Source organism: Arthrobacter sp. 9V (assembly GCF_902506065.1).
GTDB lineage: Bacteria > Actinomycetota > Actinomycetes > Actinomycetales > Micrococcaceae > Arthrobacter.
In genome coordinates this window covers 2282966-2398308 of record NZ_LR732912.1, presented here as the reverse complement: position 1 = coordinate 2398308, position 115343 = coordinate 2282966, and the positions used below count along the sequence as shown (strand labels likewise).

Below are 115343 nucleotides of genomic sequence, written 5' to 3'. Positions count from 1 at the left end.
GGGAACCCGCTGGACCCCACAGTGACCATGGGGCCCATGGCTACCAAGGAGCATCTGGCGCGGGTGATGGATTACATCGAGATGGCAAAAGCCTCCAGCGCCCGTCTGGTGACGGGGGGAAGCCGTCCTGCCGGCGCTGACAAGGGGTGGTTCGTTGAGCCCACCGTCTTTGCCGATGTGGCCAACAGCGACCGCCTGGCCCGGGAAGAGGTCTTTGGCCCCGTGATGGCACTGATCCCGTTCGACGACGACGAGGACGCTGTGCGGATGGCAAACGACAGCAACTACGGTCTGGGCGGATCCGTCTGGAGTGCCGATGAGGACAGGGCCTTGTCTGTGGCCCGGCGCGTCCGCACAGGAACCATAGGACTGAACTACTACACGCTGGACCTCGGGGCCCCCTTCGGCGGGTTCAAGGATTCCGGAGTGGGCAGGGAACTCGGACCCGAGGGCATCAACGCGTACTTGGAATACAAATCGATCTACGCATCTGCCAAGTACCTCAGCGCCTGACACCGGCCCCCATGCCAACCCGACGTAAACCGGAACGGTTTGCAGTGGAAGGAGACAACACCACATGACTGACTCAACTGAAATTGTCGCAGCCTACTTCGACGGCGTGAAGGCCGGGGACGCAGAAGCCGTAGCCGATCTGTTTGCTTCGAATGCGCGGCTGACCAATGCTGCAGGAACCCTGCAAGGCGCCGATGCCATCAGGCGGATGTATCGCAACGGACTGACCGCCGGAAAGATGACGCCCAGCCCCCATCCTCCGGTGGTTCATGGAGACCACGTAGCTGTGGAGATCGACCTGGATGCCAACGGGGTGAGCCTCAAACTGGGCGATTTCTTCACTGTCCGGGACGGGAAGATCCAGAGCCTCACCATCTACAGCCTCACCCCAACGGACGCGCGCGTCTTTGAGGACGTCGGGGTCGACCCCCTGAAGTGAGGGGGCGCGGCTCTTGGGCCGCGCCACATCACAAGAACGCGCCAGACCAACAAAACGAAACATACCCAGGAGAACACATGAAGATCGCTGTTTTTGGCCCCCACCGACGTGTGGGCGTCATTGTGGAAAACAAGGTGGTGGACGCCAACGCCGCCTATGCAAAGTATCTCGCTGAAAACTCGCAGGAGGCGCGGCCCCAGGCCCGGGCCGACGCGGAGGTCCCGGCGGAGCTCGGGGCGTTCATCGCCGAAGGAAACCGGGCTCTCGAAGGCGCGCAAACCGCCGTCGACCATTTGTGGTCCAAAGCCTCCGACGATCGGGGACTCGATGGGGAGGTCTTGTTCTTTGACCTCGGGGACACCGATCTGCACGCCCCGGTGGCCCAGGGATCGCGGATCTACTGTGCGTTGGCCAACTTCTTTGACCATATGGAAGCCGCCAGCAAGAACAGCGCGGGAAATGACACCGCCGAGGTCCTGGATCGGCTGGTTCAAGGCGGACCCAAGTATTTCCTGAAGGACCACCGGGCAGTAGGGGCGGACGGGGAACCTGTGCGGTACCCCGCCAGAACCCGGCGTCTGGACTATGAGGCCGAAGTGGCGATCATCGTCGGGAAGCAGGGCCGCGATATCGGCCGGGATGATGCCCTTCCCTACATCTGGGGATACACGCTTCACAACGACTGGTCGATCCGGGACAACGTGTCTTTTGGGCCGGACTTCATGCACTCAAAGAATTTTGATACCTCGGCAACCATCGGGCCCTGGATCGTTGTCAACGAGGGCCTGGACCCACAGGACATTCCGCTGGAGTGCCGGGTGAACGGTGAGATCCGGCAAAGCGGCAATACCAAGTCCATGGTTCACGACTTCTCCACCTTCATCCAGCATCTGTCCGCGGACACCACGCTCTACCCGGGTGATCTCATCAGCAGCGGAACACCCAAGGGAACTGCAGTGGATTCAAGCCGCCAGCAAACGGATGGCTCGCACCCGGATGCCCTGTTCGTGAAACCCGGCGATGTGGTGGAGGTGTCCTCCGCCCTCATTGGCGCCATTCGAAACGAAGTCATCAGCCCGAATGCCTGAGAACTGCGATCACCTCTCTGCCTGGGTGTAGCCCAGGCGTTCAAGGGACCACGACAAAGAAAGAGCATCATGAGCGAACAGCAGCACAATGTGGGCGGTGTGCTTTACGACCGTCCCTTCAAAATCCGCCGGCTGAACCATTTCGGCATCAGCGTCGAAGACACCGGTGCATCGTTGGCTTTCTACAGGGATCTTCTGGGGTTCCACGTGGCCGACGCTTTGAACCTTGAAAAGTACGACCCAGGTACGTGGCTGGACGGACTCGCTGACAAACACATCTATTTCCTTCGCCACAACAGTGATCACCACACCTTTGTCCTGATGCCGAAGGCCTGGGTGGACCATATGGACTCTCCGGCCAGGGGGGATCTGACCATCAATCAGATCACGTGGCAGGTTGGCAGCCTCCGCGAAGTGGTCCAGGCCCGGCTGTGGCTCGAGTCCTTGGGCAACAAGATCGAACGGTACGGCCGGGACCCGGGTTCCAACTGGCACACGTACTTCCCGGACCCCACAGGGCACACCAACGAGCTCGAGTACGGGATCGAACAGGTGGGATGGGATGGGCGGAGCAAACCCGAAGTCCTGTGGCCGTGGGCCAATGAGCACCCGTCGCTGCCGACCAAGTCCGAGAGCAGTGAGTTGGCCGATGCTGAATCGGAGGGCGTGGACCTCACCAGCGGCTATCGCTGGGTGGATGAGTTACCCAAAACGTTCGACGTCGGCGGCGTGCTACTGTCGAGGCCCTTCAAGCCAGTGCGTATTGGACCGGTCAGCATTTTCGTCGAGGACGTCGCGGGCGCAGAAGAGTTCTACACACAGCGGCTCGGTTTGGTTAAGAGCGAAGAGACGATGGTGGACGGGCACCGTGCTGTCTTCTTGAGGACCAATACCGAACACCACAGCCTGGGCCTCTTTCCCATGGAGCTCCGGAAAAAACTCGGTGTCAGCGAGCACACCACGCTGCTTTCTTTCGGTATCCAGCTTGGTTCCTACGAACAGCTGAAAGCTGCACGTGATTTCCTCGAAGAGCGCGGCGTCAAACTTCTGGACCTGCCGCAGGACATCCACCCTGGTGTCGATTACACGGTTCACGCAGTGGATCCTGACGGTCACGTCATGCAGCTGTACTACTACATGGAACAAGTGGGATGGGACGGCTCCGTCCGGGCGCCATCGCAACGACGCGCAGTGGATCCCGAGGTTTGGCCCGAAGCGCTGTCCCCCATGTCCGACACCTATGGCGGGGAGACTTTCTGGGGTCCGCTCGGCTGACACTGCACCACCTGTACCACCGTTTCCGCCAAAGAGGCCGGGAACAAGAAACCAAACAAAGGAGGCCTGAAGTGGGCCGTATCATCATCAGCGGGGCGTCGGGAGATCTTGGACGCAGGGTTACTGAACTGCTTTTGGCAGCTGACCCGGACATCGAATTGACCCTGGTATCGCGGACACCGGACAAGCTCTACAAACACAAGAACCCCGGAGTCCGGGTCATGCGGGGCGATTACCAGGAGCCCGAGTCCCTCAATGAGGCATATGCGGGCGGCGAGATCCTTTTTCTCATCAGTGGACTGAACCTTGGTCGCAGGGTCGCTGAGACGCGGAATGCCATTGCCGCTGCACAGCATGCCGGTGTCCGTCACATCGTGTATACCTCTGTGGGCGGTATCCATCCCACCAACCCGGCTCTCTCAGCCAAGGACCACTACCAGAGCGAATTGGATCTCCGGAACTCCGGCGTAGCCTACACATTCCTCCGCAATGCGCTGTATGCGGAGATCATCAGCAACATCCTTGTTGCTCCCGCGGCAGCCTGTGGTGTGATGGCGCAGGCGACGGGGCATGGGCGGTTGGCTCCGGCGGCGAAAGCAGATGTGGCCCGCAGCGCCGCCGCTGTACTGCTTGCCGCAGAAAAGCATGAAGGCGCCGTCTATGAGATAACGGGACCTGAATTGCTGACTTTTGAAGACATTGCGCGCATTGGTTCGGAGGTACACGGCGCACCCATTGATTATCAGCCGATTTCGGATGATGAGCGGCTCGCCTTCTTCGATTCAATCGGCATCCCCAGGACCTACGATCCTTCCATGCCTCCCAGCGCGGACGGCCACATGTGGGCAAGCGACGAGCTGGTCACCGCTGAAGTCGCCATTGCCGAGGGGTATCAGACCGTCCTTTCAGGACACGTCAAGCTGATCACCGGGCGGAATCCGGAAACACTGCAATCAGTGATGGAAGCCGTCAAATCCGTGCGGTACGACCAGATCCCGGCGGAGGCATCCTAAACCCTGGCAAGGGCATCAGCGGCGGGACGGCTTCGTTCATCGGATGTGGACGAGGCCGTCTTCCGCGTTTCTCAGTACTGACAGGACAAGGGCTGAAAGCGATGCAAGGAGATGCGCAGGCCGTTTTGGCAGATTGCACGTAGACCGGGCGACTCGCTCCGAGGCCGGCGGTGCCTGCCTATACTCGAGTCATGACAACTGAGAGCGCCTCGAACACACCATTCACGGCGGACTCGTCTTCGGCTGAAAGTAGGCAACCGGGCGCTCTTGAAGCAATTATTGCGCTACAAGTCAGGCGTCATCGGGTGGAGGCAGGGATCTCGGCCGCGGAACTTGCCATCCGCACCGGTCTGTCGAAGGCAATGGTTTCCAAGATCGAGTCAGCGAGCACTTCCTGTTCGCTGACAACCCTTCAACGGCTGGCCGTGGGCTTGAACGTCCCTGTCACAGCACTGTTCCAAGGAGCTGATACGGAACGCGAAGCCTCGTTCACTCGTGCCGGGGAAGGCAGCATGACGGTACGGACCGGGACCAGGCACGGCCACGAGTATCGTTTGCTGGGGTCTCTTAAGCGGCGGGAACAGGCCGTCGAACCGTCTCTGGTCACGCTGACCAGTGCCTCTGATGTTTTCCCGCAGTTTCAGCACACCGGCACGGAGTTCATCTATATGCTCGAAGGCCAAATGGTGTATAGCCACGGATCCTATGAGTACGTGCTCGCCCCGGGAGACTCCTTGTTGTTCGAGGCTGATGGTCCTCACGGACCACTGCGGCTGATCGAACTCCCCATTCGTTTTTTGGCAGTCGCTTCACACTAAGTGCGGGTCCAGCGGACTGAGCGCCATTCATGAGCGTGATGGGGAGCCGAGCATTTCGGGTTCTTCGTCAACGAGGTAGGCTTCCTCGGCGTGTGCGGCGATGTCGATGCCGCGCATTTCCTCTTCGGGACGGATGCGCAGGCCGATGGTGACTTGGACGATTTTTGCCACGAGCCACGTCACGGCGAAGGAATAGATCAGCACGGCGCCAGTGGCCAGGGCCTGGGTTCCCAGGAGGCCCAGTCCGCCCCCGTAGAGCAGGCCTGCGGTTTTGTTCGGTGCGGCTTCGGTGGCGAAGATGCCGATCAGCAGTGTGCCGATGACACCGCCCACCAGGTGCACGCCTACAACGTCCAGTGAGTCATCGAATCCGAGTCGGTATTTCCATTCGACGGCCAGGGAGCACACGGCTCCGGCAATGGCTCCAATAGCGATGGCCCCCAGTGGGCTGACTGCGCCGCACGCCGGGGTGATGGCAACGAGACCTGCCACCAGGCCGGATGCGGCCCCGATGCTGCTCGCGCGGCCGCGGCGGAGGCGTTCGACGGCGATCCATCCGAGGAGCGCAGCGGCACCAGCCACAGCGGTGGTCAGGAAGACGACCGATGCGGTGTTTCCGGCGGCGAGGGCTGATCCGGCGTTGAATCCGTACCAGCCGACCCACAGCAGCCCTGCGCCCACAAGAACCAGCGGGCGGCTGTGCGGACGGACGTGTTCGCTCTTGGGCCACCCTGCGCTGCGGCCGAGCACCAGCGACAGGGCCAGGGCTGCGACGCCTGCGTTGATGTGGACGGCTGTTCCGCCGGCGAAGTCGATGGCTTTGAGGCCATTGAGGATCCAGCCGCCCGTGACGCTGCCGTCAGTGGAATTGAGGGCGAACACCCAGTGCGCCACCGGCAGGTAGACGAGCGTTGACCAAAGGGCCGCGAACAGCATCCATGCACCGAACTTCATGCGTCCGGCTGCGGCACCGCCGATGATGGCGGTGGTGATCCCCGCGAAGAAGAGCTGGAAGACGGCAAAGAGCGCCGACGGAACAGGGGCATTGGGATCTTCGGCCAGGAGCTGTTCCAAACCCAGGTACTGCGTGGCATCGCCGATCAGTCCCAATCCGCCCACGGAGTTACCGAAAACTGCGGAGTAGCCGAAGGCGACCCAAAGAACCGCGACGATGCTCACGCCGCCAAAGCACATCATCATCATGTTCAGGATGCGCCGGGAGCCCACCATGCCACCGTAGAACAGGGCCAAGGCGGGAATCATCAAACAGACCAAAGCCGAGCTGACCAGCAGCCAGGCGACATTTCCGGAATCCATGGGATGCCCTTTCAAAAGCAGTTCGTCGGGTGCTTGAGTGTTGGTGCGTGTGGGGGCAGGTGACCACTGCCCCCACACGGGTCTTGGATTTATGCGAGTGCCGGGGTGTCCCAGAGGTTCAGGACGGTGCCGATGTTTTTCTCTTCGGCGGCGTGGTAGAGATCGGTGGCCCAGGCGACGTCTTCGATAGGCATTCCTCCGACGGAGTAGAGGATGATTTCTTCATCGTCCCGGCGGGCGGGGAGTTTTCCGGTGGCGATGTCCGCGATCTCTTCGATCTTGGAGGCCGGAATCTTGCCTTCCTCGAGCAGGCCGAACCAGTGTGATCCCGGAATGCCGAGGATCTGGTAGGCGGTGGGTCCGTATTCTTCGAGCCATGCTTGGTAGAGGCCTTCGGCGTCGATGACCAGACGGGCGTCACCCTGGAGGAAGTCGTCGTCGAACCGGGCTGCGGCGGGAAGGAGCAGCAGGGCGCCGGGCTTGATGGCGTGCTTCGGGAAGTACGGGAAGGCCTCGCTCCCGGCGGCGTCGGTGGAGGTAGTGGCCATGACTACATCGGCCTCGCCAATTGCTTCTTCGATGGTTTCAGCCGGCTTGACGCTGGTGAGCTGGGGGAAGGTTGCTTTCGCCCAGTCCACGAAGGTACCGGTGCTTCCTGCGCTGCGTCCCTTGACGTACAGGGTGTCGATCGTGGGGCGCAATGCCAGGGTGGTCGAGAGGACCGAACGGGCGATGACGCCCGGGCCTACTACGGCGGCGACTTTGGCGTCGGCCTTTGCGAGGTGTTTGACGCCGACGCCGGGGACGGCGCCTGTGCGGTAGGCGCTCAGCAGGTTTGCGCTCATGATCGCCAGTGGCGCGCCGGTGTCACTGTCATTGAGCACGAATACGTGGATTGAGCGGGGGAGTCCCTTCTTGCGGTTTTCGGTGTTGGAGCCGTACCACTTCACACCCGAGGTGCCGAAGCGGCCACCCAGGTACGCCGGCATGGCCATGAAGCGCCGGTCCGGTCCGTCCTTGGGCATGCCCTCAAATGCAGGATCCGCGGGGAAGGTGATCATGGCGCCGTGGGAGTTGCCGTTCTCACCGGCCATCCGGTAGTCACCCTGCCGCAAGAGAACAAGAGCTTCCTCCATGACGTCGGTGCAGCGCACGAGATCGCCCACCCCGGCCTTGATCATGTCGGGTTCGCTAAGGTACCGGAAGTTGATTTGGGTAGACATGACACTCCTAAACGATTGAACTTCATGAAACATGAATTACTGACAGTAAACAGGTTGGGCATTTCACATCCGTCAACCGAACGTTTCCAACGTGTTACTTCTTTTCGAGGACTGGCTCTGCGGGGTTCAGTTCATGAGGGTTGCCAGTGCCTCTGCTAGAGCCTGTGCCCCTAGCTCCGCGTCCTCGTCCACGACGTGTTCTTCCGGGGAGTGGGAGATACCGCTGGGGTTCCGGACGAAAACCATGGCTGTCGGTACGAGGGCTGCCAGGACTCCCGCGTCATGGCCCGCTCCGGTGTCGAGGATCGGTGCTTCGGGCAGGGCGAGTTGGAGTTGCTTCTGCAGGCCCGGATCGAAGTGAACGGTGGGGCTGAGGGATTCTTCAGTCAGTTCAACGGTGCAGCCCTCATCGGCCGCGATCAGCCTGGCCTCGTGGTGGATTGCCTCAACCAGTGATGCGGTGATGGCATCCTCCGGATGGCGGACGTCGAGCCAGAAGTCCACGCGTGAGGCGATGACGTTGGTGCCGCTGGGAACGGGTTGCAGTCGCCCGACGGTTGCACGGGCATGGGGTTGGTTCCGCGCGGCGTCACGAATTGTGACAACTACGCGGGATGCAGCCACCATGGGATCGTTCCGGTCGGCCATGAGCGTTGTCCCGGCGTGGTTTCCCTGTCCATGGATGCTGAGCCGCCAACGGCCGTGGCCGAGGATGGAGGAGGCAATGGCGACGGGCTGGTCGAGATCGATGAGTCCTCGGCCTTGTTCCACATGGAGTTCCACGAACGCCCCGATCTGGCCCAGGAGTTGGTCATCCCGGCCTATGTAGCGGGGGTCAAGAGCATTGGCCATGGCGATGTCCGCGAAGGTGTTGCCGTCCGGGTCGCGAAGGTTCCGGGCCTTGTTGGGATCGATGGCGCCGGTCAGGAGTCGGGACCCGAGGCAGGCGACGCCGAAGCGGGATCCTTCTTCTTCGGGGAACACGGCGATGGCCAACGGCCGTTTGGGGATGGGGCTCCGGGCCTTGAGGATGTCAACGGCGGCGAGGGCTGCGGCAACTCCGAGGGGTCCGTCGAAGGGGCCTCCACCGGGGACCGAATCCAAGTGGCTGCCGGTGACGATGCTGTTACTGCGGTTGCCGCCCGGGATGTCCCACCAAGCCCAGATGGCACCATTGCGGTCCGTTTCCACGGAGAGGCCGCGTTTGGTGGCTTGATCGATGAACCAGGTCCGGAGATCAAGTTCGGCGGTCGAGTAGACGGGGCGCGTGTATCCGCCGCGAAGAGGGTCGGTGCCGGTGCCGGCGATATCGGACATGAGCCCGGTGACGGTGGCCGTCGTCGTGCTTGTTTTGTTTGAAGAGGCGCCGGTGGTTCGGGTCATGAGCGGGCTCCTGCTCCTGCGGTGGCGAGGCGGAATTGGTCTGCTGCGGTTCCGGTGCCAGTGGCCAGATCCGCAGCAAATTGGCCGATCAGTGGTGCGAACTTAGCGCCGTGGCCGGAACAAGGGGAGACTATGGTGATGCCCTCAGTGCGGTCCAGGATGAAGTCTTCCGTGGGTGTGTTCGTGAACAGGCAAGTGGTCTCCGCGTAGGGTTCCGGGATGAGGCCGGGGAGGTACTTTTCGACGTATTCAACAACGCGCCGTCGGTTGACCGGGTCAATCAGGCCGTCCTGGTAGGCGGCGGACGGCAGAACCTTACCGCCGTTGTACTCGGCGACCTTCTGGCCGCGGAAACCCGCATCCCGGCCACCGGGCAAGCCGTAAGCCTCCCAACCTGCGCGTTTATGGATGAATGTGGGCCACGGGGATCCGCTCTGACGTGCCACGTCTGCGTAGGGGAAGTGGTAGGCCTGCTCTTGGCGTACTTCGAGGGCCGGCATATTGGCCAGCCACTGGGATGGAAGAGAGAGGTGATCAAGTAGCTGAGGCAGCCATCCACCCGCGGCGACGACGACGTTGCCGGCCCTAAGGGACCGGCCATCGTCGGAGGTGAGGATGAATGCGCCTTCGGATCCACTGATTGAGGTGACAGCCCAGTTCGTGTGCAGTTGTGCGCCATGGGCAACTGCCTGGTCGACCATGGCAGCAACTGATTCGTGGGCGTCGATTACCCCGGCGCCGGGGTGCCAGAGTACCTGGGTGTCGAAAGCGATCTGCGGCCAGCGATCCTGAGCGTCGGTGGGGGACAGGAGCTCATGGTCAATGCCGTGTGCAGACAGGGCCGCGGCAAGGCGTTCAGGCTGCCTGACCGTTCCATAGTCCACCGCACCTGTGGGCTTGATGAGTTGTTTGCCGCTCACGTTGGCGAGTTCGTCCCAACCGGCTTTGGCCTCCTTGACCAGGCCGGTGTAGAACTCGCTGGGGTAGGCGTAGCGGAAAATCCGCGCAGATCCATGCGAGCTTCCAGCATTATTTGCTGGTGTGGAGCGCTCCAGCAACGCGACCTCGTGGCCTTGGGCGGCAAGCTGCCAAGCCGTGGCGGCCCCTGACAGTCCTGCTCCGACGACGACGTATTCGATCGATTCCATGGATGGATCCCCTGTGTTGTGGCTGACGCGTTGATTCCGCTTCAACCAGTTACCCATCCCGAATGGTGCTGCGTCCAATATCATTTGTGTAGCAATTATTAGCGTCAATCGAAAGAATCAAGATGGAACTGCGTCAGCTCCGGTACTTCCTCGTGGTCGCCGATGAGCTACATTTCGGCCGGGCAGCAGAGCGGCTGCACCTTACCCAGCCCCCGCTCACTGTCGCCATCAGACGGCTGGAGCGTGAGCTTGGGGTTCAGCTGTTTGACCGGACCACCAGGCGCGTTGCCCTCACATCTGCCGGCGAGGCCTTCAAGCGTCGCGTTCAGCACGCAGTAGTCGAACTTGATGCAGCTGCCGATGATGTTGCCAGCGTGGCAGCGGGCCTTAGTGGCCGGATCAAGGTGGGCTTCGTCAGCTCGGCCAGCTACACCACCATCCCCGAAGCCATCAGGGCCTTCCGACGGGAACGCCCCCGCGTGGAACTGATCCTCAGCCCACTAACCAGTGGCGAGCAGATTGAACAACTGCTCGACGGCGACCTGGACCTGGGGCTTATCCGTGATCCGGGAGAGGTCCCGGGACTGACCATGGAGCTCGTAAGCACCGAGGACTTGGTTGCCGTCCTGCCTGAGGCACACCCGTTGGCCCTGGGCGGGGAAGTGCGGCCGGCAGATTTGGAACAGGAGCCGATGATCCTGTTCCCTTACCGCCTGATGCCGGGGTTCGTGACCCGGATACACCGCTTGTTTGACGGTCTGGGATTTTCTCCACAGGTAGTTCAGCAGACCATCCATCAGGAAACCGTCCTTGGGCTGGTAGCTGCGGGTTTGGGGATTTCAATCCTTCCCGAATCCGTCCGGCGTTTTCAGATGCCCGGCGTAGTGACGAGGCCGCTCAGCGGGCGTCCACAGACGGCCCTCTATTCCGCCAGGGGACGAACGCAGTCACCAGCCGTGGACCAATTCCTGAGCGGTCTTCAACGCCACACACCGCTGGGGAGCTGAAGCACTCTTCGGGTGGTCTCCTAACGACAGCAGCCATTGCTTCCTCGCATCTGCGCTCGGGCGCGCTGGCCACCAAACTTAGGCCATATTGGAGTACATTTGAGGGCCCACGTCGCGACCGGCCAGATCACGAGCCACCATGGAATTTACTGCTTCAGGAGAGGTCTAAATCCGCATGTCAATGATAAGCATCGCAGCAAAGAGCAGAGTGGTCCTGGACAACGACTGGGCCGGCGATCCGGACGGACTCGTCGGGCTTGCCCACCACGCCATGGCACCCGCTAATCGGATCGTTGCAATCACAAGTTCGCTTACCAACCCCATGTTTGGTCCGCCTGCCGGCAAGGCTCAGGCTGGAGCCGAACTTGCACTGGAGTTGATGGACATCTTGGATAGACGTGGCCACGCAACCGTACAAGCAGGACCGGATTCGGCATTTACAGGCCGGATCCGTAAGAATCCGGCGGCCCAAGCGATCATTGAGGCAGTGCGTGACGAGGGCGAGTTGCCCTTGACGCTGGTGTGCGCAGGGCCGCTCACAAACGTGGCAGATGCGCTCTTGGAGGAGCCCGGGATTGCATCACGGTTCAAGCTGGCTTGGGTCGGTGGATCTTCCAAGGGGTTGGATCACGATGAGTACAACTACTTCACTGACCCCATGGCTGCGCAGTTCGTCTTTGCAAATCAGCAGCTGGAAATTGACCAGTTTCCTTTGGAGGCCTACCAACAGGTTGTCATTTCCGTGGCGGAGCTCGATGAGGCACTTAAAGGTGGCAGCCGCGTAGGTAGGTGGCTATGGGATCACTTTCACGGCTTGGAAGTCCCGGACTTTATCAAATTCGGTCCGTTGTGGTGCCTGGGTGATAGCGCCCCTTTGGTTGTCACCGGGCTCGAGGAAGTGACCAGTAGATTCGACACTACGAGCGCATCTCCCCGCCGGCGAATGTGCCAACACGTTGATGCGCGGCTGATCGTTGCCGACTTTCTGGCCAGTCTTCGATTGCACGCCCAACGTCATTCCGCGACGACTGCCGGCTGACTCAAACCGGGGCTCGAAAGCGGATCCTATCGGGACGTCATGCGTCTTCCCGGTCGGGATTCTCCAGTCGGAAGAAGTTCGATTGGCTGCCGTCGGAGCGTTGTTCCTGGCTCGTCCTCAGGAGAGGTAACCTCCTGTGAGTACTTCAACGAGCTCGACGACGCCTCGCCGGTCCGGATCTTGCCGCCGTCCGGCCCGGCGCCGACTGAGTCGTCGTCGGCGGGTTTAGGAAGACGCCGTCAAGAATGTCCACGGCCGTTGGTTCTGACACGAAGTCCGCAGCCGTTGTACAGCCGCTTCAGTGGGAGAAGTCTGCTGAGATTTCGGCGAGGGTGCGGCCCTTCGTCTCGGGTGCGAGCCACTGCGAGAGGACTGCGCCGAGGAGCGCGACTGCTGCGGCTACGACCATGCTTGGACCCATTCCGATGTTGCTGATGGCCCATGGCAAGGCGAAGGTGCCAAGCGCGGCTCCGATGCGGCTGAATGCGGCAGAGAAGCCCATGCCAATGCCGCGGAGGTGACCGGGGAATACCTCTGCGGGATAGACCTGGGTCATGGTGGTGTAGCCGGCATTGAAGAAGGAGAAAGCCAGGAATAGAACGAGCACGAGGATCGCCGGTGCATCCGCCCAGACTCCGATCACCAGCAGGATGCCTGCACAGAGCCACTGCCCGGGCACGGTAAGGATTCGGCGGCCGAGCTTGTCTATAAGTAGCACGGTGGTAACGACCCCCGCGGCTGCAAGTGCGGATAGTCCAACGCCACCGGTCCAGCCGCCGCCGAAACCGAATTGGTTGAGCACGTCGTCGGCGAAGGTTGCGATTGCGAAGTACGGGGTGACCGCGCAGAACCAAAAACCTGCAGTGAAGAGGGTGGTGCGCCAGTACTGCCTCGAGAACAGCATTCCGATGGAAGCAGCCTTGATTTTGGTTCTGCCCTGCGCGGCCTGGGACTCCTGGACCATCCTCAGGTTAATCTCTTCGGTGATGCTGTCATGCATCTGGGGCGACTCGACGTATCTGTGGGCGATCGCGAGTGCTTCTTTTCGCCGTCCTTTCGTAATGAGCCAGCTGGGAGATTCCGGGAGGCCCAAGCGGGCAACGAACAGGACCAAGGCCAGTATGGTGCTCGTGCCGATGACGAGGCGCCATGGGGTGCCGGCGTCGTGCAGGAGGGTGCCGATGATGAATGCCATCATGAAACCCACATACCAGGCGATCAGGGTCAGCCCGAGCAATCGACCACGGAGTTTTGGAGGGGAGAACTCTGATAGGAGGGGTCCGCCGATTGAGTACTCGCCGCCGATCGCGACGCCCATCAGGAACCGGATTGCGACCAGCTGGATCACGGCTCCGTCTCCGGAGGTTATGAAGAATTGGGCTCCTGACGCGATCAGGAACAGGCCCATATCCAGGAGGAACATGGGCTTGCGTCCAAACTTGTCGGTTGCCCAGCCGGCCAGCGGTGAGCCGACGAAGATACCAACCAGTGGGCCTGCGGCGATCAGCCCCAAAGATAGTTCGTCCAGCTGGAGCTCTGACCGCATGGGCCCGGTGACGGGCCCTATGATTCCGAGGATGTAACCGTCGAGGAACATCCCACCGATGAAAACGGCGACAAGCCGCACCATGAAGCGGCGTTTGAACTTTGCATTGGTCTCTTTTGACACGGAGGTCTCTGCGGAGTCCGTCGTCCTGGCTGGATGAATCATGGGGATTTATCCCCTTCCGGATTCGGTGCAAGCACTGACGGCACCAGAAGAACAAGACTCTGATCAGGATCGGCACAATGTGACATATGACTCATATATCAGAACTCTAGGCGTGAGGTACGTCTCGGTCAAGGCCTAAGAGGTTTGGTGGGTACAAGCCTGCCCGGTTACTTGAACTTTAGACCGAGCAGGGCGTTCTCGGTGACTTCGGGAAGTGCCGGGTGAATCCAGTATTGCTTGGCAGCGAACTGGCGTACGTCGAGGTCGAAGGCCAGGACGGTGATCATTTGCTGGATCAGGGTTGATGCTTGTGGACCCATGTAGTGGGCGCCGAGGAGTTTACCGGTGTCCTGATCGGCGATCAGTTTGCAGATGCCGGTGGTGTCTTCCATGGCCCAGCCGAAGGCGACGTCCCCGTAGTCCTGGACTTTCACAGTGACGTTGTGCCCATGTTTGCGGGCTTGGGACTCGGTCATGCCTACCGTGGCGATCTGGGGGTGGGTGAAGACCGCGGCGGGGACGTGATCATGTGGCATCTTCTGCAGCTTTTCCGGGTTCAGCAGGTTGTGGCGCACCGCTCGCATCTCGGCGTTGGCGACGTGTTTGAGCATGTAGGGGGAAGAGACATCGCCCAACGCCCAGACCCCTGGTGCCGAAGTTGACCGGCCGTACTGATCTACCTTGAGGCGCCCGGCACCTATCGTCTCAATCCCGCCGGAGGGCAGGTCCAGTAGGTCTCCGTTGGGGATGCGTCCGGCGGCTACCAGCAGTACCTCCCCGGTGGCGGTGGAGCCGTCGTCGAGCCTGAGGGTTATGCCCTCCTCCGTCTGGTCCGCGGCCATAGTGGTCCGGCCGAACCGGACGTCGAAGCGCTCGGCAGCCAGGGCGTTGAAACGGTCGTGAAGGTCTTCGTCGAGGTTCCGCAGGAGCGTGGAGCGGGCAATGATGGTGACGTCCGTGCCGAGGGCGTCAAAGACGTGGGCGAACTCCATGGCGATGTAGCCACCGCCAATGATCACCAAGGATTTGGGTAGCTGCGGAAGCCGCATGATGTCCTCGTTGGTGTGGTACGGCACGCCCGAGGCCGCGATGGCCTCCGGTATGACGGGACGGGAGCCGGCGGCGACCACTACCTGGTCACCGGAGATGGTTCTCTGGTGGACCCCTTGGCCCGTGCGCAACGTGCGTTCTCCAACGAAAACGGCGTGCTGGTCGTAGACATCGATGTTCGGGGTCTGTGGTCCGCGGCGATATTCCTCACCGGCGGTGGCGATGGGGTCCACGCGGTTCTCGAAGACGCGGGACACCATGCCCGGCCAGTCAACGGAGTTGACCTCGGCATCCAGGCCCAGCCTCCCGGACTCTGCGGTCTGCAGCGCGACGTCGGCGGCATGCACATACATCTTCGTCGGGATGCAGCCGACGTTCAGGCAGGTCCCGCCGAACGATGCCTCCTCAATGATCGCGATCGATTGGTCCTCGAACTCAGGCCCGGGAATGGAGTTTCCGGATCCTGTGCCGATGATGATCAAGTCGTAGTGCCGATCCACGGCAGTCTTGCTGGCAGGGGTGTTCATGGGGGTGGTCCTCATTCCGGGGTCACCCTAACCCTACTGAACTCCATTTCGACGTCGCTGCGGATTCCAGGCCGTGGCCCGGAGTTGAGGAGGGCAGTGAAGGGGCGCCCGGAAAGCGCGGACACCCCCTCAGAGTCAGCTTGTTTGTCCGGCCGCTCCGCTAGGCGATAGGCGCGGGTGGTCGTTCCCCGCTCAACACCGCGAGTGCATTATCGGCCGCGAGCATGGCCATGCCTGTGCGCGTCTCCACGGTGGCCGAGCCCAGGTGCGGCAGGAGCGCCACATTGTCCAGCTCCAGCAGTCCTGGGTGGACGCTAGGTTCTTTCTCGTAGACGTCGAGCCCGGCACCGGCAATTACACCCTCCCGGAGGGCGGTGGCCAGTGCATCCTCATCCACGATGGGTCCGCGCGCGGTGTTGATGAGGAAAGCAGAACTCTTCATCGCGGCGAGCTGTTCGGCCCCGATCAGGTGATGAGTTGCGGGACCGTAGGGGCAGTGAACTGACACGACGTCGGACACGGCCAGTAGTTCGTCGAGGTCCACCCGGCGGGCACCCAAGTCTGCGGCTATCGTTGGGTCGATTTCGCTGCGGGACTGGTAGACGATCTCCATGCCGAAGGCTTTGGCGCGGCGTGCGGTCGCTTGGCCGATGCCGCCCATCCCTACGACGCCGAGGGTCTTCCCTTGCAAGCTGGACCCGAGCAGGAAGTACATTCCCCATTTCCACGCCTGGCCGGAGCGGATAAGCCGCTCGCCCTCGCCGAGCCTCCTGGTGGCCATGAGGATCAGGCCGAAGGCGATGTCCGCTGTGGCGTCGGTGAGCACCCCGGGAGTGTTGGTGGCCACGATGCTCCGTTCGCTGCAGGCGGGAACGTCGATGTTGTCATACCCGACGGCGACGTTCGCCACGACTTTGAGCTGCGGACCGGCGGCGTCGAGCAGTTCTGCATCGACCCTTTCGGTGAGCAGGGACACGATCGCATCTGCGCCGGCGACCCGGCGCAAGAGCTCATCGCGGCTGATGGTCTCAGGACCGTCCCAGGCGTCGACGTCGTGTTCGGCGCGGAGCTTTTCAATGGCAGCGTCGGGGATGCGTCCCGTGACGACCACCCGGCTCATGCGCTCACGATCCATTCGCGGAGGCGGCCCAGGCCATCCTTGATGTCGGCGACGTCGATGCCTGAGTAGGCCAGGCGGATGTACTGCCGTTCTTCGCCAGGCTGGCGCCGGCCGAAGTGCTCCCGCGTGCAGAAAGAAACACCGGTCTTGTACAGGGCGTCACTGGCGAAGTCGCCCACTGCCGTGTAGCCCATTTTCTCCATGACGTCAGTAACGTCCGGGAAGAGATAGAACGTCGATTGGGGCACAGCCACGTGCATCCCGGGAACGGAGTTGACGAGTTCGCAGGCGGCATCCCGGCGCTCACGCAGGATGTCGAGCATTTGCTGGACGGGTTCCTGCGTTCCGCGGAGCGCTGCAATGCCTGCCCACTGAACGTAGTGCGTGGTGCATGACTCATCGTTGGTGTTCAGGGTGCTGAGTACTTTAGCGATCTCGAGGGGCGCTACAGCGCAGCCGAGGCGTGAGCCTGTCATGGCGAACTTCTTGCTGAACGTGTAGAGAATGACGGTGCGTTCAGCCATTTCAGGGATGGAGGCAATGGAGCTGGAGACGCCTTCGTAGCGGGTCTCGAAGTAGGCCTCGTCGGACAGTACCCAGAGATTGTGCTCCTGGGCGATCCGGGCGATTGCCTCGCGCTCAGCTGCGGTGGACTCAGCGGAAATCGGGTTCTGCAGGTCGTTGTAGATGATCGCCACGGTGTTCGGGGTGATGGAAGCGCGTACCTGATCGAGGTCAATCGAGAAGCCCTGGCTGGTGGGGAGGTAGCGGTACGGTACTGCTGTGCCTCCGAGGTATTCGATCTGCGATTCGTAGATGGGGAAGCCCGGGTTCGGGTACAACACTTCCTGCCCGGGATTCATCACTGTTTGCAGGAACTTGGTGATGACCGGTTTGCCGCCTGTCATCACCACCACGTTATCCGGGGACAGGCTGATGCCACGGCGTGATCCGATGTCCTCGGCGAGGGCTTCGCGCAGCTGGGGGATGCCGGGACCAGGGCAGTAGCCCGTGTATCCGTCAGCGATTGCCTTGGTCATCGCTTCGACAATGTGAGGGGCGGTGGGGATGTTGATGTCACCAAGGTGGAAAGGAAAAACCAGATTCCCTTTCGCCTTCCAGGCCGCCGCAGCCTGGGCGACGCTAAAGGCGGTTTCGGTGCCGAGCCGGTCGAGTCGATGCGCGAATTGCTGCATGCTTTGTACTCCTCGTTGAGTCAAGAGTCGTTCGTAGACATCTAATACTTAACTAATATATCAAAGGTCTGCGGCTGCGGTATAGATCAACGTAGATGCGTCCAGCGTTCCTGTACCGGACGCAGTGACAATCGCGGTCGGGTATCTAGATCCAGTTCGGTGCGGCGGGCGTAGTCCCGTTGGCGAGGGTTCCGTGGGTTGTGACGCTGTTGGTGCCGCGGCCGGTGGCCCATTCGACGACGGCTGCCAGGGGTCCGCTGATGATCGTCGGGTTCGTTGCGCTCGTGTCGCCGAACGCGAGGTCTGTGCCCGTGACTTTGACGAGGAGTCCGGTGTCGGTGCCGCGGGTTTTCCACGCCCCTGTGATGTCGCCCAAGAGTCGCTCCAGTACAGCTGGGGGGACGTCGTTGAAGGTGGCGCCGTTGTTCAGGTCCACTGCGTGGATCCAGACTTCGCGGGTGCGCATCCACACGGTTTCGGACGCGGGGACTGTGCGGCCTTGGGCCGTCCGGACTTCGTTGGCCCAGCTCGCGTCCGGGAGGTCGCGCCATTCAACGGACAGGTGGACCGCGGAATGGTCGAACAGGTTCCGCAAGGCGATGGGGGAAAGTGTGGCGCCGAAGTTGATTTCGTGGTTCCGCGCTTCGGGTGAGGGGTACATGGGTGTTTCCACTCCGGTGGCCGCCCATTCAACCAGGCGGGCAATCGCGCGGGCGTTGTACCCAACGTGCGCCACGACGTGACGGCGCGTCCAGTCCGGCAGGAGCGTCCCGCCGTCGAGCTCTGCGTCGGCGAGTTCGTTGAGTTTGCGGGCGAAGAACGCGGTGCCCCGCCGGGCCTGGAGGAGTTCTTCCTGCAGGCCCGGATCGGTGGCGAGGTCGTGGCGGGCTGCCATCAGGCTTCCTTGACCACGCGGTTGTTCAGTTGGCCCAGCCCCTCGATGGTGGTGACCAGGACCTGGCCTTCCTGCAGGTACCGCTTGGGGTCCTGGGCGTGGCCCACACCGCCGGGGGTGCCGGTGGCGATCACATCTCCGGGGTTCAGCGTGATGATGGTGGAGATGTAGGAGACCAGGAATTCGGGGGTGAAGACGAGGTCGCCGGTGGGGGTGGACTGCTGGATCTCGCCGTCCACGGCCGAGGTCATGAGCGGGCCGGCGGTGAATTCTTCCTTGGTGACCAGGGCCGGGCCGAACGGGGTGGAGTTCTCCCAGGTCTTGCCTTGGAGCCACTGGATGGTGCGGAACTGGTAGTCGCGCATGCTGACGTCGTTCAGGACCGCGTAACCGGCGATGTGCTCTGCGGCGTCGGCCTCGGCGATGCGGCGGCCCTTCTGGCCGATGATCACGGCTAGTTCGGCTTCCCAATCCACGGTGTCCGATTCCTGCGGCAACGCCAGGTCATCGTTCGGGCCAATCAGCGATTCGGTGTACTTCGCGAACAGGGTGGGGTGCTCGGGAATGTCCCGGCCCATTTCCTTGATGTGGTTGCGGTAGTTGTGGCCCACGCAGATGATCTTGCCCGGCGCGGGCACGACGGCGGCGAGGTCGGCGCCGTCGAGCGCGTGCGTTGCGCCTTTGGCCGCCGCAGCAGTGGTTTCCCACGCAGGGTGGGCCAGCAGCGCGCCGACATCGGCGAACCCGTCGATTTCGGTGAGGGTGTTTCCGTCCTGGCGGACGGCGACGGTGCCTTTGCCTGTGGCGGTTTCGGTGCGGAGGGTGAGGAGTCTCATTTACTTGCGTCCTTCGGTGTAGCTGCGGTTGAAGTTGAGGCGTTCGAAGATGGGGGCGTCGCTGAAACGGAACAGGTCGAATCCTGCCTGCTCGTTGTCGGCCGTCAGGGACCATTCCTGCCAGGACGGGACCACGAACAGGTCGCCCTTGGACAGCTTTTTGGCGTCACCGTTCAGGGTCACGGTGCCGGTGCCTTCGAAGACCTGCCAGACACTGGAACCCACCTCACGGAGGGGCTCGGTAGTGGCGCCGGCGCGGAGTCGGTGGAACTCGGCCCGGATGGTGGGCATGACGTCCCCGCCCGTGGTGGGATTCGAGTACCGGATGGCCGCATGGCCCTGGGACACTGTGGCCGGGTGGCCTTCGTCCTCCAGCAGCAACTGTTCACGAAGGGCGGCGTCGGTGTGTTCCCAGCGGTACGCGGCGATGGGGGAGTTGGTGGTGTCATCCAGCCCGGAGAGGGGCCGCAGTCCGGGGTGGGCCCAGAGCCGTTCGGAGCGGGAGATATCCGGGGTGGCTTCGTCGGTGACCCGTTCGGTGCCGAACTCGAAGAACCCGGCGTCGGCGTAGTGCACGAACGGGATGTCCAGTCCGTCTATCCAGGCCATTGGCTGATCGGTGTCGTTGTGGTGTCCGTGGAAGTTCCAGCCGGGGGTGAGGAGGAAGTCACCGCGGCGCATCGCCACGGGGTCACCATTCACCACGGTCCAGACTCCTTCGCCTTCGACCACGAACCGGAACGCATTCTGCGAGTGGCGGTGTTCCGGGGCAACCTCGTGGGCGCCGAGGTATTGGATGGCAGCCCACAACGTTGGCGTTGCATAGGGAGTGCCAGCGAGGCCGGGGTTCGCGAGGGCTATGGCCCGCCGCTCACCACCCCGACCCACCGGAACCAGATCCCCGGCCCGGGCGGCCAGCGGATACAAATCGTTCCAACGCCACACATGCGGGACTGCTTTCGGAGTAGGGACCATTGGCATCAAATCGCCGATCTCCGTCCACAACGGAACCATGTTCCCCGCCGCGAAATCCTTGTAGAGCTGCTCAAGTTGAGCTGCTTCTTCCGGAGTGGGCTCCGGCAAAGCGTGGCTGGCGGCCACTGATTCATGTGTCGTGTTCTCGGCGCTGATGGACACGGGGCCTCCTCGATTAGGGTCCGGTTAGTTCTCTTGGCGTAGTTCGACCCTACGGACGGACCACTGGCTGTCCGAGGAAATTCTGTCATGCAGAACTTCCCTTGCGTTGCGGGGCCTGGTTTGCGTGCTAAATCGCGCGTCTGGGGCGCAGAGTGGGCCTCACAACGCAAGGATGAGGTGCGTTGCGGGGCCTGGTTTGCGCGCTAAATCACGCGTCTGGGGCGCAGAGTGGGCCTCACAATGCAAGGAAGAGGTGCGTTGCGGGGCCTTCTAGTCTGCACCCGCGGCGGGGTTTGCTGCGATGTCGATTTCCAACTGGCGACAGGTTTCGCGCAAGGCGGCAACCAATCCGGCATCGAACACTTTCCGGAATCGTGTGGCAGGGGTGGCGACGCTGAGAGCGCCAACTACGTGACCATGCCGGTTGTGGAGCGCCATGCCGAGGGCGCTGACGCCTTCCTCCGTGCCCTCGAAGTTGGCCGCGAAGCCGTTGCCGCGGATGCTGTCCAGCTCGCGCAGAAACGCCGGATACTCGGCGTCGGGGATGGTGTCGCCGCCTATTTCGGCGTTGTGGCTGCGGAACAGTTGATCAATCATTGCCGGTTCCAGTTCTGACAACATGACCTTGCCGCCGGAAGTTTTATCGGCCGGCATCACAGTGCCTTGCCGGTCGCCGATGCGCAGGACGTTGCTGCCTTCCACTGTGGCCAGGAAACGGACTTTTGTGCCCACGCGGACCATCAGGTTGACGGTCTCATCCAGTTGCGAAGACAAGAGCTCCATATGTGGCTGCGCCAGGTCCCGGAGCAGCCTCGTCCAACTCAGTCCCGCCGGACCGACGCCCATGGCCGGTCCGGGAACGTAGCGGCGGTTTTCGTCCTGGACGGCGAAGCCCCGGTAAACAAGCATCGCCATAAGCCGGTGTGCGGTGGAAGGAGCAACACCCAGTTCCGCGGCTGCGTCCTTGAGGCGGAGAGCGCCACCGTCACGGAGGAGTTGTAGGAGCTGCAAGGCATTGTCCACCGCCTCGATGGAGTAGGTGGGGCGCTTCTGAACCGGTTTACGGTTCTGAGCCGGCTTTCGGCTCGGCTGCGAGGTGGGAGTGTTCTGCACAACAGAATTGTATGGCCATGGGTGCCCCGACCGCCTGACAGTGGTGGGATGAATCACACACTTCCCGCTGCAGCGTCGCAAGGGCCATCATCCGGAACTGTCGCCGCTGACGTTCCCACCACTGAAGGCGTTCCGCGATTCTCCAAAGGTTCGGCTCTGGCTGTCTTGGTCTGCTGGCTGCTGGTGGTCTTCGACGGCTACGACCTCATTGTTTACGGCACGGTCCAGTCCTCCCTGATTTCCGGGACAGGGTGGGGTCTGACCAAGGCCACGGCCGGGACCATCGGTTCCATGGCATTTCTTGGGATGATGATCGGCGCGATCTTCGCCGGCCGCATGGCCGACTCCTGGGGGCGGCGCAAGACCATCCTCGGATGCGCGATCGTCTTCTCCATCTTCACCATCCTGTGCGCCTTTGCGCCCAACGCTGCCGTCTTTGGCGGCTTGCGATTGCTCGCTGGCATTGGGCTGGGCGGGCTGGTGCCCTCTGCCAATGCCCTGGTTGCCGAGCTGGTCCCGGCAAAATGGCGCTCCAGTATTGCCACGCTCATGATGTCCGGTGTCCCGATCGGCGGATCCCTCGCGGCGTTGGTGGGCATTCCCCTGATTCCCGCTTTCGGCTGGCAGGCCATGTTCCTGGTAGCCGTGCTGGCGCTGGTGATCGTGGTGCCCCTGGGCTTCCGATTCATCCCCGAGACGTTGGCGCCTGGGACGGCGAAAGGCCGGAAGTCCAAAGGCTCCGCCGGATTCGGATCACTGCTCCGCGCGCCGTACTTGGGCGTCAGCATACTCTTTGCCCTCGCCACCATAGCCACCCTGTTCGCCTGGTATGGCCTGGGCACGTGGCTGCCCAACCTGATGCAGCTGGCCGGATACAACCTGGGGTCGGCGCTGACCTTTGCGCTGGCACTGAACCTCGGCGCCGTAGCAGGTTCCGTCATCACGGCCTGGGCGGGGACGCGGTTTGGTCCGATTCCGACGGCGATAGCGGCAGCCGCCGTCGCCGCCGTCGGACTCTCAGCCCTCTTGGTCAGCCCGCCCGTAGCTGTGGTCTATCTTGCGCTGGTGCTTGCCGGGGTCGGAACCCACGGCACCCAGTGCCTCATCATCGCCGCTGTGGCCAGCCACTATCCGGACCATTTGCGGGGAACTGCGCTCGGCTGGGCGTTGGGCACCGGCCGCATCGGCGCCGTCATAGCACCGCAGGTGGGCGGCCTCCTTCTGGCTGCCGGGATGGGCGTTAACTCCAACTTCCTCGCATTCGCCGGTGCCGCAGCCATCGCAGCGGTCCTGCTGGCCGGCGTCGGAATCAAAATCACCTCGAAAAACCCGCAAGGAGCAAGAAATGTCTGAGTACCCCAATTCCACTGATGTCCTGGTTGTGGGAGGGGGCATGGCCGGGCTCGCCGGAGCCCTGGCACTCCGCGAAAACGGCGCCAACGTCACCCTGGTGGAGCGGGCGCCCGAGTTCGGCGAGGTAGGTGCAGGCCTGCAGATGGCACCGAATGCCTCACGTGTCCTGAAGCGCTGGGGCCTGTTGGAGAAGGCACTGGAAATCGGTGTCCAGCCCAAGCACCTGGTGTTCCGTGACGCCGTCACCGGGGAGGAGCTCACGCGGCAGTCACTCAGTGGTGAATTTGAGGAACGCTACGGCGCACCTTACGTGGTGATTCACCGAAGCGACCTGCACCGGGTTCTCCTTGAGGGCTGTGTTGCTGCGGGCGTCAACCTGATCAACGACGTCATGGTGGACAGCGTGGATACCGTGAACGGCAGGGCAGTGGCGCACACGGAAGCAGGCGTGGATTACGAAGCGGACGTAGTGATCGGTGCCGACGGACTCAAATCCACCCTCCGGCCGCTGGTGGCCTCGGATGAACCCGTTTCCTCGGCCTACGTCGCCTACCGGGGAACTGTCCCGATCACGTCGGAAACCCCTGCCACGGACCTCGAAGACGTGGTGGTCTACCTCGGACCGGACTGCCACCTGGTGCAGTACCCGCTGCGCAAGGGTGAACTGCTGAACACCGTGGCCGTATTCAAGTCGCCGTCCTTTGAACGCGGGGAAGAGCAATACGGCGGAGTGGACGAGCTGCAGGCAGCCTACAAGGACTGCGTCCCGGCAGTGCAGGCTGCACTGGCGAACCTAGGCACCGGGATCCGCTGGCCCATGTACGACCGCGACCCTATTGAAAACTGGATTGCCGGCCGCATGGTCCTGATGGGCGACGCCGCCCACCCCATGCTCCAGTACCTCGCGCAGGGCGCCTGCCAGGCCCTCGAGGACGCCGCCGTGCTGCAGGATGTCACTGCAGGCACGGTGTTCACAACCGACGGCGTTGATCCGGCCGCGTGGGATGACGCGATTGCCGCTTTCAACTCCGCCCGAGCCACCAGGACTGCCCGTGTTCAGCGCACCGCCCGCGTATGGGGCGAATCCTGGCACGTTTCCGGCCTCGCCCGAACCCTGCGCAACCTGCTGTTCAAGAGCCGCAAAGACAACGACTTCCAGTACAACGACTGGCTATATGGCCAGGCTGGAGAGGGTTTGCCGGCACCGGAGGCGCCCCGGGTAGCCAGCCAGTTACCGGCCTGATGCTGAGCCCATAAGCCGCCGCCGTCGTCGTGCGTTGCTTAAAGTACGACGACGGCAGGCGGCTTTCCGGGGGACCGGTAGCCCGTCATCCGTGGACCCCTGATTATCTAGAAGAGCGGCCAGGGAACCGCCGACATCTCACCGCTCGGAGCCGGAAAGCGCCCCGCCAAGCGCAATCGTTCACATCGGACGGCGAGCGAAGCTATTTCTTCGGCAGTAAGCAACGCGGCCAAGTCCTGGCCCAGCTCACCCTGGAGCCCGTCGTTAACACGGCCGATGCCTTCGAGTTCCCCGGCGCTGAGAGGGTCACCCAGCCAACCCCACAGCACGGTGCGCAGCTTGTGGTCTTGGTGGAATGTCAGTCCATGGTCCACTCCGTGCCGGTGCCCGTCGGTCATGGCGAGAATGTGGTCGCCTTTGCGGTCGGCGTTGTTGACCACTGTGTCGAAGACGGCCATGCGCCTAAGCGCCGGCGAGTCTTCGTGAACGAGGGCCACCATCTGTCCGCTCTCATCCTGTCCTTCGAGAACGCGTTTCCAGCCTGTTTTGGGTATGTCATTGGTTGCCAGGAGGTTGACCGCCCGTTGGCTGGGGTCCTGTTCCTTCCAGAGCTGCACCATTCCTTCGCCCAAGGGACCATCGCGCAACCAGGTGCGTGGAACGATGTCCCAGCCGAACGCCTGCGAGACCAGGTAGGCGGCCACCTCTCGCTGTGCCAGGGTGCCGTGCGGAAAATCCCACAGCGGACTTTCGCCTGCTATGGGCTTATAGACCACCTCAACATCACCGATGCTGCCCAGGAACGTAGCGTTTGAAGCCGTCGTGATGCGGCCGGTAAGCGTGAGCTCGGCGGCCATGAGGTCCGGCGCCGGCATCAGACCTCGGGAATGGTGCAGGTGTGCCCGTCGGGGTCCACGGGATAACCGCAGAGCGGGCACGCCGGGCGACCTGCCCCAACGATCTCGCGGGTGCGCTTGGCGAACGCGCGGGCGGTGCCCACCGGTATTCTCACCAGCAACATTTCGGGTACATCAGGCTCGTCCTCATCAAAGGTTTCGTCGTCTTCAGCATCGACATCCGAGATAGGGTAGGCCTCGATGACGACCTGAGCCGTGGTGGGATCCCAACCCAGGCTCATGGCGCCGGTGCGGAACTGTTCTTCAACGGGCTCCAGGGGATCGTTGTCCACAAGTTCAATGGGAGTCCCTGTAGGTACGCTGAACGGGTTGCCGTCCACCGTGATGAGTTGATCAAGAATTTCATCGATCTTTTCCGCAAGCACCGCCGACTGCTGCTTCTCCAAGGCGATACTCACGATCTGCTTCCCTGCGCGCACTTGCAGGTAGAACGTCCGCGACCCCGGAACGCCGATAGTGCCGACTACAACCCGATCAGGCCAGACAAACTCGTGAACACGTGTAGGCATGTCAGTATTTTAGGCACATTAGGTTCATGGCGCCTTCTGCCCTGCGCCGCCGCCCACCGGCGCGTCGCCGGCATCCATGCCGTTTGACAGCCAGGAGAGATCGCCCGCATCGGTGTTGGTTGCGTAGACGCTCGGCCGAACGGGCCCGTAGCGCACGATCGAAACGGACGCCGGGCCCACGTTGATCCGCTGGAACAGGTCAAGGTGCATGCCGAGCGCGTCGGCCAGGATGGCCTTGATGACGTCGCCGTGACTGACCGCCACCCACACGGCACCTGGCCCGTGCTCGGCTTCAAAGGCGGCATCGTTGCGGCGAATCGCTGCCACGGACCGGGCCTGCATTGCGGCCATGGATTCACCACCGGGAAACACGACGGCGGATGGTTGCGACTGCACCACCGGCCACAAGTCCTCTGTGGCGAGGTCACTGAGCAAGCGGCCCTGCCATTGGCCGTAATCACACTCGGTGAGATCGGGATCCACCGGGGCATAAGGCGTGGCAGCTTGGCGATCGAGGATGAATTGGGCGGTCTGCAGGCAACGCTCAAGGGGACTGGACACCACCCCTGCCAACGGCACCGCTGCGAGGCGATCCGCTGTAACAGCTGCTTGGTCACGCCCTGTTTGATCAAGGCTGACACCCTGGGCCCGCCCGGCGAGCAGCCCCGTGGCATTGGCTGTGGTGCGTCCGTGCCGGACGAGAATAACTGTGGCCATCCACCCAGCCTAACCACCCGTACGAGGGCAGCGTGACCGGACGTTGTCCCGTGGCGGGAAACCGGGTATTACAGTGGATGTATGGCTGCAAGCCGCAATCCGCTCGACGACCTGCGCGAAACCATTGGCCATCTGGCCAATCAACTCAAGCTGTCCGGTTCGGAGCGCGTAGACGATCTTATGGGCGACGTCATGGGCGCGCGTCCCGGGCCCGCCCGGCCACTGTCCGAGGTGCAGGCCGAGCTCGATGCGTTGGTGGGACTGGGGACCGTGAAGGAACAGGTACGGGCCCTTGTCGCATTACTTCAAGTCCAAGCCCGCCGAAAGGCGCACGGACTGCCGGAGGTTGCAACTTCCCAGCACCTGGTGTTCCTCGGAAACCCCGGGACGGGCAAAACGACGGTGGCACGGCTCTTGGCGGAGATGTACCGGGCTGTGGGTTTGCTGCAGAAGGGACACTTGGTTGAGGTGGACCGTTCGGGCTTGGTGGGGCAGTACGTCGGGGCAACCGCTATCAAGACAGACCGGGTAATCCGACGCGCGTTGGATGGTGTCTTGTTCATCGACGAGGCCTACGCGTTGGCCCCCGAGGACGGCCGAATGGACTTTGGGCCCGAGGCGATCGAGGTCCTGCTCAAGCGGATGGAGGACCATCGCCACCGGCTGGTGGTGATTGTGGCCGGGTACCCGCGGTTAATGGAAGCTTTCCTCCTCTCCAACCCCGGGCTCCGCTCCCGGTTCGCCCGTGAGATCACGTTCCCGGACTACTCGGTTGAGGAACTCCAGACGATTTTCCACCGCATGCTGGCCCAGCATGAGTACACCCTGGAATCTGGCGCGGACCAGATGCTGCGACGAATCCTTGCCGGCCTTCACGCTGGAGAGGATTCCGGTAATGCCCGTTTCGCCCGAACGTTGTTTGAGCAGGCGCTCAACAGGCAGGCCCTCCGGCTCTCGCTCGACGAGGAACAGAGTCTGGACGCACTCGATCGGGAGGCTGTCATGACTCTTACGGGTGACGACCTCGTCGAGGCAGCGTTGGCCTTGGGTGAAGAGCCGGAACCCGAACCGACGCCGGAACCGGAGCGGTCACGCTGGTGGAGCTGGCTGGTCTGAACTCTTCTTGATGGATAACGGTGGCATGGTGGAAGGCGGTTCGGCTAGGACAAGCCATGTAGTGACGCGGAATAGAGCTGTGGATGGAGCGGGTGGTCCGGCGCAAGGACGGCGAGCTGGGCCACACCATCCAAGGGGCCGCCCAAGGGTGTGAGTATTTCCGCATATGGCCACGCGTGTTCGAGTTTGTGCTTGAGCGGTAAGGCAACCCTGGGGTTTGACAGAATCTTTCCCACCCAACTGATCGCGGGTTTGTCCTCCGGACCCCACCCGGTGTTTCTTAGGCTGGTTCCTACGGAGAGGGCAAGCTCGTCAGTGGCATGAGCAACAATCCGGGCCGAGATGTCGTCGTGTTCGGAGAGGTCAATGATGGCTCGGGCGTAGGAAGCAACAAAGGAGATCCGTTCGGGATTGGACTGGATGTCTATGTACGCCGTTTCGACGTCAGGAAAGTCTCGTCGGATGATGTCCAGAATCGCCGTTGGACGCCCGCGGCCGTCGTGTGCCCGCATGGCGGCGTCCAGGCCGGCCCTTCCAATCCAGTACCCGCTTCCGGCGTCACCCATGATGTTCCCCCAGCCGTCCACCCGCGAATATCCGCCGGGTCCGGTAGCGAGGGTCACGACGCCGGTTCCGGCAGCCAGCGCTGCTCCACCGCGCCCGCCGAGGCAACCGAGGTAGCCGGAGATGGAGTCGTGTGCCAGACGGATGGCCGTGACGCCCAGATCTTCGCAGGCTTGCAGTACTCCGCGGGCATCGGCATTGGCCGGCGTCAGGCCGGAAAGCGCTGCAGCAACGTGCACATTCTCCCTTGGTTCATTGGTGAGGACTGAGCGGATGACACGTTCGAGCTGGGGCATGAGCGGTCCGCTGGTGAGGAGAGGAGGAAATTCCCGCTCCAGCTCGGTGCTTGTCCCGGCCAGGAGCCTGGCACGGATGGAAGACTGGCCGCCGTCAATGGCGACGACGGTGGAAGGAGTGATCACAGGAGTTGCTTTCGTCAGCTGATGAAGGGGTCCGTAGCCACCGGCGTGGGTGGAGCGCCCGGAGTGAGCATAATCTTGAGGGTATTGATGCCGTTCAGGAGCAAGGCATCAACGTCGTGGAACGCTGATTCCGGACCAGCGCCAGGCCGCAGGGCATGCCCGTTAATACTTGCCCTGGCAGTTGGGGCAAGGCCGCGGAAGATCAACTTCGTGCGTCCTTCCCCTGACGAACGCCAGGGGAAGTCCACGCTGTATTCCCATCCACACTGCGCCACCCACTCTGCGGAATGAGGCAGTAGACCAAGCGATGTGAGGTCCTGGGTGATGGCTCCCGGCCGCGACGCGGGGATCAATTGGCCCGAAACCCTGCGGGGTGCCGGTCCCTCAACAAGCCGCATGTGCCAGCCGGAGCTGATTGTCCGGTTACTGAAGCCCGTGGTGAGTTCTGCACTAAAGGAATGTGTCATGGTGGTCCTCTATGCGCTTGTTGAAACAGTTGAGGCGAGGGCCTGGGTGGGTACGGCCCGCAGGTCATTGGCCGTCCTGAGTACCACAGGACTGATGAACTCTGCAGGATCCAGGCCTTCGGCGGACGTTATGGTGAAGGTCCACTCCGTGCCTGCAGGCAAGGTGACCAAGGCGTGATCGACACTGGCGGCTGGATCCACCCGGTCAATCTGAAGGGTGATGTCACGGGCCAGCGAGAGCGCCTTCACGGTGACCTCATAACCACCGTCCACGGCCTTGGCTGAAGACTCCAGCGGGTAAGGGCTGAGTCGCAGATCGATGTCTTCCACAAAAGTGTGCACTGCCCGCGCGGGCCCCATACTGACAACAAGGGCTTCAGTGGACAGGTCCTGCGGGGTACGGAGTTCCGGCTTCACCGGCAGGGTGAGAACACTACGGGACGGGACCTCAACCTGTTCTTGGTGGTGGCTCCGGACATCGCCATCAAGGGTCTGCAGGGAGAAAGTAGCCGTTCCGGCCCACGGCTGGTCCGAGTCATTGACCAATGACACCGACAGCTGCCCATCGCGTTCTCCAAGGGAAATGATCCGCGGAGCGTAGGCCAGGCGAAGCGCGTGCCAGAGCGGCTTGGGCCGTTCCTCGGAGTCCACTGCTGCCCACGATGTCACGGGCCAGCAGTCATTGAGCTGCCAGACGATGGAGCCGGCAGTGCGCGGCCACCAGGAGCGGTAGTGCTCAATTGCGTAGCGCACGGCACGGGCCTGGTTGAGCTGTGTAGCCCAGTGCCAGTCCTCGAAGTCAACCGGGATACCAACATGCGGGGCAAGGCCGCGGTCGAGCTTGCCGTTGCCGTCGTCGGCTTTTTGGTGCACCAGGAAGACGGGGTCTTCCTTGGGGCTGACAGCGTCAGCCAGCGGTCCGCCGTCGTTCGCGTGCACAAAGTCGCTTAGCGTCCGCCAGGTTGGCGGACCTTGGAAACCGAATTCCGAACAGAACCTGGGCACTTCGCTTCGGTATTCGGAGTAGTCGATCCTGTTCCAGACTTCCCATTGGTGATGTGTTCCGTGGTCCGGGTTGTTCGGGTGAATGTCCTCCGGCTTCCGCCCGGGGGAGTAGGGGCTGTTATCGCAGTAGGGGCGTGTGGGATCGAGTTCGGCCACAATGGCGCCCAGGAGTTCGTGGGCGTAGCGGTCTCCCCAGCTGGCACCTCCCAGTTCTTCCTTCCAACCCCAGTCCTCGTGTCCCCACACGTTTTCGTTCCCGCCATTCCAGATCACCAGGGAAGGGTGCGGTGCAAGCCGCACTACGTTTTCGCGGGCCTCAGCCTCGATCTCCTCCCAGAGTGGTGACTCCTCCGGGTAGGCGGCGCAGGCGAGCAGGAAGTCCTGCCACACCAGGATTCCGCGCTCATCACAAGCCGAGTAGAAGTCCTCGGTTTCATAGATCCCTCCGCCCCATACACGCAGAAGGTTCATGTTGGCCCCGAGGGCCTGATCCAGCCGGCGATTGATCCGGTCACGGGTGATCCGTGTCAGCAAATGGTCATCCGGAATCCAGTTGGCGCCCTTGACAAAGACTGCCGTGCCGTTGACCAGGAGCGTGAACGCTGTGCCGTTCCCATCCTCGCTGGTGTCCACCTGCACGGTGCGGAAACCAATCCGCCGTTCCCAGGCATCCAGATCCTGGCCGTCGGGTCCTTGCAAGTTGAGTTGCAGGGACGTCAGTGGCTGCTCACCGTAACCTGCAGGCCACCAGAGCGGGGCGTCCGGCACGTCCAGGGTGATGACTGTTGACTGACTGTCAGCGGAGAGGTGAGCTGTAACTGTCTGCCCCAGCACACTGGCCGTCAGCGTGAGTTCGCCCGCCTGGCCCAAGCCCGAGCGTTCAACGGAAACCCGCAGCTCCACGTGTCCCGTGCCGTCCGCGCTGACAGTCACCAAGGGAGTGACGTGGGCGAGGCGCGCCATGGACCACCGCTCAATCCTGGCTTCCTTCCACAGCCCCGCTGTCCTCAGGTCCGGGCCCCAGTCCCATCCGAAGCTGCACGCCATTTTCCTGACGAAGTTGAAGGGAACCGGGTGGTAGGCGCTGGGCCGGTCACCCAGGCTGGATCGGAGTTCCTCCGCGTAGGCAGTTGCTGACCGCAGGGTAACCGCCAGTGTTTGCTGACTACCATCAAGGAGGATGCCGCCAGCGGCCGCGCGGGTGTTGAACCTGTAGGAGCGGTGCATGTTGGCCGTGCGGCCCAGCTCCTGCGTTCCCAGAGCAATGCTGCTGACGGTGTCCAGACCATCGAAGACCAGATCAACGCGCTCCTCAGCGTCCGGTACAGGAAGCGTCAGCGGGAGTTCGTAGCGCCAGTCCACATGGTGCATCCACTGCAGCTTCTTTTCGTTGTCATCCAAGTAGGGATCCGGGATGAGTCCTGCCCGAAGCAGGTCAGTGTGTGCTGAACCAGGCACTTCGGCCGGGATACCTGCCGGAATGTTGGCGGGTACCGGACCTGCGACGGGAGAAACGGTCCAACCTGCGTTCAAGGGCGTGGAGATCATTATGTGTCCTAGCGGTTTTCGAGAGTTGTAAGGTCTGCGCTGATTTCATCCATGTGCACCCACCGTTTGCTGAAGTGGTTGAAGCACACAGTGTTGTCTATGGCGTCACGATCCGGGGGAAGCTCACTGGCGGCCACCTTTCCGAGCCGTTCCGGATCAGGGGCGGCCTGGGCCAGGAGCCGGGTATAGGGGTGTTGCGGGTTGAGGATGACGTCATCCGCCGGCCCGCGCTCCACTATCCGGCCCCGGTACAGGACCAGGATTTCGTCGGAGAAGTGCCGTGCAGTGGCGAGGTCATGGGTGATGTAGAGAACGGCAAGATTGTCCTCCCGCTGCAGCCTGCCCAGCAGATTCAGCACGCCCAAACGGATGGACACATCCAGCATGGAAACCGGCTCATCGGCAATCAGGACTTGGGCACCCGGGGCCAGCGCCCGGGCAATGGCAACGCGCTGACGTTGTCCTCCCGAAAGTTCGTGGGGTCGCTTGGCTGCGATGACCTCCGCAGGCGTCAGATTAACGCGTTCAAGCATTTCCAGAACGCGGTGATGCGTTTCGGCCGCAGTCCGCGTCCTTCCGTGGATTTTCAGGGGGCGGGCAATATGGTGCTCAATGGAATGGAACGGGTTTAATGACGCAAACGGGTCCTGGAACACCATCTGGACGTGCCGGCGGTAAACAGATCCCAGCACGGGCGTCTTGTCATCCAGCTGAACGGAGATAGTGCCGGAGGTAGGTTTCTCCATTCTTGTCAGCAGCTTGGCGATTGTTGACTTACCTGATCCTGATTCGCCCACGAGCGCCACCGTTTTGCCCGGTAGCAAATCGAAGCTGACGCGATCCACCGCCCGCAGGTTCCGCCGTCGGATTCCGTCCCGCAGGGCGTAGTCCTTGGTCAGGTTGGTCACCGAGACAGACGTCATGACTGCTCCTCAAAGTTGTTGTCCCTGTCAAAGTCGGACTCCTCGCCCGAACGGATGAACGCCCCTCTGCCACCGCTGAGGCTGGGAAATGAAGCGAGCAGTTTGCGGGTATAGGGGTGCGATGCGGAACGGTAAAGGGCCTCGGCGGTGTCCAGTTCCACAATTTCGCCGCGAAGCATCACAGCGATGCGGTCGCTGATCTCCAAGAGCAACGGGAGGTCATGAGTGATGAAGATGACGGCAAAGTTCAGTTCTTCCTTCAACCTCACGATTTCCCGGAGTATGTCCCGCTGAACCACTACGTCCAAAGCCGTGGTGGGTTCATCCATGATCATCACCTGTGGTTCCAGCAGCATGGCCATGGCAATCATCACCCGTTGGCGCATTCCACCGGACAACTCATGCGGATATGAACGCAAACGCTTGGGGTCCACGCCCACCAAGGTGAGAACCTCTGCGCACCGGTCCTGGCGCGCCGCCTTCCTAAGGTTTGGCTTGTGCGCCCGCAACGTGTCATCCAGCTGATTTCCAATAGTGCGCACGGGGTTCAGGGCATTCATGGCGCCTTGGAAAACCATGGACAGCTTGGACCACCGGAAACGGCGGAGTGCTTCGTCCTCCAAAGCCAGGAGATCGATGTCCCGGCCATCTCGGTCGTGGAAGGTCACCTGGCCGGACGAAATCCGGGCCGGCGGCTGGTGCAGGCGGTTGATGGCATAGGCCAGGGTGGTTTTCCCGCAGCCGGACTCCCCGGCAAGGCCCAGGATCTCACCACGGCCAAGCTCAAAGTTTGCGTTCTTGACGGCCGGGACAGGATGCTCCGTTTCATACACCACGCTCAAGTCCTTGACCGACAGGACAGGCCCTCGGGATGTCGGGACGGGCGCATGCTCCAGGGAGAGATCTGCGCTCATGATGTGACTGCTTTCTTCTGGATCCTGGCTGCTTGGCGAGCACGTTTGCGAACCAAACGGGCGTTCTTGAGCTTGGGATTGATAATCTCGTCAATGGAAAAGTTGATCAGGGAGAGCCCCATGCCGAACAAGGCGATCATCAGGCCCGGCGGCAGGAACCACCACCATGCGCCCAGAGGCAGGGCGAAACCGTTCTGGGCATAGAACAGCATGGTTCCCAGCGTGGATGAACTGGAAGCCCCCAGACCCAGGAATGACAATCCGGCTTCGCCAAGGATTGCGGCGATCACCGCGAAGACAAACTGGGAGGCCAGGACGGGCAGGAGATTGGGCAGGATTTCGACGGCGATCACACGCCAGGCGCGCTCGCCTGACACCCTGGACGCTGCAACGTAATCCCTGTTCCTTACGGACAGGGTTTGCGCCCGGAGGACACGGGCCGAGGCTGCCCAGCTTGTTAATGCCAGCACCACGGCAATGGTCCATAACCCCCGGCTTTCGCGGGGGACAAACCCGGAGATGACGATCACCAGTGGAAGCCCGGGGATCACCAGGAACACGTTGGAGAGCAACGAGAAGACTTCATCGGCGAATCCGCCGATGTACGCGCCATAAATGCCGAAGAAGGCTGACAAGACCGTGGCAAGGACGCCCACGAGGAACCCGATCTGGAGTGATCCGCGGGTAGCGTGGGCAAGCTGGGCGAGGACGTCCTGGCCGGTTTGGGTGGTGCCCAGCCAGTGTTCGGCAGAGGGGCCGCTGAGCCCCACATTGCTGATGGCGGCAGGGTCGCCCACCAAGAGCGGACCTATGGCTCCGAACACGATGATGGACCCGATCAGTAGGAGACCGGTGATCAGCCAAGGGGTGGGGGTGGGGAGCATGAGGCGCCAAGCCGGCTTGGGGCGCTGGCCACGGCCCCGAGAAATGGTGGCCGGATCTTCCGTGGGATTGGCCGGAGAATGTCCAGTCATGGATTGAATGTTGGTCATGTGAATCTGCTCCTTAGCCCCTGGCCCGCGTGCGGGGATCGACCAGGCTGTAGAGGAGGTCGACCAGGAGGTTCGCTGCCAGGACAGCGATGGTGATGTAGAGGAACACGCCTTGCATGAGTGCGTAATCGTTGTTGGTTACTGCCGCCAACAACCGGGATCCGATCCCGGGGTAGGAAAAGACCTGTTCAGTGACCACGGAGCCGGAGACGACGAACCCCAGTGAGATGGCAAATCCGGCTACGGACGGAAGCACTGCGTTGCGGGCAGCGTAGTTACGGAGGATCCACCGATCCGGAAGTCCTTTGGCCCGGGCCGTCAGGACGTAGTCTTCGGACAATGTGGAGACCATCATGTTGCGCATCCCCAGCAGCCATCCACCGAGGGACGCGATGACGATGGTGAGCGCCGGAAGGATGGCGTGTTCTATTGCTGACAGGATGAAGGGTCCGTTGAAGCCGGGGTCCAGGACCACGTTGTAGCCACCTTGTCCCGGAAACAGTCCCAGTCCACGGGACAGGATGTACACCAAAACCAGTGCCAGCCAGAAGTACGGAACAGCTGCAAGGAGAGTGGTTGCCGGAACCAGTGAGTCCAACCACGTGCCAGGCCTCCAGCCAACCAAGGCTCCGAGCAGGATTCCCAGGAGGGCCGCGATGATGGTGGATACGCCCACCAGGATCACGGTCCAGGGCATCGATGCTCCGATCACATCGGTAACCTTGGCCGGGAAGTAACTGATGGATACGCCGAGGTCACCTTGGAAGATGTTGACCAAGTAGGTCCAGTACTGCACCAGGATGGGCTGGGTGTCGTCGCCGCCCAGGAGGATGGCATAGGACTTTCGGGTTTCTTCGGTGATGCTGCCTCCCCGCTGTTGAAGCTTTGCCAGCAGGATGTCCACGGGGTTGCCGGGCAGCAACCGGGGGATGATGAAGTTCAGGGTCAGTGCCGCCCACAGTGCAGCGGCGTAGAAGCCCAGTTTTCGGATGACGTAATTCACGTTTTAGCCTTCGGCAGGCTTGAGGGACTTGAAGACCTGCGCCGCGTCCAAGCGGGACCACACGGCAGGGAACGCGTACATGTTGTCCTCGCTGGGCCAGCCACTGAACTTGGCCTTGTTCCAGATGCTGGTGGTGCCGCCCGTGACAACCGGGATGTAGGGCATGTCCTCAACGATGGCTGACTGGATGACGTCGAACTGCTGCTGCCTTTCCGCCTTGTTGTCGAAGGGGAGATTCTTGACTGTCTCCAGGGCCGCGTCAACGGTGGGGTTCGAGTAGCGCGAGTAGTTGGTTCCTGCCGACTGCCCCACAGGGGCCGAAGTGGCGGAGGAGAAGAAGTAGTTGTAAACGTAGTACGGATCCGCGGCCGGCCCCTGGTAGAGGGAGTCGATGGCCAACTGGAACTTGCCCTTGGTGCGCTTGTCAGTCCATTCGTTCCAGGAAGACTGTGAAGCCTGAACGTCGATGCCTGCCGCCTTGGCCTGCTCTGAAATGGTTTGAATCGCCGTGATGTAGTCGGTCCAGCCCGTCACCACTTCAACTGTCAGGGTCAGCTTCCGGCCGTCCTTGGCATAGATTCCGTCGCTGCCCTTGGCCCAACCGGCGCTCTCCAAGGTCTTTTGAGCGGAGGAGGCATCTGCCGTTTCGGGCGCGACGGCGGGTTTGACCGCCGTCGAGATCCATTCGGACTGCGTGTCTGTCAGGGCGAAGGACGGCGAAATGGGGGAGGCCGTGTCTTCGTAGGCAAGTTTGTTGAGCTGGGTTCGGTCAATGGCCAGATACAGGGCCTTGCGGACGGCAGGATCCGTCTGCGGCCCCGAGCAGCCCAGCTGGACGTTTGCGCAGGCGGCAAGGACCTGCTGGCTCTGGGCCACTGTCTGCTTTTCATACTTGGGGAAGTTCTTGGACACGTTTTGAATGTCCGGAACAGGACCCGTCTGCCAGTCGATGGTGCCCGAGGCAATGGCGTCGGCGCCGGCGGTGTTGCCCGACAAGGCAATGTACCGGACGTTCTTGACCGCGGGTTCGCCGCCCCAGTAGGTGGGGTTGGCTTTGAGGGTGAATGCTTGCGGCTTGAAATCGGCCAGTTGGTAGGCGCCGGTTCCCACAGGCTTTTCCACGACGTCGGTTTCAGGGTTGATCTTGGACCAGATGTGTTCGGGGACGATCACGGCCTGGGTGAGGATGTCCGGTCCTGTGACGAAGGCCGGAGTGTCCCAAACGAACGTGATGTGATTCTGGTCCACCACGTTCACGGTGCCCTTGAAGCCCAGGCTGTTCAGGGCCGGATGCTGCTTGAGGAGATTGAACGTGAAGGCTACGTCATCTGCTGTGAAAGCTTCGCCGTCGCTCCACTTCACGCCCTCCCTAAGTGTCACGGACAACTGCGTTCCGGCCGCGTTCCACGCGAATTCCGTCCCCAGCAGGGGCTCGGGCTTGGCATCTGCCGAGGCCTTGTTCTGGTAGAAGAGCGGTTCGAAGATCGCGCCCGGCCCGGCAACCTGCGAGGGGGAGAAGGGGTTGAAGTTGATTTGGTAATCGCCGGCCTGGCCGGTGTAGGCGATCAGCGTTGAGTCGTTTGCCGCAGAGTTTCCGCCGCCTGAGCAACCACTGAGGAGGAGGCCCAGTGCCGTTGCGCCGACGGCCAAAGCGAGGGTGCTGCGCCGGAAGCTGACAGCCCGGTTTCGAGAGGTGAGGAGCATCTCTGGTCCCTTTCATCTAGCCGGACCGCTGTGACCGGCTGGGGTTTTGTGTGCCGTGGATCACGGCCTATGAAAAAGTTAGGTGATTAAATTAAGTGAGTCAAGTTATTATGGAACTGAACCTCTGACCCGAGTGAAATGGAAAAGGATGACCACCATCAGCACGCATCCACCGCCGGCGCCAACAACGAAGGCCCGGCTTTTGGACATCATGCGCACCCGCGGAACTGTGAGCAGGGTTGAATTGGTTGGAGCTGCCGGCCTCACGCCGGGAACCATCACCAATGTGATCCGGGAACTGCTCGACGACGGTCTGGTGCAGGAAGCCGGGCAGGCGCGCTCAACCGGCGGGCAACCCCGGCGTCTCCTCCGTCTCCGTGCACAGGCCCACTACGCGGTGGGAGTCCAGATGGACCGATGCACCAGCTCCGTGGTGCTGGCGGACTTCACCGGGCGCTTGGTGGCACAGAAAACCTTGCAAGGCTCGGGTAGCCATGCCCCCGGGGAAATGCTGGAGATTCTCGCGTCCCGCATTCACCACCTGCTGGAGGCCGAGAAAGTGCCGTTCGAGAGCGTTCTTGGAATCAGCCTGGTGACGCACGGACCACAAAACCGTGTGGACGGAACTCTCCTTGCACCCCGGCCCACTCTCCAGTGGTACGGCTTTCCGCTGGTTTCCACACTTTCCAGGCTGACCGGATTGCCGGTCATCCTCGAAAACGACGCCACGGCCGCGGCCATGGGCGAGCAGTGGCTGGGGGACGTCTCCGCAGAATCTTTTGGGGTGATCTACATGGCGAGCGGATTGGGCGGCGGAGCCGTCGTGAACAGGGAGGTTTACCGCGGCGGAGGCTCCAACACGGTTGAACTCGGACACATAACCCTGGATGTATCCGGCCCGCCGTGCGAATGCGGCAACAGGGGCTGCGTGGAAAACCTTTGCGGTACAGCTGCAGTGGTAGCCCGCGCAGTCCGGGATCTTCCCCTTCGCCGGCGGTTGGGACTCAAGGACAATCCAGCGGAAACGCTCAATGATTTCAACCGGATCTCCTCAGCAGCAGTGGAAGGTGACCTTGCCGCCCGCCACCTTTTGGAGGACGCAGCACGCGGTCTCGGGCAGGCCGCCGTGACCTTGGTGAACCTTTTCGATCTCAGCACCGTGGTGTTGGCAGGGCCCGCGTTCTCTACAGCGGGAACGCTGTTGAGGGACCACATCTCAGCGACGGTTAATGCCGCCGCATTCAATCGTGAACTGCAACCCATCAGCGTTGTCCTGTCCTCGCACGGTTCGCTCGCAGCAGCAATCGGAGGGTCTTTACAGGTTCTTCGCACCGCCAGCGACGCCAAAGAGCGCAGGACAGCGCCGCCGTCGTTCCTCACACGTCGTACCCCGCCCCAATTTGCCAGCCTCAAACCCTGAAGATCCGGAGAACAGCATGTCCCAGTCCTTAGAGTCCGCATCAACGGCGCAGCAAGTGCAGCCGTTCACCGTCCTACGCCGGGACGGCGTCAGCATGGTCCTGAGGCATCTGCCGTCAGGGCTTCCGTCGGTCCTGCAGTGGGGCGCCGACGTCGGGCCGCTGGAAGCCGGCGACCTCGAGGCGATGACCCTCGCCGGTGGCCGCCAGACGGCGCCCGGAACGCTCGACGCCGCCTGGCAGCTGAGCGTCCTTCCTCAAGAAGGTGACGGTTGGGCAGGGCGGCCGGGGCTGTCCGTGACGCGGGAGGGAAAGCCGGTCTTCCCGCGATGGACCGTCGACGAGGTCACCGCAACAGAACACCGGGCCGGCATTAGTGCTTCAGATTTGAGCAACGGGCTCCAACTGCACTCAGATTTCGTGCTGGCGTCCGGTGGTGTCCTCACGGTGGTGCATCGAGTGACCAACCAAGGACAGACTCCGTTGGACGTGCATTGGTTGGAAGCCACCCTGCCGCTTCCGAAGACCGCTGACCATCTGACGTCGTTTACGGGGCGCTGGACCAGAGAGAAGACTCCTTTCACCACTCAAATGCCACGCGGCGCAGTTAGCCGGGAAACACGGCGAGGCAGGGGCGGACACGATGCCCCACACTTGGAAATTGCCAGCATCGGCGAGCCCCGGAACCGGTCGGGAGAAATGTGGTCCGTTCACCTGGGCTGGAGCGCCGACTGCACCTATCGCACTGACCGGATGACCGAGGCAGTGACGCTGCTGGGAGCTGGTGAACTGCTGCGGGCAGGTGAAATCAGGCTCTCTCCCGGCGAAAGCTACAGCACTCCCAAAGCCTGGTTTGCATGGTCCGATGCCGGGCTCGACGGACTATCCGCCCGTTTCCACCAGGCATTGCGTTCGCGGGACCAACACCCCGGCAGTATCAGGCCGTTGGTGCTCAACACCTGGGAAGCCGTCTACTTCGATCATGATCCGGCCACACTGACGCGCCTGGCAGAACGTGCAGCCGAGGTGGGAGTTGAGCGTTTCGTCCTGGACGACGGCTGGTTCAAGGCACGCCGAGACGATACCAAGGGTCTGGGGGACTGGACAGTGGATCATTCCGTGTGGCCTGAGGGGCTGGGCCCGTTGGCGGAACGGGTCCATGACCTTCAAATGCAGTTCGGCCTGTGGTTCGAGCCTGAGATGGTGAATCTGGACTCGGATCTTGCGAGGGCACATCCCGATTGGCTGCTTCACAACCCGGACCATATATGGTCCTCCCCGGACGAGCTGTCCTGGCGGACGCAATACGTCCTGGACCTGGCCAACACGGGCGCCTACGAGCACGTCCGGAACCAGATGAGCGCACTGATCGACGAGCTTGGGATCGACTTCATCAAATGGGACCACAACCGGGACCTGGTGGAATCCGTTCACTCCGGTCTTCCTGGTATCCACGAACATACCTTGGCCACGTACCGCTTGATTCGTGAACTCAAGGAAAGCCATCCGGGGCTGGAAATCGAGTCATGTTCCAGCGGAGGAGCCAGGACGGACCTGGGGATCCTGGAGTTTGCTGACAGGGTGTGGGCTTCGGATTCCAACGATGCCGTTGAGCGGCAGGACATCCAGCGATGGACGCAGTTATTGCTGCCTCCTGAGATGGTGGGAGGTCATGTTGGTCCGACGACGTCGCACAGCTCAGGCCGCACGGTGGACTTGTCCTACAGGGCCGCGACGAGTCTTATGGGATCCGCCGGCTTCGAATGGAATCTGCTGGAATGCGGCCCCGTTGAGCTTGAAACAGTGCGCGCTTTTGGTGCTCTCTACAAAGAGCTCCGTCATATTCTCCACACCGGTGTTTCAGTCCATGCCGATGTCCTTGATCCTGCCCTGCGGGTGACAGGCGCCGTACTTCCTGATCAGAGTGAGGGCGTCTGGACCATTGCGTCGGTTGCCACCTTGGAAGATGCGCTGCCGGAGCGGGTCAGGTTGCATGGCTTGGATGTGTCCCGCCGTTATCGGGTAAGGGTGAGGAAGGAACTCGGCGAGGCGCGGCATGGGTGGATCACGCCACCATGGGTTTCTGCCGGTGAAATCACGCTTCCAGGGAACGTGCTGGTGCGGGACGGCCTGCAGATTCCGCTGCTGTGGCCTGCCCAGGCGCTGGTGCTCCACGTCCAAAGCGTGTAGTTCGGGCCATTCGCGTTCAGGCATTCGGATCGAGCGCGGGATCTGGTGATTGTCCTGGTCCCGCGCCGTCCGGTCCGGCGGTACTGCTTCTTTGAACGATGCGCCCCGTGGGTACATGGACCACCGTCTGGACTGCCCCTGAATATGTCTCCATCAAAACATCAGCCACCGTGCGCCCCAGCTCATGGACATCCAGACTCAGAACGGACAGGGGCGGAGAGGCGAGCCGGCAAGCCGGCCCGTCATCCCACGCCAGCAAGGAAACGTCGTGGGGAACTTTAACGCCCAGATTCGTGGCTGCGCCCAAACCAGCTACAGCCATCATGCTGTTGTCATAGATGACCGCGGTTGGAGGAGTCGGAACTGACAAGATCTCCCGGGTTCGCAGATCACCCGATTCCGCCGAATAGTCACCTTCCACTGACAACCCTGTGACTCCCCGGCGTTCAAGAGCTTGGTCGAAGGCCTCACTCCTGGACTTTGTGTGGTGAAGGTGTCCCGGCCCGGAAACGCGGCCAATGACCTTATGCCCGAGGCCGGAGAGGTAGTTGACGGCCATCTCCATGCCGCCGGAATTATCGACGTCAACCAGCGAGGCGCCCGCCACGGGAGGGCCGCCCAGGATGACAACGGGCAATCCGAGTTCCAAGCAAAGTTTTGCGCGGGAATCGTCCGCTTGTGAATCCGCTATAACCACAGCGTCCACCTCCCCGCTTTCGGCCCACCGGGGGTAGGCCTCCAGTTCCTCCTGGTAGGAAGTGAACTGCCGCAGGAAAACGCTGGCACCTGCCACGTCGAGCGCCTCTTCCATCCCGGTCAGGAGATCCTCAAAGAACGGGTCGGTGCCGTGCGGTCCGTTCTTACTTTGAACACCCAGCCCGAAACGAGGCGGCCGGATTCTTACTGCTGCGGCATTGTCCATGTGCTAAGTATGGCTTCGACCGGCAATACTTAGCACATGAGCCGAGCCCTGAAGTACCCATGACCGTACTGCACTCCGCGTCCATTACCCCCACCAGCAGGGCCCTTATCCTTGACCGCGTCAGGGCAGAAGGTCCGGTCAGCCGCGTCCAATTAGCTGAAAGAACCGGTCTGACACAGGCTTCCATTTCCAATCTTGTCCGGTCTCTCCTGGGTGAAGGCTTGCTGGTGGAGACGGGGGAACGGACCTTCACCGGGGCAAAGGGCAAACCGCGCGTACTTCTCGGACTCAATCCGGCTGCACGTTGCAGCGTGGGAGTCCAGTTGGGTGCGGACTGGATTGTTGTCCTCGTGACCGATGCTGCAGGGTCAGTCCTGGCCAGAACACGAGTCCGCGGCGCGCGATCGAGAAATCCGCAGGAAGTGGTCCAGGGCGTAGCCGGCCATGTAAATGCACTCCTGGGATTGGCAAGCCAAGATCGGAACATCGTGGCGGGTATCGGCCTCGTGGCGCCCGGCGCCCTGGACCTCGACGCCGGTTCCATCCTTTCGTCGCCCAGCATGCCCTTATGGGAGGGGTTTCCGGTGAGGGAGGCCATGAAGGAAGCTACTGGCCTGCCGACGTTGCTGGACAACGTTGCCACGGCGGCGGCCATGGGCGATTTCTGGAGCGGGGCAATCCCCAATGCAACGGCTCACTGCACTCTGTATATGGGAGCCAGCATCAGCGCCGGCTTGCTCATCTCCGGGTCGCTTTATCGAGGCGCCAGCTCGAACACCGGTCCCTTGGGTAGCGTGCGCTTCCAAGGAGACCGGCGGTCGGGCTTGACTCTTGAGGAAGTGGCAGGGCCCCGGGCTGTTGCCGAGAGGGCACGCCACGCCATGGCTGCGGGGCGGACCACTATGGTGAAGCTCTCCGACGACAACGATCCCTTTAGTGATTTCGCAGTGATTGCAACAGCTGCTGTCCACGGCGACCCTTTGTCAGTGGGCCTCATTGAGGAGTCCGCAGAGTATGTGGCGGACGCAGTCCTGGCTTTGGTCAACATCCTGGATCTGGATTCGGTGACTTTCGCCGGACCTTCGTTTACCACGGCAGGTTCTTTGTACTTGCCCGTGGTGGACCAGAGGCTCAGAGAGGATGCTTTCGCCTCCCGGAAACACGGTGTAACGGTGCGGTTGGCCACGCAAGTTACCGACGCGGCGTCGGTGGGTGCCGCCGCTTTGATGCTCCAACACAGCATTAACCAACCAGTGGCCTTGCAATCGGTCTAACCTGCTTTCAGGTCATCCAGATAGATGGCTCCCGCTGAGGTCTTTCCGTCGGGGACCTGGTTGATGAAAATGTTGAACTGGGAGAGGTCCGCAAGATCTTCAGCTGTAATCCGCCGCGAGGCATTGGCGATGTCCCAGGGTGCCGGCCGGAAATCGGCAAAGGGGATGCTGATGTTCTGCCCTTCCGTTCCGTTGAGGGAGGGATACGCCTCATACGCCACTCCACCGCACACCAGTTGCAGGACCATTTTCTGCTGCGATCCGTCCGCCTTCAACCACAGGGAAAGGGCGCTGTAGCCCGACCAGTCGCCTTCAATCCGGCGGGTGATTCCGGTGTAGTTCTGGAGGCCGAAGTCGTAGTCGAAGCGCAACGCGCGTTCACCACTTCCCACAGGGCTGCTGGACAGCGAGATGCTGTTAGCCCCCACCGCGCTGTAAGTAGCCCGGAGCTCACTCTCATCGGCGTAGGACTCAAAGTCGTCCACTACACCGGGAGCGGCAGCAGGCTTCTTTCCGAGTACCAACTGCTGCTGGGCAATGAGGCGGTTTTTTCCGGTGAGTTCTGCAGTAACGGTAAGGTCGGTCCGCGTATTGACCAAGGCAGCTTCGGGTACAGCCAAGGTGCCGGTGAAGTACCCGGAGGAAGCATCATAGGTCAGTGGATGTTTGACCCTGTCAGTGCCTACGGTGAATGAGATGCTCTTGGTTTTGGCGTCACTGACACGGACGCGCACCGTGGTGTTCGGCTCTGTAATTCGTGCGCCATCAACGGGGGACACCACATGTATGGCGGGTGCATGGTCCGCGGTCTTTACTTTTCGCTGCCAGACCTCGCGCCTGGATAATCCGTCGCTGAGAACCGTGAAGTCATCCGCCGCAAAGGCGCGGAAGTCGGACAGCATTTCGTGCTCGGCCAACGCCCCGGTAGCCGGATACGGCACAAAGAACTGCCCGGTCCCGTAGTTTGTCCATGTCAGCATCCAGGCAATGCGCCGGGCAGCGGGGTCCGATTTTAGTGCTGCCAGCACATGGGTGTACCAAGCGGTATCCGCGTTCTGACCGTTCTCCTTGAGTGCGCCACTGACACCAACTTCAGTCAAGGCCGCTACCTTGCCCCGCTCATCTGCCAGGCGCGTAATCGTACCCAGGTCAGCTACCAGCCCATCCAACCACTGCCGCGAGCCGCCTGAACTGTCGTAGTTGTCGTAACCGAGCACGTCCACAAAGTCGTCACCAGGGTATGTCCGCAAAAAAGCATCACGGGTGCCGCTGAAGCCGCCACCCGGGGAATAGGAGTAGAGGAAATTGTGCACGTCTTTGGTGTCCCGCAGATATTCCACGGTGTAACGAAACAATTCAATGTACTGGGAAGAGGAGGCGTGTGCTGCTCCCCACCAAAACCACGAGCCTGCATTTTCGTGAAATGGGCGGAACACCAAGGGGATGGGCTCGCCGTTTTCATCCACAGCGGCCTTGGCGATCCGGGCCACCCGGTCAAGGTATTCAGTGAAAGCGTGGTTCTTGTCCCCGCCCGGCATGATCCGGGGCACCACTCCGCCGTCGGTATCGTCGAATGCCCCGCCGGTGGCGAAGTTGTCCATATGGGCGGAGAAGGTTTGGACGCCTCCTATTTTGTCTGCGGCTTTGACCAGGCCGACTGTGTGCTCGAAGTTCTCCTCGGGCGTGGGGCTGCCTGGTGCGGACCCGTAGCCATCGTGACCAAAATCCCAGCCGAATACGGCTGGATGTTCTCCCGTGGCAGCTTTGACGTCGGACTGGAAACCGTCCGCGCTTTCCGCGGGGAAGGTCACGCCAAATTCCGTGTCCTGCTGGTGGCCGAAAAGGATGCCTTTGCCCTGCTGTGACCTTAAATAGGCAAACAATGAGGCTGTCCGTGGTGTTGCGTCGGGATCCACGATCGAGATCCGTTCAGGAGGAAGGGAACTGCCCGGCGAAGGCGGAGGAGCTGCCGTGGCCGAACCGGCTGTTGAGCATGCCAGGGCGGCAATGAGTACGGTTAGGCCGCATGTCCTTAGGCGGCGAAGAAACTCACTTGATGATTTCAATGTGGTCCTGTCTTCTCAGGGGAATGCAACGGCGCATCACCTTCAGATCACAGTAAATGATTAACTTAACCGGGTAAAGTAATTGCGCTACATGGGATGCTGTTCTGCTTGTTCCAGCTCCACGGTTTTGGCGGGCACCAGCTTCAGGCCGATCACGCAGGCGACGATGCCCGCCAGGAAGAGGACCCGCAACGCAGTGGGTTCCTCGCTTCCGGCGATCATTGCCCAGGTAACCGTCAATGCCGCCCCCGTGCCGGTCCACACTGCGTAGGCGGTGCTCATCGGGATGCGTTTGGCTGCAAAACCCAAGCCGAGCATGCTGAGTATGAGTCCGAGGGCAAAGACGCCCGTTGCCACAAGGTTGGTGAATCCGCCGCTGTAGCCCAAAGCGGTGGCCCATACGGCCTCCAGGACGGCACTGGCAAGAAGAATCATCCAGTGCATCAGCTGACCACCTTCAGTCCGACGACGCACCCGATCAGGGTGGTGAGGAGTGCGGCGCGCGGCAAGGAAAGCTTTTCCTGCTTGCGGAGGACGGCCAGCAAGGCAGTGAGGACAGAGCCGATCCCTACCCACACGGCATAGGAAGTTCCCGTTGCCAGCTCTGTCATCGCGTAAGCGAGGCCGGCCATGCTGACGGCCATCGAGGCTATGAAAATGAACGTTGGGAACTTGCGCTTGAAGCCGTCGGAGGCTCCCAACGCTGTTGCCCAAACTGCTTCGAGTACGCCGGAAAGTATGAGTACAAGCCAGGCCATGACATTTTCCTTGCTAAAGGGAGGCCCTCATCTGCACCGTGATGCGATGGGGCGGGTGAACACTGCAATCAATTCATTATGCACTATTAGGGCAGTTCAATGCACTTTGAGGCCTTTGTGCTCATCACAGTTGACGTGCAACGGGCCCCTCTCCGACCCCGCCGATCATGCCCGCCAGAATGCTCAGTGCTTTGGAAAGCTGCAGATCTGTGACGGCCCCGTATCCGAGGACCAGTCCATTTTCAGGCGGGCGGTCAGCGTAATATCCGGACAAGGGGACCACCCGCACCCCAAGGGCCAGTGCTTTGGCCGCAACCTCCGCGGCTTCAGGGTGCGTGAACCGAACTACGGCGTGGAGACCGCCGTCGAGGGCTGAGAGCTCCAGGCCGGGCCTGGAACCAAGCCTGTCCATGAGGAGTGAGCGGCGGTGCGCGTATTCGCGCCTGGCGCGTGTTACGTGCCGCGAAAGCCCGCCGTCCTGCATGTAATGGGCGAGGGCTGACTGCAGTATGCCGGCGACCGGTGTGTCCAGTGCTTCCCTCGTGGCCTTCAGCTGCTGGCCGGCGTCGCCGCGAACCACCAGGTATCCGCAGCGTAGCCACGGGCTGAGGTTCTTTGAGAACGTCCCGAGCAGTACTACGTCGGCTCCGCCGGGCAGGGATGCGACGGCGGGGAGCGGCATTCTGCTGTGTCGGAATTCGCTGTCGTAATCATCCTCAAGCACAAGTACACCGTGCTGCTCAGCCCATTTCAGCAGCCCCAGCCTTTCCTGAACGGCCATCCTGCCGCCCAAAGGATATTGGTGGCTGGGGGTTACCAGGACAGCATCGGGGACGTCTTTGAGTGCGGCCAGCTGGGAGCTCTTCAAGCCGTTCTCATCCACGGGGACTGTCTGGATGCGTGCACCTGCCGCCGTCATGACCCGGCGGGCGGTAGGGTAACCGGGGTCCTCAACCAGGATGCGCGGTTGGGCGGTGTGGTTTCGGAGCATTGCCACGATGAGTTGCAGTGCGTCGCTGGTGCCCCCAGTGATGATGATGTCATCAGCATCCACAGCCAGGCCTCTGGATACGGCCAAGTGATCAGCCACGGCAACACGCAAGGCTGTAACACCCAACGCCGGTGGGAGCTGGATCTTGCCTTGCTCCGCAACAGCCAACTTCCACGCACTGCGCCATTGCCTGTCCTGAAACGGTGATCCGGAGGGGCGGCCGGGCGTCAGATCGATCACGTCGGCCTGTAGTGAAGCGCTGCGTGGTTTCCTGTCCTCAAGAGGGCGGCTGTTGATGTCCGGGCGGACCGCCACTTTGGTTCCGCCCGCGCCGTTGCTCACAAGGAATCCCTCGCCCGAGAGTTGCTCGAAGGCCCGCACAACGACGCCTCGGGAAATGCCTAGTTCAGTGGCGAGTCTTCTGGTCGCGGGCAGCGTGTGCTCCGGTTGCAGGAGGCCGTTGAGGATGGCCGTCCGCAGCTGGCTCGCCACTTGGGCGGCCAGCGGGTTCGGACTGTTCCTGTCCAACTCGATCGGTAGCTCAGCTTCCCTCATTTGGTCCTCCAGTCTTGTTCATTCTTGGACCTAGTGTAGGACCAAAGCCTTTGGCAGCATGGATATCAGTCACCTGAAGCGCTGCGTTCCTGCAGCACGACGAAAGTAGGAACCAGTGTTCAATGGCCTCAGCGCATTTCCCCTTACCCCCATGGACGGTGAAAGCGTGGACCTCAATGCCCTTGGCAAGGTGGTGAGCCGCGCCGCGGAGGCCGGTGCGGACTCGCTCGGTGTTCTTGGTTCAACGGGAAATTACGCCTATCTCTCCCGCGATGAACGCCGGGCAGTCCTTGAAGCTGCCGTTGAAGCTGCCGGCGGTGTCCCGGTTCTGGCCGGCGTCGGAGCTGTACGCACCCGCGACGTCCTGATGTTTGCAGCTGATGCTCAAAGTGCCGGCGCTTCGGCTCTGCTGCTGGCTCCGGTTTCTTACCAGAAGCTTTCCGAGACTGAGGTTTTCGGGCTCTTCAAGACTGTGGCAGGAGAGTCCGATCTTCCTGTGGTTGTCTATGACAATCCGGGCACTACCGGGTTCACTTTCAGTGACGAGCTGCACGCCAGGGTTGCCGGGATCCGTGGGATTGCCTCCATCAAAATTCCGCCGCCCGCAGCCGGGGGAGTTGCTGAGCGAATCTCCAGGCTCAGGGCGGGACTGCCCGGTGGGACGTCACTGGGCATCAGCGGTGATTGGGTTGCCGCCGAGGCACTGCTGGCCGGATGCAACGTTTGGTACTCGGTGATTGCCGGGGTCCTGCCCCACCAGGCAAGGACCCTTGTTGATCACGCCCTCGCGGGCCGAAAGGATCTGGCTTTGGCCGCATCCTCGGCTCTGGAGCCCATCTGGTCCCTGTTCCGCACTTATGGAAGCCTGCGCGTCACTGCGGCTCTGGCTGAGGATCTTGGCGTAGTGCCGTCTTCGGCGTTGCCGCTGCCTCTCCGCGGGCTTGATGCCGAAGGCCGGGAGAAGGTGGCCGAGGCCATCCGGCTATGTGGTGTGGAGGTTTAGCAGTTGTCACAGGATAAATCGTCGCCAACAAAGGAAGAGAGCTCCGTAAGAATGGCAGTTGGCCTGGCAGGGAGCAATCCACTAGCCGGGACTAACCCATCAGGGACTTCCGGAGGGCTTGCACGCTATGTCCTGGCTGCAACTTTGGCGCGCAGCGCGGATGGCGGGGCGGTTGTAGCAATAGTCCTGTTGGCCACCACCAGCGGTGCACCAGGATGGTTGGCTGGCATCCTGGGTGCCTGCATCACGGCGCCGCATCTCTTCGGTCCGCTTGTCGCCCGCCGCCTCGATACCGCCAGGGATGGCAGGACGATTATCGCGTGGGCGTGCATGATTCACGGTACAACCCTTGCTGCGGCGGTACTCCTTTTCCCGGTGACTCCGCCCCTTGTGCCCGGCCTTCTTCTCATCGCATCGGGACTGGTGGGTCCACTCCTCACAGGCGGCATCAGCAGCAGGTTGGCAGCAATCGCCGGACCGGAGAGGACCAGTCAAAGGCGTGCCCAGGGTTGGGATGTAGCCACGTACGGGATCGGTGGGACGATCGGACCGTCCTTGGTTGCGGCGGTCTCGGCCTGGGCCGATCCGGCCACTGCCGCACTCATCCTTGCAGGGTCAACGTTCGTTGCAGCCGCTGTGATCAGGCTATTGCCCTACACGGCTCCGGCTACCATTGCCGCGGAGGTACCCCGGCCTGGCCGGACACTGCTGATGATGATTTCCAACGGCCCCCTTCGGCGAACCCTCTACATGACTGTTGTGGTGGCCTTATCAGTGGCCGCGCTACCGATCTCCGCCGTGGCCTTCACGGGCGAGTTGGACGTAGTGCCTGCTGCGGCAGGAATTTTGACCGCCGCCTACGGGCTCGGCGGGCTCCTGGGATCAGCCGGCGTCATGATCCGGCCGCTGAGAACCGACGCTGATCCGCTGATGACCTGGCTGGCTGCTGCGGTAGGAATCGCCTTGTGCGGTTCAGCGGCAGCCGGGACCTTCCCGACGGCGGTTGCAGCCTTTGCTTGCGCCGGGGTGCTGAATTCCTACTTTTTCGCCTCCACGTTGGCAGCGCGCAGCGAATATGCGCCGCCAGCTGTCAGGGGCCAGGTATTCGTCTGGATCGGCGCCTTGAAAATCACTGCCGGATCGGCCGGCACGGCATTGGCGGGCGCGCTCATTGCACCGGTGTCCCGGATTCCCCTGTGCCTGGCAGCCGGGATCACTCTCTTGGCCGTGACCATCTCAGTGGTGGACCGACGTCGGGAGCGTTCGCGAACCTGAACCGGGCTGCCGCTCCGGAATGGAGCGAAGAGCAAATGCAAGGCCTGGGATGGACGCTGCAATTGACGTCCGTCCCAGGCTCTCGCATGTTTCGTGGTTATTTGTCCCCGAAGGTCTTGTCCAAGGCGCTGAGGATGTCATCGATGATGTCTTCAGGGTCTTCAAGCCCGAGTGACAGGCGCAAGTGGCCGTATTTGTGGAATGAATCAGGGTAGTTCTCTGAGCCGCCGCGGGCATCCGGACCTACGTGGACAATCAGCGTCTCGTCATGGCCGAGCGAGACTGCCGACGTAATGACCTGCAGGTTCTTCACGAAGGTGTTCTGGGTGTTCGAGTCACCTTCAACGGCGAAGGCGAGAACGCCGCCGTAACCCCGGCCGCCGAATTGTTTGCCTGCCAGTTCGTGCTGCGGGTGCGAAGCAAGTCCCGGGTAGAGGGCGTAAGCAATCCGCGGATCGGCTTCGAGGACGGCGGCTACCTTCTCGGCGCTGGAAAATTGCTGCTTGAGACGCAGCGGTAGCGTTACCGAGCCGCGCATGATCATCCAGGCGTTGAACGGTGAAATGACGCCGCCGGCATCGACGATTGCATCGTGTCGGATGTGCTGGATGAGTTCGCGGTTTCCGATGACCACACCGCCCATGGCGTCGCCATGGCCGTTGATGTACTTGGTCAGTGAGTGGATGACCAAGTCTGCGCCGTCGTCGAGGGCTCGGTAGAAGGGTGCCGGTGTGAACGTGGCATCAATGGTCAGTAGGACGCCGGCGTCCCTGGCGATCCTGGACAGGGCGGCAACGTTGGCCACCTTGGTGGTGGGGTTGGCGATGGTTTCGGCGTGGATCAGTTTGGTGTTCGGACGAACGGCTGCCCGGACTGCGTCCAAGTCGTCCGCATCAACGAAGGTGGCTTCAATGCCGTACTTTTCCGGAAGAAGTTCCCCGAAGAGGCGGTAGACGGCTTCGTAGGTGACGTTGGAAACCACCACGTGATCGCCGGATTTGAGGAGGGCGAAGAACACTCCATGGAGGGCTGCGACGCCGGTGGCGAAAGCGGCTGCGGCTTCGGCGCCTTCCATGGCGGCAAGTTTTGTTTCCAGCGCCACCTGGTTGGCGCCGGCGTTTCGGGTGTAGACCAGTCCGTCGTCAACGCTCGACCAGTCCATGTCGGAGGGGTCTTCGGGGAGAACGTAGGAGTTGGCCATGATCAGGGGGGTGCGGAGGGCGCCTGTGCCTTTGTCGATGTTGTTTCCTCCGTGGACGGCCCAGGTGGCGTCGTGGACGGAGGCCCTGTTGTGCTTATCAGGTGTGCGGTTCATTGTTCATGTTTCCTTTCGGAGGGTACATCCCGTCAACGGGCGGAGTCAGCGGTCAGAGTATGTGGTGCCGGGTTGGAGCAGGCGTTGGGTGACCGTTACCGCTGAGCCCAAGCCCGCCAGGTGCTTGGTCAGATCATCTCCTGCGGCAAACAGTGATGCGGTGCTCATGGGTTCCAGGGCGTCGAGGATGAACAAGGCAGAAGTGGTCTCATCCCTCAGCTGTGTGCGGCGGCCTTGGCGCCAGTTCCATCGACGGCAAGTGACGCCGTCGTCGTCGCGCCAGAGGACTTCGCCGGGATCGGGATATTCAACAATTGGTTCTCCATTGGCCACCGTGTCGAACGGTTCTTGGCCCGTGGCGCGGACGAGTCGTGGTGCTCCGCTGTAACGGGCGAGGTCTTCGCCGCCCAGCGGAATCTGGTGCAGGACTGAGATGGCATTGTAAAGATCTGTGAGCTTGTTGACTCTGGGGAGGCCCGCGTCCGCCCGGCGGATCAGTGCTTCGAGGCTGTTGCGTGTGCGGTTGGGCTTGGCGCCGAAGCCTTGGTAGGCCTCACGCCATGCGGCAACGTGCGGTAGTTGTTCCACCTTCTGTTCGCTCAGGGCAGTCCGGGCAGCCGCCTCGGCCTGCTCCAGCAGCGCGTTGCTTGCTGCATCGCTGACCCCCGGGGTGAGGCCATCCACTGCAATAAGCAGGGCACGGTAATCGGGCCGAAGCTCGAAAACAGCGGGTTCCACATGGGCGGCGTCAAGGGTTTCCTGGTGGGTTTGGCTGCTATGCATCGTTTGCCTCCCGATGTCCTGATCCGACGCCGCGTTCAAAGACTGCGAGGGAGAACCGTGCCAGCTCGGTGGTGCTGTTGCTGTACGAGTGGGCTACGTCCCCGGGGAAGGTCACCGAGTCTCCCACTTCAAGGACGAACGTTTGCTCTGCTACGCCAACAGTGACGGTGCCTTGTTGAACTTGCAGGAGCTCTTTGGTGCCTGAGGTATGGGCTTCGCTGGCGTGTTCGTCGCCCGGTCCCAGCGTCCAGTCCCATAATTCGACCACTTCCGGCGGCTCGGTTCCGCCCACCAGTATGCCTCGTCCGCCTGCCTCGCTGCTCCAGAGCACTGCGCCTTCACCTGTGCGGGTGACCTTGACTGCTTTGGGTTCGGGGGACTGAACCAAGTCCGGCAGCCCGACGCCCAGGGCGTCGCTGATTCTCAGCAGAGTGCCGACGCTTGGATTCATGGTGGCTTGTTCAACATTGATGAGCATGCGGCGGCTCACGCCGGCCGCCTCGGCCAGCTGATCCAGCGTCATGCGGCGCGTCAGACGCTCGTGCTTGACGCGGCTGCCGATCGCCGTAGCCAGGGTTGCGATATTTTCGTCCATAAATGCAGCATACTGCACTTGTAGTGCACTTTCAATCGATGCAGAAGGGGCTGCTCAGGCCACAGGAACTGGTTCGGCCTCATCTCGCTGGCGTAGCCGGGAGTGGCGAACTGAGTAAGTGAAGTAGAAGAGTGTCGCCAGCAGGAGCCATGCACCGAAAGCCATCAAGGTGATGGAGCGAAGATCCTTGATAATCCACAGGCATCCCAGGACGGAAAGAACGGGCACGGCCGGGTAGAACGGGACCTTGAACGGAGCGGGCTGATCGGGGTGCTGGGCGCGTCGGATCAACACGGCAAGTGCAACAACGATGAAAGCCACCAGTGTGCCAATGCTGGTCATTTCCGCCAGGAAATTAATGGGGAGCAGGCCCGCCAGCACGGCGACGGCGGACCCTGTGATGACCGTGCCGGCAACAGGTGTCCGGGTTCGGGCGTTGACACGGGAGAAGATCGGTGGAACCAGCCCGTCTGAGCTCATCGCGAAGAAGATGCGCGTCTGACCGTACAGCACCACCAAGGTGACGCTGAAAATGGACACGATGGCCGCCAAAGCGAGGACCGTGCCGGGCCAACTGGCGTTGGTCGCGGTCTGGAGAATGGCGGCCAGGCCCGCCTCCTGTCCTTCGAATGCCGAGGTCTCTTGCGCTCCGATGGCTACTACAGCGACGGTGATGTAAAGCGCCGTGACGACGCCGAGAGTGATCAAAATGGCCAAGGGTAGGGAGCGGGACGGGTTTTTGGCTTCGTTGCCCGCGGTGGAGACTGCATCGAGTCCAATGTAGGAGAAAAAGATGATGCCGGCGGCGCCAGTGATCCCGGCGATGCCCATAGGGGCGAAGTTGGAGAAGTGGTCCTGGTTCCAGCCGGTGGCACCGACCACGATGAACATCACCAGAACGGCCAGCTTGATCAGCACCATGGCGGCGTTGGCCTTGGCTGATTCATTGACTCCACGCACCAGCAGCAGCGTGCACATGGCCACCAGGACGATGGCGGGCAGGTTGACCATGCCCCCGGCTTCCGGAGCACTGGAAAGCGCTTCAGGGATACGGACCCCGAAGATGTTGTCCAAAGCCTGGTTCAGGTACTCCGACCAGCCCACCGCCACTGCCGCACCCGAGACGCCGTACTCCAGCAGAAGGCACGCTCCGACGGCGAGGGCGGGGAACTCCCCAACGGTTGCGTAAGCGTAGGAGTAGGACGAGCCGGACGCCGGGATGGCACTGGCCATCTCGGCGTAGCAGAGGGCTGTGAGCCCGGCGACGAGGGCTGCAATGACGAAGGACCAAATCACGGCCGGGCCGGCCACTGGTACAGCTTGGGAAAAGACGATGAAAATCCCTGTACCGACAGTCGCCCCAATACCCAGCATGGAGAGCTGAAAGGTTCCCATGCTGCGAGTAAGTGCGGGCTGTTCTGATTCATGGTGCATGCCGGGGTTCGTTTTGCGAAAGAGGATGTGAGGAAGTGGAGACATTTGAAGAAATTCCTAGCGTTGTTGCCAGACCTGGGTCTGCAGAGAAGTATGTTCGCCCTCACGAAGGGCGCATCTGTGAATCGCGCTCTTCGCAGAAGTGGTCACGCTGGGTCTCAGGCCGGGAGCCCTGCTGTGACGTGAACTCAATGTTAGGGAGCAAGAAACAGCAGGCCAATGGGATATGTTGTTACCAACGATTAAGGTAGGCCTTATGGATCCATATCAACTCAGTGTGTTGCGTGAGCTGGGTGATCATGGCAGTGTTGCCGCTACCGCCCGCGCTCTTGGGGTAAGTCCCTCGGCAGTCTCCCAGTCACTTGCCGCGCTGCAACGCAAGTTCAAAGCTCCCCTGACTCAGAAGCGGGGGAGATCCGTTGAACTCACGGACGCGGGCCAGGCCCTGGCAGTGGCTGCAATTGCCGTTTCCGAGGCTATTACCCGTGCCGAAGCTACGGTTGATGAGTTTGTTGGCGGCATTGATCGGACAGTGCGCGTCAGTGCTTTCCATAGTGCGGCCATGTCGTTTTTCCCTGGATTGGCTGCCTTGGAACATACGGAGGGATTCCCGGTGGTTGAATGTGTGGATGAGGACGTCGATCGCGTCTCATTCCCGGCCCTGACGGCCAGCTATGACATAGTGATCGCCCACCGAATGAGCCACACACCCCCCTGGCCCAGGGATAGGCTTGCCGTGTTGTCACTGTTGCGGGAACCCATGGATGTTGCCATGCACTCATCCCACGATCTGGCCATGAAGAAAACACTGAAACCCATGGACCTGGTGGGGACGACGTGGATTTCCACCCATGCCGGTTTCTCGCCGGCGGACATGCTTGACGCCGTGGCTGCTGCTGCCGGGTACCCAATGCGGGTTGTTCACAGAATCAATGACTTCAGCACAGCCGCCGCCATGGTGTCCGAAGGTGGACACTTGGCGTTGCTGCCCCGGCACACTGTGAGGATTCCCGCCTCGCAGGATGTGGTCCTGCGCCCCCTTGAAGACGTGCAAACAGTTCGTCACGTGGACATGCTGGTCCGACCCGAACGGGTGGTTCACCGAGCAGTCTCAGTTGTTATTGATGCCTTGCGCGGTATCGCCCAAACACACGTTCAAAACCCATCACTCAGGAGTGCTCATGCCAAAGAATCCACGCGATGAGATTGACGCGCAGATTCTTGCCGAACTTCGGCGAAACGCCCGCATCAGCCTGGCCCAACTCGGCGAGACCGTGCTGCTTTCACGTAATGCTGTAAGACAGCGCGTTGAACGTCTGGAACGGGATGGTTTCATTTATGGCTACACCATTCGGGAATCGGCAGGGGATGGGAATCCCACAGTCAACGCAGTGCTCCTGATTCAGCGCCACGACAGGATGAGGGGCGGTGACGTCATTGCCGGATTGCGGGCCATTCCGGAAATCACCACGTGCGACGTCGTAAGCGGGGAGCTTGATCTGATCGCCAGGGTAGAGGCGCCTGATGCGGCAAGGATCCAGGAAATCTGGCGACAGGTCTCCGAATTTCCCGGGGTCCGCGACACCACCACGGCCCTGTCCCTCTCCACCGTTATCGATCGGCAGTTGCCTCGGTAGAGCCAATAGAGTCCACCCGAATACGGAAGAGCCGGCGTTGCGAAACCATATGGTTCCGCAGCGCCGGCTCGGCTGCTCTCTTATGTGAGCATCGGGTCAGGTGATCATCAGCGACTGGACCTGCTCAGGCAGGAGCAAACCCTCGGACACGGCGAGGTCCATGACACTGCCCCCCGATGCAAGGGCGCGGTGGGCAAGTTCCGCCGCCACGGCATAGCCCAGCAACGGGAGCAGCGCAGTAGCCTGCCCCGTCGAAGCTCTGGCCCGGGACCGCAGCAAAGCCTCATTTGCCTCAATGCCATCCACGCAAAGGTCCCGCAATACATCGGTCCCGTTGGTCAGCCAGCTCAGTGATTGCAGCAGGGCGTGAGCGATCACCGGTTCAAAGGCGTTCAGTTGAAGCTGTCCATTGTCGGCAGCCATGGTGACTGTGAGGTCGGCCCCGGCCACGAAGAATGCAATCTGGTTGACCACCTCCGGGATCACCGGGTTGACCTTGCCGGGCATGATCGAGGAACCTGCCTGGCGAGGGGGCAGCCGGATCTCCGCCAGTCCTGTTTGTGGTCCGCTGGAGAGCAGCCGCAGGTCACTGCAGATTTTGGAGAGCTTGATGGCGGTGCGTTTGAGTGCACCTGAGAACGTCATGAAGGCGCCGGTGTCCCACGTGGCCTCAACAAAGTCGTGTGCGCGGAACAGTTGCACCCCGCTCACGGCCGAGAGTTGGTCGATGACGCGCTCAACATAAAGTGGTTCGGCCGTGATGCCGGTTCCGATCGCTGTGGCACCCAGGCTGCATTCCCGCAGCAGGGCGGCCGCTTCGCGCAACCGCCGTTGGTCTTCCTCCAGCGTCACGGAGAACGCGGTGAACTCCTGGCCGAGGGTCATCGGCACCGCATCCTGCAACTGCGTCCGGCCAACCTTCGGGATGGTTGAGAACGCCTGGCCCCGTTCGGCAAACGCTGCCGAAAGCAGTGCCAGGCGCTCCAGCAGGTCTTCCAGCGCAAACACCAGAGCCAAACGCACCGCGGTCGGGTAGACGTCGTTGGTGGACTGGCACTTGTTGACATGACCGATCGGATCAACCACATCGTAGGAGCCACGGGCATAACCCAGGGCATCCAGGGCAAGGTTGGCGATCACCTCATTGGCGTTCATGTTGGTCGATGTTCCGGCGCCGCCTTGGATGACATCCACCGGGAAAGCGTGGTCAACGTCTCCCGAGGCCACGGTGTCACAGGCTGCAACGATGGCGTGGCCAATGCCTGCCGGGATGAGGCCCAGCTCGGTGTTGGTCAGCGCCGCCGCCTTCTTCACGAACGCGAGGGCTCGGACCAGATGCCTATGGGTTCCCAGCTGAATACCGCTGATGGGGAAGTTGAGGATGGCCCGCTCGGTGTGGATTCCCCACAGTGCGGACTTCGGGACGGCCATGGAGCCCAGGCTGTCCTGTTCAATTCTTACTCCTGTGTTCATGAGGTGATCGCGATGACTTTGGGCTGGGTCATTTCCTCGTAGGCGAAGTGGACCCCTTCGCGGCCCATGCTGCCGTACTTGGAACCACCGAAAGGCATTGCGTCATGTCGATAGTCCGAGGAGTCGTTGATCATCACTCCGCCCGCGTCGATCGCCTTGGCGGTGGCCAAGGCCCGGCCCAGGTCCTTGGTGAACACTCCGGCCTGCAAGGCGTATTCGCTGTCATTGGCCAGTTCGATGGCTTCCTCAGCGGTGTCGAACGGTTCCACCAAAACTACGGGGGCGAACAGTTCCTCGCTCCAAGCCTCGCAAGTGCGGGGCACCGAGGTGAGCACGGCGGGTGTGAGGACCGGCCCGTTGAGGGTTCCTCCGGTGAGGAGTTGAGCCCCGGCAGCCACGGCGTCATCGATCTTTCGTTTCGCTTCGGCGGCGGAGTCATGACTGATCATTGGTCCGACGTCGGTTTGTTCGTTGCGGGGGTCACCGGACTTCAAAGCCGCGGTTTGGGCGACGAAGTCCTGCACGAAGGCATCAAATACGGGTCGTTGGACAAGGACGCGTTGGGCGCCGATGCAGTTCTGTCCCGCTGCCCAAAAAGAACCGGAAACGCAGGCTTCGACGGCGGCGGTAAGGTCTGCGTCATCGAAGACGATGACCGGCGCATTGCCGCCGAGTTCCATGGACAGGCGTTTGATGCCGGCGTTCGCTGCAATCGCACGGCCAGTGGCAAAACCTCCGGTGAAGGACACCATGCGGACCAGCTTGGAGGAAATGATGGTTTGCGCGATGGTGCGGTCACCCAGGACTACGGTGACGAACTCCGCAGGCAGGCCGGCCTCACGCAGCAGGTCCACCAAGAGGATGGCCGTGAGCGGAGTCAGCTGGGAGGGTTTCAGGATGACGGTATTGCCGCCGGCAATGGCCGGGCCAAGCTTGTGAGCCACCAGGTTCAATGCGTCGTTGTACGGGGTGATGGCGGCAATGAGTCCCAGCGGCTCCCGGGTGAACCATCCCTGGCGGTTCTCGGAACCTGCGAAGGAATCGAACGGGACTACTTCCCCGACGTTGCGGCGGGTTTCCGCTGCGGAGAGTTTAAGGGTGTTCACCGCGCGGGAAACTTCTTTGCGGGCCTGCTTGATGGTCTTGCCGGCTTCGGCAACGATGAGTTCCGCCACTTTTTGGGACCGCTCCTGAAGAAGGTCCGCGGCCGTGTCCAGAATCCGGCCGCGTTCGTGGCGCGGCATGGCTGCAGCGTTGGGGGCGGCCGCGGCTGCGCGGATGAGCTCTACGCGCACGTCCGCCTCTGTGCATTGGCCCAGTGTGGCCAGGATGGTGCCGTCAAACTTGTTGCGCACCACCAGCTCGTTGATGGTGGCTGCGCTCTTTGTCTCGATGATGGCTGTTTCAGGCACGGACGGCTCCTTTGACGAATTCGTCCACGGAGATGATGTCGGAAATGAGGGCGTAGGCAGTCTCGACGCGGCCGGCACCCGGACCGGAAACGGTGACCGCCCCGAGCAGGTCGGTGGTGAAGGACACGGCGTTGGTGGCACCGGAAATGCCGGCCAGCGGGTGATCAGCCTGGAGTGCGACGGGCCGAACGGCGGCAACAATGCTGCCATCACTCTCACGGCGGGCCTCACCAATGAGCTTCCAGCGGAGGCCGTTTGCCAAGGCCTGGGCAACGTCATCACTGGTGATGTCCTGAATGCCCGTGGTTTTCACGTCATTGGGGTCAATGTTGGCGCCGAGAAGTTCGTTGGCCAGGATGGCCACCTTCAATCGAACGTCGGAACCGCCAATGTCAGCGGTGGGGTCTGCTTCGGCGTATCCCAGATCCTGGGCTTCGGCGATGGCCTCGTCCAGTCGCAAGCCAGCCTCCATCCGCCCCAGCACATAGTTGCTGGTGCCGTTCAGGATGCCCTGAACAGCGCTCAATTCCAGACCTCCGAGCATTTTGTGCGCAAGACGGATCACGGGGGTGCCGCTCATGACGGCGCCTTCGTACTCGAAGCGGACGCCGTTGCTTGCGGCCAGCTTGCTCAGTTCCGGGCCTCGGAGAGCGACGGGCCCCTTGTTGGTGGTCACGACGTGCTTGCCGGATTCGATGGCCCACTTCACGTGCGAAACGGCAGGTTCGCCGTCGACCGGGCTTGTGAAGGTCGCTTCGACGACGACGTCGGCCGGGCTGTTCTTGATGACGTCTTCGTTGCGGGGGTCGGAGCTGCCGCCCGGGAGCCCGTCGAACGAAGATCCGCGGGGCATGGCCAGGACAGCGGCAAGGTCGATGCCGTCGCCTTGAACCAGAGAGCCAAAGGCGAGGTCGGTGATGGCTACGACGCGGAGCTCGAATCCGAGGGATGCGAAGCGCTGGGGCTCATCACGGATGAGTTCGGCCAAGGCGCGGTTGACGCCTCCGAAACCGATCAGGGCCAGGTTGTAAGTAGTCACTTCGATCTCCTTGGTAGGGCGGTAATGCTGTTCTTTAAGCCTCGGTCCAGGGAGTGTCAGTCTCCTAGGTACAAATGGCTCGTTGGAGATGCCGAAACGCCCAAAAATGCGGGCAGTTCGTTCCTATCCGGCACAGGGCAGACCGGCACTATTGCAGCAAAGCAAAAAAGCGGCCTTCCACTGTGGAAAGTGGAAGGCCGCTGGTGGGCTCTAACCCGGCGTGGTGCTACCAGCCGTGTTAGCGGTGCCGCAAGAGGTAGGGGAAGGGGGCTCAGGTGGGAAGGACTGTTTTTGGCGGCGCCCTCCGCGCTGTGCCGCTGCGCCAGCGAAGACCACCAGCACTATTCCCAGGAGCTGGAGAGCCGAAGGTGACTGTGAAAGCACGATCATGCCGAGCAGGAGGCCGATGGCCGGTTCCAAGGCCAGGAGGGTGCCGAAGGCTGTGTGCGTCATTGAACGTAGTGCCCGCATTTCCATGATGTAAGGCAGCACTGGAATCAGTACAGCAAGGGCGGCTGCGACGCCCACCAGTTCCCAGGTGAGGTGTCCGAAAGCCTGCGGCAGCCCGAATGGTGTTACCACCAGGGCGGCTATGGGGATTGTCAGCGCAAGGGCGCCGATTCCGCTGAAACGATCCCCCACTTTTTGGGTCAACAGGACGTACGCTGCCCACCCGATAGCGCCCAAGGCGGCGAAGCCGACGCCGATCAGGTCCACTTGACCGGCCCAAGGCTCGGTGAGCAGGAGGACTCCTGCCAGTGCGGTTGCCGGGAGGAGCAATGAGCGGGCTCCCTGCCCTCGAAGGGCGGCGACGCTGAGCGGTCCAAGGAACTCAATGGCTACAGCGGTGCCGAGTGGAAGGCGTTCCATGGCGGCGAGGAATGTCACCGACATGATGCCAACGGCGATCCCGAGGCCGAGAACTGCCGGGGCGTCACGAAGCCCCAGGGACTTCAGCGGCGGACGGGCCAGGAGGAGGAGGATGAGCGCGCCCATGCTGAGCCGGAGCCAGGCCGTGCCGATGGGCCCCAGAGCGGGCATCAACCCTGCGGACAGAGCGGAGCCCAGTTGGATGGAAAACATGGCTGCTACGGTCAGCGCCCATGGTGGGACCGTGGGTTTTGTGGTTCTCAATGCTGGTTTCCCTCCCGGGCGTCCGCTGCTTGTCCAGGACGTTCAGGATGAATAGTCCATAGAGGCATCATACTGCACTTTTAGTGCACAGTTGCGGTGGGCGACGTTTACAGGACTTTGCTGAAGAAGCTTTTAGTCCGTTCGTGCCGGGGGTTTGCTATCAGCTCGCGGGGATTGCCCGACTCCACAACGACTCCGCCGTCCATGAACGTCAGAGTGTCTCCCACCTCCCGCGCGAAACCGATCTCGTGCGTCACTACGATCATGGTCATGCCCGATTTCGCGAGGTCTTTCATGACATCCAGGACGTCTCCCACCAGTTCGGGGTCCAGCGCCGACGTTGGTTCGTCGAAGAGCATGAGCTGAGGATCCATGGCGAGGGCACGGGCAATGGCAATCCGCTGTTGTTGGCCGCCGGAGAGCTGCGCGGGGTAGTAGTCGGCCCGATGAGCGAGCCCAACCCGGTCGAGAAGTTCCTGGGCGCGCCGTTTGGCAGGAACTTTTTCGAGCCCCCGGACTTGGATGGGTGCCTCGATGATGTTCTCCAAGGCGGTCTTGTGGCCGAAGAGGTTGAACCGCTGGAAAACCATGCCGATGTTCCGGCGTTGGCGGGCAACGTCCTTGAGATGAAGCTCGTGGAGTTTTCCATCCTGTTCCCGGTATCCGATGAGTTCCCCGTTGACGCGAATCCGGCCGGCACTAATGCTCTCCAGATGGTTGATGCAGCGAAGGAGCGTTGACTTCCCTGACCCTGAGGGGCCGATCAGGACTGCGACTTCACCTTCTTTGACGCTCATGTCGATTCCACTCAGGACGTGATGGTCCCCAAAGTACTTGTGGACTCCTTCGATCCTGACCAGATCGTCCGCAGAAGCGGTCATCGGCCACCCTCCTCTCCGGTCGGTGCTGCATTCGGGGTCTTGATGGGGTCCGGGTTGACGCTTGCGCCGGCCGCCTGGAGGGCCGCCGGGTTGACGGTGATGCGAGTGGAAATATCGACGCCTTTTCCGTAGTGCTTCTCGATAAAGTGCTGGCCCACCATCAGGATGCTGGTGACCACCAGATACCAGAATGCCGCCACGATGAGCAACGGGATGGGGAGGTAGCTTCTGTTGGCAAGGGTGTTGGTGACAAAGGTCAGATCCAAGGTGAACGGAACGGCGAGCACCAAGGAGGTTGTCTTGAGCATTCCAATGGTTTCATTGCCGGTTGGGGGAACGATGATGCGCATTGCTTGCGGAAGGACAATGCGCCACATGATTTTGGTGCCACGCATGCCCAGGGCTTCGGCGGCTTCAATCTGTCCCTTATCCACAGACTTCAGGCCGGCGCGGAAGATCTCTGCCAGGTAGGCCGATTCGTTCAGGGCGAGGCCAAGAACGGCAGCCCAGAAAGCGTTCAGCAGGTCTTGGGTTGTCAGGCTGAGCAGTTCCGGACCGAAGGGAAGGCCAAGGGTGATTTTGGGGTAAAGGACGGCTACCAATCCCCAAAAGATCAACTGGGTGTAAACAGGGGTGCCCCGGAAGAACCAGACCCAGAACCAGCTTGACCACCGGTAGATGGGGTTCTCTGACTGGCGCATGAAGGCCAGCAAGATCGCCAGGGTCACCGCAATGGCCATGGAGAGAACGGTGAGTAACAGGGTCCAACCGACGCCGCGGATAACGTTTTCGTCGAGGACGTACAGGCCGAAGGTATCCCAGTGGAAGTTGGGGTTGGTGGCCAGGCTTTGGATGCCGACGGCGGCCACGAGGACAATGATGGCGGCTCCCACCCAGCGGCCGGGGTGGCGGACAGGAATCGCCTTGATCAGCTCCGGTGAAGTGTCGCTGTGCGTGATTCCGGGTGGGTTGGCGGTAAGGCTCATGACTTCACCGCAGGGTTGACTTCGGGGCTGGTAATGGCGCCGTCGGAGTTGTTCCAGGAATCCAGGATGCGCTGATAGCTACCATCGGCTATCAGCTTCGCCACCACTTTTTGGACAAGTTCAGCCAGTGCCGTGTCATTCTTCGGGACAGCGATTCCCACCGGGGAGGTGTTGTAGACGCCTCCGGCCTTCTCTACGGCTCCGCCAGTCTGCTGGACGGCGTAACCGATCAAGGTTGATTCGGCAATCATGGCGTCGAGGCTTCCATTGACCAAGCGTGTAGTGACATCCGTCTGGTTCTTCAGGGTGACGATATTGATGGGTTGTTTACCCGCTTTGATACATTCTTCGTTGCGGTTCTTGAGGTCCGGATCTTCCTGGGTTGTTCCGGTCTGGACTCCCACGGATTTTCCGCAGACGTCATCGGGGGAGAACTTTTTGGGGTTGCCCTTCCGGACGGCCCAGGTTGTTCCGGCGTTGAGGTAGCTGACGAAGTTGACGGCTTCGAGCCTCTCATTGGTGATGCTGAAGGAACTGATTCCGAGATCGTATTTGGGGCCGAGGGCGGGAAGGATTCCTGTGAATTCTGCCGTCTGGACGTCCACTTTCAGATCCAGGGTTGCGCCGATGGCCTTTGCCAGATCTACTCCGTATCCCATGGGAGTGCGGTTATCGGCACCACCGAGGAACTCAGCCGGAGCGTACGTTGTGTCGGAACCAATAATCAAGGTGCCCTTGGACTTGATAGCCGCCGGGACCTGGGACGCGAGCGTTTGATCCGGGGTGACGCTGGCCGCGTCAAACGTGGAATTGGACGAACCGGACGGTGCGGGGCCGGCAGCTGACCCGGACGCATTTGTGCACGCTGATAAAGCAAGGACGCAGGTGGTCAGGATGATCGCACCCTTTACGAACGTCCCCGGGCCGCGTCCGGCGGGTCTGACCATGGAGCCCCGACGTCTTGTTGGGGGAACCTGATGACTTGTTGGCGTGCTCTTTGATTCAGACATGCTGTCTCCTGGTGATGATGGTGCGCCGACGCGGGCGAAAGATGCGGGGGCTGCGCATGTCGAGTTTCTGCAGCGCAGCACGGCTCGGCATGGGCTTGCGGGAAGGAATTGCGCTGCCCGAAGGCAGGGCAGGGCCGACTGTTGCCGGGACGGAGATTCGGGAAGAGGGTCTGCTCTCCGGTTGATCTCCATGTCGCAGGGACCTTGGGTGGTGTAAGTGCGATGGGTCAATGCTATGGATCACAACACAAGACACCAACGGTCTATATCCGAATCAACGGTTAAGGTTGGACTTACGGGATTGCCTGCCGGCAAAGATGGCACAGAAGGGATTCAATCCGCGGCCTTATCAGGATGCGCACGTAGATGGGCGCGGCCATTTCATGACAAGGGCAGGGCGGGGCGCGCCCCACCCTGCCCTGATCGTTTTATTGTGTTGACGGCGTGACGTTGCTCGAGATTACGGCGTCGTGAGTAGCCCCTTAGGAGACAGGATCGTCGCTGTGTTTCGGGGGCTTATGGCCGGAGATCGCGGCGCGGAGGTCCCCTTCTTCGTGCCCTTCCTCCTTCTTGCTAAACGGCAGCACCTTGAGCAGCGGGTGCAGGATGAGCATGATGACCAGGCCCCAGACAACGCCCAGGATTGCCGAGCACAGGGTGTTCACCAGCCAGGCGAGGAAGCCGCCCACCACGGGGACCCCGGCGAAGGGCGTCTCAAGAATGTGCACGAGGTCGTAAGGGGCGTGCCAGCCGAGGTCGTGAGCACCCTGCAGCATGATGTGACCACCAACCCACAGCATGGCGATGGTACCGATGAAGGTGATGGCAGCCAGCACAGCCGGCATTCCTTTGACGAGCAGGCGGCCGAAGCGCTGGGAGCCCGCGGAGTCTTTGGCGGTCAGGTGCAGTCCGATGTCGTCCATTTTCACGATGAGCCCCACCGCGCCGTAAACGAGAACTGTGATCACGATTGCGACGACCACCAGGATGAACGCCCTCACCCACAAAGACTCAGTTGCTACCTCGTTCATGGCGATGACCATGATCTCGCAGGACAGGATGAAATCGGTGGTGATGGCGCCCTTGGTTACTTTGGCTTCGGCTTCGGGGCCGCGCTGGACCGCCGGCGCCGCCCCGTGCGAGGAGTGGCCGCGCAGTTTGTGCCAGACCTTTTCTGCGCCCTCGTAGCAGAGGTAGGTGCCGCCCAACATGAGAATAAAAGGTATGACGCCGGAGATAAAGGCGCTGACCAGCAGCAGCGCCGGGAGGATGATCACCAGTTTGTTCCGCAGTGAGCCCCAAAAGATCCGTTTGATCATGGGCAGTTCGCGGGACGGGTCTGCCCCGGACACGTACTGCGGAGTCACAGCGGCGTCATCAATGACCACTCCGGCGGCTTTGGCCCCGGCCTTGGCGGCACCGGCGGCAATGTCATCCACAGATGCAGCCGCAATGCGGGCCAAAGCTGCCACATCATCCAAAAGCGCTACCAGACCGCCGCTCACAGAACCGCCCCGGCCTGCTCATGGGTGGACGGCAGGGAATGGCTATCTGGGTAGAAACGCGAAATTGGCATGTTCGGATTATATGTTGACGTCCCAAAGCCCAGACAGGCGAAACGCTCGCCCCGGGACAAACTCAGCCCTGGGTACCAGTAACCATGGAAACAGTACGGTTCCGGGGGCGGTTCCGCGCGCCGACCCTGGTGACGGCTTCCCGCCGCCCACCCACGGTGTTCTCGATGCTGCCGATTCCCTCTACGTTCAAGCGAACAACGTCGCCGGTCTGCAGCGGTGGGGGAGTCCTGGCACCGTTCCGTCCCCAGAGTTCGGCCAGGCAGCCGCTGCCGCACGTCCCTGAGCCAAGCACATCGCCCGGACGCACTACCGAGTCCTGGGATGCGTAGGCCACCAGCTCACCGAACGGCCAGCCCATGTTGGACAGCAGATCCTGACCAATGGGCCGCCCGTTGACTTCCACTGACATGGAGATGGGGAGGAAGCCTTCCTGATCGTGCAGGTGCTCGAACTCATCAGCCGTGACGATCCAGGGTCCCAAAGTGTTTGCGAAGTCTTTGCCTTTGCACGGACCCAGGCTCACTTTCATCTCGCGGCGCTGAAGATCCCTGGCAGACCAGTCGTTGAGCACGGTGTAGCCAAAGATGTGCCGGTGGGCCTCCGCGGCGGACAAGTTGCTGCCGTCACTTCCGGGTACATGCCCGACGACGGCGGCCACCTCGGTTTCGAAGTCCAGTTCGCTGCATCCGGCCGGAATACCAATCACCTCGCCGGTGCTTGTCACAGTATGCGGGTTGGTGAAATAGAACGTGGGTGCCTCGTACCATTCGGCAACCACTCCGGCCACGCCGTCTATGCTCTTCCTGACGCCTTCCACATGCTCTTCGAATGCCACGAAGTCCCTGATGGTGGCCGGTATGAGCGGGGCCAGCAGCTGCACCTCGGCCAGCGGAACCGCAGGTACCGTCCGAAAAGTTTCCGAGGCGATCTCCAGAGTGGCCACAAGCCCGAGTCCCAAGAGGTGATTCGTGGATTGTCCCTGGGGCAAGGCAAAGCAACTGCTGTCGTGCACGAACCCGGAGTACGTACCGCCGTCGTAATTCCAGCGGGCAATCTTGACCATGTGTTTTTCCTTAGACTGTGGATCTGGCGGCCGGCGCAGCCGCAGCGGTGATGCCCAGAGTGGCAGCATTCCCGTTAAGAACCTTGGCGGCATCGGCTGAGCTGAGCCCCGCTGCATGGACCTCCCCGACTGGATCCTCGGAGCCCATGTCGAAGGGATAGTCCGAGCCAAGCAGCACTTGTCCGGGCCCTGCAGCTTCCAGGAGACCACGCAGTTCGCGGGGGCTGTGGACCAGAGAGTCGAAGAAGATGCGCTGAAGGTAGGACGACGGCGGTTCGGCGCACCGCTGAGCCTCGGGGCGCACCTTCCAGGCGCGATCTGACCTTCCTATGGTTGTTGGCAGGTAGCCGCCCCCATGGACGGCAAGGACCTTGAGGTCCGGGTGGCGGTCAAGCACCCCGCTGAAAATGAAGTGCGACAGTGCCACCGCGTTCTCGGCGGGCTGGGAGACAGTATTGGCCAAGTAAAAGCGGTCCAATCGTTCGTCCAGGGAACAGCCGAAGGGATGCAGGAACACGATTGCGCCCAGTTCTACGGCCCGGCCCCAGAAAGGTTCCAAGCGCGGGTCTGAGAGTTCAACAGTGCTGCGCTCAGGGTCGCCGGTTGTGGCTGCGAAGGAACCGATCTCCACACCCAACAAGCCGCACTCAAGAACCGCGTGTTCCAAGGCTTCAACCATGAGCGCCGGGTGTTGCAAGGGAACCAATCCCAGCCCATTCAGCCGTTCGGGTGCTTGCTGCACAAGATCGCGGACAGCCTGGTTGGCCTGCCTGGCAAGCTGCATTGCCAGCTCTTCATCGGCAAAATAGTAGTAGTGCGACGGTGAGGGCGACACCAGTTGGACGTCCACTCCCTGGGAATCCATATCCGCCAGGCGACGATCAAGATCTGTGAGCTGCGGCCACCTTTCCTTGATCATAAGGCCGGAGTTCGCCATGGATTCGCCTCCGTTGCGCCGGACCTCCAAAGCCTGCAGCTCTGCGAATCCTCCAGGATCAGCCGTGGCCACCACCTGCTGCAGTGCAGGAATCAGAACATGGGCGTGGACATCCACTGTGGGGTTTTGGGTTGTGTCAATGTGGTTCATGCGGGTTCCTTGAGCATGGTGGAGAGCGAGTTCATCAGGCCCGGAACATCTGCATCCCGGACGCCGTCCAGCATCCACTGCCCCAACTGCACGGAAGCCCGGACTACGGCTGTTGCCCTTTCGCTGCGACGGTCCGCGAACTCCTTCCAGAGGGTCTCGGTAACGTGGTCTGCGGCGATCAGCAGTTCCGCAAGAACCGCGCCGTCTTCCAAAGCCATGGCCGCGCCTTGTGCCACCGTCGGCGGGCAACTGTGGGCGGCGTCGCCGATGATGACGGTACGCCCGCGGTTCCAGGGCCCTTCCACCAGGTGTGAGGTAAACCAGGTGTAGTTGATGCGGGCGCCGTGATCCAGGTTGGAGCGGATGTCCTTCCAGGGGCCTCCGTAGGCAGCGGCGAGATCAGCCATCACCTTGGGACCGTCTTCATGATTGCGTTCCTGCGCCTTCTCTACGAGATAGGCATAGATGGTGTCCGGGCCGGTGGGGCAGTAACCGGCAATGAAACACGGCCCTCCGTAGGTGAGGTCTGTTCTGACCACTTCCTCCGGCCGCTCCACGAATGCGCGCCAAATTCCCATACCTGTGGGCTTGGGCGCCTCTTCGATGCCGATTGCTTTGCGGACTGTGGAATTGAGTCCGTCCGCGCCGATCAGGAGGTCGTAGGCGGAGGTGCCGCCGTCGCTGGTGCGGACGGTGACACTGCCGCCGTCGTCAGCTATCTCCGTGACCGCCTGGCCGTAAGTGATGCGGGCACCTGCCGCCAAGGCGCGGTCCCGCAGGATGGCAGTCAGGTCCGGCCGGTACATGCCCAGGGTTGCGGGGAGATCGTCACCACCGGTCCGGATGTCATTCAGGACGGCGATCACAGTTCCTGCGGGATCCGGGGCGCGAAGGCCCAGTGTGCTGAACGCGTACCCTTTCGCCTCCACCTGTTCCCAGACACCCAGATGGCGCAGGATGCGCAGGGCATTGCCTTGCAAAGTGATGCCGGAGCCAAGGGTTTGCGGCTCGGCGGCCTTCTCCAGGACCTCCACCTCGATCCCGGCATCGGCCAGGAGGATCGCTGCAGTGAGTCCTGCAGCTCCCGCTCCGACGATTCCGACCTTCTGTACTGCTGCCATCTTTGACTCCTTTGTGGTGACGGCCATACTGCCTATTGTGCTGCGTTCGTTGACGGGCGGCGTGTCAGCGGACCGCGATCGGATTCACCGGTGAACCCACCGCGCCGGTGATGGGGAGTGGCGCGGCGGTCAGCATGAAGTCATACCTGCCGTCCGCCGCACAGGCTTCCGCCAGTCCGTCCAGGTCCCACATCTCACCGAGGAACAGCCCCAGGTTGGGGATGGCAATCTGGTGGAGCGGCTGGAAAGCGCCCTCAAATTCATTGGGCCGGACTTCGAATCCCCAAGTATCCGTGGCGATTCCTGCGATCTCCGAGGAATGCAGCCACGGGGCCGTGCTGAACGACAAACCGGGAGCGGAGCCACCGGCGTAGTCGCCCCAACCTTCGCGGCGGACCCGCGTGTATTGCCCTGTGCGGATCACTACGATGTCACCCCGGCGAACTGCCGAGCCGGGACCCTGGCGCTCAATGGTGCGCACCAGATGCTCCGGGGTGATGGCGAAACCGTCGGGCAGCTCTCCGTCTGACCGGCCCAGCTCCGGACCCAGTGCGCGGCCAACATCGAGCAGGACACCTCTGGTGACGATCTTTGCCGCGGCAGTTTCAATCCCGGTCACGAGGTCGCCCTCGGAGGTGACCACATCTCCTGCAGCCCGCCCGTTCCAAGCTTTGCCACGATCGAAGATGTGGCCCAGCCCATCCCACTGCGTGGAGCATTGAAGGGGCATGGCGATCACGTCATCAGCCCCACCGAATCCATGGGGGAATCCCTGGTTTCCGCGCTCCGCGTCCACCCCGGTGTCCGTCATGGTGTGGACCGGGTTGGTGCGGCGGCGCCACCCCTTTTGCGGGCCATTGGTGTCGAACGGTTGGGACAAGGAGAATGCTTCGCCTGACTTCACCAGCTGTGCCGCTTCGACGCGCTTGCCGTTGTCTATGAAGTTGAGGGTACCCAGGACGTCGTCTTCGCCCCAGCGTCCCCAGTTGTTGTACCGTTCCGCGGCGGCTGCGATGCTGGCCATCGGATCCGAGGGCCGGATCAGATGGGTATCCACGGCGTCGGCAGTCACTGTTCATCCTTGCAGTGAATGAGTTGGGTTCCCAAGCCCGTGATGGTGCCCTCCATGACGTCTCCGTCCTGCAGGAGCCGTCCCCAGTGCTGGCCGTTTCCGGCAGGACTGCCGGTGAGGACAAGGTCTCCAGGCCGAAGCGGCATGGTCTGGGATGCTTCGCTGACCAGCTTGGCCACACCGAAGATCATGTCCTGCGTTGATTCGTCCTGCATGGCTTTACCGTTGAGCTTCAGGGTCACCTGGACGTTCTGGGGATCGCCGAAGAACTTGGCCGGTACCAGCAGGGGACCCGCGGGCAGGAATCCCGGTGCGTTCTTGGCCCGGTACCAGTCCGAGCCGATGGCCGGCATGTCCTTGCGGAACACATACTCGCGCGTGGTGATGTCATTGACCATGGTGTACCCGAACACGTGCTCGAGTGCTTCTTCGGGGCTGACCCGGAAGGCTTCCTTTCCTATGACTGCTGCGAGCTCAAGTTCCCAATCGTGGGACTTGCTGTAAGCGGGCAGGGTGAGGTCATCTGTAGCCGAAGCGATGGCCGTGGGAAGGCCGATGAAGAAGTAGGGCGTTCCTTGACCGGCGCGCTGGTCCATCATGGCTTCGGTCTTGGAGCGTACTTCTTCTGCGTCCTGGCCGGCTTCGCGGTGGGCCACAGCGAGGTCAATCACGTGCTTGCGGTAATTGGCACCGGTTTGGAGGACTTGGGCAGGTTCCACCGGTGCAAGGACCTCGACGGCGGACAGCGCCAGTCCGGCGTCCGGACCTGCCGAGGCTGCGAGCTGGTCCAGCTCGCTTTCCGTGGTTTCCCAGTGCTGGATCAAAGAGTTGATGTCCCCGTCCAGGGTGAGGACACGTTCGCCGATCAGCAAGCCTGCCCTGGCTTTGACGTGGCCCGGTTCCTGGAAACGGATCAGGGAGTATGTTGCGTGTGCCATGACTTCTAGCCCCGACCCTGCTTGGCGTAGGGGTTCAGGAGGGCTTCCTTCATTTCTGCGGAGGCACCTTCCTCTGTTGCGGTGAAACCTTCAGCCGGCGGGAAGGACTCGGTCATGGAGTGCGGCATGGCACCGTTCTTGTAAAAGTTGTTGGAGCCTTCCGAGGGCTTCCAGGTGCTGGCTTCCCAGTCCGGGACGTAGTTGCGGTAGCCGCCTGAGTTCAGCTCCACACGCAGACCTGAGGGATCGCGGAAGTACAGGAAGTTCTGCTCTCCTACGCCATGAATGGAGGGCCCGTATTCCATGGGAGTGCCGTTTTCCATCATCACGTCAGCCGTACGGAGCAGGTCTTCGGTGGCGTCAACCCAGAACGCGATGTGGTTGACGCGGCCGGCTCGCTTGGAGGTATCAAGGACCACGCCGAGATCATGCGATTTCTCGTTGGTGGTCAGTACTGAGAAGACCGTGATGGGTGCTTCATCAAGGTCCACGAAGGCCATGACGCGGAAGCCAAGAGCTTCGTTGTGCCATTTGGCGAATCCCCGGACATCGGAGGCAGCCACAGTGACGTGGTCCAGGAATCGCGGAGCAGCTGCGTGGCTGCTGCGGCGTTCGGGGCGGTCCGGGTAGGTGGACTCGAAACCAGGCTCAGCTACGAACTTTTCCACGTCGTAGAACAGGCGCATGTGGTGGCCGTAAGGACCGGTAAATTCGTAGGCCTTGCCGAAACCGTGTCCTCCGGCAGTCCATGTGCCCTGCACTCCTGTTGCTTCGATCCGTGCTGCTGCGGCTTCGAGCGCGGCCTGGGAGTTGGTGCGCCAAGCCATACGGCCCAAGGATGCCTCGGGTCCTTCAGTGATGACCAGGCTGTAGCGGTAGTAGTCGCCCCAGCAGCGCAGGTACACATTGCCATCCACCCGATCGATGACGCGCATGCCGAACTTTTCTTCGTAGAACCGCGCCGAGGCTTCAACGTCCGGCGTGGTGATCTCAAGGTGGGCAAGATGGGAGAGGGGAGTTTCCACGGTGAATTCCTTCTTAGTGCTCTGATTGCTCGGACAGTTATCTGCAGGTCCTGTAACAACCATGAGCCACATCACGTATTCGGAGAAGGGCAACTATCTGATAGGAACTATCCGTCCAACAAATACTTGACGGGGCAAGGAGATATCCATGCGATGGATACCTCCTATACCGAAACAGCTATTCTCCGCCCGCAGAGCACTTGCCACAGTAAATGCAGTCCCTCCGGGCGCTTCTGCCACTTCGCGGGACCATCTTCAAAGGCGAAGGAAAACAACATGAGCACCATGGATCCAACTGCAACCCGGACCCGTCCACCTGCCTCAGGCCGAACGGCCGGAAAAACCCAAGCAGCGCTGCTGGTGGCCGGCAGCTGCATGCCCGTCCTGGGCGCAGTGCTGCTGGCCCCGGTTCTTCCCACCCTGAACCAGGTCTTTGTCGATACCGCCGGTGTGGCCATCCTGGTTCCGCTGGTCCTTACCCTGCCGGCCCTGTTCGTGGCACTGTTCTCTCCGCTGGCCGGGTACGTGGCAGACCGCGTAGGACGCAAGCAACTGCTCATTGTGGCGATGCTGGCGTACGCACTCTTCGGAACGGCACCACTTTGGCTGGACTCCCTTGGCGCAATTGCTTTATCGCGAGTGGGTGTGGGAATCGCGGAAGCAGCCATTATGACTTGCTGCACCACGCTGATTACCGACTACTACGCAGGCCAGCAGCGGAACAAGTACTTGGGCCTTCAAACCATGGTCAGCGCACTGGCCGCCACGGCCTTCTTCGCCCTCGGCGGCGCTCTGGGCAGCATCAGTTGGCGGACACCGTTCTGGCTGTACGCGGTCAGTGCCGTGCTGGTCATCCCCATGATGTTCAAGCTGTGGGAACCGGCAAAGACCAACGCGCATGAGACGGGCACCACCAAGCAGCCGGTGCCCTGGCGGCAGATCGCTGCACCGGCGGCCGTGACGCTCTTTGGTGGCATTGTGTTCTACGCCTTGATCGTTCACCTGCCCTATGTCATTGCCGGTCTGGGCGTGACTGACACTGGTCTCATCGGCGCGGCTGCCGCCATCGCTTCGCTGGCCACTGCCGCGGGCGCTATCTCCTTCCGGTACCTCGCCAAGTTGGGTACCCGGAAACTGCTGGCGGGCGCCTTCGGCCTGGCCGCCGTCGGGCTTTGTGTGGTGTCTGTGGCCGGCAGCGTCCCTCTGGCCATTCTTGGCGCGGTGATAGCCAGCGCCGGAACGGGCGTGCTGTTGCCAACGCTGCTGACCTGGGCCGTGAACGGTCTGGAGTTCTCCCAGCGCGGCCGTGGCACCGGCATCTGGACCTCCACCCTGTTCATTGGTCAGTTCCTGACGCCCATAGTCCTCGGGGCAACGGCTGCCGCACTGGGGAACCTGAGCCTGGCACTTGGCGCGCTGGGTGTGGCTTGTGCGATCGCGCTCATTGCGGTCCTGATCCGGGGCCCGCGGCCGGCAAGTATCACCGGCTAATGCGCTCCGCCGGTGGATAACCTAGGGGTATGAAGAACCTGGATCTAAACCTCTTGCCGCAACTCCAGGTTCTGCTGGAGCTGCGGAACGTTTCCCGTGCCGCCGAACGGCTCCAGCTAAGCCAGCCGGCCACGAGCGCGGCGATGGCCAGGCTGCGGAGGCATTTCGACGACGAACTTTTGGTCCGAAACGGCCGCAGCTATGAGCTCACTGTCTTTGCACAGTCTTTGGTCCCGCTGGTTGATGAAGCAATGCTCCACATCCAGCGGGCCACCCGTGTCCGGTCCGGGTTCGACCCCACCACCAGCGAACGTGAGTTTGTGATTGCCGCATCCGATTATGCGGCCGCGCTCATTGTTGGTCCCTTACGCGGAATCCTGCAGCAGGAGGCTCCGCGTGTCACTGTGGACTTCGTCCCAACCTCCGGCCTGCAGGGCTCCTTGGCCGAATACTCCAGGATGGACCTGCTGGTAGGGCCCATGGGTTACAAGATGCAGGGCGCCACGAAACAATTGTTCAGGGACAGCTTTGTGGCTGTGGCAGATGCCGGGAACCCGCTTCTGGAGCAGCCACGGTTGACCTTGGAGGACCTCGTCGGGGTGCCACACGCCGTAGGCTACTTCGGCGAAGGGATCAGCACCCCCGCGGACAAACTCTTTGAGTCCCGGGGTGTCCGACGACGTGTGGCCGCCGTAGTGGCCGGTTTTCTCTCCCTTCCGCTCTTGGTGGAGGGCTCGGACCTTGTGGCACTGGTTCCGCGCATGCTTGCCTCCCGGGCGCAGCGGGGGGCGAACATTGAAGTCCTTGAATTCTCCGCAGAGCTGGAAGCGGCCTTGGTGGAAGCCATGTACTGGCATCCTTCCAGGACGGAGGATCCTGCCAGCGTGTGGCTCCGATCCGTTGTGCAGCGCGCCTGTTCTCAGCTCCACGAGATCTTTCCCGTGACGGCGCATCCGGTCAGCATCACCGCCGCTTAGCCCGTTAACCGACGAACGGCCCCCGCGGGTGAGGGCCGTTCGGTTCAGTGCCGGGGGACTAGTGCCGGTGGACTGGGGTCAGCCCGCTAAGTGTCAGCAGACTAGTGCTCCGAGTCCGCTGTTTCCTTCTTGGCACTCTTTTCGGCGTCCTTCTCAGCACGCAGCGCCTCTGCCTCATGTTGCTCTTCGGCCTTTTCCTGGTGGATGACCTCGGCGAAGAGCTTCTCCATTTCCTTGGCGACGCCCGCCGCTGAGGCTGGGTTCTGGCCTGTTACCAGGCGCTCATCCACCACCACTTTCTCTTCGAACACGCCTGCGGAAACGTGGCGGGCTCCCTGCTCCTCCAAGCGGTCCGCCAGGAAGAATGGAATGACCTTGTCCTTACCTGCGGCAACTTCTTCGTCATTGGTAAAGGCGGCAACGTCCCGCCCCTGGACCAGGCGGAAGCCGTTTTTCAATTCCACGTTCAGCAGTCCGGCCGGACCGTGGCATACCGCGCCCACCAAGCCGCCGGCGTCGTAAACGCTGGCTACCAGGCGCTGCAGTCCTTCGCTGTCCGGGAAGTCCCACATGGTGCCGTGTCCGCCCACGAGGTACACGGCGTCGTATTGTTCGGGGTCCACCACGTCAACGCGGGCGGTGTTGTACAACCCGGCACGCGTGGTCTCATCCTTGGTGAAGGCAACCTGGATGGGGTCATCGGTGTCTACCTCGTCACTGGGAGGCTGGCCGCCCTTGATGGAGGCAAAATCGACGAAGTGGCCTGAATCTTTGAAGACCTTCCAAGGGTGCGCGGCTTCGGCTACGTTGTAGCCGGTCTTCTCGCCCGTATCGCCGAGCTCGGAAACGCTGGTCAGTACCATGAGGATTTTCTTCATGAAGTGCTCCTTTCGTCCAACGTCCACACTACGCCCCTCCATTTTCGGTCCTCCGAACACCCTGTTGACAGAGGGGAAGTAACGCGGGTAACCTGAGTCACATGTTCGGCGAGTAACGCGCGTTACCAACAGTGTTATCCGCCAAGCAGCCAGAGCGCGAAATTCTGGCTTCACCCTCGGATCGAACAACAGCACCCGGAGCATTCAATGGCGAAAACCACCCCTGGCGAGGCCGTCCCTGTGCGGCAGCGGGGAGTCACCATGAAGGACGTCGCCAACCACGCCGGCGTCTCCCGGACTGCAGTTTCGTTTGTGCTGAGCAACCGCGAAAACGCCAGCATTTCCGAGGAAACCCGCACTCGGATCAACCAGGCCGTACAGGAGTTGGGTTACCGCCCCAACGCCGGAGCACGTGCGCTGGCATCCCGGCGCAGTGACTGGTACGGGATCGTGACAGAGATCGTCACGGCACCGTTCGCCGTGGACATCATCAAAGGTGCCCAGGACCAAGCCTGGCTTGACCGCCGGTTCCTGCTCATCGCGCCCTCCGACCAGGCCGATGCCGTAGGACCCAATCAAGGCTTGGAGGATGCTGCTACTGAAAAGCTGTTGGAACAACGGGTGGAAGGACTTCTCTACGCAGCTACCTTTCACCGGGGCGTCCACGTCCCGCAGACCGCCAATGAAGTGCCTACCGTGTTGATCAATTGCTATGACGCAGACGGAAAGCTTCCCTCGATCGTCCCTGACGAGCGCGGGGGCGGCCGGGTTGCAGTGGAACATTTGCTCCAAGCAGGCCATACCCGGATCGGTGTGATCAACCTCGACCCGAATATTCCTGCTGCGGTGGGGCGTTTGGAGGGTGCACGCGAAGCACTCGCCGCCGCCGGACTGGAGCTGGACCCGGAATTGGTGATATCCGGATATGCCACCGCTGATGGCGGCTACGAGGCCGCTTGCCGGATTCTGGATCGCTACCCGGAGGGCGGGAGGCCAACGGCTCTGTTCTGCCTCAATGACCGTATGGCGATGGGGGCTTATGACGCCATCAAAGAACGGGGACTGACCATCCCCGGTGACATCGCCGTAATTGGCTTCGACAACCAGGAACTCATTGCGGCCTACCTGCGGCCAAAGTTGACCACGGTTGCGTTGCCGTTCGAAAAAATGGGCGCCTTGGGCGTCCGGACACTCGCCGCTCTTACAGCAGGACAGCCGATTATTGCCGACCAGCAATTGGTCGACTGTCCGCTGCTAGAACGCTCTTCGGTCTGACCGCGAAATCAACGTCGAAGAGCAACCCTTACCCACCCCTTCACCTTGGACGATGAAGATAGGAAAGAGATAACCATCATGACACAACCCCGATACTTCCGGGCTGCCCGGATAACGGCGGCAAGCCTTGCAGTGGGCGCGATGCTGCTCACCGGCTGCACGGCAAATGTCGCCAAGACCAGCACATCCGACGCCGGAGCCAACGCGAGCGCGTTCCTTACTATTCCGCGTGAGGACATGGGCACGTTCGTGCAGAACTTCAACCCGTTCGCTCCCACGGTGAACCCGATGGTTCAGCAATCCATCTACGAATCGCTCCTGATCTTCAACCCGGCAAAGGGAGAAACGATTCCGTGGCTGGCCACAGAATGGAAGCCCGCAGAAGACGGCAAATCGGTCACGTTCACCCTTCGCGACGGCGTGAAGTGGTCCGACGGCCAGCCTCTGGTGGCCGAGGATGTTTCGTACACCTTTGAACTTCAGAAAAAGATCAAGGGCGGCTTCGAGTACTTGGACACCGTCACGGCCGAGGGCAACAAGGTCACGTTCAACTTCAACAAACCGTGGTCTCCGGCCCTCTATGACGTGGGCCAGCTCATCATCCTGCCCAAGCACATCTGGTCCGCTTTGCCTGACCCGGAAAAGGATGCAAACGCAAAGCCGGTGGGTACCGGGCCTTACACAGAGGTTGACACCTTCCAAGCCCAGTCCTTCGTGCTGAAAAAGAACCCCAATTATTGGCAGCCTGAAAAGCAGAAGATCGCCGGCATCAAAATGCTTGCTTTCGCAGGTAACGACGGCGCCAACCTCGCCGCCGCCAACGGAGACGTGGACTGGGCACCCCAGTACATCCCCAACATTGAAAAGACCTTTGTTTCCAAGGACAAGGAACACCGCCAGTATTGGTTCCCTGCCACCGGTGCCATGATCAACTGGCAGCTGAACACCACCAAAGCACCTTTCAATGACGTTGATGTCCGCAAAGCGCTGAGCATGGCCGTGGACCGCGATCAGGTGACCAAGATCGGTATGAGCGGTTACGCCAAGCCGGCTGACTGCACTGGTCTCTCCGGAAACTATGGGACGTGGAAGAACGCGGCGGTCAAGGATAACTGCACCTGGACCAACCACGATGTGCAGAAGGCCAACGAGCTTTTGGACAAGGCAGGTTACGCCAAGGGTGCCGATGGCAAACGCACGTTGAAGGACGGGAAGCCGTTCGAGTTCAAGATCTCCGTAGGCGCCACGTCTTCTGACTGGCTGTCGGTGGCCAACGTGATCGCCCAGAACCTGGCCGAGGTGGGCGTTACGGCCAAGGTGGAGTCTCCGGACTGGGCTGCAGTGGTTGCCGGGTACGAGACCGGTGACTTCGACTCGGGCATTGTCTGGAGTGCCAACGATCCCAGCCCGTACAAGTACTTCAACACCACCATGGGCACGGCCAGCGTGAAGCCGGTCGGCACCAAGACCTTTGACAACTACCACCGTTTCGGCGACACCAAGGCGGATGCCCTGCTGGCCGACTTTGTGGCGGAGGCCGACGAGTCCAAGCAAAAGGACATCGCCAACAAGTTACAGGAAGAGTACAACGACGTCGCACCGGTGGTTCCGCTGTTCTCCGGCCCTGAATGGGGTGCCTTCAATGACACCCGATTCACCGGATGGCCCACGGAGGACAACCCCTACGCCACGCTTTCCGTGAAGTCACCCACCACCGTCCTGGTGCTGACCACACTGGAACCGCGCAAATAATCCCCGGGTCATCGTGGCCCATCCACGGGTCGTCTTTGGCCTGACACCGCACGCCCGGCAGCTTTGATGCCGAACCGCTCATGCTGCCGGGCGTGCCGTCCTTTCTTTCCGCAATTCCCGCAATTCCCGAATGGAGGGAAACCGTGCGCTTCATCCTGCGCCGCCTGGGTTTCTACCTGATCGCCTTCTGGGCATCCATCACCCTGAATTTCCTGCTTCCGCGATTCATGCCGGGAGACCCCGTGTCCCGCATGTTCGCCCGCTCCCAGGACCGAATGCAACCCGAACAGATCGAGGCCTTGCGCAAGCTGCTGGGTGTTGATGACCGGCCCATTTGGGAGCAATACATCGGTTACATGCAGAACATCTTTACCGGGCAGATGGGTGTTTCCATCTCCCGTTTCCCCACCCCGGTCACCGAGGTCATCTCGTCCCAAATCGGTTGGACACTCCTGCTGGGCGGAACCGCGCTGGTGATCGCCGCCGTCGTGGGTAACCTGCTGGGCATCCTGGCAGCTTGGCGGCGAGGCGGCGCGATCGATTCAGCGCTACCCCCTGTGCTGGTGTTCATCGGTTCGTTCCCCTACTTCTGGCTTGCGATGGGTGCGCTGTACCTGTTCGGCGTGGTGCTGGGTTGGTTCCCTATCCGCCATGCGTTTACTGACGGTTTGGAGCCTGCGTTTACCTCGGAATTCATCGGCGACGTCGGTGCGCACCTTGTGCTGCCGGCCCTGACCATTGTGCTGGTCTCGATCGGCGGTTGGATGCTCGGAATGCGGAACACCATGATTGCCACCAATTCCGAGGATTACATCACCATGGCCGAAGCCAAGGGACTGCGCCCCGGACGCATCATGTTCCGCTACGCAGCACGTAACGCCATGCTCCCATCGGTGACCAGCTTTGGCATGGGATTGGGATTCGTGGTGGGTGGTGCGCTGCTCACTGAGGTGGTGTTCGCCTACCCCGGCGTTGGCTATCAGCTCCTCAACGCCGTCCAGGGCCTGGACTATCCGCTCATGCAGGGCCTGTTCCTGACCATCACCGCCGCTGTGCTGCTTGCAAACTTCCTGGTGGACATCCTTTACGTCCGTCTCGACCCGCGCGTGCGCAGCAACTAGAGGACTGATCATGACAACCGCACTCCTGAAGCAGCCCGCCCCCACGCCGGCTGTCCGCAAGCCCAACCGCAGCTTCATTCACGGTCTGATCAGCAACAAGAAGGCGCTGACAGGCATGGTGGTGATGGTCATCTTCATTGCCCTGGCCCTGCTGGCTCCGGTGCTGTTTCCGGGCGACCCCTCCAGGATCACCGCGATGGCCTCCTTGGAACCATCGGGGGAGCACTGGCTGGGCACCACCGCCAAAGGTCAGGACGTGCTTGCCCTGACCGTCCACGGCTCACGCAGTTCCCTGTTTGTGGGACTGACCGTGGGCTTGGCCTCCACTTTCATCGGCATTCTGGTGGGCCTTGCCTCGGCGTACTTCGGCAAATTCATTGACGAAGCACTGTCCTTGGTGACCAACGTCTTCCTGCTCCTGCCCGGCCTGCCGCTCCTGGTCATCCTTGCCGCTTTCCTCCCTCCAGGCCTGGGCACCGTGATCCTGGTACTGGTGGTCACCGGATGGGCAGGCTCAGCACGCGTGCTGCGCTCACAAGCGTTGTCCATCCGCTCCAAGGACTTTGTGGCCGCGGCTGTAGTGTCCGGCGAACGCGCCGGCCGGATCATGTTCCGCGAGATCCTGCCCAACATGGCCTCGATCGTCATGGGCACCCTGCTGGCCTGCGTGATCTACGGAATCGGCGCCCAAGCTGGCCTGGAGTTCCTGGGACTGGGCGATGTCAGCACAGTCTCCTGGGGAAACAACCTCTTCTGGGCCGGCAATGAAGGCGCGCTGCTCACCGGCAGTTGGTGGGTTTTTGTACCCTCCGGCGTATGCATAGCGCTGGTTGCCTTCGCCCTTGCCCTTATCAATTACGCCGTGGACGAGGTCACCAACCCTCGGCTGCGAAAGATCAAAACGCCCAAAGCAACATCCATGAAAGCCGAAAGGAGCGCCGCCTCGTGACTATTTCCCAGGTTTCCTTCGGCACCCACGAGCCCGTCCTGGAGGTCAAGAACCTCACGGTCAAGTACATCGGCGACACCCGCTCCACCACCGCCGTGGACCACGTTTCCTTCAGCATTGGCACCGGTGAGGTGTTTGGCCTCGCAGGGGAGTCCGGCTGCGGGAAGTCCACCATTGCCAACTCGATTATGAGGCTCCTTAAGGATCCCGCGAAGATCGCCGGTGGGAGCATTTCCTTCGGTGGCAAGGACGTCCTGGCCATGAGTCCGGAAGAGCTGCGGCGTTTCCGCTGGCAGGACGTAGCCATGGTGTTCCAATCGGCCATGAACTCGCTCAATCCGGTGCTGACCATCGGGGAGCAGATTGTGGACATTTTCACCACCCATGCCGGCTACTCCCGCAGGGAATCATTGAGGCGTGCGGGTGAACTGCTGGAACTGGTGAGGATTGACCGGGCACGGCTCAAGTCCTATCCGCACCAACTCTCCGGTGGCATGCGTCAGCGAGCGGTGATCGCCATGGCAGTAGCGCTCCAGCCATCCCTCTTGATCCTTGACGAGCCCACCACTGCTTTGGACGTGGTGGTGCAGCAGGAGATCATGGCTCAAATCAAGGATCTGCAGCGCGAGCTCGGTTTCTCCGTACTGTTCATCACGCACGACATGTCCCTCATGGTGGAACTCTCACACCGCATGGCCGTGATGTACGGCGGCCGGATCGTAGAGACGGCAAAGGCCCAGGACGTGTACGCCAATCCCCGCCACCCCTACACCCAAGCCCTGATGGGCGCGTTTCCGCCGCTCACCGGCCCTCGGGTTCCCTTGACGGGATTGCCCGACGGCGTGAAGTTCCGGAACATTCCGGACCTCGCCGAGGTTGCACCCGGCCACTTTGTGGCTCCGTTTGAGGACGACGCCTCGGTCATTGATGCCATCAACCTGGAAGGAGCTGCGCGATGAGCCATTCACTCATGGCACCATCAACCGTATCCGGCACCGGCACCCCGGCCCTGGAGATCAGAGGACTGGGAAAGACCTTCCCGATTGGCGGGTTGTTCTCCCGCGACTCCGTTCGCGCGCTGCACGGGATCGATTTAAGCATTGGCAAGGGCGAGATCGTCGCACTCGTGGGGGAGTCCGGGTCCGGTAAGAGCACCCTGGCCCGCTGCGTTGCCCGGCTCGAAAAGCCGAGTTCAGGCGAGATCCTGATTGACGGCGTCGACGTCCTCAAACGCGACCGTTTCCAAGCGTCCCGTGCGTTCCGATCCCAACTGCAAATGGTCTTCCAAGACCCCTTCGGTTCCTTGAACCCGGCCCACAGGATGGATCATTTCCTGCGGCGTTCATTGGCGATTCACGGGAAGGGCGGCGGTTCCGAGCAAGAGACCCAAAGGCGGCTCGAAGAGCTCATGACCACTGTTGGCCTGCAGCCCGACATGCTGAATTCCTACCCGCACGAGCTCTCCGGCGGCCAACGCCAGCGCGTTGCCATCGCCCGTGCCCTGGCCGTTGAACCGCAGGTCATCCTGGCTGACGAACCCACGTCCATGCTGGACGTTTCCGTCCGTATCGGTGTTCTGAACCTGATGCGCAAGCTCCGCGATGATCAGGGCATCTCCATGCTCTACATCACCCATGACCTCGCGTCTGCCCGCTACTTAGCGGACCGCACCGCGGTCATGTTCGCGGGTGAACTGGTGGAGGAAGGCGAGTCTTTGGACCTCCTGGCCAACCCGGCGCACCCTTACACGCAGCTCCTGGTTTCAGCTGTCCCGGACCCGGCCCGGGCAGGCTCGTATGATCCGGTCCGCAGGGCAGAACTGCGCCAAGCGGTCATGGCCTCAACGCAGTGCGTATTCGACGGCGACCCGGATCAGGCGTGCTCGTCCGATGAGCCGGTGCGTCACCAGGTGGGTCACCCCGAGAACCGCCACTGGGTGCGCTGCCATCTCTACCGGCCCTGGGCTGCGGCCGGAGGCCATGCTTTGGCGAGCGAACCAATTCCATCCAGCCACCCGGCGTCGAACGCTCAAGAAGAGGCTTCCGCATGACTGAAATTACCCACCCGCTCGCCACCATTCCGCGGGACCAACTATTGGCTCGTGCCGAGGCCGACCCCCTCCGCCCGCGATTCCACTTTGTATCGCCGGCCGGGTGGCTCAACGATCCCAACGGGGTCAGCCAATGGAACGGCACCTACCACCTCTTCTATCAGTACAACCCGGAAGGTGCTTTCCACCACCACATCCAGTGGGGCCATGCCACCAGCACGGATTTGGTCACCTGGACAGACCAGCCCGTAGCGTTGGAACCTTCAGCGGGACCGGACGCCGAGGGTTGCTGGTCCGGGGTGTTGGTGAACGACGACGGCACGCCCACCTTGGTGTACTCGGGACGGTTTGAGGATCAGGAGCTGCCCTGCGTTGCAGTCGGATCCCCGGATCTTGTGGAGTGGACCAAGGATCCAGGCAACCCTGTGATTGCAGCCCCGCCAGCAGGCGTGGACATTACCGCTTACCGCGATCACTGCGTGTGGCGTGAAGGCAGTATATGGCGGCAACTGGTGGGGTCAGGAATCCGCAACCGGGGCGGAACGGCGTTCTTGTATGAGTCAGAAGACCTGCGGTACTGGGACTATGTTGGTCCGTTGGTCATCGGCGATGCTTCCCAGGGCGATCCTTCAGACACGGACTGGACCGGGACCATGTGGGAATGCGTCGACCTCTTCCGGGCAGGAGAAGGATCCCTGGGCTCGGCACCTGCGCAGAACTCCCCGGATGTGCTGGTCTTCTCAGCATGGGACGACGGCGAGACCCGCCACCCGCTGTACTGGACCGGACGCTACGCCGGAGACACCTTCAAGCCGGAGGCGCTGCACCGCTTGGACTATGGTGGCCGCTTCTTCTACGCTCCACAGTCCTTCCAGGATGAGTCCGGCCGGCGGATCATGTTCGGCTGGATGCAGGAAGGGCGAAGCGACGCAGCCATGGTGGAAGCCGGCTGGTCCGGAGTGATGAGCCTCCCGCGGGTGACCACAGTGGGCCCGGACGGGACTTTGCTGTTTGCGCCTGTTCCCGAAATCGCCAAGCTGCGCAGGAACCACGTCAACGTTCCTGCCCAGGTGCTGGTGGGGGCCGGAACGTCGGTTGCTACGGGGGCGTCCGGGAACCAACTGGATCTTGAGCTGGACGTGCAACTGACTCCCGGTGCGGAGCTTCGGCTCGGAGTGCTGGCGTCCACCGACGGTGAAGAGGAGACGGTTATAGTGCTGAGCCGGGCAGCTGACGGAACCTCAGCCGGAACTCTCCGCCTTGATCGGACGGGCAGCAGCCTGGACCCCGCCGTGGATGTGGAGGACAAGTCCGGCCCTCTTCCCATGGCGGACGGGCGGGTTCGCCTGCGCGTCCTGGTGGACCGCTCCGCCGTCGAAGTTTTCGCCAACGGGAAGCCGCTCACAGCCCGTGTCTATCCGACCCTGGGCGGCGAGCGCGTGACGCTGGCAGCCACTGAAGGTTCGGTGCGGCTTCTGTCCTTTGATGCTTGGGCCATGGCTGAGGTGTTCGAAGAGACCCGCAGCCTCCTGCCTGGACGGAAGTGAAAACCTTGGAAAAATCTCCATCAGTCTCTCGCCGCGGACTCCTGACCGGCGCCGGGGCGCTTGCCCTCGGCGGTTCGTTGGCGTTGTCCGGTCCCGTTGGTCCCGCCTCTGCGGTGGGTGGTCCTTCGAAAGGAACTTCCCGGATGCGCCCGGTTTGTCACTTCAGTGTTTCCGATAACTGGAAGAACGATCCCCAGCGACCCATCTACCTGGACGGGGAGTACCACTATTACTACTTGTACAACGCTGATTACATCAACGGCGGTGGCGGCACATCCTGGCGTCGGGCCACTACAACCGATCACGTCGCGTTCCGGGACCGCGGGGTCGCGATTCCAAAGTTCAGCAACGGCAACGGTGACTGCTGGTCCGGATGCCTGGTGGTTGATGAGGCAAATACTGCCGGATACGGTGCGGGTGCGGTCATAGCCCTTGTGACGCAGGCCCCGGAAGGCCGGCAGGCGCAGTACCTCTGGTATTCAACGGACAGAGGGCGCTCTTTCAAGTCCGGCGGCGATGCTCCCGTGCTGCCCAACCCTGGCGTGCATGATTTCCGTGATCCCAAGGTTATTTGGGATGAGGACCGTGCCCGGTGGTTCATGGCCAATGCCGAGGGACAGAAGCTGGGTTTCTACACCTCCCCGGACCTGCGGTCCTGGCAGCGTGTTGGCGAATTCCTTCGCAGCGACCTGGGGCTGCTGGAGTGCCCTGACCTCTTCCGGATGACTGCCGACGACGGCACTTCGCATTGGGTCTTGGGTACCAGTGCGAACGGCAAGGGCCGCGGACTTCCAGCGACGTATGCCTATTGGACCGGGGCTTTCGACGGCAGTTCTTTCACCCCTGACCGCGCCGAGCCGGAATGGTTGGATTACGGTTTCGATTTCTATGGGGCAGTGACATATCCGCATCATGATGCGTCGGGCGCGGAGGACCCAACCCTCCGCCGGGCAATTGGTTGGGCCAATTTTTGGGACTACCCCCACAACACGCCCACCTTGGTCACTGACGGTTACAACGGCGATGACATGATCGTTCGCGATGTCCGGCTCAAGCGTGGAAACGGCACCTATTACCTTGTGTCCACGCCCACGTCTGCGCTGGGTGACCATGTGAAGCGCACACATATGCTCGGTGATGTGGCGGTTGTGGGTACCCATGACTTGACGGTCCGCTCCAGCGCTTATGACCTGAGCTGTGAGGTGGTGTGGGATCCTGCTGCGCCACCAGCCAATCTCGGGCTGGAGGTATGCCGGGCGCCAGGCGGGGGCAGGCATGTGGCTGTGGGTGCCTTCCTGGGTGGCCCGTTCACTTATGTAAATCGTCGCCCCACCATCAACCCCACGGCGGGTGAGACGCAGACCCCTATGGATCCCTCCGCAGGGAGACTCACACTCCGTATCCTGGTGGATCTGACCAGTGCGGAGATGTTCGTGGGGGATGGGCGTGTGGTGCACTCGCATCGGGTTTTCCCGCTCGAAGGCGATGACGGCATCCGTCTCTACGCCCATGAAGGAGCGGCCACGTTCCGGAACCTGACCATCCGTGAACTCAAGGTCACGCCCTAGGCCGCCCTTGAGGGAAGGAAAGGTCCTCCCTGGTTCAGGCCTCGGGAATGACCAAGGCGAACCGCTCTTCGCGGGCTTCGTCAGGGTCCGGACCGCTCCGTACACCACTGTGGAGCGCGTTGATGACGGCGATTTCGGCTTCCGAAAGTTCGAAGTCGAAAACGTCGAAATTTTCGGCGATGCGGCCCGGGTGTATGGACTTCGGGATGGCTGAGCGGCCTTGCTGCAGGTGCCAGCGAAGCATCACCTGCGCCGGGGTCTTCCCATGGGCCTGCGCGACGGCGGCGATAGCCGGGTCCTGCATGACGTTCCGGCGGTCCTCGCCGCCCCAGCCCGGGTAAAAGGTGATCCCGCCGATGGGCGACCACGCCTGGGTGAGGATTCCGTGTTCGGCGTCGGCTGCCTGGACCTCCGGTTGGGTGAAGTAGGGGTGGAGTTCAATCTGATTCACGGCAGGGATGACGTCCGTGGCATCGAGCAGTTGCTCCAGATGGTGTGGCATGAAGTTGCTGACACCGATCGCCTTGACACGACCGTCAGCGAGCAGCTTTTCAAGCGCCTTGTAGGCGGCGATTGTCTTCTCGAACCGGTCCGGAGCCGGCTGGTGCAGGATGAAGAGGTCCACGTACTCCACCCCCAGTTTTCCAACCGCTTTGTCCCAGGCGTGAAGGGCCCGGTCATGTCCGTAGTCGCTGACCCATATTTTCGTCTCTATGAAAATGTCCGAACGGTCCAGGCCTGAAATGCGTACCCCTTGCCCGACTTCCCGTTCGTTTCCGTACGCGGCAGCGGTGTCAATATGCCTGTATCCGGTGTTCAGTGCGGTCAGGACTGCCGCCGTGGTTTCTTCAGGGGCGCTTTGGAAGACACCAAGCCCCAGAGCCGGCATGCTGAGTCCATTGTTGAGCGTGATATCCATGTGATCCCTCTTTTGCAGGTTGCGCTTCAGTTCCCAGTGAACACCAGGGCTTGCCTGGCCGGGAGGGTATGTCATTACCCCCTTCAAAGATGCCTTCCTGCCCTCTATGAGAGTCGAGCGGGCGTAGCGTGGAGTGCACGACAAACGCAAGCATGGCAGGGTAAAACCAAGGGCAGGACCACTGGTGGTCCTGCCCTTGGTGCGATGGGTCGCGCCCCTGCGCCCGTCGGTCGGGCTACCTGTTGCGATGGTGTGTTGGAGCGGTTCCTTTCGCGTACCGAACCTCTTCTTCGGTGTTCGTTTACTCCTCGGAGCTACATGATGCCTGTGGGTACAAGCAGCGCCCAAGCGAGTGCGGGTGCCACCAAAACCACTCCGCCGGCGTACATCATCAGCTGCTTGTAGACGCGCTGACGGTCGTCTTCGCGCGCGTTGGCCACCACCAAGGCACCGTCTGTGGAGAACGGGGATACGTCCACCACGGTTGCCGCTATCGCCAGGGCCGCCACGGTCCCCGAGGCACTGAGTGAGCTTGTGGCCAGCAGCGGGCCAGCCAGGGGAATGAAAGCTGTCAGCAGTGCGGTGGACGAGGCGAAGGCTGAGCCGACGCCAATGACGTAGCAGAGCACCAAGGCAATGAGGAGCGGTGCGCCGAGGGCAAGGGCTTGCTCTGCGAGGGTGTCGATGACACCCATGTGCTGAAGGAGGGAAACGTAGGTGATCATGCCGGCGACGAGGAGGACGGTGGACCAGGAAACGCCGCCAATGAAGGTCTGGTGCTCCTTGATGTTGACCAGCGCAAGCAGGAGTCCTGCCGAGAGGGCGACGAAGCCGATCGGCATGTGGAAGCCCAAAGCGCAGATGAGCATCGCCGCAATCAGTCCCAAAGTGAGGATCTGCTGGCCATGCGGCCGGGTGGCGCGCGCCTCAAGATCGGCGTGTTGGCCTGCAGCGCCGTCGCGAAGTTTGCCCAACATGGCGAACAACACCACGGTGAGGACTGAAAGGATGAGATTCAGTGCGAAGCTCGCTCCGAAGAGTGCGCCCTGCGAGATCGGGAAACCGTTCTTTACGGCGATGTCATGCACCAGCACACCTGCCACGGAGAGGGGGGAGAAGCCACCGGCATGCGCTCCGTTGATGATGAACGCACCCATGAGAACGGGGTGGATGCGTGATTCGTAGGCCAGCCCTATTGCAGCGGGTGCCAGCAGCGCTACTGCTGCGGGGGAGAAGGTGCCCAAAGCAGTCAGTGATGCCGCCAGGAGGAAGAAGACCCACGGCAGAAGCAGGGTCTTGCCGCGGACAACACGGACACAGTTCTGGACGATGATGTCGATGGTCCCGTTCCTCTGCGCCATGCTGAAGAAGTACGTGACGCCAATGATGGTAATCACGATGTTTGACGGGAAATCGGCCAGGATCTCTTTATCGGTCATACCGAGCATGAAGTAGCCCACCCCGAAGGAGGCCACGAGTCCCATCACACCGATATTCAATGGCCACTTGGTGGCGACCACGAACATCACCACGAGAATTACCAGCGGGATGATCTGGATGGCGGTCATGGTGGGCTCCGATTCAGGGGTGGCCGCCGGGTTGAAGATGGCACCCCCGAACAGGATGGCAGCCAGACCCAGGATCACAGAAGCGGCAACCGTTATCAGAAGGATACGGCGGCGGTTGTTGGGACGCTGGGAACGTACTTCCCGGATGTCGCTCTCAGCCTCGGGGGCTGGTGTGGAAATAGTCTTAGCCATGGTGGTTCTCCTCATCGAGTGGCTGTTGCTAGTGAGGCTTCGGCGACGTTGCCGAGAGTCTCCGGGAGGTGAATGATGCTGGAGGCGATGGTGCGTGCTGTTCGGTCAACGCCCACCAGAACGGACCCGTCCTGATCCTCGCTCCAGGTTTCGATGACGCCGGCAGGCGTCCTGAGCTTCAGAACTGATTTCTCCGTGTTGCCGGCAATGGTGTTCAGTACGGTGCCGGGTGTGTGGGCCGCAAGCGTGAGGGCGATGCTGCCGGTGATGGCCAGGGCGGGATGCGGTTTGCCCATGGAGAGCATCATGACGTTCACGTCACCTTCGGCGTCGGGCCCTTCGGGAGGACCGACGATTGCAAGTTTGGGTACAGCCCGTGCGGCTTCGGCGGGAGTAGACGCCATGCCCATCCGCACCGCCGCCTGGCGACGAATCTGGTCCAGGGTGTCCAGGTGCGATTCCACGCCGGCTTTCCACGTGTCGTAGCGGGCAGTGTCCAGTCCAAGCTCCTCGGCCCGGACCATGACCACAGGCGCGCCTGCGTCCACCATGGACACCGTCCAGCTGGTTCCGCCGGCAACGATCGTGTCAGTTGGCGAGCCGGTGGGCAGTAGCTGACCGGTGGTCTTGCCGGCAGGATCCTGGAACCCAAGGCCTACCCGGTAACCGGGAAACACGACGCCGGGCATCTGTGCGTCCGGGACGATCGGCAGGGCGCCGGCGGGAGTTGAAACGCGTTGGATGATGATCTGGCCCGTGTTGGTATTGCGGGTGACGATCCGGGTGGAATCGCCATTGGGCACAACCCAGCCCTTCTCGATGGCGTAGAGACCGACCACGGCCGAGCAGTTTCCGCAGTTGCTTCCCCAATCAACTGCTGCCTCTTCGATCCCTACCTGGGCGAAAGTGAATTCGACATCCACCTCCTTGTCCGCCGGACGGCTAAGGATCATTGCCTTGCTGGTGGTTGATGTAGCTCCGCCTACGCCATCGATCTGCCGGGAATCCGGGCTCCCGAAGAGCCGGGGCAGGAGATCGTCCAAGGTGGCGTTGGCCTCATTCAAGTGTTCAGTTTCAAAGACCCAGCACTTGCTGGTGCCTCCGCGCATCCATTCGGCTTCGATCTTCATGGTGTTCCTGCCTCCCTTGGCATCCCTGCAAAATTTATTGCCTGTTACGAGGATGATCCGGATCACATATGAAGACAATGTTGAATAATTGAGGGGGAATGTAGTGATGCTTCACTCATTGTCCGCTCAAGCGAAACAGCGCACTGCGAATCTCCAAAAGCGCGCTTTTTTCCATGCGACTGCCGCTGTATGGCGCAGTGCTGCATAGAATGAACCAAAGACAGAGAAGAGTGAAGAAATGCTTAACTATGAGAACCTGGACTTATTTGATATTCGCAGGCTTGCCCTCCTGGTGGAGGTTGTTGAGCAAGGTTCGATCACGGCGGCGGCCGACATCATGATGTATTCGCCTTCTGCTGTCTCACAGCAACTGCGAAAGTTGGAACAGGAAGTGGGGCAGCCGCTCCTTAACCGACGCTCGCGCGGTGTCGTTCCAACGGAGGCAGGTCAGGTGCTGGCCGGTCACGCCCGGAAGATCGTTGGACAGATGCGGGCAGCCCGGTCCGACCTCGGCCAGATTGCCGGGTTGAATCGTGGCTCGCTGACAGTGGGCACATTCCCTACGCTGGCAGGCTCATTCTTGCCCTTGGTGATCCGCGCCTTCAAGAAGCGCTACCCTGCCATTGGCCTGTCCGTGCGCAGCGCCCGTTTTGACGAACTCGTCTCGGACCTTGAATCCGGAGTGACCGGACTGTGCTTGCTCTGGGACTATCCCTGGAACCGGTTTAATGACGAAGCCATTCGTATCACGGAAGTGTTCCAGGAGAGCACGGTCATCCTGGTCGCCAAGGGGCATCCCTTGGCGGATCGTGATGAGGTGAGTATGAGAGACCTTCGAAAGGAGTCCTGGATAGTCCGCGCGGAGGCCCACCCGGTTGTGGAAGTACTTCAGCGCTCCGCCCATGACGCCGGCTTTGAGCCGAACATCGGTTTTCTTGCCAACGACTACCAAGAGGCCCAGGCAATGGTCAGCGTCGGCATGGGTGTGGCGATTGTTCCCAAGACGGCAGTAGCCCTGCAACATCCGGATGTCAGGGTCCTAAGCCTTGGCGCCCACGCCCCGCTGCGCAGGGTCTTCCTGGCCCAGCGTCAGGACAAGGTGTATGCCCCTGCTGAGGTGGCTTTCCACTCAACATTGCTGGAAATTGCCCGTGAACGTGGCGGCGACTATCTCTGAAACGTTGCCCGCTGAACATAGGGACCATGCCAACCCCCTGCCCATCGGGCAGGGGGTTTGTCGTTGTTGGCGCAAAGTGAATCAGTGAAGCCTTGAGCTCAGGAGATTCTGTTTGTTAGTATGACAGGACAAACTTAGGAGAAGAGACATGCCGCTTGTTCGAATCGACGTCAACCAAGGCCGCACCCCGGAGGACTTGTCCGCACTGAGTCGTGCCATCCACGATGCCATCCTTGCGGAGTATGGGATACCGGAGCAGGACTACTTCCACATCCTCACCGAGCACAAGCAGGGTCAAATTGTTGCCCAGGACGCTGGCCTTGGTTTCCAGCGCACTTCCGGGGTTGTAATGATTCAGATTTTCACCCAGGGCGGGCGCAGCCAGGAAGCAAAGAGCTCACTGTTTGAGGCCATTGCCAGCAGTCTGGCTGAGGTGGGAGTCCAGGGCGAGGATGTCTTTGTGGGCTACGTGGAGAACTCGCCGGGCGACTGGTCATTCGGCTTTGGCCGCAGCCAGTATGTCACCGGAGAACTGGCTGTACCGCGCAAGTAAATCAGCGCCGTGTCATGTTGTAAATATGTCAGTACAAACCTTTGACAGGACATTGATTCTGGTGCAAAGTAGTCATGTGGCCCCGCTCACTGAGGGGTGGCAAGGCATTGGGGCCCAGCGCTCAAAGGTTCAGAGTTCACAAGAGAAAGGTCAACGATCATCGTGACCCACGAACTGCTTACGATCGGGCGCATCAGCGTTGATATCTACCCGAATGACATCGGAGTGGACCTGGAGGACGTGACGTCCTTCGGCAAGTACCTCGGAGGTTCGCCCTCCAACGTAGCCGTGGCCGCAGCCCGTCACGGGCGGCGCGCAGGAATTATCACCCGCACCGGCGATGACGCTTTCGGGAACTACCTTCACCGGGAGCTGCACAAGTTCAACGTGGACGACTCGTTCGTCTCGGCGGTCAAGGAATACCCCACGGCCGTGACATTCTGCGCTATCAAGCCGCCGGAAGATTTTCCCTTGTACTTCTACGGACGCTTTCCTACAGCTCCGGACCTGCAGCTCAAAGCTGAAGAACTGGACTTGGACGCGATCCGTGACGCAGGGATCTTCTGGTCCACGGTAACCGGCCTCTGCCAGGAGCCCAGCCGTGAGGCCCACATCAAGGCCCACCAGGCCCGTCCCCGCACCGGGCTCAAGGAAGGCCAGTTCACCATCCTGGACCTGGATTACCGGCCCATGTTCTGGAGTTCCGAAGAAGAAGCCCGGGCCGAGGTTGCCAAGGTCCTCCCGCACGTGACGGTGGCGATCGGCAACGACAAGGAATGCGCTGTTGCAGTGGGGGAGGGCACGCCCGACGAACAGGCGGACCGCTTGCTCGCTGCCGGCGTCGAGATTGCCGTAGTAAAGCTTGGACCGGAAGGTGTCATGGCCAAGACGCGTACCGAGCGCGTAGTTTCCGCCCCCGTCCCGGTGGAAACCGTCAACGGTTTGGGCGCCGGTGACTCCTTTGGCGGCGCCTTCTGTCACGGGCTTCTCTCCGGTTGGCCGCTGTCTGAGGTCTTGGATTACGCAAATGCCTCGGGCGCGATTGTGGCCTCACGGCTCTCCTGCGCCGATGCCATGCCGACCCCGGATGAGGTGAACGCGCTGCTCGCCGAGCGCGGCCGACCCATCCCGGGCGCGGCCCGGACAGCGAAGGCCCCGGCAGCTTCGGCCCCCAAAGCCTCCACTCTCGACGCGTCAATCCTCGAAGAAGGAGCAGTTCGTTGAACTTCAACGATGACCCCCGCCGTTACGAGCACTTGAGCCGTATCCGCTTGGAGGACCCCGAGGCCGTGGCACGCGCTGCAGCCACCCGGCGCCGGCATCCCGGCCTGAAGCACAGCACCCAGAACTTCATCGTCGCCGCCGACCATCCGGCGCGCGGTGCCCTGTCCGTTGGCCCCTTGCCCATGGCCATGGCGGATCGAAGGGACCTTCTGGACCGGTTGCAAATTGCGTTGGCCAACCCCGCCGTGGACGGCATTCTTGCCTCGCCGGACATCATGGATGACTTGCTGTTGTTGGGAGCGTTGGAAGGCAAGCTCGTTTTCGGTTCAATGAACCGCGGGGGGCTGGCGGGCTTGGTGAACGAGTTTGATGATCGCTTTACCGGCCATACCGCTGCGGCTTTGGAGGCACTGGGTGCAGATGGCGGCAAAATGCTCACCCGGATCTGCCTGGGTGACCCGGACACTGTGGCCACTCTTGAAGCAACAGCCAAAGCCATCGATTCGTTGGCCGAGCGCAAGCTCATCGCCATGGTGGAGCCGTTCCTCTCTGTCCGTGATGCTCACGGCAAGGTCCGCAACGACCTCCGCGCAGACGCAGTGATCAAGTCAGTAGGTATTGCCGAGGGACTCGGGTCCACCAGCGCCTACACGTGGATGAAGCTTCCGGTGGTAGCCGAGATGGAGCGCGTCATGGCTTCCACCACCATGCCCACTGTGCTGTTGGGCGGTGATCCGGATGGAAGCCAGGATGAGGTCTTCGCCAGCTGGCAGGCTGCTCTTGCCTTGCCCGGTGTACGCGGCCTGACTGTGGGCAGGACGCTGCTTTACCCGCACGACGGCGATGTGGCGGCTGCCGTTGCAACTGCGGCTTCCCTGCTGAACAAACCCGCCCCTGGGGCCGCCGCTGCTGATGAGCGCACCATGTCAAACCGTATTCCAGTGAAAGTATCGGAGTAGTTAGCAATGGGTACAGCAACCCGTCGGATGACCGTGGCGCAGGCCGTGGTGGAGTTCCTTTCCAAGCAGTACACCGTGGACTCGGTCAACGGCCTCGAGTTCCGTGAACGGCTGATTCCGGGCACGTTCGGCATTTTTGGCCATGGGAACGTAGCCGGTGTGGGGCAGGCGCTGAAGCAGTACCAGGCCGCGGACCCCGCCATCATGCCGTACTACCAGGGACGCAACGAGCAAGCCCAGGTTCATCAGGCTGTCGGTTATGCACGGCACACGCGTCGTCGCCAGACGTTCGCCATCAGCACCTCCATCGGTCCGGGTTCCTCGAACCTGCTCACAGGTGCTGCGTTGGCTACAACCAACCGTTTGCCGGTACTGCTGCTTCCCAGCGATACGTTCGCCACCCGGGCGGCAGATCCGGTGTTGCAGCAGCTGGAGCTCCCGTACGCCTATGACATCACTGTCAACGATGCCTTCCGCCCGTTGTCCAGGTTCTTTGACCGGGTGTCCCGTCCGGAGCAGTTGTTTTCCGCATTCCACCACGGTCTGCGGGTGCTGACGGACCCTGCTGAAACCGGTGCGGTAACCATCTCGCTGCCGCAGGATGTCCAGGCAGAGGCCTTCGATGTGCCAGAAGAGTTCCTGGCTGAGCGGGAGTGGCGGATCCGCCGTCCCGAGGCCGAGGACGAGGACATCCGCCGCGCAGTGCAGGCCATCCGTGCCGCAAAGCGTCCGCTGATCATCGCCGGAGGCGGTGTCCTCTACGCCTATGCCAATGATGAGCTCGCCACGTTCGCTGAGCTGACCGGTATCCCCGTGGGAAACACGCAGGCCGGCGTCGGCGTCCTGCCGTGGGACCACAAGCAATCCCTCGGTGCCATCGGCTCAACGGGTACGACGGCTGCCAACGCCATCGCTGCGGAAGCGGACCTCATCATCGGAATCGGAACCCGCTACGAGGACTTCACCACGGCCTCCCGCACGGCGTTCCAGAATCCGGACGTGAAGTTCGTGAACATCAACGTGGCCCCGATCGACGCGTACAAGCACGGCACCACCTTGCCGGTCGTCGCTGACGCCCGCAAGGCATTGGTCAAGCTCAATCACGCCATGGGCGGATACCGCGTTGGTGCTGATCTTGAAGAAAAGGTCGCCGCGGAGAAGAAGCGCTGGAACTCGGTGGTGGATGAGGCGTTCGAAACCCGTTACGCACCATTGCCTGCCCAGAACGAGATCATCGGCGCAACGAACAAGGCCATGGATGACCAGGATGTTGTCATCTGCGCGGCAGGGTCGCTGCCCGGCGACCTGCACAAAATGTGGCGCGTGCGGGACCCGTTCGGCTACCACGTGGAGTACGCCTATTCCTGCATGGGTTACGAGATCCCCGGTGGTTTGGGCGTGAAACGTGCCGCGCTGGCCGAAGCCGCCGCAGGTGGCCCCGACAGGGACGTGGTGGTCATGGTGGGGGACGGCTCCTACCTGATGATGCACACCGAACTGGTCACCGCCGTCGCCGAACGCATCAAACTGATCGTGGTCCTCATCCAGAACCACGGCTACGCCTCCATCGGTTCGCTCTCCGAAACCCTCGGGTCGCAGCGCTTCGGCACGCAGTACCGTGTCCTGGACAAGGAACAGCACAGCTTCGACGCCGGTGAGAACCTCCCCATCGACCTCGCCACGAACGCTGAATCACTCGGTGCGAAAGTCATCAGGATCGAACCGGGGGAGCACGTCATCGAAGCCCTCGGCGCCGCAATCAAGGAAGCAAAAGCCGCCCCGGAAACCGGGCCGATCGTGATCCATGTTGAGTCCGATCCTTTGCTGGACGCGCCGAGCTCCGAATCCTGGTGGGACGTTCCGGTCTCACAGGTTTCCGATCTCGAATCCACCCGGCAGGCCTACCAGACCTATACGCAGCACAAGAACCGCCAGCGCAAGCTGCTGGGCTAGAAACCCCAAAGACTAAAAAGGAAGTCCGCACATGTCGACGACGACCACATTGACCACCATTCACCACTTCATCAACGGCGCTGAAACCACCGGCGAGGGAGACCGCACCCAGCCGGTCTACAACCCGGCCACCGGCCAGGTATCCGCTGAGCTTCGACTGGCGAACGAGGCGGACTTGAACGCCACGGTTGCCGCGGCCCGCAAGGCAGCGGATTCGTGGGGCGATATTTCCCTGGCCAAGCGCACCGCGGTCTTGTTCAAGTTCCGCGAGCTGGTTGCGGCGCACGTGGATGAGCTGGCCGAGTTGATCACCGCCGAGCACGGCAAGGTCCTCTCAGACGCCAAGGGCGAGATCGGCCGCGGCCTGGAAGTAATCGAGTTCGCCTGCGGCATCCCGCAGCTGCTCAAGGGCGACTACTCGGACCAGGTCTCCACCGGGATCGACGTCTTCTCTTTCCGCGAGCCCTTGGGCGTCGTCGCCGGCATCACGCCGTTCAACTTCCCCGTCATGGTCCCGCTGTGGATGGCACCCATGGCAATCGCCACCGGCAACGCCTTCATCCTCAAGCCCTCCGAGCGTGACCCCTCCGCCTCGATGCTTCTGGCCAAGCTGTGGAAGCAGGCCGGGCTGCCCGACGGCGTATTCCAGGTCCTGCACGGCGGCAAGGAAACCGTGGACGGGCTTCTGACACACCCGGACGTGGACGGCATCAGTTTTGTTGGTTCCACCCCGATCGCCCAATACGTCCACGAGACCGCCACCAAGCACGGCAAGCGTGTCCAGGCCCTGGGCGGTGCGAAGAACCACGCAATCGTGATGCCCGACGCGGATCTTGACAACGCCGCGGACCACCTCGCCGCCGCTGCTTTCGGCTCCGCCGGGGAACGCTGCATGGCCATCTCCGTTGCCGTCGCCGTCGGAGACGCCGCTGACTTGATTGTGAAGAAGGTCGAGGAGCGCGCGCTGGCCGTGAAGGTCAAGAACGGCACCGAACCCGACGCCGAAATGGGTCCGGTCATCACCCCGGCCTCCAAGGAGCGGATCGTCAAGATCGTCACGGAAGCCGAAACCGCGGGCGCTGCCATGGTGGTGGACGGCCGCGACCTCGTGGTCCCGGGCCACGAAGACGGCTTCTGGGTAGGCCCCACCGTGATCGACCACGTCAAGACTGAAATGACTGCCTACACCGAGGAAATCTTCGGGCCTGTCCTGGTAGTGGTCCGCGTTGCCGACCTCGAAGAAGGCATCGCGCTGATCAACTCCAACCCCTACGGCAACGGCACTGCGATCTTCACCTCCTCGGGCGCCAACGCCCGGAAGTTCCAGCGCTCCGTCACCGTGGGTATGGTAGGCATCAACGTACCCTTGCCCGTCCCCGTGGCGTACCACTCCTTCGGTGGCTGGAAGAATTCCCTCTTCGGCGACAAGCACATCTACGGACCCGAAGGCGTCTCCTTCTACACCCGCGGCAAGGTCATCACTTCCCGCTGGCCCGAGCCCACCCACGCCTCCGGCGCCTCTTACAACTTCCCCTCCAACTGACCCCACCCAAAGAAAGACATAGCTGTCATGACTGATGTCGAGAACAAACTGATCATCGGCACCGCCCCTGATTCCTGGGGTGTATGGTTCCCGGATGATCCACAACAGACTCCGTGGGAACGGTTCCTGGATGAGGTCGCAGAGTCCGGGTACAAGTGGATCGAGCTGGGTCCCTACGGCTATCTGCCCAGCGACCCCACCCGGTTGGCTGAGGAACTGAAGCAGCGGGACCTCAAGGTCACCGCAGGGACGGTCTTCACGGCCTTCCACCGAGGCGCCAGGCAATACGACGAAGCATGGGAACCGGCCCGAAAAGTTGCCGAACTGACTGCGGCCATGGGCGGAGAACACATTGTGGTCATCCCCGCCATGTGGCGTGACGACGTCACCGGGGAGGCCGTGGAGAACGGTGAACTGTCCGACGAACAGTGGGCGGACCTCTTTGCGGGCCACAACCGCATGGGCAAGGTCCTGTTGGAGGATTTCGGTTTGCAGCAGCAGTTCCATTCTCACGCCGACTCGCACGTTGGTGCTCAGAAGGACATAGAAACCCTGCTGGCGTCGACAGATCCGCGGTATCTGAACCTTTGCCTGGACACCGGCCACGCTGAGTACTGCGGTGCTTCCAGCCTGGAACTCATCAAGAACTATCCGGACCGGATCGGCTACCTGCACCTCAAGCAGATCAACCCGGAGGTCCTGGCCGAGGTCAACGAAAAGAACATGACCTGGGCAGCTGCCAACCTCGCAGGCGTCATGACCGAACCCCCCAACGGCCTGCCGGACCTGCGCGCCGTCATCGAAGCAGTGGAAGCGCTCAACCGGCCCATCTTCGGCATCGTGGAGCAGGACATGTACCCGGTAGCGTTCGATGTGCCGATGCCCATCGCCAAGCGGACCCGCAATTACTTGCTGTCCTGCGGTTCCCGCACCAGGGTCCAGTAACACGGCCAGCAACACGGCCAGCAACACCCCACCCAGAAGAACTTCACGAAGGACAAATACAGTGACCAAGACTCTCCGCGTTGCCGTCATCGGCGCAGGCCGCATGGGTGCGGACCACATCAAGCGCCTCAGCACACGCATCCACGGTGCTGAAGTAGCCGCCGTCGTCGACGTTGATCTTGCCCGGGCGCAAGCTGCCATTGAGGGAATCGACGGCGCCGTGGCTCTTGCCAGTGCCGATGAGGCGCTGAACAACGGCGACGTGAACGCCGTCCTGATCGCCACTCCGGGCTTCCTCCACGAGGAAATCCTGTACAAAGCCTTGGAGAAGGATTTTCCAATTCTGTGCGAGAAGCCCCTGACGCCGGACGCCGATAGCGCTTGGAAGGTTGTCCAGGCCGAGCAGTCCTTGGGTCACAAGCGCATCCAGGTGGGTTTCATGCGTCGTTTCGATGCCGAGTACTCGGCGCTGGGTGCAATCATCCGAAACAGCGAATTGGGGGAGCTGTTGATGTTGCACCACCAGCACCGCAACCCCAGCACGCCGGAGGGCTTCACCAACGAGATGCTGATCAACGACTCCGTAGTCCACGAGTTCGACGCGATCCGCTACTTCACCGGCGAAGAAATCACGTCGGTGCAGGTCCGTCTGGGCAAAGCCACCCGCAGCGCCCCGAGCGGACAGCACGATCCCCAGCATGTCCTGCTGGAAACCGAATCCGGTGTACTGGCCGACGTCGAAATCTACGTCAACGCCAAGTTCGGCTACCAAGTGGCTACCCAAGCATCCTTCGAAGAAGGAATTGTCAGCATCGGCGGGGACAACGGTCCGTACGTCCAGACCGCCGGCACCTGGGGCGGCAACGTCACCCCCGGCTTTGAGGAACGGTTTGGCACTGCTTACGACGTCGAAATCCAGTCATGGGTTGACGCCGCCCTCCGCGATGAAATCGGCGGTCCCACCGCTTGGGACGGTTACGCTACCGCGGCCTGCTGCGAGGCAGGCGTCGAAGCCCAGAAGTCCGGCGAAAAGGTCCAGGTGCAGTTGAACACCAAGCCGGAACTGTACAAGTAGGGGATCGACCACATGAAGATTGCACTGGATCCCACACCTTTCCATCACAGCCACACGCTGTTGGAGTTCCCGCGCGTGGCGGCCGATCTGGGGTACAAGTACCTGCAGATGACCCCGCACGCGGATCTCATCCCGTTCTATAACCACCCCAAAGCAGACGATGAACTGGTGGGCAAGCTGAAAGCGGCTTGTAAAGACGCCGGCGTCGAAATCGCCTCGGTCCTCCCGGTCCTGCGCTGGTCCGGGCCTGATGAGGATGCCCGCGAGGCCGCAGTCCGTTACTGGAAGCGGGCCATCCAGATCGCAGTTGACCTCGGTGTCCAAACCATGAATACAGAGTTCAGCGGCCGTCCGGAGAAGGCGGAGGAGTCAGAGCGTGCGTTTTACCGCTCCATGGAGGAGCTGCTCCCGATTATTGAGCGCGAGGATCTGGATGTTCTGATTGATCCGCATCCGGACGACTTCGTAGAAGATGGCCTGGCGGCCCTCCGCGTCATCAGGGGAGTGAACTCACCGAACATCGGAATGGTGTACGTTGCTTCCCACAGTTTCCACATGGGCAACAAGCCGTTGGAGATCATGCGGGCAGCAGGGGACAAGCTTCGCCTGGTGCACGTCTCGGACACCATGAACCACCACGCCTCCCACGGCCTCCGCTACATCACCAACCCGCCAGGTAACGCTGTCCGCGTACACCAGCACCTCAAGATCGGCGACGGCGACGTGAACTGGGACGAGTTCTTTGGCGGCCTGAAGGAGATCGGTTTCCTGGACAAGGAAAACACTGTGATGGTTTCGTCCGTCTTCGCCGAGGATGAGAATGCGGAGGAAGTTTCCATCTACCAGTTGGAGACCATGAAGCAGCATATTCAAAAGGTCACGGCGTGAGTTCTGCCCCACCCGTCTATTCAATGAAGCGGCCCGGTAACCACAAGAGGGCGCTCCGGACCGTCACCATCATTTCCACGTTCGGCGGCTTGCTTTTTGGTTACGACACGGGTGTGATCAACGGTGCTCTGCCGTACATGCAGGAGGACCTGGGACTCACACCCCTGACCGAAGGGCTGGTGACATCCTCACTTCTGTTCGGCGCAGCGTTCGGAGCTCTCCTGGGTGGGCGCCTCGCGGACCGTCACGGCCGCCGCAGGATGATCATGGTCCTGGCCATGATCTTCCTTCTGGGGACGCTTGCCTGCACGTTCGCGCCCACCACTGAAGTGATGGTTGTTGCCCGCTTTGTCCTTGGTTTGGCCGTTGGCGGAGCCTCCGTGACTGTGCCGGTGTACCTTGCCGAAGTTTCCCCAAGTGCACGGCGCGGGCGGATCGTCACCCAGAACGAACTCATGATCGTTACCGGGCAGTTGCTGGCTTTCATCTTCAACGCCTACTTGGGAAACACCTTTGGTGAAGCCGGGGGAATCTGGCGCTGGATGCTGGTGATTGCAACCCTTCCAGCCATAGCCCTGTGGATCGGCATGAACTTCATGCCGGAGAGCCCGAGGTGGCTCGCTTCCATTGGCAACTTCGGTGAAACGCTCAGCGTCCTGCGCCGCATACGTTCCCAGGAGGAGGCGCGGGTTGAGTTCGAGGACGTCAAAGCCATGGCCGTGGAGGACTACAAGTCCAAAATGGGCTCTTGGAAGGACCTGGGCATTCCTTGGCTGCGCCGGATCTTCATGGTGGGGCTTGGGTTGGCAGTGATCCAGCAGATCACCGGCGTGAACTCCATCATGTATTACGGCACACAGATCCTTGCCGAGTCCGGGTTCGGCAGGGAAGCGGCGCTGACAGCCAATATCGCCAACGGTGTGATCTCCGTTCTTGCAACGTTTGCGGGCATCTGGCTTCTAGGTAAGGTGGGCCGCCGGAAAATGCTCATCACCGGACAGATCGGCACTACCAGCGCCCTGCTGTTAATCGGAGTGTTCTCGCTAATACTGCCGGAAGGTACGGCGCGCGGGTTCGTCATCCTTGCTTTGACTGTCACTTTCCTGGCATTCCAACAGGGGGCGATCTCACCGGTGACCTGGTTGATGCTCTCGGAGATCTTCCCCCTCAAAATCCGTGGCCTTGGGATGGGCGCGTCTGCGTTCGTGCTGTGGATCGTCAACTTTTTGGTGGGTTTTGGTTTCCCGCAACTACTCGCTGCCATTGGTCTTTCCAACACCTTCTTCGTCTTTGCCGTACTGGGTGTCGGTGCCATCACGTTCGCACTCAAGTTCATTCCCGAGACCAAGGACAAGAGCCTTGAGGACCTGGAACATTACTTTAAGAACGTCGCAGCAACGGCTGCAGCGAGTTCAAAGGATCGCTGACCATTCCCGGGTGGGACATGTTGCCCACTTGTCCAAGGGCAGTACCGCATTAACCTGCGGTGCTGCCCTTTTTCGTATGCCCCACGCGATGACGCATAAGGCAAGTTAGGTGATTACATCCTAATGTCAGGACAAACTATTGACTTATGTGCTGCGGGTCACCATGATCAATGTAGGCGCAATCCGACGGCTGCAAAGTGGCAGCCCGGAGCTGTCATCAAAGGAGATTCAAAGTGGGTAAATTTTCCTGGCGTAAGGCCACCCTCGTTGCGGCTGTCGTGCCGCTGCTGGCACTCAGCGCGTGTTCCAGCACCGGGGGTAAAACCGACGGATCGGGCAGTGGTGAAGGTGGAGGCCAAGTGGCCTCGACCGAACGGATCAAAGTAGCGCTCATTACCCATGCTGCCCCCGGTGACACCTTCTGGGACATTCTCCGCAAGGGTGCCGAGGAAGCTGCTGCGAAGGACAACGTTGAACTCCTGTACACCTCGGATCCCGAGGGTGGCCGGCAGGCTCAACTGATCCAGCAGGCCATTGATCAGAAAGTGGCCGGCATTGCAGTCACTTTGGCTAAGCCCGACGCCCTGAAGGACGTCCTCAAGAAGGCAGAGGACGCGGGAATCCCTGTGGTCAGCCTGAACTCCGGCGCAGATGTCTGGAAACAGGTGGGTGCCTTCACTCACTTCGGTTCAGATGAGAACCTGGCTGGCGCTGCCGTAGGTGAGAAGCTCGCCTCACTGGGCGTGAAGCACCCTATCTGCGTCATCATGGAGCAGGGCAACGTTGCCCTTGACTCGCGGTGTGCAGGTGTGAAATCCAAGGTCGCCGGGACAGAAAATTTGTTCGTCCAGGGCACCGATATGACGCAGGTCTCCTCCACGGTCACGGCCAAACTTCAGGCAACACCGGACGCGGACGCCATCATCGGCCTTGGCGCACCCTTCACTCTGACCATCAACAAGGCTGTGGAGTCATTGGGACTCCAAAGCAAAGTAAAAGTCGCATCTTTCGACATGAACGGCGAGCTGGCACAGGCCATCATTGATGGCAAGGTGGCCTTCACCGTTGACCAGCAGCCGTGGCTGCAGGGCTATGGCGCCATTGACGCGCTGTGGCAGGTCAAACGTGGTGGAATCCACGTGGGCGGCGGCCTTCCTGTTCTGACCGGACCCTCCATCATCGATCAGTCTTCGGCTCCCGATGTCCTCAAGTTCGCCAAGGAAGGCATCCGCTAAGGATGCTCCCAGCGGGTTCCCCGGGCCCCAAACCCGCCGAACCCGGCCCTAGCAGGAGAATGCCATGACACAAACCCTATCCAAAGCACCCCTCCCCATCAGCGATGAACGGGTCGGCAAGCGCAATCCTCTTCAGAAACTGCTTGGTCGCCCGGAAGTCGGCGCCCTCGTGGGTGCAATAGTCCTCTTTATCTTCTTCTCGTTGGTTTCTCCCACGTTCTTGCAGCCCGCATCATTCGCTACCGTCCTCTATGGAAGTTCCACCATCGGGATTATGGCCGTGGGTGTTTCGTTGCTGATGATCGGCGGGGAGTTCGATCTATCCACAGGCGTTGCGGTCATCAGTTCTGCCCTGACCGCGTCCATGTTCAGTTGGTACTTCAGCACCAACGTCTGGGTAGGCGTTGGCTTGGCACTGGTGGTATCGCTGGCCATTGGCTTCATCAACGGCTGGATCCTGATGAAGACCAAGCTTCCGAGCTTCATTGTTACCCTGGCCACGTTCCTGATGTTGACGGGCCTGAACCTTGGTTTGACCCGAATGATCGGCGGCGGTGTTTCATCTCCTTCCATTTCTGACATGGACGGTTTTTCTTCGGCGCAGGCAGTATTTGCCTCATCGGTGAACCTGGGCGGAGTGGAAGTCAAGATCACCGTTTTCCTGTGGATAGCCCTCGTTGCCGTTGCCACCTGGGTGCTGATGCGTACCCGTGTGGGCAACTGGATCTTCGCCGTCGGAGGCGACGCAAACGCTGCCCGGGCAGTGGGTGTTCCCGTGAAGGCCACCAAGATCGGACTCTTCATGGGCGTGGGATTCTGCGGTTGGATCCTTGGAATGCACAACCTCTTCGCTTTTGACTCGGTTCAGTCCGGCGAAGGTGTTGGAAACGAGTTCCTGTACATCATCGCCGCCGTCATCGGTGGTTGCCTTTTGACCGGCGGCTACGGTTCGGCAGTGGGTGGTGCTATCGGTGCCTTTATTTTCGGCATGGCCAACAAGGGCATTGTGTACGCGCAGTGGAACCCGGACTGGTTCAAGTTCTTCCTGGGCCTGATGCTGCTGCTCGCCACCATCGTCAACCTGGTGGTCAAACGCCGTGCGGAACTGAAGTAAGGGGCCCGGGAAATGAACTCCAAAGCCATCAACCAGGAAACGCTGCTTAAAAATGAGCGTGACCCCCTTACCCACACTCCTGTCCACCTTTTGTCCTTGGACGGAGTGGGAAAGCACTATGGCAACATCATCGCGCTGAGCGAGGTCACCATGGCCGTGGACAACGGCCGCGTTACCTGTGTTCTGGGCGACAACGGTGCCGGCAAGTCAACGCTGATCAAGATCATCGCCGGCCTTCACCAGCACGACGAAGGCAACCTGAACATCATGGGTGAGGAACGGAAGTTCGGATCACCCCGCGATGCCCTGGACGCCGGTATCGCCACGGTGTACCAGGATCTTGCAGTGGTGCCCTTGATGCCCATTTGGCGGAACTTCTTCCTTGGCTCCGAGCTCACCAAAGGCTTCGGACCGTTCAAGTACATGGACGTCGAGCAGATGAAGGCCATCACGCTCAGGGAACTGGCCGAGATGGGCATCGACCTCCGCGATGTTGAGCAACCCATAGGACAGCTCTCCGGTGGTGAACGCCAGTGTGTCGCGATTGCCCGTGCCGTCTATTTCGGTGCGAAGGTGCTCATCCTGGATGAACCCACAGCGGCGTTGGGCGTGAAGCAGTCAGGCGTGGTCCTGCGCTACATCCTCCAGGCCCGCGACCGCGGCCTTGGCGTCATCTTCATCACCCACAACCCCCACCACGCGTTCCCGGTGGGTGATCGCTTCCTTCTTCTTAAGCGTGGCAAATCCATCGGCTACTACGACAAGAAGGACATCACCCTGGACGAACTCACCGCCCAGATGGCCGGAGGCGCTGAACTTGCCGAACTGGCTCATGAGCTGGAGCAGTTGGGCGGGCATGGCGATGTAGTGAAAGAGGTAAAAGCCGAGGTGGCGGAAGTGGCAGACGGCGTGAACGCCGGCGCTCCGAAACACGCCTAGGACCGCGCAGGTTCGACGGCAACGTGGTGGCGGGGTGCTCCGGTACATAGGAGCACCCCGCCACGCTGTCCGTAACAGCTGCCCCAGCCACACAGACCCCCAACAGAAGGGAGCACCATGCCGATCCGGGTAGGTGTTATTGGCGCCGGAATCATGGGCGCCGACCATATCAGGAACCTCTCCACCACCATCGGGGGTGCCGAAGTCACCTTCGTGGCAGATCTCGACGTCGACCGTGCCGCAGCGGCCGCACCTCCCACTGCGCGCATCACCTCAGACCCCTCGGAACTGATCAATGCCAGCGAGGTAGACGCCGTCGTGGTCGCCTCGCACGATTCCACGCACGCCGCTTTGGTGCTGGAATGCTTCGAAGCAATGACCCCGGTACTCTGCGAAAAGCCGTTGGCGCCCACGCTTCTGGAAAGCGTGGAGGTAGTGGAAGCAGACGCGGACATTGTGGCCGCGACGGGCGCTTCGCTGCTGTCCCTGGGGTTTATGCGACGCTTCGATCCGGGCTACGTGGCTTTGCGCCGTTCCGTGCTGGGCAGGGAGCAGGGTGAGCCCCTCGTGGTGCACTGTGTCAGCAGAAATGGCGCCGCAGCACCGGGAACAACCGCGGAATCCGCCATCACCAACTCGGCCATCCACGAACTGGACATTGTTCCCTGGCTGCTGGACTCGCCTGTCACCGAAGTCTCATGGCAGGCCGGTCGGAGTACACGGCGTGCCGAACCCGGCCTGCGGGACCCGTCGTTCATGATCCTTCGAACTGCGGACGGGACTCTCACCACGTTGGAACTGTATCTCAATGCCCAGTACGGGTACACGACGCGTTGCGAGGTGGTTTCCGAACTGGGAACCACCTCACTCCAGGAATCGTCTCTTCTGGGCATCGAACAGGATGGAGCCAAGCTAGCCCCCATCGCTCCCGATTGGCGCCCCCGCTTCGCCGATGCCTACCGGCTCCAGCTGCAGGCGTGGATCTCTGCCCTCGCCAACGGAGAAACCCCGCCCCTTGCCGGCGCGCAGGACGGCCTCAACGCCTCCCTCGTTGCGCAAGCCATGATCCAGTCTTTGCATAGCGATGGAACCTCAACGAAAGTCAGTTACTCGTGACACCACCGACGCTCCCTCATTCCCGCATCCCGGCATCCCGCGATGCTCCTGTCCTCCGATGGGGCATCATGGGCCCAGGGTGGATTGCAGAACGGTTCACCGAATCCATCCAAGCGCATACCGGGCAGGTGATAGCCGCCGTCGGGTCCCGCTCGCTGGAGCGTTCCAAAGCCTTTGCTGAGGCATACAACATCCCCTCTGCCTACGGCAGCTATGAGGAACTGGCCGCGGCCCCGGAGGTGGACATCGTTTATGTATGCACGCCACATACCAACCACCACACGGCAGCTGTCATGGCAATCGACGCCGGCAAGCACGTCCTGGTTGAAAAGCCGATCGGTGTGGACGCATACGAGGCGCGGGATATTGCTTTCCGGGCCGAGGCCGCAGGAGTCTTTGCCGCCGAAGCACTGTGGACGTTCTTCCTCCCGAAATTCGACGTCATCCGGCAGATAATCGAGACCGGGATGTTGGGCACCATCACAACGGTCGTTGCCGAGTATGGTGAACATTTTGATCCCTCGCACCGCATCTTCGACCCGGTGTTGGCTGGCGGTCCGCTTCTTGACCTGGGCACTTACCCTTTGGCCCTGATCACTGAAGTGTTGGGAAGTCCACAGCGGCTGCACGCCGTAGGTCAACCCCATGAATCAGGGGTCAACGCCCAGCTATCGGCTGTCATGCAGTTCGACGGCGGTGCCCAGGCTGTGGTGAACACGCACCTGCACAACTTCACGCCCACTGCGGCCACCATTGTTGGCTCGGAAGCCACTTTGGCGATCGAGGGGCCTTTCAACATGCCCGGCGCGTTCGAAGTCCGGTTCCCCGACGGCACCCGGTTACGCCACGAGGAACCAGCTGGCGGACACTTCGAAGGCCTTCATTATGAGGCCGCGGCGGTGGCCAGGGCTGTTACCGCAGGCAGCACGCAACTCAGCCAACGGACTCTGGCGGCCTCTATCGCCACCCTGGAAGTGGCCGATGAAATTCGTCGCCAACTCGGCGTGGTGTTCCCCCATCCAAAAGCTCCTACCTTTGAAGGAAAAATATGAGTGATGTCATTCTTGGTCTTGTTGGTGTGGGTCGCATCGGCGTCATGCACGCAAACAACATCGTCGCCCTCAAGGACACCCTTGCCCGCAGGGGCGTCAATATCCGCCTGATGCTCACCGACGTTGCCACGGACCACGCGCGCTCCGTCGCAGCCGGCTTGGGTGCAGAATTCGTGCCTTCGGTGGGGGAACTGTTGGAATCCGGCATTGATGGCCTGGTCATTGCCACGGGAACGGCCACCCACCCTGAGTTGATCCGGGCCGGGGTGGATGCGGGCATCCCGGTCTTCTGCGAGAAACCAGTTGCCCTGAATGTTGCCGATGCCCTGCCCGTGCTGGACTACATCCGAGAGAACAACGGCGTGGTACAAATCGGCCATCAGCGGCGCTTTGATGCCGGCTATGTGGAGGCCAGGCGCGCCTACCAGGCCGGGGAGTTGGGATGGATCCACTCGCTGCGCGCCGTCACCTGCGATATGGCACCGCCTCCCATCGCGTTCCTGGCAACCTCGGGCGGGTTGTTCAGGGACTGCTCGGTCCACGACTTTGACATCCTCCGCTGGTTGACCGGCCGCGAAATCGTGGAGGTCTACGCCAAAGGTTCCAATAATGGCGACCCCGGGATAGGAGAAGCAGGTGATGTGGATACGGCCTTGGCGCTCATCACTTTCGACGACGGCACGGTGGGAACAGTATCTGCCAGCCGGTACAACGGGGCCGGTCACGATGTCCGCCTGGAAGTCCAAGGCTCCACGGGGTCGGTCATGGTGGGCTTGGATGAAAAGACGGCCGTGTCTTCGGCTGAACACGGAGTCACCTTTCCCCAAGGAAATCCGCATCAGACCTTTGCCGAGCGCTTTGATCAGGCCTACCGCTCAGAAATGGTGGCGTTTGTTGAACTGGTGATGGGGGAACGCGGGAACCCCTGCACCCCGGAGGACGCGGTAGCAGCCTCCCGGGTGGCGGATGCAGCTCAGGAATCGTTGGCGAGTGGTGTGGCCGTGAAGGTTGCGCTCAAGGTGTCCAGCTGACATTTCCACCCAAGAATGCCCTCCTCGCATCCACTGGATGTGAGGAGGGCATTCTCACGTCCTAAGCTAGCCGCCGAACGGCAGCCTGGGGTCGATGCCCTGGTTATCCCAGCTTTGCCGTACCCAACCGTGGTGGGGGTCGTCGCTGATCAGCCATTCACGGACGGGGCCAGGGCCTGCCATGACGTTGAGGTAGTACATGTCATAGCCTGGTGCTGCCATCGCAGGGCCATGCCAGCCATAGGGAACCAAAACAACGTCGCCGGTGCGGACCTCGGCCGAAACGTCAATGGGCCGTTCATCAGAGGCGTAAACCCGTTGGTAACCGATCGCATCGGCGTCGGACGGAGCTCCGGAACCTGCGGCTACCTGCGTCTCGAAGTAGTAGATCTCCTCGAGGTGGGTCTCGCCGTCCTTTTCCTCATCATGCTTGTGCGGGGGATAGGAGGACCAGTTGCCTGCGGGAGTGATGACCTCGCACACAATGAAGCGGTCCGCTTCCAGCGCAGCCGGCGTGCCGAAGTTATGCACCTGGCGTGAACAGTTGCCGGCGCCCCGCAATTCAACGGGCGTCTCGGCAGCCGTAACCAGCCGGGTGGGGTACGAGGCATGGGCGGGGGCAGATGCGATAGCCACACGACCGCCGTCGGAAGAGCTGATAGTGAGGGACTTTCCGGTGCCCGAGTACAGGACATCGCTGGGCCCCTGGAATACGGAGGTCCGCCCTGAAAGGGCGTGTTTGACGCCGTCCACCGTAACTGTGAAGGCTCCGTTGAGCGGCACCACAATGCGCTCCTCAGCAACAGCGGAAAGTTCGACGGCGGCGCCCGCCGCGAGGGTGGCCACCTTGAGGCCGGTGTGGGCCCAGCCCTCAACGGCAGTGGCGGAATCGGACGTGCCGAGAGAGATGTCCCACACGCCGTCGGCAGCGGAACCCAGCGGGTAAACCCAATTGGTCATGGAAGGGGAATCCTTTTGTGTCAGCTGCACCGGATTTTCGGCTTTATCAGCGTTGTACGAGTGTCATTTCAAAACTGTAGGAATCGGCGCGGTAGACGTGGTGACCCGTCTCTACATGGCGGCCGGTATCGTCAACAGCGGTGCGCTCCATGGTGACCAAGGCAGAATTTACCTCTGTCTCCAAGAGCGGCGCTTGGTAGTCATTGACGATCATGGCGCCGATACGTTGTGTGGCAAGACGGAAGTTGACGCCACCGCGGCGAAGGATCGCATAGAGGCCCTCTGCTCCAAGCATCGCCTCGTCCATGGTGGCGATGTCGTCGCGTACCCAGTTTTCCATGAGGGCCAGTGGTTTGCCCCCCACTTTTCGAAGGCGGGTGAAGTGGTACACCTTGGAGCCGGCGGGAAGTTCCAGCGCCGCAAGGGTGGCGGCGTCGGCTTCCTCATGGGAGAAGCTCAGCACGGTGGTGGTGGGCTTCTTGCCGTTGTTGGTGAGATCGTCAAAGAGGCTGGAGAGCTCCAGAGGCCGGCGAACCTGGCTGGAAACCACTTGGGTTCCTACACCGCGCTTGCGGACCAGAAGGCCCGAACGGACCAGTTCATCCATGGCCTTACGCATGGTTGGCCGGGAGAGGTTGAGCTGCGCCGCGAGGTCTATTTCGTTTTCGAGTCGGCTTCCCGGTTCCAGCACTCCGCTATGGATGGCTGCCTCAATGCCCTGGACCACCTGGTGGTAGAGGGGCACGGGAGAGGAACGGTCGATGTTGAGACCAAGTTTGGTAACCACTGGAATACCCCGGGTTTCAGGCTCCGCCCCTTGGTCTCCCTATCCGGGTGTCCGAGGGCATGTAGCCATTTGTTCGCTTGATAGGACATACTTTCTCCCTCGATGGTAGCAGCCAACTTTCAGTGGTCAAATGGTCGCCTGGCTGTAGCCCATCCGGTTCTTGATCCGGACCATTGCTTGCCACCAGACTTGGATTACTCGAAGACAACCATGACGTAAGGGAGTTTGAGTGCCATGCCCAAGACCGGAAAGAACGATCACGCCCGCAAGAACGAACTGCCGTCAACCCTTCAACGCTCGGAGCAGAAGGCCCAGGACACCTTTGCGAAGACCTACGACTCGGCAATGGAGACCTATGACAACGATCCAAGCCGGGCGGCGCGGACTGCTTTCGCGGCTCTGAAACACAGTTACGAGAAGGTGGGTGATCATTGGGAGCCCAAAGAGGAGCGCGGACCTTCCGATGACCGGGCCGAGGGGGGTATCAACTCCAGCAAGCCCACAGCCGGGGGAGTGGATGCCCATGCTTCCAAGGAGCACCTTTACCGGCGGGCCAAGGAAATGGATATCAAGGGTCGTTCGAAGATGGACAAGGATGAGCTGGTGGAGGCGCTGCAGAAGGCCAACGACGCGGCAACCCGGAAGGCACGGGAGAGCTAGATGCCCGGCGAATGCACAAGCGTCAGCAGGCCAGCCGTCCTGCCTCTGGACGGATGGTAAGTATCCTGATATTTCTGGAGTGACTCCAGGACATCCAGTTAGTTGAGGTGCATGATGGCGGATCGCATCACCGATATTTGGGGAACACGGACACCGTTTGCGGCCGGCGGAGACTGGCCGGCCCGCGTTGACTTCGCCTTGAACGGGAATCTCAAGGAAGACGACGTCGATCACTGGGTTCAATCTGCCTGCGTGCTGTGCAGCAATGGCTGCGGCTGTGACATTGCCGTCAAAGACGGGGTCATGGTGGGCATTCGTGGACGTGCTCAGGATCGCGTGAACAAGGGACGCCTCGGTCCGAAAGGCCTGTTCGCCAGTTGGCAGGGAGTTGTCAACAAGGACCGCCTCACCCGGCCCCTCATCCGCGAGGGCGGTCGCCTGGTAGAGACTGATTGGGACACGGCCATGAGCAGGGTTGTGGAACGCAGCAAGCAACTTTTGGCGGACAAGGGACCCCTGAGTCACGGCTTCTACACCAGCGGCCAGCTCTTCCTGGAGGAGTACTACGCTTTGGCCGTGATCGGCAAGGCAGGCATTGGGACTCCCCATATGGACGGCAACACCCGGCTCTGCACAGCTACGGCAGCCACCGCACTCAAGGAAACCTTCGGAGCTGACGGTCAACCCGGCGCCTATGAAGACATTGACAGCTGCGATGCGATCTTCCTCTACGGCCACAACATGCCGGAGACACAGACAGTCCTCTGGTCCCGCGTCCTGGACCGCCTTGAGGGGCCAACGCCGCCCAAGCTGGTCTGCGTTGATCCGCGCAACACAGAGGTCGCGAGGCACGCAAACGTTCACTTGGCGGTCAGGCCGGGTACCAATCTGGCGCTCATGCACGCCCTGATCCGCGAAGTGCTGGAGAACGGTTGGTTGGATGCCCGTTATATCCAAGAGCACACCCTTGGCTTTGACGAGTTGAAAGGCACAGTGGAGCAATGGACGCCTGAGGCTGCTGCCGACGTCTGCGGGGTCGCCGCTGCCGACATCAGGGAAGCAGCGCGAATCTTCGGCACCTCAAGCAACGTACTGTCCACGGTCCTCCAGGGCTTCTATCAATCCTCACAGGCCACCGCCTCCTCATGCCAGGTCAACAACCTGCACCTGCTGCGGGGCATGCTCGGGAGGCCCGGAGCCGGACTCTTGCAGATGAACGGTCAACCCACAGCACAGAACAACAGGGAATGCGGTGCCGATGGCGACCTTCCGGGCTTCCGTAACTGGGGCAACCAGGAGCACATAGGGGAACTTGCGAAGCTGTGGAATGTGGACCCGGCCATCATTCCCCACTGGGCACCGCCCACCCACGCCCTGCAGATCTTCCGCTACGCAGAGCAGGGATCCATCAATTTCCTCTGGGTGTCAGCCACCAACCCTGCGGTGTCCATGCCTGAGCTTCATCGCATCCGGGACATCCTGGCAAAACACGAACTGTTCCTGGTGGTTCAGGACATGTATCTGACCGAAACGGCGCAACTGGCCGACGTTGTCCTGCCCGCGGCCGCCTGGGGCGAAAAGACAGGCACGTTCACCAACGCCTCCCGTGTGGTCCACCTTTCGGATAAGGCCGTGGATCCTCCCGGTGTTGCCCGCAGTGATCTGTCGATATTCCTGGACTACTCCCGGCGCATGGGATTCACAACCTTGGACGGTTCGCCCCTGCTCACCTGGGAAGGCGCTGAAGAGGCGTTCGAGGCGTGGAAGGAATGCTCGCGGGGACGGCCATGTGACTACACGGGGTTGACGTACGCCAAACTTCGCGGCGGCAGCGGAATACCTTGGCCCTGCAATGACGGGAATCCTGACGGCACCACCCGGCTCTACGCAGATGGCCTCTTTCCTACTGATCCTGATTATTGCGAAAATTATGGGCATGACTTGCTCACGGGAGCAGAAGTGGAACCCGCGTCCTATCGCGCTTCGGCACCCAACGGCAGGGCTTTTCTGAAGACCACTCAGTACCATCCGCCGCACGAGGAACCTGACAGCGACTATCCACTCCGTTACACCACAGGCCGAACTGCCTATCACTTCCACACCCGTACCAAGACGGCGCGCTCCCGTGAACTGAATGCGGCAGCCCCCAAAATGTGGGTGGAGATATCCGTGAAGGATGCCTCGGAGCTGGGAATTTCCGAGGGCGACATCGTGCGCGTCACCTCTCGAAGGGGACGTATTGAAGCTCCTGCCCGTGTAAGCGGGGTCCGCCCAGGGACGGTCTTTGCGCCGTTCCACTACGGCTACTGGGACAGCGGCGCCGACGCCGGAGAAACAAGCCGGCACGCCACTGCTGCCAACGAACTGACCCTCACTGAATGGGATCCGGTGTCCAAGCAGCCGATCTTCAAGAACGCAGCCGTCAAGGTGGAAAGGCTCGGAAACGGTACCGGGCCGGCCCCGGCGCCCGCCACCACCGCGTCCCGGCCGGAAGGGCGGCAGCTGTGAACCTCCATATCTACCTTGGACTGCTCCACCGGGGTGAACAGACACTGGCAAGCTCATTCCGCCAGGTTTCCGAAGGTCACGGCGACGAGCCGGATATCCATTTCCTGTGTCAAAGCCTGGCCGCGCAGTGCGAGCATCACGTGGACCTCTTGTCACCTGTTGTTGAGCGCTATGGGGAAGGGGGCTCGGATGACGAGCCGGAACGGCTCCACGCCCAGGGACTCTCGGAAACCCGCAGCGGGCCGGTAGGCCTTCTACGGGATCTGCAGGACCTTTATGTGCTGGCCGGCTTGGTGGACATTACCTGGACTGTGGTGGAACAAGCAGGACAGGCCCTTCGCGATGCTGCTTTGTTGTCCGTGGTGGAACAATGCCATCAAGAGACAGAAGTCCAACTCCGCTGGATCACAACTCGAATCAAGCAGGCTGCGCCCCAAGCGCTGCTCGTTGCCGAATGAGTAATTCCAAGGCCGGGATCATGGCGCAGCTGTGGCATGAGTGTGCACTCTCACATAGGAGAGGCGTGCGCCAAATATGCAGGAACGGGTCCACACCGGCATAGTTAACGTCTTGGGGTTGCACTTTATGGGTACAGTCACCGCATGAAGGCAGGACAGAAACGAACAGGGGCTTAACTTGGCAGGGAATGCGACCTTCCGGCACAGCAACACCGCGCTGCTCTCGGTGAGCAGCGTAGAGGCTCCGAGGATAGTGAGCTCCACGGATTTCGACCGGAGATTGGCTTCGACCCTGCAGCGGCTGAAGTTTCCACCACGATTGCTGGAGCGGGTTGCGGGCATCACGCACCGTCGCTGGTGGGCCGACGGCACTTCATTCGACGACGCCGCTGTGGAAGCAGGGGCAAAAGCCTTGGCTGAGGCGGGCGTAGAAGCCTCGGAAATCGGTTTGTTGATCAACACTTCCGTGACCAGGCGCAACCTCGAACCCTCCGTGGCGGTCAAGATTCACCACGAACTCGGCCTGCCGTCCTCGGCCATGAACTTTGACTTGGCCAACGCCTGCCTCGGGTTTGTGAACGGCTTGATCCTGGCAGCCAATATGATCGATTCGGGGCAGATCAAGTACGCGGTGATCGTCAATGGCGAGGACGCACAGGGCACACAGGAAGCCACCTTGGCCCGGCTCCAGCGGCCTGAAACCACGCGCGAAGACTTCAACCGCGAATTCGCCACGCTCACACTTGGATCAGGGGCTGCAGCGGCGGTCCTCGGCCCCGTTGATGAGCACCCGGGGGCGCACCGGCTTGTTGGAGGCGTCATGCGTGCGGGCACCGAACATCATGAACTGTGTGTTGGGGGCATCGATGGCATGCACACCGACACCAAGGGATTGCTCGACGGCGGTCTGCAGCTTGTGGTGGATGCCTGGCATGAGGCCCAGCCTGAGTGGGATTGGGCCAGCATGGACCGCTACGTCACTCATCAGGTCAGCAACGCCTATACGCAAGCGATCATCAACGCCATAGATCTGGACCCGGACAAGGTGCCCATCACTTTCCCCCACTGGGGCAATGTGGGTCCTGCATCGCTTCCCATGACACTCGCGGCCCAAGCACAGTCGTTGACCTCAGGTGACCGCGTCCTGTGCATGGGCGTGGGTTCCGGACTGAACGCAGGAATGGTGGAAATCGTTTGGTAGCCGCCAACTGGCCCGGCGTGGACCCTCAATGGTCCCGCACCGTCCGGGTTAACTCCACCTCGGAGGTGGATGCGCCGGGGGCAGTCCGCCGCTGGCATGTGCTGGATAACGGGACCGAACTCACGCGCCGCGGCCTGACTCCCATCGGTACCTTGCTGTGTGTGCACGGCAACCCTACCTGGTCCTATCTGTGGCGAACCCTGCTGAGCGCGGGAGCAGACCCGGACCATCCGTGGCGGGTTGTGGCCGTGGACCAGCTGGACATGGGCTATTCCGAGCGCACCGGCACCTTCCGGCGCTTGGCTGACCGGATCAATGATCTCGGTGACCTCACGGACAACCTGGGCCTGGAGGGGCCGGTGGTGACGGTTGGCCATGACTGGGGTGGAGTCATCAGCATGGGCTGGGCGCTGGAGCACCCGCAACTCCTGGCAGGCGCGGTGCTGACCAACACCGCCGTGCACCACCCGGCGGATACGCCCATCCCGGCAGCTCTCCGGCTTGCCTTGCACCCCGCGGTGCACCGGTGGGGAACCACGACGTCGGACGCCTTCCTGCGCGTGACGCACTCACTGGCCCACCCGCCGCTGCAGGATGAGGTGCGAAGGGCGTTCATGGCTCCCTACCGTGGAGCCGGGCGCCGCGCCGGGGTGGGGAACTTTGTTGCGGACATCCCTGCAGACCCAACCCACCCCAGCTACCCAACGCTGAGCAAAGTAGCGGAGGGGTTGCGCGGGCTGGAGGTTCCTGCCCTGATGCTATGGGGTCCCAGAGATCCGATCTTCTCGGATCGGTACCTCAAGGACCTTATTGGCCGTCTCCCGCACGCGGACGTGCATCGCTTTGAAGGGGCCGGACACCTCGTGGCGGAGGACAGGGATATCGCCGCGCCGATCTTTGACTGGCTTGCCTTGCACGGCAGCGAAATCAAGGGTGATGCCGCTCCGCTGACTGAAGCTACCGACGGCCACCAGTCCCACAAGCCAGCCGAAAAAGTGGAGCCAGCCCACAAAGTGGAGCCAGCCGGAGAAGAGAAGGCAGCATTCCGCCCCCTTCGGGACTCGCTCAGTGAGATGGCGTCGGGACCCGCCAAGGAAGAAGTCGCTGTTGCAGAGATGGCGCCCGACGGCAGCGTGAGTCGTTCGCTCAGCTGGCAGCAATTGGACCGGAAGATCGCGGATCTGGTGGAGGGCTTGCGGGAAGCCGGAGTGGGCCGTGGCAGCCGCGTCAGTCTGATGGTTCCGCCGGGCACCGAGCTGACCGTGGCGCTGTACGCCTGCCTGACCTTGGGTGCGGTAGTGGTTGTGGCCGACGCCGGCTTGGGGATCAAGGGAATGAGCCGCGCGGTGAAGGGCGCTACCGCCGACTTCCTGATCGGCATCGAGAAGGCGTTGGCAGCTGCCTCGGTACTTGGCTGGCCGGGACGCCGGATCAGCGTTCAGGATCTCCCAACCGCCCGCCGTCGGATCCTCGGCGTCGAGACCTCACTGGCTGCCTTGGCAAGAAGCGGCACAAAAACCGCCGCCGAACGCTCCAAAGATTTGCACATGGACAAGGTGGACCCGGATGCTCCGGCCGCTGTGCTTTTTACCTCCGGCTCCACGGGCCCAGCCAAGGGCGTGCTGTACACCCACCGGCAGTTGGCTGCGATGCGGGACACGGTTGCGGCCACGTTCGGGATCCGTGCAGGTTCCCGGCTGGTGGCGGGGTTCGCGCCGTTTGCGTTGCTGGGCCCCGCGCTGGGGGCCGTATCGGTGACCCCTGCCATGGACGTCACCGCCCCCCGCACTTTGACGGCCCGGGCACTGGCGGAAGCAGTACGTGCCATTGAGGCGACTGTAG

The 115343-nt window shown here is 61.6% G+C and carries 101 protein-coding genes (2 of these 101 running past the window's edge); 49 read left to right on the top strand and 52 right to left on the bottom strand.

The window, feature by feature from the left end; translation table 11 throughout:
• The 6 genes from BACI9J_RS11190 to BACI9J_RS11165 form a co-directional block, all read left to right on the top strand.
• Positions 1-513: the end of an aldehyde dehydrogenase gene (locus BACI9J_RS11190; RefSeq protein ID WP_159734442.1), read on the top strand. Its footprint begins 966 nt before the window's first position; only the last 513 of its 1479 coding nucleotides appear in the window; the start codon falls outside the window, past its left edge; its stop codon occupies positions 511-513.
• A gap of 64 nt (positions 514-577) precedes the next feature.
• The gene (locus BACI9J_RS11185) at positions 578-952 is read left to right on the top strand and encodes a nuclear transport factor 2 family protein (RefSeq protein WP_159734441.1); all 375 of its coding nucleotides are present in this window, start codon (positions 578-580) and stop codon (positions 950-952) included.
• 77 nt (positions 953-1029) lie between these two features.
• On the top strand, positions 1030-2040 hold the full coding sequence (locus tag BACI9J_RS11180) for a fumarylacetoacetate hydrolase family protein (RefSeq protein WP_159734440.1): 1011 nt from the start codon (positions 1030-1032) through the stop codon (positions 2038-2040).
• Between the two features lie 69 nt (positions 2041-2109).
• Positions 2110-3315: a VOC family protein gene (locus BACI9J_RS11175; protein WP_159734439.1), complete on the top strand. Its 1206-nt coding sequence runs from the start codon at positions 2110-2112 to the stop codon at positions 3313-3315.
• 71 nt (positions 3316-3386) lie between these two features.
• Positions 3387-4328: an NAD(P)H-binding protein gene (locus BACI9J_RS11170; protein ID WP_201296562.1), complete on the top strand. Its 942-nt coding sequence runs from the start codon at positions 3387-3389 to the stop codon at positions 4326-4328.
• A 191-nt stretch (positions 4329-4519) separates the two neighbouring features.
• Positions 4520-5146, top strand: coding sequence for a helix-turn-helix domain-containing protein (locus BACI9J_RS11165; protein ID WP_159734437.1), 627 nt, complete (start codon positions 4520-4522; stop codon positions 5144-5146).
• Positions 5147-5173: 27 nt separating this feature from the next.
• On the opposite strand, the gene BACI9J_RS11160 is transcribed toward BACI9J_RS11165, so the two are convergent.
• The 4 genes from BACI9J_RS11160 to BACI9J_RS11145 all read right to left on the bottom strand — a co-directional run bounded on the left by BACI9J_RS11160 (position 5174) and on the right by BACI9J_RS11145 (position 10217).
• Positions 5174-6463 carry an ammonium transporter gene (locus BACI9J_RS11160; protein WP_159734436.1) on the bottom strand — a complete coding sequence of 430 codons (1290 nt, stop codon included), beginning with the start codon at positions 6461-6463 and terminating at the stop codon, positions 5174-5176.
• An 89-nt stretch (positions 6464-6552) separates the two neighbouring features.
• Entirely contained in the window at positions 6553-7686 is a 1134-nt protein-coding gene (locus tag BACI9J_RS11155) for a tyramine oxidase subunit B (RefSeq protein ID WP_159734435.1), read from the bottom strand.
• 126 nt (positions 7687-7812) lie between these two features.
• The gene (locus tag BACI9J_RS11150; protein ID WP_159734434.1) at positions 7813-9069 is read right to left on the bottom strand and encodes an allantoate amidohydrolase; all 1257 of its coding nucleotides are present in this window, start codon (positions 9067-9069) and stop codon (positions 7813-7815) included.
• Positions 9066-10217, bottom strand: coding sequence for an FAD-dependent oxidoreductase (locus BACI9J_RS11145; protein ID WP_159734433.1), 1152 nt, complete (start codon positions 10215-10217; stop codon positions 9066-9068). Before BACI9J_RS11145 ends, BACI9J_RS11150 begins: the two co-directional genes overlap by 4 nt.
• A gap of 122 nt (positions 10218-10339) precedes the next feature.
• On the opposite strand from BACI9J_RS11145, the gene BACI9J_RS11140 reads away from it, so the two are divergent.
• Both BACI9J_RS11140 and BACI9J_RS11135 read left to right on the top strand, forming a co-directional pair.
• On the top strand, positions 10340-11224 hold the full coding sequence (locus BACI9J_RS11140; protein WP_159734432.1) for a LysR substrate-binding domain-containing protein: 885 nt from the start codon (positions 10340-10342) through the stop codon (positions 11222-11224).
• A gap of 175 nt (positions 11225-11399) precedes the next feature.
• Entirely contained in the window at positions 11400-12263 is an 864-nt protein-coding gene (locus tag BACI9J_RS11135) for a nucleoside hydrolase (protein ID WP_159734431.1), read from the top strand.
• A gap of 298 nt (positions 12264-12561) precedes the next feature.
• Here BACI9J_RS11135 and BACI9J_RS11130 read toward each other — a convergent pair whose 3' ends face one another.
• The 8 genes from BACI9J_RS11130 to BACI9J_RS11095 all read right to left on the bottom strand — a co-directional run bounded on the left by BACI9J_RS11130 (position 12562) and on the right by BACI9J_RS11095 (position 21848).
• The gene (locus tag BACI9J_RS11130) at positions 12562-13974 is read right to left on the bottom strand and encodes an MFS transporter (protein WP_159734430.1); all 1413 of its coding nucleotides are present in this window, start codon (positions 13972-13974) and stop codon (positions 12562-12564) included.
• A gap of 167 nt (positions 13975-14141) precedes the next feature.
• Positions 14142-15551, bottom strand: coding sequence for a mycothione reductase (gene mtr / locus BACI9J_RS11125; RefSeq protein ID WP_159734429.1), 1410 nt, complete (start codon positions 15549-15551; stop codon positions 14142-14144).
• Between the two features lie 160 nt (positions 15552-15711).
• Positions 15712-16671 (bottom strand): 2-hydroxyacid dehydrogenase, encoded by a 960-nt coding sequence (locus BACI9J_RS11120; RefSeq protein WP_159734428.1) that lies wholly within the window; start codon positions 16669-16671, stop codon positions 15712-15714.
• Complete coding sequence (locus tag BACI9J_RS11115; RefSeq protein ID WP_159734427.1) at positions 16668-17867, bottom strand: pyridoxal phosphate-dependent aminotransferase; 1200 nt, start codon at positions 17865-17867, stop codon at positions 16668-16670. The genes BACI9J_RS11120 and BACI9J_RS11115 overlap by 4 nt, the downstream gene beginning before the upstream one ends.
• A 145-nt stretch (positions 17868-18012) precedes the next feature.
• Complete coding sequence (locus tag BACI9J_RS11110; protein ID WP_159734426.1) at positions 18013-18762, bottom strand: maleylpyruvate isomerase family mycothiol-dependent enzyme; 750 nt, start codon at positions 18760-18762, stop codon at positions 18013-18015.
• Positions 18762-19598: a fumarylacetoacetate hydrolase family protein gene (locus BACI9J_RS11105; RefSeq protein WP_159734425.1), complete on the bottom strand. Its 837-nt coding sequence runs from the start codon at positions 19596-19598 to the stop codon at positions 18762-18764. The genes BACI9J_RS11110 and BACI9J_RS11105 overlap by 1 nt, the downstream gene beginning before the upstream one ends.
• Positions 19599-20735, bottom strand: coding sequence for a cupin domain-containing protein (locus BACI9J_RS11100; protein WP_159734424.1), 1137 nt, complete (start codon positions 20733-20735; stop codon positions 19599-19601).
• Positions 20736-21005: 270 nt separating this feature from the next.
• A complete protein-coding gene (locus tag BACI9J_RS11095) occupies positions 21006-21848 on the bottom strand; it encodes an IclR family transcriptional regulator (RefSeq protein ID WP_159734423.1) in 843 nt (280 codons plus the stop codon).
• A 48-nt stretch (positions 21849-21896) separates the two neighbouring features.
• On the opposite strand from BACI9J_RS11095, the gene BACI9J_RS11090 reads away from it, so the two are divergent.
• Together BACI9J_RS11090 and BACI9J_RS11085 are read left to right on the top strand one after the other, a co-directional pair.
• Entirely contained in the window at positions 21897-23201 is a 1305-nt protein-coding gene (locus BACI9J_RS11090; RefSeq protein WP_159734422.1) for an MFS transporter, read from the top strand.
• Positions 23194-24444: an FAD-dependent oxidoreductase gene (locus tag BACI9J_RS11085; RefSeq protein WP_159734421.1), complete on the top strand. Its 1251-nt coding sequence runs from the start codon at positions 23194-23196 to the stop codon at positions 24442-24444. The genes BACI9J_RS11090 and BACI9J_RS11085 overlap by 8 nt, the downstream gene beginning before the upstream one ends.
• Positions 24445-24551: 107 nt before the next feature.
• Here BACI9J_RS11085 and BACI9J_RS11080 read toward each other — a convergent pair whose 3' ends face one another.
• The 3 genes from BACI9J_RS11080 to BACI9J_RS11070 are packed head-to-tail and all read right to left on the bottom strand — an operon-like array spanning position 24552 to position 26587.
• Positions 24552-25319, bottom strand: coding sequence for an SCO1664 family protein (locus BACI9J_RS11080; protein WP_159734420.1), 768 nt, complete (start codon positions 25317-25319; stop codon positions 24552-24554).
• Positions 25319-25870, bottom strand: coding sequence for a DUF3090 domain-containing protein (locus tag BACI9J_RS11075; RefSeq protein WP_159734419.1), 552 nt, complete (start codon positions 25868-25870; stop codon positions 25319-25321). The genes BACI9J_RS11080 and BACI9J_RS11075 overlap by 1 nt, the downstream gene beginning before the upstream one ends.
• A gap of 24 nt (positions 25871-25894) precedes the next feature.
• On the bottom strand, positions 25895-26587 hold the full coding sequence (locus BACI9J_RS11070) for a histidine phosphatase family protein (RefSeq protein WP_159734418.1): 693 nt from the start codon (positions 26585-26587) through the stop codon (positions 25895-25897).
• 81 nt (positions 26588-26668) lie between these two features.
• Here BACI9J_RS11070 and BACI9J_RS11065 point away from each other — a divergent pair, with 81 nt between their 5' ends.
• Positions 26669-27703 (top strand): AAA family ATPase, encoded by a 1035-nt coding sequence (locus tag BACI9J_RS11065; RefSeq protein ID WP_159734417.1) that lies wholly within the window; start codon positions 26669-26671, stop codon positions 27701-27703.
• 44 nt (positions 27704-27747) lie between these two features.
• Here the strand turns inward: BACI9J_RS11065 and BACI9J_RS11060 are convergent, their stop codons facing one another.
• The 8 genes from BACI9J_RS11060 to BACI9J_RS11025 are packed head-to-tail and all read right to left on the bottom strand — an operon-like array spanning position 27748 to position 37245.
• Positions 27748-28689, bottom strand: a complete 942-nt coding sequence (locus BACI9J_RS11060; protein ID WP_159734416.1) for a BadF/BadG/BcrA/BcrD ATPase family protein — start codon at positions 28687-28689, stop codon at positions 27748-27750.
• A 14-nt stretch (positions 28690-28703) separates the two neighbouring features.
• Positions 28704-29156: a glycosyl hydrolase 2 galactose-binding domain-containing protein gene (locus BACI9J_RS11055; protein WP_159734415.1), complete on the bottom strand. Its 453-nt coding sequence runs from the start codon at positions 29154-29156 to the stop codon at positions 28704-28706.
• Between the two features lie 9 nt (positions 29157-29165).
• A complete protein-coding gene (locus BACI9J_RS11050) occupies positions 29166-31709 on the bottom strand; it encodes a glycoside hydrolase family 2 protein (protein WP_159734414.1) in 2544 nt (847 codons plus the stop codon).
• A gap of 8 nt (positions 31710-31717) precedes the next feature.
• Positions 31718-32632, bottom strand: a complete 915-nt coding sequence (locus BACI9J_RS11045; RefSeq protein ID WP_159734413.1) for an ABC transporter ATP-binding protein — start codon at positions 32630-32632, stop codon at positions 31718-31720.
• Positions 32629-33546, bottom strand: a complete 918-nt coding sequence (locus BACI9J_RS11040) for an ABC transporter ATP-binding protein (RefSeq protein ID WP_159734412.1) — start codon at positions 33544-33546, stop codon at positions 32629-32631. The genes BACI9J_RS11045 and BACI9J_RS11040 overlap by 4 nt, the downstream gene beginning before the upstream one ends.
• Positions 33543-34538 (bottom strand): ABC transporter permease, encoded by a 996-nt coding sequence (locus tag BACI9J_RS11035; protein ID WP_201296561.1) that lies wholly within the window; start codon positions 34536-34538, stop codon positions 33543-33545. The genes BACI9J_RS11040 and BACI9J_RS11035 overlap by 4 nt, the downstream gene beginning before the upstream one ends.
• A 13-nt stretch (positions 34539-34551) precedes the next feature.
• Positions 34552-35541: an ABC transporter permease gene (locus BACI9J_RS11030; protein ID WP_159734411.1), complete on the bottom strand. Its 990-nt coding sequence runs from the start codon at positions 35539-35541 to the stop codon at positions 34552-34554.
• A gap of 3 nt (positions 35542-35544) precedes the next feature.
• The gene (locus BACI9J_RS11025) at positions 35545-37245 is read right to left on the bottom strand and encodes an ABC transporter substrate-binding protein (RefSeq protein WP_159734410.1); all 1701 of its coding nucleotides are present in this window, start codon (positions 37243-37245) and stop codon (positions 35545-35547) included.
• 148 nt (positions 37246-37393) lie between these two features.
• Between BACI9J_RS11025 and BACI9J_RS11020 the strand changes: the two genes are divergently transcribed.
• A complete protein-coding gene (locus BACI9J_RS11020; protein ID WP_159734409.1) occupies positions 37394-38665 on the top strand; it encodes an ROK family transcriptional regulator in 1272 nt (423 codons plus the stop codon).
• 16 nt (positions 38666-38681) lie between these two features.
• The gene (locus BACI9J_RS11015) at positions 38682-40853 is read left to right on the top strand and encodes an alpha-galactosidase (protein ID WP_159734408.1); all 2172 of its coding nucleotides are present in this window, start codon (positions 38682-38684) and stop codon (positions 40851-40853) included.
• 16 nt (positions 40854-40869) lie between these two features.
• On the opposite strand, the gene BACI9J_RS11010 is transcribed toward BACI9J_RS11015, so the two are convergent.
• Positions 40870-41775: a LacI family DNA-binding transcriptional regulator gene (locus BACI9J_RS11010; RefSeq protein WP_159734407.1), complete on the bottom strand. Its 906-nt coding sequence runs from the start codon at positions 41773-41775 to the stop codon at positions 40870-40872.
• 59 nt (positions 41776-41834) lie between these two features.
• Between BACI9J_RS11010 and BACI9J_RS11005 the strand changes: the two genes are divergently transcribed.
• Entirely contained in the window at positions 41835-43049 is a 1215-nt protein-coding gene (locus BACI9J_RS11005; protein WP_159734406.1) for an ROK family transcriptional regulator, read from the top strand.
• Here BACI9J_RS11005 and BACI9J_RS11000 read toward each other — a convergent pair.
• The 4 genes from BACI9J_RS11000 to pdxR all read right to left on the bottom strand — a co-directional run bounded on the left by BACI9J_RS11000 (position 43046) and on the right by pdxR (position 47419).
• On the bottom strand, positions 43046-44965 hold the full coding sequence (locus BACI9J_RS11000; RefSeq protein ID WP_159734405.1) for a glycosyl hydrolase: 1920 nt from the start codon (positions 44963-44965) through the stop codon (positions 43046-43048). The genes BACI9J_RS11005 and BACI9J_RS11000 overlap by 4 nt on opposite strands.
• Positions 44966-45202: 237 nt before the next feature.
• Positions 45203-45559 carry a DMT family transporter gene (locus tag BACI9J_RS10995; RefSeq protein ID WP_159734404.1) on the bottom strand — a complete coding sequence of 119 codons (357 nt, stop codon included), beginning with the start codon at positions 45557-45559 and terminating at the stop codon, positions 45203-45205.
• On the bottom strand, positions 45559-45873 hold the full coding sequence (locus tag BACI9J_RS10990; RefSeq protein ID WP_159734403.1) for a DMT family transporter: 315 nt from the start codon (positions 45871-45873) through the stop codon (positions 45559-45561). Before BACI9J_RS10990 ends, BACI9J_RS10995 begins: the two co-directional genes overlap by 1 nt.
• 124 nt (positions 45874-45997) lie before the next feature.
• Entirely contained in the window at positions 45998-47419 is a 1422-nt protein-coding gene (gene pdxR, locus BACI9J_RS10985) for a MocR-like pyridoxine biosynthesis transcription factor PdxR (RefSeq protein ID WP_159734402.1), read from the bottom strand.
• Between the two features lie 115 nt (positions 47420-47534).
• Here pdxR and BACI9J_RS10980 point away from each other — a divergent pair, with 115 nt between their 5' ends.
• Together BACI9J_RS10980 and BACI9J_RS10975 are read left to right on the top strand one after the other, a co-directional pair.
• Complete coding sequence (locus BACI9J_RS10980) at positions 47535-48422, top strand: dihydrodipicolinate synthase family protein (RefSeq protein ID WP_159734401.1); 888 nt, start codon at positions 47535-47537, stop codon at positions 48420-48422.
• 51 nt (positions 48423-48473) lie between these two features.
• Positions 48474-49697 (top strand): MFS transporter, encoded by a 1224-nt coding sequence (locus BACI9J_RS10975; RefSeq protein WP_236558663.1) that lies wholly within the window; start codon positions 48474-48476, stop codon positions 49695-49697.
• 97 nt (positions 49698-49794) lie between these two features.
• Here BACI9J_RS10975 and BACI9J_RS10970 read toward each other — a convergent pair whose 3' ends face one another.
• Genes BACI9J_RS10970 through BACI9J_RS10955 form a run of 4 tightly spaced genes read right to left on the bottom strand, consistent with a single transcriptional unit; the run spans position 49795 to position 53785 of the window.
• Entirely contained in the window at positions 49795-51012 is a 1218-nt protein-coding gene (locus tag BACI9J_RS10970; protein ID WP_159734399.1) for a trans-sulfuration enzyme family protein, read from the bottom strand.
• Between the two features lie 45 nt (positions 51013-51057).
• The gene (locus BACI9J_RS10965) at positions 51058-51795 is read right to left on the bottom strand and encodes a B3/B4 domain-containing protein (protein ID WP_159734398.1); all 738 of its coding nucleotides are present in this window, start codon (positions 51793-51795) and stop codon (positions 51058-51060) included.
• The gene (locus tag BACI9J_RS10960) at positions 51788-52390 is read right to left on the bottom strand and encodes a helix-turn-helix domain-containing protein (RefSeq protein ID WP_159734397.1); all 603 of its coding nucleotides are present in this window, start codon (positions 52388-52390) and stop codon (positions 51788-51790) included. The genes BACI9J_RS10965 and BACI9J_RS10960 overlap by 8 nt, the downstream gene beginning before the upstream one ends.
• 54 nt (positions 52391-52444) lie before the next feature.
• Positions 52445-53785: an amino acid permease gene (locus BACI9J_RS10955; RefSeq protein ID WP_328699796.1), complete on the bottom strand. Its 1341-nt coding sequence runs from the start codon at positions 53783-53785 to the stop codon at positions 52445-52447.
• A gap of 295 nt (positions 53786-54080) precedes the next feature.
• On the opposite strand from BACI9J_RS10955, the gene BACI9J_RS10950 reads away from it, so the two are divergent.
• Together BACI9J_RS10950 and BACI9J_RS10945 are read left to right on the top strand one after the other, a co-directional pair.
• The gene (locus BACI9J_RS10950; RefSeq protein WP_159734395.1) at positions 54081-55028 is read left to right on the top strand and encodes a LysR family transcriptional regulator; all 948 of its coding nucleotides are present in this window, start codon (positions 54081-54083) and stop codon (positions 55026-55028) included.
• Complete coding sequence (locus tag BACI9J_RS10945) at positions 55006-55461, top strand: Lrp/AsnC family transcriptional regulator (RefSeq protein WP_159734394.1); 456 nt, start codon at positions 55006-55008, stop codon at positions 55459-55461. The genes BACI9J_RS10950 and BACI9J_RS10945 overlap by 23 nt, the downstream gene beginning before the upstream one ends.
• A gap of 96 nt (positions 55462-55557) precedes the next feature.
• On the opposite strand, the gene BACI9J_RS10940 is transcribed toward BACI9J_RS10945, so the two are convergent.
• The 14 genes from BACI9J_RS10940 to BACI9J_RS10875 form a co-directional block, all read right to left on the bottom strand.
• Complete coding sequence (locus BACI9J_RS10940; protein WP_159734393.1) at positions 55558-56934, bottom strand: aspartate ammonia-lyase; 1377 nt, start codon at positions 56932-56934, stop codon at positions 55558-55560.
• Positions 56931-58346, bottom strand: coding sequence for an aldehyde dehydrogenase family protein (locus BACI9J_RS10935; RefSeq protein ID WP_159734392.1), 1416 nt, complete (start codon positions 58344-58346; stop codon positions 56931-56933). The genes BACI9J_RS10940 and BACI9J_RS10935 overlap by 4 nt, the downstream gene beginning before the upstream one ends.
• Entirely contained in the window at positions 58339-59385 is a 1047-nt protein-coding gene (locus BACI9J_RS10930; protein WP_159734391.1) for a homoserine dehydrogenase, read from the bottom strand. The genes BACI9J_RS10935 and BACI9J_RS10930 overlap by 8 nt, the downstream gene beginning before the upstream one ends.
• A 210-nt stretch (positions 59386-59595) precedes the next feature.
• A complete protein-coding gene (locus BACI9J_RS10925) occupies positions 59596-60468 on the bottom strand; it encodes an EamA family transporter (protein ID WP_201296560.1) in 873 nt (290 codons plus the stop codon).
• A gap of 158 nt (positions 60469-60626) precedes the next feature.
• Positions 60627-61400 carry an amino acid ABC transporter ATP-binding protein gene (locus BACI9J_RS10920; RefSeq protein ID WP_159734389.1) on the bottom strand — a complete coding sequence of 258 codons (774 nt, stop codon included), beginning with the start codon at positions 61398-61400 and terminating at the stop codon, positions 60627-60629.
• Positions 61397-62386: an amino acid ABC transporter permease gene (locus tag BACI9J_RS10915; protein WP_159734388.1), complete on the bottom strand. Its 990-nt coding sequence runs from the start codon at positions 62384-62386 to the stop codon at positions 61397-61399. The genes BACI9J_RS10920 and BACI9J_RS10915 overlap by 4 nt, the downstream gene beginning before the upstream one ends.
• Entirely contained in the window at positions 62383-63396 is a 1014-nt protein-coding gene (locus tag BACI9J_RS10910) for an ABC transporter substrate-binding protein (RefSeq protein ID WP_236558661.1), read from the bottom strand. The genes BACI9J_RS10915 and BACI9J_RS10910 overlap by 4 nt, the downstream gene beginning before the upstream one ends.
• A 482-nt stretch (positions 63397-63878) precedes the next feature.
• A complete protein-coding gene (locus BACI9J_RS10905; RefSeq protein ID WP_159734387.1) occupies positions 63879-64901 on the bottom strand; it encodes a DUF808 domain-containing protein in 1023 nt (340 codons plus the stop codon).
• 133 nt (positions 64902-65034) lie between these two features.
• Entirely contained in the window at positions 65035-66036 is a 1002-nt protein-coding gene (locus BACI9J_RS10900; protein ID WP_159734386.1) for a fumarylacetoacetate hydrolase family protein, read from the bottom strand.
• A gap of 10 nt (positions 66037-66046) precedes the next feature.
• Entirely contained in the window at positions 66047-67123 is a 1077-nt protein-coding gene (locus tag BACI9J_RS10895; RefSeq protein ID WP_159734385.1) for an amidohydrolase family protein, read from the bottom strand.
• The gene (locus BACI9J_RS10890) at positions 67120-68244 is read right to left on the bottom strand and encodes an FAD-dependent monooxygenase (protein WP_159734384.1); all 1125 of its coding nucleotides are present in this window, start codon (positions 68242-68244) and stop codon (positions 67120-67122) included. The genes BACI9J_RS10895 and BACI9J_RS10890 overlap by 4 nt, the downstream gene beginning before the upstream one ends.
• 64 nt (positions 68245-68308) lie before the next feature.
• On the bottom strand, positions 68309-69268 hold the full coding sequence (locus tag BACI9J_RS10885) for a cyclase family protein (protein ID WP_159736433.1): 960 nt from the start codon (positions 69266-69268) through the stop codon (positions 68309-68311).
• A gap of 44 nt (positions 69269-69312) precedes the next feature.
• Positions 69313-70254, bottom strand: coding sequence for a fumarylacetoacetate hydrolase family protein (locus BACI9J_RS10880; RefSeq protein WP_159734383.1), 942 nt, complete (start codon positions 70252-70254; stop codon positions 69313-69315).
• 5 nt (positions 70255-70259) lie between these two features.
• On the bottom strand, positions 70260-71279 hold the full coding sequence (locus BACI9J_RS10875; protein WP_159734382.1) for a VOC family protein: 1020 nt from the start codon (positions 71277-71279) through the stop codon (positions 70260-70262).
• A gap of 276 nt (positions 71280-71555) precedes the next feature.
• On the opposite strand from BACI9J_RS10875, the gene BACI9J_RS10870 reads away from it, so the two are divergent.
• Positions 71556-72770, top strand: coding sequence for an MFS transporter (locus BACI9J_RS10870; RefSeq protein WP_159734381.1), 1215 nt, complete (start codon positions 71556-71558; stop codon positions 72768-72770).
• A 29-nt stretch (positions 72771-72799) separates the two neighbouring features.
• Positions 72800-73747 carry a LysR family transcriptional regulator gene (locus BACI9J_RS10865; RefSeq protein WP_159734380.1) on the top strand — a complete coding sequence of 316 codons (948 nt, stop codon included), beginning with the start codon at positions 72800-72802 and terminating at the stop codon, positions 73745-73747.
• Positions 73748-73848: 101 nt separating this feature from the next.
• On the opposite strand, the gene BACI9J_RS10860 is transcribed toward BACI9J_RS10865, so the two are convergent.
• Positions 73849-74625 carry a type 1 glutamine amidotransferase domain-containing protein gene (locus BACI9J_RS10860; RefSeq protein ID WP_159734379.1) on the bottom strand — a complete coding sequence of 259 codons (777 nt, stop codon included), beginning with the start codon at positions 74623-74625 and terminating at the stop codon, positions 73849-73851.
• A gap of 207 nt (positions 74626-74832) precedes the next feature.
• On the opposite strand from BACI9J_RS10860, the gene BACI9J_RS10855 reads away from it, so the two are divergent.
• From BACI9J_RS10855 to BACI9J_RS10820, 8 genes are all read left to right on the top strand, one after another.
• Positions 74833-75900 (top strand): LacI family DNA-binding transcriptional regulator, encoded by a 1068-nt coding sequence (locus tag BACI9J_RS10855; RefSeq protein ID WP_159734378.1) that lies wholly within the window; start codon positions 74833-74835, stop codon positions 75898-75900.
• A 78-nt stretch (positions 75901-75978) separates the two neighbouring features.
• Positions 75979-77652 carry an ABC transporter substrate-binding protein gene (locus BACI9J_RS10850; protein ID WP_159734377.1) on the top strand — a complete coding sequence of 558 codons (1674 nt, stop codon included), beginning with the start codon at positions 75979-75981 and terminating at the stop codon, positions 77650-77652.
• A gap of 143 nt (positions 77653-77795) precedes the next feature.
• On the top strand, positions 77796-78773 hold the full coding sequence (locus tag BACI9J_RS10845; RefSeq protein WP_159734376.1) for an ABC transporter permease: 978 nt from the start codon (positions 77796-77798) through the stop codon (positions 78771-78773).
• A 10-nt stretch (positions 78774-78783) separates the two neighbouring features.
• A complete protein-coding gene (locus BACI9J_RS10840) occupies positions 78784-79722 on the top strand; it encodes an ABC transporter permease (RefSeq protein WP_159734375.1) in 939 nt (312 codons plus the stop codon).
• Positions 79719-80681, top strand: coding sequence for an ABC transporter ATP-binding protein (locus BACI9J_RS10835; RefSeq protein WP_159734374.1), 963 nt, complete (start codon positions 79719-79721; stop codon positions 80679-80681). Before BACI9J_RS10840 ends, BACI9J_RS10835 begins: the two co-directional genes overlap by 4 nt.
• The gene (locus BACI9J_RS10830; RefSeq protein ID WP_159734373.1) at positions 80678-81772 is read left to right on the top strand and encodes an ATP-binding cassette domain-containing protein; all 1095 of its coding nucleotides are present in this window, start codon (positions 80678-80680) and stop codon (positions 81770-81772) included. The genes BACI9J_RS10835 and BACI9J_RS10830 overlap by 4 nt, the downstream gene beginning before the upstream one ends.
• Positions 81769-83319, top strand: coding sequence for a glycoside hydrolase family 32 protein (locus BACI9J_RS10825; RefSeq protein WP_159734372.1), 1551 nt, complete (start codon positions 81769-81771; stop codon positions 83317-83319). Before BACI9J_RS10830 ends, BACI9J_RS10825 begins: the two co-directional genes overlap by 4 nt.
• 143 nt (positions 83320-83462) lie before the next feature.
• On the top strand, positions 83463-84887 hold the full coding sequence (locus BACI9J_RS10820; RefSeq protein WP_159736432.1) for a glycoside hydrolase family 32 protein: 1425 nt from the start codon (positions 83463-83465) through the stop codon (positions 84885-84887).
• A gap of 34 nt (positions 84888-84921) precedes the next feature.
• On the opposite strand, the gene BACI9J_RS10815 is transcribed toward BACI9J_RS10820, so the two are convergent.
• From BACI9J_RS10815 to BACI9J_RS10805, 3 genes are all read right to left on the bottom strand, one after another.
• A complete protein-coding gene (locus BACI9J_RS10815) occupies positions 84922-85806 on the bottom strand; it encodes an aldo/keto reductase (RefSeq protein WP_159734371.1) in 885 nt (294 codons plus the stop codon).
• Between the two features lie 314 nt (positions 85807-86120).
• A complete protein-coding gene (locus BACI9J_RS10810; RefSeq protein WP_159734370.1) occupies positions 86121-87566 on the bottom strand; it encodes an SLC13 family permease in 1446 nt (481 codons plus the stop codon).
• 11 nt (positions 87567-87577) lie between these two features.
• Positions 87578-88696, bottom strand: a complete 1119-nt coding sequence (locus BACI9J_RS10805; RefSeq protein ID WP_159734369.1) for a PrpF domain-containing protein — start codon at positions 88694-88696, stop codon at positions 87578-87580.
• 238 nt (positions 88697-88934) lie between these two features.
• Here BACI9J_RS10805 and BACI9J_RS10800 point away from each other — a divergent pair, with 238 nt between their 5' ends.
• The 16 genes from BACI9J_RS10800 (at position 88935) to BACI9J_RS10725 (ending at position 106927) form a co-directional block, all read left to right on the top strand.
• Positions 88935-89873 carry a LysR family transcriptional regulator gene (locus tag BACI9J_RS10800; protein WP_159734368.1) on the top strand — a complete coding sequence of 313 codons (939 nt, stop codon included), beginning with the start codon at positions 88935-88937 and terminating at the stop codon, positions 89871-89873.
• A 148-nt stretch (positions 89874-90021) separates the two neighbouring features.
• Positions 90022-90426 (top strand): tautomerase family protein, encoded by a 405-nt coding sequence (locus BACI9J_RS10795; protein WP_159734367.1) that lies wholly within the window; start codon positions 90022-90024, stop codon positions 90424-90426.
• Between the two features lie 162 nt (positions 90427-90588).
• Positions 90589-91650, top strand: coding sequence for a 5-dehydro-2-deoxygluconokinase (iolC, locus tag BACI9J_RS10790; RefSeq protein WP_236558659.1), 1062 nt, complete (start codon positions 90589-90591; stop codon positions 91648-91650).
• Complete coding sequence (locus BACI9J_RS10785) at positions 91647-92609, top strand: Cgl0159 family (beta/alpha)8-fold protein (RefSeq protein WP_159734366.1); 963 nt, start codon at positions 91647-91649, stop codon at positions 92607-92609. Before iolC ends, BACI9J_RS10785 begins: the two co-directional genes overlap by 4 nt.
• 6 nt (positions 92610-92615) lie before the next feature.
• Positions 92616-94562 (top strand): 3D-(3,5/4)-trihydroxycyclohexane-1,2-dione acylhydrolase (decyclizing), encoded by a 1947-nt coding sequence (gene iolD, locus BACI9J_RS10780; RefSeq protein WP_201296559.1) that lies wholly within the window; start codon positions 92616-92618, stop codon positions 94560-94562.
• Positions 94563-94593: 31 nt separating this feature from the next.
• Positions 94594-96105, top strand: coding sequence for a CoA-acylating methylmalonate-semialdehyde dehydrogenase (locus BACI9J_RS10775; RefSeq protein WP_026540739.1), 1512 nt, complete (start codon positions 94594-94596; stop codon positions 96103-96105).
• 27 nt (positions 96106-96132) lie between these two features.
• On the top strand, positions 96133-97050 hold the full coding sequence (locus BACI9J_RS10770; protein ID WP_159734365.1) for a sugar phosphate isomerase/epimerase family protein: 918 nt from the start codon (positions 96133-96135) through the stop codon (positions 97048-97050).
• A 61-nt stretch (positions 97051-97111) separates the two neighbouring features.
• On the top strand, positions 97112-98125 hold the full coding sequence (locus BACI9J_RS10765; protein WP_159734364.1) for a Gfo/Idh/MocA family protein: 1014 nt from the start codon (positions 97112-97114) through the stop codon (positions 98123-98125).
• A gap of 12 nt (positions 98126-98137) precedes the next feature.
• Positions 98138-99013, top strand: coding sequence for a sugar phosphate isomerase/epimerase family protein (locus BACI9J_RS10760; protein WP_159734363.1), 876 nt, complete (start codon positions 98138-98140; stop codon positions 99011-99013).
• A gap of 23 nt (positions 99014-99036) precedes the next feature.
• Positions 99037-100440, top strand: coding sequence for a sugar porter family MFS transporter (locus BACI9J_RS10755; protein WP_159736430.1), 1404 nt, complete (start codon positions 99037-99039; stop codon positions 100438-100440).
• A 233-nt stretch (positions 100441-100673) separates the two neighbouring features.
• Positions 100674-101675, top strand: a complete 1002-nt coding sequence (locus BACI9J_RS10750; protein WP_159734362.1) for a substrate-binding domain-containing protein — start codon at positions 100674-100676, stop codon at positions 101673-101675.
• A gap of 64 nt (positions 101676-101739) precedes the next feature.
• On the top strand, positions 101740-102789 hold the full coding sequence (locus BACI9J_RS10745) for an ABC transporter permease (protein WP_159734361.1): 1050 nt from the start codon (positions 101740-101742) through the stop codon (positions 102787-102789).
• A gap of 12 nt (positions 102790-102801) precedes the next feature.
• The gene (locus tag BACI9J_RS10740) at positions 102802-103728 is read left to right on the top strand and encodes an ATP-binding cassette domain-containing protein (RefSeq protein ID WP_159734360.1); all 927 of its coding nucleotides are present in this window, start codon (positions 102802-102804) and stop codon (positions 103726-103728) included.
• Positions 103729-103845: 117 nt separating this feature from the next.
• The gene (locus BACI9J_RS10735; protein ID WP_159734359.1) at positions 103846-104844 is read left to right on the top strand and encodes a Gfo/Idh/MocA family oxidoreductase; all 999 of its coding nucleotides are present in this window, start codon (positions 103846-103848) and stop codon (positions 104842-104844) included.
• Positions 104841-105896, top strand: a complete 1056-nt coding sequence (locus BACI9J_RS10730) for a Gfo/Idh/MocA family protein (protein ID WP_159734358.1) — start codon at positions 104841-104843, stop codon at positions 105894-105896. The genes BACI9J_RS10735 and BACI9J_RS10730 overlap by 4 nt, the downstream gene beginning before the upstream one ends.
• Positions 105893-106927, top strand: coding sequence for a Gfo/Idh/MocA family protein (locus tag BACI9J_RS10725; protein WP_159734357.1), 1035 nt, complete (start codon positions 105893-105895; stop codon positions 106925-106927). The genes BACI9J_RS10730 and BACI9J_RS10725 overlap by 4 nt, the downstream gene beginning before the upstream one ends.
• A gap of 66 nt (positions 106928-106993) precedes the next feature.
• Here BACI9J_RS10725 and iolB read toward each other — a convergent pair whose 3' ends face one another.
• Together iolB and BACI9J_RS10715 are read right to left on the bottom strand one after the other, a co-directional pair.
• On the bottom strand, positions 106994-107887 hold the full coding sequence (gene iolB, locus BACI9J_RS10720) for a 5-deoxy-glucuronate isomerase (RefSeq protein ID WP_159734356.1): 894 nt from the start codon (positions 107885-107887) through the stop codon (positions 106994-106996).
• A 46-nt stretch (positions 107888-107933) separates the two neighbouring features.
• On the bottom strand, positions 107934-108674 hold the full coding sequence (locus tag BACI9J_RS10715) for a GntR family transcriptional regulator (protein WP_159734355.1): 741 nt from the start codon (positions 108672-108674) through the stop codon (positions 107934-107936).
• A 234-nt stretch (positions 108675-108908) separates the two neighbouring features.
• Between BACI9J_RS10715 and BACI9J_RS10710 the strand changes: the two genes are divergently transcribed.
• The 5 genes from BACI9J_RS10710 to BACI9J_RS10690 form a co-directional block, all read left to right on the top strand.
• Positions 108909-109334, top strand: a complete 426-nt coding sequence (locus BACI9J_RS10710; protein ID WP_159734354.1) for a ChaB family protein — start codon at positions 108909-108911, stop codon at positions 109332-109334.
• 114 nt (positions 109335-109448) lie between these two features.
• Positions 109449-111842, top strand: coding sequence for a molybdopterin oxidoreductase family protein (locus BACI9J_RS10705; protein ID WP_159734353.1), 2394 nt, complete (start codon positions 109449-109451; stop codon positions 111840-111842).
• Positions 111839-112300, top strand: coding sequence for a hypothetical protein (locus BACI9J_RS10700; protein WP_159734352.1), 462 nt, complete (start codon positions 111839-111841; stop codon positions 112298-112300). Before BACI9J_RS10705 ends, BACI9J_RS10700 begins: the two co-directional genes overlap by 4 nt.
• A gap of 178 nt (positions 112301-112478) precedes the next feature.
• Positions 112479-113501, top strand: a complete 1023-nt coding sequence (locus tag BACI9J_RS10695; protein ID WP_159734351.1) for a 3-oxoacyl-ACP synthase III — start codon at positions 112479-112481, stop codon at positions 113499-113501.
• Positions 113495-115343: the 5' portion of an alpha/beta fold hydrolase gene (locus tag BACI9J_RS10690; protein ID WP_159734350.1), read on the top strand. The gene runs 893 nt beyond the window's last position; only the first 1849 of its 2742 coding nucleotides appear in the window; its start codon is at positions 113495-113497; its stop codon lies off the right edge, out of view. The genes BACI9J_RS10695 and BACI9J_RS10690 overlap by 7 nt, the downstream gene beginning before the upstream one ends.

What these genes read in the sequence shown, in the direction of transcription:
- BACI9J_RS10705 (WP_159734353.1), top strand. Translation starts at nt 109,449, where the DNA reads ATGGCGGATCGCATCACCGATATTTGGGGAACACGGACACCGTTTGCG.
- BACI9J_RS11135 (WP_159734431.1), top strand. Translation starts at nt 11,400, where the DNA reads ATGTCAATGATAAGCATCGCAGCAAAGAGCAGAGTGGTCCTGGACAAC.
- BACI9J_RS10840 (WP_159734375.1), top strand. Translation starts at nt 78,784, where the DNA reads ATGACAACCGCACTCCTGAAGCAGCCCGCCCCCACGCCGGCTGTCCGC.
- BACI9J_RS11110 (WP_159734426.1), bottom strand. Translation starts at nt 18,762, where the DNA reads ATGGCAGCCCGCCACGACCTCGCCACCGATCCGGGCCTGCAGGAAGAA.
- BACI9J_RS10815 (WP_159734371.1), bottom strand. Translation starts at nt 85,806, where the DNA reads ATGGATATCACGCTCAACAATGGACTCAGCATGCCGGCTCTGGGGCTT.
- BACI9J_RS10855 (WP_159734378.1), top strand. Translation starts at nt 74,833, where the DNA reads ATGGCGAAAACCACCCCTGGCGAGGCCGTCCCTGTGCGGCAGCGGGGA.
- pdxR (WP_159734402.1), bottom strand. Translation starts at nt 47,419, where the DNA reads ATGAGGGAAGCTGAGCTACCGATCGAGTTGGACAGGAACAGTCCGAAC.
- BACI9J_RS10820 (WP_159736432.1), top strand. Translation starts at nt 83,463, where the DNA reads ATGCGCCCGGTTTGTCACTTCAGTGTTTCCGATAACTGGAAGAACGAT.
- iolB (WP_159734356.1), bottom strand. Translation starts at nt 107,887, where the DNA reads ATGACCAATTGGGTTTACCCGCTGGGTTCCGCTGCCGACGGCGTGTGG.
- BACI9J_RS10965 (WP_159734398.1), bottom strand. Translation starts at nt 51,795, where the DNA reads ATGCATAGCAGCCAAACCCACCAGGAAACCCTTGACGCCGCCCATGTG.
- BACI9J_RS11155 (WP_159734435.1), bottom strand. Translation starts at nt 7,686, where the DNA reads ATGTCTACCCAAATCAACTTCCGGTACCTTAGCGAACCCGACATGATC.
- BACI9J_RS11050 (WP_159734414.1), bottom strand. Translation starts at nt 31,709, where the DNA reads ATGATCTCCACGCCCTTGAACGCAGGTTGGACCGTTTCTCCCGTCGCA.
- BACI9J_RS10895 (WP_159734385.1), bottom strand. Translation starts at nt 67,123, where the DNA reads ATGAACCACATTGACACAACCCAAAACCCCACAGTGGATGTCCACGCC.
- BACI9J_RS10810 (WP_159734370.1), bottom strand. Translation starts at nt 87,566, where the DNA reads ATGGCTAAGACTATTTCCACACCAGCCCCCGAGGCTGAGAGCGACATC.
- BACI9J_RS10870 (WP_159734381.1), top strand. Translation starts at nt 71,556, where the DNA reads ATGAGCACCATGGATCCAACTGCAACCCGGACCCGTCCACCTGCCTCA.
- BACI9J_RS10865 (WP_159734380.1), top strand. Translation starts at nt 72,800, where the DNA reads ATGAAGAACCTGGATCTAAACCTCTTGCCGCAACTCCAGGTTCTGCTG.
- BACI9J_RS11055 (WP_159734415.1), bottom strand. Translation starts at nt 29,156, where the DNA reads ATGACACATTCCTTTAGTGCAGAACTCACCACGGGCTTCAGTAACCGG.
- BACI9J_RS11115 (WP_159734427.1), bottom strand. Translation starts at nt 17,867, where the DNA reads ATGCAGCAATTCGCGCATCGACTCGACCGGCTCGGCACCGAAACCGCC.
- BACI9J_RS11175 (WP_159734439.1), top strand. Translation starts at nt 2,110, where the DNA reads ATGAGCGAACAGCAGCACAATGTGGGCGGTGTGCTTTACGACCGTCCC.
- BACI9J_RS11085 (WP_159734421.1), top strand. Translation starts at nt 23,194, where the DNA reads ATGTCTGAGTACCCCAATTCCACTGATGTCCTGGTTGTGGGAGGGGGC.
- BACI9J_RS11160 (WP_159734436.1), bottom strand. Translation starts at nt 6,463, where the DNA reads ATGGATTCCGGAAATGTCGCCTGGCTGCTGGTCAGCTCGGCTTTGGTC.
- BACI9J_RS11045 (WP_159734413.1), bottom strand. Translation starts at nt 32,632, where the DNA reads ATGACGTCTGTCTCGGTGACCAACCTGACCAAGGACTACGCCCTGCGG.
- BACI9J_RS11120 (WP_159734428.1), bottom strand. Translation starts at nt 16,671, where the DNA reads ATGAGCCGGGTGGTCGTCACGGGACGCATCCCCGACGCTGCCATTGAA.
- BACI9J_RS10910 (WP_236558661.1), bottom strand. Translation starts at nt 63,396, where the DNA reads ATGTCTGAATCAAAGAGCACGCCAACAAGTCATCAGGTTCCCCCAACA.
- BACI9J_RS10885 (WP_159736433.1), bottom strand. Translation starts at nt 69,268, where the DNA reads ATGGCCAGCATCGCAGCCGCCGCGGAACGGTACAACAACTGGGGACGC.
- BACI9J_RS10775 (WP_026540739.1), top strand. Translation starts at nt 94,594, where the DNA reads ATGTCGACGACGACCACATTGACCACCATTCACCACTTCATCAACGGC.
- BACI9J_RS10945 (WP_159734394.1), top strand. Translation starts at nt 55,006, where the DNA reads ATGCCAAAGAATCCACGCGATGAGATTGACGCGCAGATTCTTGCCGAA.
- BACI9J_RS11080 (WP_159734420.1), bottom strand. Translation starts at nt 25,319, where the DNA reads ATGCCGGCGCCGGACCTCATGGCCGCCGAGCTCACGCTTACCGGCCGC.
- BACI9J_RS10990 (WP_159734403.1), bottom strand. Translation starts at nt 45,873, where the DNA reads ATGGCCTGGCTTGTACTCATACTTTCCGGCGTACTCGAAGCAGTTTGG.
- BACI9J_RS10830 (WP_159734373.1), top strand. Translation starts at nt 80,678, where the DNA reads ATGAGCCATTCACTCATGGCACCATCAACCGTATCCGGCACCGGCACC.
- BACI9J_RS11025 (WP_159734410.1), bottom strand. Translation starts at nt 37,245, where the DNA reads ATGCTCCTCACCTCTCGAAACCGGGCTGTCAGCTTCCGGCGCAGCACC.
- BACI9J_RS10950 (WP_159734395.1), top strand. Translation starts at nt 54,081, where the DNA reads ATGGATCCATATCAACTCAGTGTGTTGCGTGAGCTGGGTGATCATGGC.
- BACI9J_RS11185 (WP_159734441.1), top strand. Translation starts at nt 578, where the DNA reads ATGACTGACTCAACTGAAATTGTCGCAGCCTACTTCGACGGCGTGAAG.
- BACI9J_RS11005 (WP_159734406.1), top strand. Translation starts at nt 41,835, where the DNA reads ATGACCGTACTGCACTCCGCGTCCATTACCCCCACCAGCAGGGCCCTT.
- BACI9J_RS11105 (WP_159734425.1), bottom strand. Translation starts at nt 19,598, where the DNA reads ATGAGACTCCTCACCCTCCGCACCGAAACCGCCACAGGCAAAGGCACC.
- BACI9J_RS10975 (WP_236558663.1), top strand. Translation starts at nt 48,474, where the DNA reads ATGGCAGTTGGCCTGGCAGGGAGCAATCCACTAGCCGGGACTAACCCA.
- BACI9J_RS11035 (WP_201296561.1), bottom strand. Translation starts at nt 34,538, where the DNA reads ATGACCAACATTCAATCCATGACTGGACATTCTCCGGCCAATCCCACG.
- BACI9J_RS11065 (WP_159734417.1), top strand. Translation starts at nt 26,669, where the DNA reads ATGGCTGCAAGCCGCAATCCGCTCGACGACCTGCGCGAAACCATTGGC.
- BACI9J_RS10850 (WP_159734377.1), top strand. Translation starts at nt 75,979, where the DNA reads ATGACACAACCCCGATACTTCCGGGCTGCCCGGATAACGGCGGCAAGC.
- BACI9J_RS10920 (WP_159734389.1), bottom strand. Translation starts at nt 61,400, where the DNA reads ATGACCGCTTCTGCGGACGATCTGGTCAGGATCGAAGGAGTCCACAAG.
- BACI9J_RS10995 (WP_159734404.1), bottom strand. Translation starts at nt 45,559, where the DNA reads ATGCACTGGATGATTCTTCTTGCCAGTGCCGTCCTGGAGGCCGTATGG.
- BACI9J_RS10770 (WP_159734365.1), top strand. Translation starts at nt 96,133, where the DNA reads ATGACTGATGTCGAGAACAAACTGATCATCGGCACCGCCCCTGATTCC.
- BACI9J_RS11140 (WP_159734432.1), top strand. Translation starts at nt 10,340, where the DNA reads ATGGAACTGCGTCAGCTCCGGTACTTCCTCGTGGTCGCCGATGAGCTA.
- BACI9J_RS11010 (WP_159734407.1), bottom strand. Translation starts at nt 41,775, where the DNA reads ATGGACAATGCCGCAGCAGTAAGAATCCGGCCGCCTCGTTTCGGGCTG.
- BACI9J_RS10725 (WP_159734357.1), top strand. Translation starts at nt 105,893, where the DNA reads ATGAGTGATGTCATTCTTGGTCTTGTTGGTGTGGGTCGCATCGGCGTC.
- BACI9J_RS10915 (WP_159734388.1), bottom strand. Translation starts at nt 62,386, where the DNA reads ATGAGCCTTACCGCCAACCCACCCGGAATCACGCACAGCGACACTTCA.
- BACI9J_RS10880 (WP_159734383.1), bottom strand. Translation starts at nt 70,254, where the DNA reads ATGGCACACGCAACATACTCCCTGATCCGTTTCCAGGAACCGGGCCAC.
- BACI9J_RS10940 (WP_159734393.1), bottom strand. Translation starts at nt 56,934, where the DNA reads ATGAACACAGGAGTAAGAATTGAACAGGACAGCCTGGGCTCCATGGCC.
- BACI9J_RS10735 (WP_159734359.1), top strand. Translation starts at nt 103,846, where the DNA reads ATGCCGATCCGGGTAGGTGTTATTGGCGCCGGAATCATGGGCGCCGAC.
- iolD (WP_201296559.1), top strand. Translation starts at nt 92,616, where the DNA reads ATGGGTACAGCAACCCGTCGGATGACCGTGGCGCAGGCCGTGGTGGAG.
- BACI9J_RS10900 (WP_159734386.1), bottom strand. Translation starts at nt 66,036, where the DNA reads ATGGTCAAGATTGCCCGCTGGAATTACGACGGCGGTACGTACTCCGGG.
- BACI9J_RS10760 (WP_159734363.1), top strand. Translation starts at nt 98,138, where the DNA reads ATGAAGATTGCACTGGATCCCACACCTTTCCATCACAGCCACACGCTG.
- BACI9J_RS10960 (WP_159734397.1), bottom strand. Translation starts at nt 52,390, where the DNA reads ATGGACGAAAATATCGCAACCCTGGCTACGGCGATCGGCAGCCGCGTC.
- BACI9J_RS10710 (WP_159734354.1), top strand. Translation starts at nt 108,909, where the DNA reads ATGCCCAAGACCGGAAAGAACGATCACGCCCGCAAGAACGAACTGCCG.
- BACI9J_RS11090 (WP_159734422.1), top strand. Translation starts at nt 21,897, where the DNA reads ATGAATCACACACTTCCCGCTGCAGCGTCGCAAGGGCCATCATCCGGA.
- mtr (WP_159734429.1), bottom strand. Translation starts at nt 15,551, where the DNA reads ATGAACACCCCTGCCAGCAAGACTGCCGTGGATCGGCACTACGACTTG.
- BACI9J_RS10955 (WP_328699796.1), bottom strand. Translation starts at nt 53,785, where the DNA reads ATGGGAACCTTTCAGCTCTCCATGCTGGGTATTGGGGCGACTGTCGGT.
- BACI9J_RS11040 (WP_159734412.1), bottom strand. Translation starts at nt 33,546, where the DNA reads ATGAGCGCAGATCTCTCCCTGGAGCATGCGCCCGTCCCGACATCCCGA.
- BACI9J_RS11150 (WP_159734434.1), bottom strand. Translation starts at nt 9,069, where the DNA reads ATGACCCGAACCACCGGCGCCTCTTCAAACAAAACAAGCACGACGACG.
- BACI9J_RS11145 (WP_159734433.1), bottom strand. Translation starts at nt 10,217, where the DNA reads ATGGAATCGATCGAATACGTCGTCGTCGGAGCAGGACTGTCAGGGGCC.
- BACI9J_RS11015 (WP_159734408.1), top strand. Translation starts at nt 38,682, where the DNA reads ATGTCCCAGTCCTTAGAGTCCGCATCAACGGCGCAGCAAGTGCAGCCG.
- BACI9J_RS10970 (WP_159734399.1), bottom strand. Translation starts at nt 51,012, where the DNA reads ATGAACCGCACACCTGATAAGCACAACAGGGCCTCCGTCCACGACGCC.
- BACI9J_RS10795 (WP_159734367.1), top strand. Translation starts at nt 90,022, where the DNA reads ATGCCGCTTGTTCGAATCGACGTCAACCAAGGCCGCACCCCGGAGGAC.
- BACI9J_RS10745 (WP_159734361.1), top strand. Translation starts at nt 101,740, where the DNA reads ATGACACAAACCCTATCCAAAGCACCCCTCCCCATCAGCGATGAACGG.
- BACI9J_RS11165 (WP_159734437.1), top strand. Translation starts at nt 4,520, where the DNA reads ATGACAACTGAGAGCGCCTCGAACACACCATTCACGGCGGACTCGTCT.
- BACI9J_RS11180 (WP_159734440.1), top strand. Translation starts at nt 1,030, where the DNA reads ATGAAGATCGCTGTTTTTGGCCCCCACCGACGTGTGGGCGTCATTGTG.
- BACI9J_RS11075 (WP_159734419.1), bottom strand. Translation starts at nt 25,870, where the DNA reads ATGCCTACACGTGTTCACGAGTTTGTCTGGCCTGATCGGGTTGTAGTC.
- BACI9J_RS10805 (WP_159734369.1), bottom strand. Translation starts at nt 88,696, where the DNA reads ATGAAGATCGAAGCCGAATGGATGCGCGGAGGCACCAGCAAGTGCTGG.
- BACI9J_RS11070 (WP_159734418.1), bottom strand. Translation starts at nt 26,587, where the DNA reads ATGGCCACAGTTATTCTCGTCCGGCACGGACGCACCACAGCCAATGCC.
- BACI9J_RS10800 (WP_159734368.1), top strand. Translation starts at nt 88,935, where the DNA reads ATGCTTAACTATGAGAACCTGGACTTATTTGATATTCGCAGGCTTGCC.
- BACI9J_RS10755 (WP_159736430.1), top strand. Translation starts at nt 99,037, where the DNA reads ATGAAGCGGCCCGGTAACCACAAGAGGGCGCTCCGGACCGTCACCATC.
- BACI9J_RS10890 (WP_159734384.1), bottom strand. Translation starts at nt 68,244, where the DNA reads ATGGCAGCAGTACAGAAGGTCGGAATCGTCGGAGCGGGAGCTGCAGGA.
- BACI9J_RS11130 (WP_159734430.1), bottom strand. Translation starts at nt 13,974, where the DNA reads ATGATTCATCCAGCCAGGACGACGGACTCCGCAGAGACCTCCGTGTCA.
- BACI9J_RS10740 (WP_159734360.1), top strand. Translation starts at nt 102,802, where the DNA reads ATGAACTCCAAAGCCATCAACCAGGAAACGCTGCTTAAAAATGAGCGT.
- BACI9J_RS11020 (WP_159734409.1), top strand. Translation starts at nt 37,394, where the DNA reads ATGACCACCATCAGCACGCATCCACCGCCGGCGCCAACAACGAAGGCC.
- BACI9J_RS10925 (WP_201296560.1), bottom strand. Translation starts at nt 60,468, where the DNA reads ATGTTTTCCATCCAACTGGGCTCCGCTCTGTCCGCAGGGTTGATGCCC.
- BACI9J_RS10825 (WP_159734372.1), top strand. Translation starts at nt 81,769, where the DNA reads ATGACTGAAATTACCCACCCGCTCGCCACCATTCCGCGGGACCAACTA.
- BACI9J_RS10860 (WP_159734379.1), bottom strand. Translation starts at nt 74,625, where the DNA reads ATGAAGAAAATCCTCATGGTACTGACCAGCGTTTCCGAGCTCGGCGAT.